The sequence below is a fragment of the Acidihalobacter yilgarnensis genome, from assembly GCF_001753245.1.
Classification (GTDB): domain Bacteria; phylum Pseudomonadota; class Gammaproteobacteria; order DSM-5130; family Acidihalobacteraceae; genus Acidihalobacter; species Acidihalobacter yilgarnensis.
Map to the genome: position 1 here is coordinate 3,298,391 of NZ_CP017415.1, position 113,954 is coordinate 3,412,344.

The window sequence follows — 113,954 nt, forward strand, 5'->3', positions numbered from 1 at the left end:
CATCCGGTAGACCTGCTCGGGCAGACCTTCCCGCTCGCCTGGGTGCTCAGCGCCGTGTTCGGCCTGCTCGGCATTGCGGCGCTCTATGTCTACCTCTACGGCTCCTCGCTGGGACGCGCCACCCGCGCGATCATGGCCAACCCGGACGAGGCCGCGATCACCGGCATCTCCGTACAGCGCATCTCGGCCCTGACCTTCGGCATCGGCATCGCACTAGCCGCCTTGGCCGGTATCTTCAGCCCCTTCATGGTCGGTGCGATCCAGCCGGATCTCGGCGTGGGCATTACGCTGATCTCCTTCGCCATCGTCGTCATCGGCTCGCTCGGGCATCCGCTCGGCACGTTGGTCGGCGGCATCGTCTATGGAGTTTCGCTCATGCTGATGCAGACCTATCTGCCCTCGTGGTCGCAGATGCTGCCCTTCGTGCTGCTGATCGCGATCCTGCTGGTCCGCCCCGGCGGGTTGCTCGGCAAGGGGGTGCGACGTGCTTAAACGCTGGCTGCCCTCGCTTGCGATCCTCGCCGTCACCGGCATCGGCTTCGCACTGGTGCCGCTGGCCTACAGCAACCAGTTTCTGCTGTTCAACATGATGATGTACATGGCGCTCGCCCAAGGCCTCAACATCATCTACGGCTACACCGGCTACCTGCCCTTCGGCTATGTCGGCTTCTTCGGCGCCGGTGCCTACGGCGCGGCCATGGCGATCAGCTTCTGGCACTGGCCGGTGCTGCTGGCGGTGCTCGGCGGCGGGCTGGTGGCGGTGCTCTTCGGGCTGCTGCTGACGCCGCTGTTCCGGCTCTCGGGCGCGTATTTCTCGATCGCCAACCTGGCTGCCGCCGAGGCGCTGTTCTATCTGGTCGCCAACCCGCACATGACCGCGCTGACCCAGGGCCCCTACGGCATCAACCTGCCGCAGGTCTACGATCCCAACTTCGCCTACGGCACCATGCTCGCGATTCTGCTGTTCGCCGTGGCCGCGTCGGCCTATCTGCGTCGCTCGCGCTTCGGTCTCGCGCTCGCCGCCATCCGCGAAGACACCGTCAGCGCCAGCATGGCCGGCATCGACGTGGTCCGCGCGCGCGCCGTCGCCTGGCTGCTTTCGGCGTTTATCGCCGGACTGGCCGGCGCCACCTACGGCTGGTACATCTCCGTGTTCTATCCCGAAACCGTGTTCGCGCTGTCGATCACCGTGTTCACCATCGTCTTCGTACTGTTCGGCGGCCAGGGCACCGTGCTCGGCCCGCTGATCGGCACGCTGCTGCTCTACGGCGCCTACAACGTGATCGGCATCTCCAACCCGCAGTATTTCCAGCTCGCCTACGGCATCCTGATCGTCGTGCTGGTACTGTTCCTGCCTGCGGGACTCGCCTCACTGCTGCGCCGCAGGAGGGCTACCGATGAGCGCTGAACCGCTGATTGAGGTCGCCGGCGTGCACAAGGCCTTCGGCGGCCTCAAGGCCCTCAACGGCATCTCCTTCACGCTCGCGCCCGGCGAGGTGCTAGGTCTTGCCGGCCCCAACGGCTCCGGCAAGACCACCACCATCAACGCCATTTCCGGAATGTTCCACCTCGACGGCGGCGAGATTCGGCTGGCAGGACGTCCCCTCGGCCGTCTACCGCCCCACCGACGCGCGCGCATGGGCATCAACCGCACCTTCCAGGTACCCAAGCCTTTTTCCGGGCTCACCACCCGCCAAAACGTGGAAGTCGCCGCGCACTTCGGGGGTGGCGGCAACGCCGACATCGACGGTTTGCTCGCGCGCCTCAATCTAGCCGATGCCGCCGAGCGCCCCGCCGGCACCCTCAACAGCGGCCAGCAGAAGCGATTGGACCTGGCCCGCGCACTGGCCACCGGCCCGCGCGTACTACTGGTCGACGAGATCGGTGCCGGGCTCAATCCGGAGGAATTGCACGCCATGGCCAGCCTGCTGCGCGAGCTGGCAGCCGAAGGCCTGGGGCTGGTCGTGGTCGAACACCTGATGGACTTCCTCGGCCAAGTCACCGACCGTGTGGTGGTGATGAACGCCGGGCTCGAAATCTTCGGCGGCACCCTGCGCGAAGCCGCCGAGGATCCGCAGGTAATCGAGGTCTTTCTGGGGAAAAGCGCATGAGCGCATTGCTTGAAATGCAGGGCATCGACACCGGGCACGACCGCCTGCAAGTACTCTGGAAGACCGATCTTCGCGTCGACGAAGGCGAAGCGGTGGTGCTGCTGGGTGCCAATGGCGCGGGCAAAACCACACTGCTGCGCACCCTGGTCGGCCTCCACCCCCTGTGGGGCGGCTCGATCCACTTCGCCGGCGAAGACATCGCCCGCCTGCCCAGCGCGCGACGCATCCGCGCCGGCATCGCCTATATGTCCGAACTCGGCGTGTTCCCGGACTTGAGCATCGCCGACAACCTGGCGCTGGGCGGCTACTTCCTGTCCGCCGCCGAACGCCGCACGCAGCGCCGCCAGATGTTCGAGCGCTTCCCCGACCTCGCCCGCCGACCGCGCGCCGCGGCCCGCTCGCTCAGCGGTGGCCAGCGCAAGATGCTCGGCGTCGCCAAAGCGCTGATGGGACGCCCCAGGCTGCTGGTGATGGACGAGCCCTCGGCGGGACTCTCGCCCAAATTCGTCAACGAAGTCATCGACATCCTGCGTCACGCAGGCGGCGACGGGCTGGCCATGCTCATCGCCGAACAGAACGTGCGCTTCCTCGACCTCGCCGACCGCGGCGTGGTGCTCGACGGCGGTCGCGTGGCGGCCGAAGGACCGGTCGCAGCGCTCAAACAAGACGACGCGGTACGCCGCGCCTATTTCGGCATGCTCGCCGCCGAAGGCTGAGCACCAATATCCCGAGGAAACCGATATGATCGAAATCATCGAGGCCGACTTCGCCTCACCCGCACACGCCGAAGCCCTGATGGCGCTGCTAGCGCGCTACGCCGAAGATCCCATGGGCGGCGGCCAACCGTTACCGCAGCCCACGCGAGAAGGTTTGATCCCCGCCCTACGCACACGGCCCAACGCACACGCCTTGCTCGCCTATGTGGACAATATCCCTGCCGGCCTGCTGATCGCCTTCGAGGGCTTTTCCACCTTCCAGTGCCGACCGCTACTCAATATTCACGACGTGGCGGTGGACGCGCCCTTTCGTGGCCGTGGCCTGTCTACGCGGCTGCTCGCAGAAGCCGAAGCGCTCGCCCGTCGCCTGGGCTGCTGCAAACTCACTCTTGAAGTACTGGAAGGCAACGCACCGGCCAAGGCCAGCTACCGCAAATCCGGTTTCGACGGCTACCAGCTCGACCCCGCCATGGGCCGCGCGCAATTTTGGGAGAAAAAACTCTAAGCAGCCAGATTTGCTCGATTTTTAACCAGACACTATTGGCATCACGTTGACCGAAGGCAACGTGATAGCGGCGGCAAAGCACGCCAAACGCAAGCGGACTGAGTCCTATAAGCTGTTGAATAGACAATATATTGATTCTGCGCTTTCAACGCGCATGAGACTGTCGCCAGCAGGCGACAAGTAAATGTCTTTTTTTTCAATGCGTTAACTCAATCGTCATGTCTGGCGTCGCTCCAGCCAGACAAGTTGCGCGCGCATGATCTCGACCTCTTTTCATAACCAATTGAAATTAAGAAATAAAATAAATTTGGCACGATTGTTGTTGGGGAACGTCGATGTGTGATCTGCCAGGCGCGCAACATCCGTGAGGAAGGGTTTTTCTTTTGCCGTTTTAAACGTGCTGATGACTGACCCGGTGTTCACAATGCGGGGATCACTGGCGCCCCATGCGCGACACCTTCAAGAGATTGCTCGCCCAGCTAAAACAAGTCCGCTGGGGCGATAGTGGGCTCATCCAATTTGCGTGTTGCCGATGATTTATTGTCACCGGAGCCATTACAAAATATTCAAAGAGGGACCGTAATGCACAAGCATCACCTGAATGTAGCCGCGATTGTCGTCGTACTCGGTGTTGCCCTATTAGCGGGTTGCGGGAAGAAGGAATCGAGCGCGCCAGCTGACTCGGATTCAACCGAGTCGACACCCACCACCACGATGCCCCCTGCCGCGACGTCGGCACCGGCGCCACCGGCAGCATCGATGCCTGAATCAGGCACCCACTCGCCCGCCGCGCTCAGCGCCCCAGCTTCCTGATCAGTGGCTATTTGCCAAATCATCGCCTGCCGTATCCCTTGCAGCGGGCAACGTTGTCGCTCCTTCCGGCGGTACGTCACAACACATTCTCCCTCGGATGGTTGTGACGGCATCGCCGGCTATTTAATCCTAGCCGTTTCTGCTTTTGGGTTCAGGGCTCAACTGGCGCTTTCGGATGAAGTTGTGCCACTGCCGTAACGTCGGCAAGGAGGGCGGAGTGTCCGTCTCAGATATGTTTGATTATTTTGCCCTGAGTGTTGCGACAAGCCTGGAGGAGGTGGACGCCCTACAGCACTTGCGTTGGTCTGTGTACTGCGATGAGTTGGGCTATGAGCATCCCAAGAACTGCCCTGGACAGCGGGAAGGTGACGAGTACGACGAAATGTCGGTTCACTTGTATATCACGCATCGGGAAAGCGGGGCTATCGCGGGATGCGTCCGCGTCATCGCCGCCGAAAGCTTACCGGAGGGCATCGCGTTACCACTTGAGGTTGCTTATCAATTATCACTAGAACAGCCTGACCTCGCGGGTATTCCAAGGCAGAATCTGTTTGAGATTTCGCGTCTGGCTATTGCGACGACATTTCGTCGCCGCCGCTCAGATGACGCGTTATCGCAAGAATACGGGTTGTTAAGTGATGTAGCACAGGCCAGGACAAACTTTTCTTATTTGGCGGTGCTGTTGTACTCGGCGGTTATTGCCCTGGGAGAGTCCTATGGATTTGCCCACGCCTGCGCGATGATGCAGCCGCGGCTCGTGCGATTGCTGTCAAGGTCCGGGCTTTTGTTTCGACAGCTAGCTCCGCTGATCGAGCATCACGGACAACGGGCGGCCTACTTCAGCAGCCTTTCAGACGCTACTACCGGAATGAATGGCGACATGCGGCAATTGGTGGGTCGAATTACGCGACAGCTGGGGTCGCAACAGATGCGGTCTGGTCTCGTATTGTAGCATCCATCATCATTCGCTATGACGCCCGCTACGCCGCGTATCTCACGCATTAAATTTTCACGAATGCAACATAGAGAGGCCTGACCCTGATTTTACTGATCCGGTGCTACAAAACAGGACCTGACCCCGTTTTGTTCCTGATCCGATGCTACAAAACGGGACCTGACCCCGTTTTCTTCCGTTTTCATTTTTGAGGTCGGGCGGCAGGACGCCGCCCGAGCAGGCTTCGCCCGGATGGCGAATGCCTGCGTGCCCCTCGGCGGCGTGTACGGGCGAGGCCTGCCCGCAGGGACAAGACGTTTCGGGCGCATTTCTTTCCCCGATTTCTTTGGGCGAGCAAAAAAAATCGTCAGGAACGACAATCGCGTTAGCCCCGCAGGGTTGAGACGCAGGGATGCGTCGAACAAATCGGGTCGGGCGCGTCGCCATGCGAGATCAATCGCGGCGAATTAGATTCACGTCCGAAACCGTGTGCTGCCGTTTAAGGATCATGGTTGAGATGATGTCTTATGTCGATGAGAAGCAGATGTTGGATTGCGAGGCCTTAGCCTGCGCCCCGCGCTGATTCGATGCTACAAAACTGGACCTGACCCCGTTTTCTTCGCATGACCCCGTTTTCTTCGCATTCTCCCGTTCATCAACTAGCTGTAGCTTTGAAGGGAAAGAGCCTGGAAACCCTACCTGAGTAGTAACGCGCTCTTTGCGCGCCTTGGCGACGAGCTTCTCTTCACCCTCAACGTCGCACCACGATTCATGAGGTTTGGATGGAAGCTCTTTGAAATGAGGACGTACTTTGTGATGAGCCTCAAAGGAAACTGGGTTAACCATAACTCCACATCCTCGGCAGATGTAACCCTCCTTATCAACCGGGTCGATATACCAAAGTTGCTCACCATCAACGATTTGTCCTGTATAGCGGTCTACAGCTGAATCCATAGGGGAGCCCTTAGAAATGGCTAACGTTTGAGTTCACCCGAGAGGAGTCGCGTAGCTGTGACGAATCGGGTGGAACGATTTGTTAAGCACTGATCACTCGTTTAATTGCATTTGCGACTTCAGGTAACCCTGCACCATTTTTCCACGATATATATTTATATGCTTTCATCATTGAGTGCATATTTTCTGGCGAAACTCCTGCGTTAAGCATAAGGACCTTTTTATTATTTTTCATTAATTCCATAAAAAATGTGGAAAATTCTGTCATAGGCCAACCGCTTGCACTGTCAAAAAAGTGGTCTGTAAGAATAAAAAGACCAACATCAGAATTTTCAATTCCTTCATTTACTTTTAAGTAGATATTGTCGCCATAGTCAATTTCATAACTATCCAGCCAAGTAGCTATGTCATTAGCCTGAAGGTATGCATTTAACGGATTTACGATCAATTCTTTATCTTTCGAAGAATGACTTATAAATACTTTAGATTCATTTCTTTTCATACACTCATACTGTGGATTTGCTTTTTCAAATGCATTTTTTTCTGGGAAAATGAAAAGACGATTCCCACCTTCCTCTGTCAAAACTAGATCAACCATGAAATCATCAATGAACGTCTGAACATTGTAATTAAAAGTGTCTTTTAGAAAGATGTTATGGCGTTTGACCTTATCTGGATATTTTTCCCTCAGCCAAGACTCGAATTTTACGGGGTCACCCTGCAAATTTACCGCGATACTAAATGATAAGCAGTAGGGATTATTATTTACTACTGCACCAATCATTGTTGCATAGTCCTTATCAAATTCTTTCAACAAGTCTTTGATAAAAGAGCGTTCTTTTACACGAGAGCCATAATCACATTCAAAAACATACATATAATCGTGAGTCACATCTATTCCTTGTGCTTAACGTTTGAATTCACCGGCCTTGCGCGGCTTTATGCGCAAGGCCGGTGGAATGATGGGTTAGCTATTGGTGTCATGGCGATGGAAGTCGGTAACTCGTTCGACGCCTGTCAACGAGCAGACTTCGGCAATACAGTTGTCTAGGTTGTGGTAGATCTCAGTTCCAGTAAAACGCAGTACATGCCAGCCTTGGCCAAAAAGCCAACGGTCTCGCTGAGCGTCATGGGTTCGCTGATATTTCGTCTTGTGATATTCGTGTCCATCGAGTTCGATAGCAATCTTCTTATCGGGAATGGCGAAGTCAAGCCGATATTTCCCGACCTTGTGCTGCGGGTAAATATGAAGATCAAAAAACGCCAATTCGTAAAATATCTGCTCCAGCGGTGAGTCAAATATGTTTGGAGTGAACTCATGACGAATTGCAGGGTCTCGATTGAGGAGTTTGGATATGATTTCTTCATCTTCAAATATCGGTAGAACTAGCTCCCCGTCTTTGGTCGCTCTTGCCTTGGTTCGATCTATCGCTGGCACGACTTTGTCCGGAGACGCCGCGTAGTACATATCAACGATGCGGCAACCAACGCAGGGGCAGTTACCAGACTTGCAACCTTTCGCTATCACACGTTGCTCGACTGTTGGCGAAATGTATGAGTGAGTGAACGTCCCATCCGGCTCAGTTCTAACAATTAGCAGAGCGTCGGGGGTTCGAAATATTTCATCAAGCTTCGGCTTTGTGACTGTTCCGTTATAGCGCTTGTATTTCTCGTGCTTCAGGCCAAGCAAGAAGATTCCGCCTTCTTCGGTAAACGGGTAAGCCATCAGGGTCGCATCAAGCTCTTCTCCCCGTTCGATATCAAGTATCGGGTACTGTTCTTCGTTGTTCCCCACGGTTGCCTGAAGCAACACGCAGCCGATGCAGCCACAGCCGTCGCCCTTGCACTCCTTGGTAAGCACGAAGTTGCCAAAAGCCTCGGAGATGACTACGAAAATCCTCCTTATATGGTCGGTATAGACGACGGTGTAATGGTCAGGCGTCACGTCGCAATCTCAAAATGGCTAACGCCACACATCACCGGCGGCAAAAAGCAGCGCTTTTGGGTCTCAACAGATGGGGTCTGGTCTCGTATTGTAGCATCCATCATTATTCGCTATGACGCCCGCTACGCCGCGTATCCCACGCATTAAATTTCCACGAATGCAACATAGAGAGGCCTGACCCTGATTTTACTGATCCGATGCTACAAAACGGGACCTCGTATCTTGAATGTGCCGCTGTAAATCGAGAAGCTGTAGAGGATGAAGCGGCCGGGCCGGCAGAGGCTGGAGAGACATTAGGCGATAGAGCCTGTGGGTCAGATAAGTCCGCCGGCCCGTTGACTCGTTCATCGATTCCGAAGGGTAACTTAGGCCATGTTGTAGAGACAGAGCCTGGATACGAGGATGGATAAAATGAACGAGCATGCCGTCGGCATTGATGTTTCGAAAAAGAAACTCGACATCTGTGTGATCAGCAGCGAGAAGTACAAGACCAAGGTATTGAGCAACACGGCTGCCGGCCACGCCGAGCTGCTTCGGTGGCTGGCGGGTAGGCAGTTGCCGGTGGCTACGCCGATCGTACTGGAAGCCACCGGTCCCTATAGCGAAGCGGTGGCGATCGCCTTAGCCGATGCAGGCTGGGCGGTGAGCGTGGTCAATCCGGCGCGTGTCACGGGCTTTGCCCAAAGCGAATTGAGCCGCAACAAGACCGATCAAGCCGATGCCAAGCTACTGGCCAAGTTTGCGCAGCGGGCAGCGCTCGCCATCTGGAAGCCACCGAGCCGCGAGGTGCGCGAGCTGCGGGCGTTAGTCGATCGGCTGCAGGCACTGATCGACATGCGCCAGCAAGAACTCAATCGGCTCGAAGCGTTGGCGCAGGGGCTGCCCTCGAACGTCACGGATATGGTCCATGAGCACGTAGCCTGGCTCGATGAACAGATCCGCAAGCTTCAGGACGCGATTGACGATCACATCGACGGCAACCCGGCGCTCAGGGAAGACGCCCAACTGATGCAGTCCATCCCCGGCATTGGGAAACGGAGTACAGCGCAATTTCTGGCCTACATCGGCGATACGCGCCGCTTCAAGAGCGCCAAGGCGTTGGCCGCCTTCATTGGCCTGAGCCCGAAACAGAAACAATCGGGTGCGTCGGTCAGGGGACGCACGACGATCTCAAGAGCCGGCCATGCGGCCGCCCGCCGGGCACTGTACATGCCCGGTTTGGTGGCCAAGCGGCATAACCCGGTCATCATCGCTTTAGCCAAACGCCTGGAAAGCAAAGGCTTGGCACCGAAGGCCATTATCGGCGCCAGCATGCGCAAGCTCGTGCATTTGATCTATGGCGTGATTAAATCGGGGCGACCGTTCCAGGCTGGAATCCCCTTGCGCGGACTTGAAATCCAAGAGGGTATCTGACCCCGTTTTCTTCTTTGCGCGCAACAGATGGGGTCTGGTCTCGTATTGTATGCGCTGATTCTATGCTACAAAACTGGACCTGACCCCGTTTTTCGTTTTCACGCTCTAAAAATTAGCAGGCTTAATTCACTGGTCAAGTTTATTCTGAAGTTTTTTCTTGGCTTGAGTTAAAAATCGAACAAAATCTTTTGCGTCTGAAAAATAATTCTTAAAAGCCATCCTTATTTCTTCACTTGTATCTGCCTTCACCAAAACAATATCAAGATCCGGATTTTCTTTCTCACGCCTAAATAGGTCGTCAAGTGCCTCAGTTGAATCCCTATAAGAGAAGACCTCCAGATCACCATTGGGCTTGAACACCAGAATAGTATTTCGATTTTGGGTAGCTTCAGCCTCCGCTGTATTAAGTCCCGTCAAAGTTCTAATGAGATTCAATTCATTATCCAAATAATCGAATTCATGCAGCAGATCACCATCAGACAAATCTGAACAAGCGCCCTTACTATTTTCGTAAACTCTCGCTAAAATCTCATTCGCAAGTGCCATGCAATCTATATAGCGGCGATCACCTTGTTGAAACTTTGGCTGATTTTCCGTAACAAACCCAATAACTTCAACTGCTGTTGCCCAAGCGTGCTGAACCAGTGTTCTGTATTGAATCTCAATAAGCAAACCTTTATATGTATCCCCGTGTTTAGATCTCACATCATAAGTATAAACATCATGAATTCCTCTATATCCAGTCTTTTTTGGATACTTACTCATAAGTCAGTAGATTAGGGAACAAATGGCGTCGACTTTGGTCATAATTGGGTATGAAGAACGATGGACGGACATTGACCCGCGAGACGCTGGAAGCGATGCGCTTCATGGCGCTGGAGCGGATGGTGGAAGGCGAATCGCCGGCAGCGGTCTCGGCGTCGTTCGGGATGCACCGGACTTGGGCGTACAAGGTACGGCTGAAGGCGCGCGGGCGCGGCCAAGGCAAGCGGGCCCTGCAGTTGCGGCGGGCCCCCGGGCGGCGCCGGAAGTTGACCGATGCCCAAGGACGGCAAGTGTTCCGGTGGGTCAACGGCAAGAACCCGCGGCAGTATGGCTTCGACTTCGGTTTATGGACACGCCAGATCGTGCGCGAACTGATCGCACAGCGATTGGGCGTTTCGCTGAGCTTGGCCTCAGTGGGCGCGTTGCTGGCGCGGGTCGGCTTGACTGCGCAAAAGCCACTCCAGCGTGCGTATCAGAGGGACCCTGACGCGATCGAGCGCTGGCAACGGGAAACCTATCCGGCGATTGCTCGCCAAGCCAAGCGGGACAAGGCCGATATCTATTTTTGGGACGAGTCAGGTTTTCGTGCCGACTCGGTGCACGGCAAGACCTGGGGCGCCAAAGGACACACGCCGGTCGTCTCGGTGCCCGGACAACGGCAAGGGATCAGTGCCGCCTCGGCGGTCAGTGCCAAGGGGGCGTTCTGGTTCGCGACTTACAAAGGCGGCTTGAACGGCGACCTGTTCGTGACCTTCCTGCAGCGCCTGATGCGCGGCCGACGCAAGCCGCTGCATCTGATCCTCGATAATCTGCCTGCGCACAAGACCCGCGCCGTCAAAACGTATGTCGCCAAGTCAAAGGGCAAGTTGACGTTGCACTTCCTGCCCGGCTATGCCCCCGAACTCAATCCCGACGAGCTGGTCTGGAGCCACGCCAAGCGCACGGGCAATGCCCGCCGGCCGTTGCGGGCCGGAGAACGTCTGGAAGATCGCATCCAGTTTCAACTCGCCAACATGGCCGCGCAGCCGAATCTGATCCGCTCGTTCTTCAGGCATCCAAGTGTTGCCTATATTACTGACTGCTGAGTAATATAGTCATACTTATCAATTTCATTCTTGCGCTTATGCTTAAATTTCGCCTTGTGAAATTGCTTTCGGAAACGATAAAGATCATCAAGCGACTCAAAAATAAGCCTGCATCCAGCAATATCGTCCATCCTCGATAATTCCATTTTTGGGAGGCGCCGGAGCTTGTTAAATATAGTATTTCTGCGCTTGTGCCTTTGTGCAACAACAATGGACTGATCCCGAGTCCTCGCTCGAAGACTTGCTTGGAACGTATTCAATACAGCGCGGTGAGCTGCCCGCCACTCCTCAATAGAGCGCAGATCATCTGGGGTTTCCACTCCCGCTCGAACGTTTGCCCCCGCTCTATTTACGCGGCTTTTAGAGCCTCCCGGAAACTCAGACATATTAATTTTTCCTATTTCAAGATTACTAAATCCAATTTTCGTTTAACGCAAAGCGGGCTGTTGCTGCGAGATTTTTACCGCGAAGAATACACACAGGGCAGGTCTCGTATTGTAACATCCATCATTATTCGCCATTTTACTCTCTGTGACGAACATCCTACAGCAGCGCGTATCTGGATCATGTCTCGCCTTGTTACATTTCGATCTCGGAAAAACCCAATACGAAAGACGTGCGCCATAGATGTTGAATTCAAAGGCTGGACGCTATTGGCCGCGCGAGCCTCTTCCACATCGAATAGTTGAACCGCCTTAACAAGCCGCGAGCCATCAACGGTTCGAACTTAAACTCGATCTCATGCACCGGCAAGTGCCCCACTGGATTCCGGACACAAAAAAACGCCGGACGGCGCTGGGCCATCCGGCGTTCGGTACTGCGGCCCAGATTAAAGCTTGTGCATCTTCACGATGCTGTCTACCTCGGAAACGCCCAGGGTCTTGTAGTAATTCAGCTTACCGCCCTTGATCCGGCCGATCACGACCGGGTTGCTCACGTCGCCGTATGCGTTGATGCTCAACGCACCCGTCACCCCCACATATTGGATTTTCTTGCCTGCGGCGATGGCCGCGAACGCCTGCTTGAAACCTGCGGGCGTCGGATGTACCACCATGCCGCCCGGTGCGGTGATTGCGCGTGCGGCGGCGAAAATCTTGTGCGCATCAGTCGAGTGCGCCTGATCCATCGCCAGCAAGGTGATCGCCATGGCGTCGTAGGCGTTGGTGTCGTAAGGAATGTGTGGCGTGCGCTTGTAAGCCGCCTCGAAGTTCTTGCGATACAGCGCGTACCACGGCGTTTTCACCGCCGCATCCTTGACCGTCCAACCGCCGTCTAGCAGCTTGCCACCGGATTTTTCGACGAAGTGCTCCGTGGCCACCGAGTCGGCCAGTAACACGTGCTGTGGGCCGCCCGACTGCAGCCAGTCGCGCAAAATGGCTTGGCCGCCCTTGGGGTGCGCGAGCAGAACCAGCGCCTCGGGTTTGTCGCTGAGCGCGTCGGTGACGATGGACTGATAGTCCGGCTGATCGCTGTTGTAGGGGATCAGGCGCGCCTTGCCGCCCATGGCCTCGAAGGCCTTGAGGGTCTCCTTGGCGTAGGTCACGCCGAAGGCGTTGTTCACGTAAACGATGGAGACGTGCTTCCAGCCGGCCATGTGACGCGCCACATAGGCGACCACCGGGCCTTCGCCACCGACCGACATGACGCCGCGGTAGAACATGCCCTGGGTCAGGCCCTTCTTGGCCAGCGCGGTGAACGAGGTCGAGGCGGCGCTGGGGGACACCAGCAGCACCTTGGAAGGGGCGGTGACGCTGCGCAACTCGGCGATGGTGGTGCCGCTCGAATTCGAGCCGAAGATGACATGCACACCGCGCAGGTCGATCAGCGACTTGGCCTGATTGACCGCCACGGAGGGCTCGGTTTCGGTGTCGGCGACGATGGGCTTGACGGTACAGCCGCCCACTCCGCCGGCTGCATTGATGTCCTTGACCGCGAGCTGCGCCGAACGCAAGTTATCCTGACCGATCTCGGCCATCGATCCGGTCAACGCCAGCAGTACGCCGATGTTCACGGTGCAAGCTGCCTGGCTCGCGCCAGCATTCAACAGCAGGGCAAGACCGCCGGCCAGGGCCACCCGCTTTGCCAGACGTCCTTGTGGGTACTTCTTCATGCTTTATTCCTCCTGAGTGAACCGGCGCCAAACCCTGCGCCGGCATTTCAGCGCATGGAAAAGCAAGGTATGGGCCAACATTGCCGCAGCGCCTTGTGGCGCGCGCGCGGGCCGCCCCACTCCCGACGCCGGGCCTCCCTGCCCCTATTCGGTGCATGCGCGCGCGCCTCGCCCAGGCAGGGCGCATGCAGACGGACAGGGCCACGCTCGGCCCACCGCGCGGCGCCTTCATAAGCCAGTCAAAATAAGTTTTTCTGGCGCGGCAATATGTCACTGTCGGCACCCTGCGATTTCTGCGAGTTTGATCCCCCCATTAACCAACCCCGGGATCACGTGCATCATGTCGAGTTCGATTTCACGCGCCAAAACGACCCCTCCGCGAGCCACCCGCGCCCCCGCCCTCCTACTCGCCCTCATGGGTCTCACACTGTCCGGCAGCGGGCTTGCCAGCCCCGTGCCTGGGCACGTGTCCTCCAGCTCGATCCTCGCCGGCACCTATCAACACGCCGCCGGCACGCGCGACTCGTACAACACTCAGCTCGACATCCTCGGCTACTTCAACGCCGGTCCCGGACAGCTTCAATACGAACTCAAGGCGGGCAGCACGCCGCTTTCGAACGGCGTCACCGCAAACTATCCCGAGGCCAACGCATTGGCCGGTGAAACCATGGGGCCGAACGGCCACGGGCGTCTCGCCATCACCCAGCTGTACTACGACATCGGCGTGGCGCATGGCGAACTGAACGCGGGCTTGATCTTCCCCGCCAGCTACATCGACACCAACCCGGTGGCGGACGACGAATACCATCAGTTCATGGGGCTGACCTTCATCAACGACCCCACCATCCAGATGCCGATCTACGTGCTCGGCGGCACCTACAGCCACCCGCTCAACGACACTTTCAGCGTGCTCGCGATGCTTGCCAGCACCCGAGATCTTTACGGCCACAACTATCCAAACCTGCTCGATTCAGGTGCGAGCGACCGGGGCACTTTCGGTGATCTGGAGCTGGACTGGCAGCAGGGCAACCTGCAAGGCAACCTAGGCGTCTGGGACAACACCGCGCATAACATCACCGCGCCGCCCGTCGCGGCCAGCGGTACGCCATTGCCCGGTCAGACCTTCACCCGGCATCACGCTTACGGCCTCTACGGCAACTTCGGCGGCAGCGTGCCCGGTACCGGCGTGCAATGGGACATCCGCGCCGGCTGGGCCAATCCGAAGGCTTCGCTGGCCAGTAACTTCGTCTCCGTGCAGGCCGACGACACCTTCCCGACCGCACTGCTGCCCGGTGGACGTAAGCTGACCGTGGCCGCCGGCATCTCGCGCACCGGCGCCTCGCCCGACGCCATCGGACCGACCGCGCCCCTGATCCAGGCCGAGGCCTACGTGCGTACGCGACTGGTGCAGTCGCTGTACATCAGCCCGGACGTGCAGTGGATACGCCATACCCAGTTCCTACCCAACCAACGCGGCGAATGGGTCGAAGGCGTGCGCCTGGGTCTGGAATTCTGATCGGGGCCGCGACGATCGCCCCGGCGATCCCGCCCGAATGCCCGCGTGCGGACAGCGCATCGCGGTTACACCTCACTTCAAGGAAACGGCAATGAGCGACACTCTGAAATCCAGTCACTCGAAACAAGGCAACGGCCCCTGGCCGCTGATTACCCTGATCGTGCTCGTCCTCGCCGGCATCGCCGTCGCCTGGACCTACTTCTCGCTCGCCGGTCGTCAACCGCCACTGCCGGGACAATCCTTCTGGACCGGGCGTAAGGGCCCCGAATGGAGCGGTGCCATCCGCTTCGAGAAGACCGGCTTCAGCGAGATGAACGTGCAACTGGTGCTGGGCAGTACCCTGCACTTTTCCAACCCGACGAGCCAGCCGCTGGATCTGGACATCGTCAGCTGGCAGGGCCAGCCGGCGGCAACCCTGAAGATTCCGGCCGGCACCACGGCCGACTGGAAGCCGACCACCGACGGTATCTACGAATATTACGATGCCAAGACCACGCAATTCGGCACCGCCCATGTGCCCGGTTCGGGCAACGCCAAGGTTCAGCAGGTGGTGGCCGCCAAGGGCTCGCCGCACTTCCCGGCACCGGCCTATGGCGTGGTGGCGGTCACCGACGCGGCCGGTGGCGGCGTGATGCCAAGCAGCAACCCCGAAATGACCGTGCCCGGCGGCACCATGACCTATGTACCCTTCGTGCTGGTGGTCAAGGCAGGGCAGGTCATCCATCTGACCGACAACGACGGCATGGATCACTCCTTCTACCCCGGCAACTACCCGGTGATGTTCGACGACCGAGGACAGGTCCGCTTCTATCACGACAGCTTCCGTGGTTTCACCATGCACAAGAACGGCGGCAAGGCGCAGATGGTGTTCTACCGTCCCGGCCTGCACCACATCCTGTGCACGATCCACTCCTACCCCTGGCACCACACCTATCGTTCGCATCATTTCTATGGTGGCTTTCCCTACGTGATGGATGCCGTGGTGCTGGTCGAGCCTGCGTCATGAACACGCCGCGCCCAAGGTCCGTGGCCTACCGCGGGCTGCATTGGGCGTTGGCTGCGCTGGTCGTCGCCCAGTGGGGTGACGGCTGGCTGTTCGTGCACGACGAGGACGTACTCGGCCCCAAACCCATAGCCATCGCCATACACGCCAGCCTGGGTGCCCTCACTCTGGCCTGCGCGCTCATGCTGGGGGTCTGGTGGGTGGCAAGGCGCGGCTGGCGCACGACGCTGGCGCGCGACATGGAGCCCGACACGGGGCGCTGGCGTGGGCCGGCGGCGGTCGCCGTGCATGCGACGATGCTGGGTTTGATCGTGGCCGAGGCAGCGTTGGGGCTGTTTGGGCTGGAACTGGTCGGCACGCCGGTACGGTTATTCGGTGCCGTGGTGCCGTCACTCGCCGGCACGCACATCGACCTCGGACTGGCACTGCTCGCCTGGGAACGGCATCTTGGCGTGCTGCTCGCCCTGCTGGTGCTGCTACACGTGGCCGCGGCGCTCGACCACCACCTGCGGCTGCGCGACGACGTGCTGCGACGGATGAGCCTGTTGCGCGGAGGCTAACCCCCGCGTACCGGCACTTGGCGGCTGCGATCCAGATAGTCGTGAAAGTGTACGGTGACCTGTTCTTCGTCCAGCAGGATCACCGCGTAGGCCGGCGGCTCGTGACTGAAGAACACCTCTTCCTCGGTCTCGAAGTCGAGCAGCGTCTGGTGCACGGTCGCGCGCAGCGTGGTGAACGAGACGCCGCGCCAGCCGCCGGAGATCGGGCGGTGTACATGACCGAAGAAGATGTGTCGCAGATCACCGGCCGCGCGCAGTGCCGCGCGCGCCTCGGCGGCGTTGTCGATGCCAAGCACGTCGCACGAGGGCAGGCCGACATCAAACGGCGGGTGATGCATGAAGGCAAAGGCCGGGCGGTCGCCTGCGCCGGCCAACACCTCGCGCAGCCAGTCCTGACGTGCTTCGCAGTAATGGCCGACATGGCGGCCGTCGGCCACCGTGTCGAGGAACAGCAAACGGCCGACCTCGGTGTCGCGGTACGACTGCACGAAGCCGGCGCCGTCCACCGGCGTCTCCGGAAATGCCTCTCGAAAGCGCGCACGATGATCGTGATTGCCGATCACCAGCTGCAAGGGGATGTCGAGCGCCGCGAGCGACTCGCGCAGGGCGTGGTAAGCCTCGGTCTCGCCGCGATGCACGAGATCGCCGGTGATCACACACAACGCGGCATCGCGATGATGTGCGTTGATGTCGGCAATACACGCATCGAGGCGCGCACGCGGGTCGAGTTCGTAGAGACTTTGCCCGGCGGGGACAAAGTGGGTATCGGTAATCTGGATCAGCTTCATGATGGGAGTGCGGTCGCGGGGTTCAGGCGTCGAGCACGTGCGGCGCCTCGGGCGCCCAGGATACCCGCACGCGCGTGCCCACCGGGAAGCGCTCTGCCAGCGCGCCTTGCACGTCGGCGAGCAAGGTCACCGCTTCATGCACGGCGACCTGCACGCGCGTGATCGCACCGAGGAAGGTGTGTTCGAGTACGTGGCCTTCCAGCCCGATCTCCGAATCCGCGGGCTGCAGCTCCACCGCCTCCGGGCGGACGAAGACCGATACCGCGCGCTGTGCGGGCAAGCCGCGCGCCTTGGCTGCGGGCATGCGCACACCCAGGATATCGACCCAGCCCGCCTCGGGATCGGCGACCGCCCCCTCGAAGCGGGTGGAAGTGCCGATGAAACCGGCCACGAAGGCGTCCGCCGGGCACTGATAGATCGACGCCGGGCTATCGAACTGGACCAGACGCCCACCCTGCATCACCGCGACCCGATCGGAAACGGACAAAGCCTCCTCCTGATCGTGGGTGACGAACAGTGTGGTCACACCGGTTTCTCGCTGGATACGGCGGATTTCCTCGCGCAGCTGCACGCGCACCTTGGCATCCAGTGCCGAAAGCGGTTCATCGAGCAGCAGCAAGCTCGGCTGGATGGCCAGTGCGCGGGCCAGCGCGATGCGCTGCTGCTGACCACCGGAAAGCTGGTGCGGATAGCGGTCGGCATGCGCTTCCAGGCCGATCAGCGACAGCAGATCGGCCACGATGGCGTGCTGACGCGATTTGGGCAACTTGCGTAGGCGCAGGCCAAAGCGGATGTTTTCTGCTGCGGTGAGATTGGGAAACAGGCTGTAGGCCTGGAACACCATGCCCATGTTACGGCGCTCGGCCGGCATGTTCGTGAGATCGCGTCCGTCGACGCGCACGCGCCCGCTGTCGGGGCGCTCGAATCCCGCCACGATGCGCAGCAAGGTGGTCTTGCCGCAACCGCTCGGCCCCAGCAACGAAACAAATTCCCCTGCCGAAACCGACAACGAAATCGATTGCAGCACCTGCGTGCCGCCGAACGACTTACCGACGCCGTCGACGTGCAAACCTCCGGTTTTCAACGTGCGCCCCCTAGTTGTACCTGCCCACGCCGGCCGGTGATCAGGATTCCGGCCATGGCGAGCCATGTCATGACGAAACTCAGCAGGGACAGTGCCGCGGCCTCGGTGCCGGAGTTCTGTCCCACGTAATTGATATACACCGCGAAGGTGTTGAACAGCAGCACGTTGGCGAAGGTGAATTCGCCCATCACGATGGCCAGGGTCAGCAGCGTGGCGCCGACCAGGGTGCCGATCAGATTGGGCAGAATGGCGCGCACCATCAACGTCGGCCAGTTCGCGCCCAGGCTTTGCGCAGCCTCGCTCAACGTGCGGATATCCAGACTGCGCATGCCCACGTCGAGCGCGCGGTAGGTATAGGGCAACGCCAGGATGACGTACGCCACCACCAGAAAATCGGGCGTGCCGATCAACCACTGAGGCCCGGTATACAGGCTGCCCAGCCCCTCGACCAGGGCGATGGGCGGCACCACGAAGGGCAGCACTGCGAGAAATTCCATCAACGGCCGTAAGCGCGGCGCGCGCAGTTGCACCCAATAAACCGTCGGCACCAACAGCACGAGACTGATCACGATGGTGAGCACCGCGAGGCGTACCGACAGCCCCAGAGAATCCCAGAAATCCGACGATTCGAGCAATGCCGCATAGGCGGAGAAGTTGTAGCGGTCACCGCCGGCCCACAGGCTGAAGCCGCCAGTCGCAAGCAACGGCACCATGAAGTAGAGGCCGACCAGGCCGAGCACCCAGGCACGCCAACCCGGTAGCCAGCGCTTGATCGCGGTCATCGCTGCCACCGCGAGATTCGACGCTGAAGGAACGCGTAGGCGACCATTGCCAGCGCCATCACCACGATCATGCCCAAGGCGAGCGCCTGCCCCAGATGCGGCGAGGACATGACATTGCCGGAGAGCACGTTGCCGATTTCGATCGGCACCAGGGCAATGTTGCCGGAGGTCAGCGCATACGGCGTGGCGTAGGCCGCGAAGGCGTTGCCGAAGAGCAGGAGCATCGCAGCCAAAGTAGGCGGCATCAGGATCGGCAATCCAACGTAGCGCCAGTATTGCCACGGGCTCGCACCGAGATTGCGCGCGGCCTCGCGCCACTCCTGACGCAGGCCCTGCACGGCCGGGCTGATGATGATCACCATCAACGGAATCTGGAAATAAAGATAAGTCACGATCAAACCGGAAAAGGAAAACAGGCTGAAACCGGTGCCGTAGAGGTCGAAGCCCAGGCGCTTGAGCCAGAGTGTCAGCAACCCCATGGTGCCCAAGGTCGAGACGAAGGCGAAGGCCAGCGGCACGCCCGCGAAATTGGCCGCCACGCCGCTGAACGAGGTCACGGCGGTGCGCAGCCAATAGGGGCTGCGCGGGGATATGGCGAGATAGGCGACCACTAGGCCGCACACCCCACCGATCAACGCGGTCACCAGGCTGAGTTCGATGCTGTTGGTAAAGGCGGCGACATAACGCGGTTCAAACAATTCGCGTACATAGCGCAGGGTCGGGCCCTGCGCGTCACGAAAGGCACCGATCAACACCGCCGCCGAAGGCAGCAGCAGGAAGGCAACGATGTAGGCGAAGAACGCCGTTACCAGCAGCCCCTGCACCACCCGCGCGATACGATCGGTCAACCACGAACCCGTCGGGGGCGCCAGGCCGCCGGCGGGCGTCGCGGTGGGTGCCGCATCCGTGCCCGCCGCATCGGTCCGACGCACCGACGACATCAGGTCCGCACCAGTTTCTGCCACAGCTTGCCGACGGTGTCCTGAGCCTTCTTGGTCTGCTCGGCGTTGGGGAAGCGGACGTTCTTGTAAGGCTCGCTCGGCGGCAGCTCGGCCATCAGCGACTCGGGGATCACGCCACGCGCGACCATGTCGTTGAAACGCGCCGGGTGGGCGTAACCCTTGAGGTAGAGCAGCTGACCGGCATCGGAATAGATGAAGTCCTCCCACAGGCGCGCGGCGCTGGGGTTCGGCGCGTGGCGGCTGATCGCCTGGCAGTAATAGTTGCCGAATACGCCCGTCTCGGGGATGCGCACGTCGATGGCGACGCGGCCCTTGAATTGCTTGCGGTAGGCGAGGTTCAGGTAATCCCAGTCCACCGTGATCGGGGTCTGACCGCTCTCCAGCGTGGCCGGCCGTGCCGCGATCGGGATGTAGTTGCCACGCTTGGCAAGATCGGCGAAGTATTCGACGCCGGGGGTGATATCGTCCAGCGAACCGCCGTTGCCCAGCGCCGCCGCCCACACCGCGCCGAAGGCCGCACCGGCGCGCAGCGGGTTGCCGTTGAGCGCGATCTGCCCCTTGTACTCGGGACGCTTGAGATCGGCCCAGTCACGCGGAATATGCTTGACCACGCTGGTGTTGACGCCAAAGGAGATGACGCCGAAATAATCGCCGTACCAATGACCTTCAGGGTCCTTCATGCCTTCGGGGATGCTGTCCCAGGTCGGCACCTTGTAGGGGGCGAAGAGGCCTTCCTTCTGACCGATGAGGGCGAAGGAGGGACCGACGTCGACCACGTCGGGCGCGCGCGACTGGCCCTTGAGCGTACGCACCGCCTGCAGCTCCTCGGCAGAGCTGGCATTGGGCGACGCGCTGGTCACGCGCAGGCCGTACTTGTGGTGGAATGCCGGAATGATTTCGCCGTAATTGGCCCAGTTCGGCGGCAGCGCGATCACGTTCAGGCGCCCTTCACGCTTGGCCGCCTCGATCAACGCCTCACCGGTCCCCGCCGCCATCGCACGGGAACCCAAACCGGGCAGCAGCCCGCCCAGCGCACCGGCGCCCAGCGAATACACACCCATTTTCAGAAACGCACGACGCCCGCGCTGCTCGTTCTGCGACATTGTGTAGCCCCCTATTTTTATATGGTCTAGCGATGGAAGAGATCGCGCAGCCTACCCACCCCCCATGAAGATTCAATGAAGCGCCGATGATGCGCGTATCGCGTGCCTGCCTGCGCGCGAAGCGCCTGGATCGCGCAATGACTCGGCAGGATCGATGCCATACCTAGGCCCTCAGTGCAGACGACCGCCGACGTGCCTCCTGGAGCAAGAGGCAGCACCGGCATGCGCCTCAATGGCGCGCGAGCCAAGCCGCGCCGGCCAGCAGGCACAACGGCAGTGCATAGCCGGCCTCGGCAGCCCAGTTGCTTTGCAACAACGGCCAGATCACGGCCAGGCTCGCGCCGACCACTGTGAGCGTGCGCCAGTCACCGAATAAGGTCTTGAACAAGGCCTTCATGCGGCACCTCCCACGGTGGCGTCGGCGTCGCGACGCATCACCCGCGTGAGCAGCCACCCACCGGCCAGATAGAAGCCCACCAGCAACGGCAGGCTGGCATCGCCCAGCGGCCAGTGATAACCCAGGGATTCCAGAGTCCAGAAGCTGCCGAAGGCGGTGATCATCGCGCCGACCACAAACTTCATGGTGTTTTCGGGTACCCGCCGCAGCGGCTGATGCAACACCAGACCCAGTGCCGCCACGCACAGCAGCGCGACCAGGGCAGCGCCCGCGGCAATCAAGGTCCGATGCGTCGGCGTGCCCAGCGCGACCACGATCAGCCAGACCTCCAGCCCTTCCAGCAGCACGCCCTTGAAGGCCACCAGCCAGGCACCGCGCGCACCATCCCCGGCCAGCTTGCTCTGCGTCTTGGCGAAGGCCTTGTCTTCGTCGTGCAGCGCCTTGAGGCCGGCACCCCGGGCGATGGCCTTACCCAGCCAGCGAATCCCGAACAGCAGCAAAAAAACCCCGATCACGCCCTGTAACCAGGGCAGCGCGAGACCAGCATGCAGCGCGCCGCCCGTGACCACGGTGAGCACCGTGAGCAGGCCCAACGCGGCAGCGGCGGCACCCAGCGCGGCGCGCCAGCCGATGCTCAGCGCCACCGCCAGCACCACGGTGAAGGCCTCCACCCACTCGACCGCGGCGGCCAGCCAAGTGGCGATTACGACTCCCCAGAACGACATGTGCTCTCCTTGTGCAATCAGCTTGAGTTAGTGGGTTTTTGTGGATGCAAAGATAAAGGCCTGCTCCGGCGCGATGCGCAGATGAGCCTGTGCCGGCGGTGGTGCATCCTCAAGGCTGACCAACGGCCGTTCGATGCCGGGTACGCGCCAGTAGGCGCGATAACGCCCCGCCTCGAAAACCGCATGCAAACGCTCGGCCGGCAAACCGCTGCCGGCGCCGTCGGCGCGCACACCCTCGGGGCGCACGTATAGCGCACCGTGGCCATTGAGGCCCGCCTGGCGGTGTTGCGCGATCACATCGACACCGGCGAGGACAATGCCTTCCCCACTCAGCACGCCCTCGAAGCCGCCCTGTGCCCCGGTGAAGCGCGCAACGCCGGGCGTCGCGGGCCGGCGGTACAGCACCTCCGGCGTGTCGAACTGCACCAGTTGCCCGCCCTCCAGCACCGCCACGCGGTCGGCCAGACGCCAAGCATCATCAGGATCGTGGCTGACGAACAGCGCGGCAACACCGGCCTCACGTACGACCCGTCGAATTTCCAGGCGTAGCTGGTCGCGTACCTCCACGTCGAGGCTGGATAACGGCTCGTCGAGCAACAGCAATCGGGGACGCACTGCCAACGCACGCGCCACACCCACCCGCTGCTGCTGCCCGCCCGAGAGCTGATGCGGCCGCTTGGTGGCGAGATGGCCGACGCCCACGCTGTCGAGCAGCGCGGCCGCGCGCGTCTTGCGCTCGGGCTCACCGCGCGGCAGGGCGGCGAGGATGTTCTCGATGCAACTCAAATGCGGCCACAGGGCGTATTCCTGAAACACCATGCCCAGGCCGCGACGCTCGGGCGCCACGAATCGATGCTCGGCCGGCGCATCGACGCACGCGCCGTCGATCTCGATGCGTCCGGCATCGGCCTGTTCCAGCCCGCCGAGCAATCGCAGCAGCGTCGTTTTGCCGGAGCCGGAGGCACCGATCAGGACCACGAATTCGCCGGCCTCCATGTCCAGGTGAACATCACGGAGTACGGGGTGACCACCCAGCGATTTGGACAGCCCCGCAATCCTGACCGATGAGTTTCTGACCTGCAGGTTCATGCGTGAGACCTCCGTGCGCCGATAGGCAGCAACAGATATGTGACGACACCGGCCAGCGCGACCACTGCCGTGGTCAACGCCAGCCCGCTCAGCGCGAGACGGGCGGCGGCGTGAAACTCCAGCGTCTGATTCAGACGCACGATGGCCACACCCAGCGGCGTGCGCCCAGGCGGATAGAGCAGCTCCGAGACCGGCAACTCGAACAGCACGAAACCGAAGGCCAGCAGCCAGCCGCGCACCAGCGGGGCAGCCAGCAGCACGGCCTCGATATCGATCACGCGCGCGGCCCAGGACAGGCCATGCAGACGCGCGGCTTCGCCGAGTCGGCGGTCGATCTGCGCCACCGGCGACTGTAACAGCCGGGTGAGCATCGGTGTATAGCCGGCCGTGTAACCGAGGATCAGCAGCACCGAGGTGCCGTAGAGCGGCAACCAGGCATTGTTGAAGGCCATCAGATAGGCCGCGCCGAGCACCAGCCCCGGAATCGCCATATTGCTCAGGGTGAACAGCTCGATGCCTATGGCCAGGCGGTTGCCGGGACGATTGGCCGAACGCGCCAGGGTCAGCGCGAGCATCAGGCTGGCACTGGCCGCAAGCACGGCAAAACCGGTCGAGTTGATCAGGCTGCGATAATCGCCTGCCCAGTCGCCCCCGTGAGCGGCCGAGACCACTAGCGCGGCACCGGGCACCAGCAAGCCGAGAACCCAGAGCAGACCCGCGGCGGCAAGCATCAGACCGCGGGTGCCGTGGGTCGGCGCGGGCGGCGCGGCGCGGCGCGCGCGGCCATGCACCAACACGGCGCTATGACGGTGATGCAGGCCAAGATGCAGCAGCGCACCGCCTGCCGCGAGGGCAACCAACACCCAGCTCAGCCGGGCGGCACCGGCAAAGTCCAGCGGCGAGGTACTCAGTCGTTCGTAAATCGCGTAGGTCAGGATCGGCAGACGCAGATGCGCGCCGAGGGTGGCGGGAATGCCGAATTCCTGCACGCTTTCGATGAAGGCAATCACGAAACCAGCGGCAATGGCCGGCAGCGCCAGACGTGCGGTGAGCCACAGACGACGCGGCGCCGACAACGCATGCACGCGCATGGCCTCCTCCAGCTCGCGACCCATGCCCGCCCAGGTCGGGCGCACCACGAACACGGCGAACGGCAAGGCCTTGAAGGCCAGCAAGGCCACGATGCCGAGCGGGCTGTAGAACAGCGATGCAGCCAATCCATGACGCAACCAGGGCTCGCGGAAGACGATCTGCCAACCGGTCGTGAGCAAATAGCTCGGCGCAAGGAAGATCAGCCACAGGGCCGCGCCAATGGCGTGATTGAGCATCGAGCCACGGCGCTCCAGCAGCCAAGCCAGCCCCGCGCCCAGCGGCGCCACCAGAACGGCCGCCGCCAGCGCGAGCAACACGGTATTGCGCACCGCCACCAACAGGCCGTTCAGCCAGGATTCGCCACCCGACGCCACGAGTGGTGTCGACCAGAACGGCAAGCCGAGAAAGCGCAGCAGTGGATAGGCAAAGAACAACAGCAACAGCGCAAACAACAGCATGCCGCCCAGCCGACGGGACAAACGCGCACTCACTGGCCGAGTACTGTCCGCGTGAACCATTGATTGATCTCGGATTCCAGCGGGCCCCAGCGCGTGGGGTCAACCGTTTGCAGGTGCAAGGTCGCCGGATCGGGGATGCGTTGGTCGGCCGGCGCGTCGGTGGTCACTGGCCAGTACAGGCCATCGGCCCCCTGATCCTGCATCGCCACTGCTTGTCCCTTGGCGCTCATCGCGAAGCGGATGAAGGCTGCGGCTTCGCGTTGGGCCCTGGCCGACAGATGCGGCGCTTCCACCAGCACGCGCGGCAGCACAAAGGCCGGGTCGGGCACGCTCACGGCAATGTCCGACCCAGGCTTGTGCGCGAGGTCATAGGCCGCCGACGACTGCACCAGTGCGATTTTGATTTCGCCACTCTGCAGAGCGGCGAGGGTCGTGCTGTTGGTACGGAAGACCTGCAGGCCGTTCTGCTTGAGGGCGAGGACGAACTTCTGACCCGCAGGCCATCCCCCGGCGTTCTGCAGCAGGCCGGCCAGCAGCGGATAGGTGGGCCCCGAAATCGCCGGGTTGTTCATACCCAGTGCGCCACGATAGGCCGGGGTCAACAGCCCTTGCCACGATGCGGGCGGCTTGAGCCCACCCCGGCGATAGGCGAAGACGCCGGACAGGGTAAATCCGGTGGGTATATAGGCATCGTCGGCCGGCAGCAGGCTGCGGCCCTCGGCGGTCCACGCCAGCTGCGGTGCCACGTCGTGTGCGAGCAAGCCGGCCTTGTCCAGACCGGCGGCGGCAGTCGCGCCGTCGAACCAGGCGAGCGTCCAACCGGGCCGACCGGCTTCCGCCGACACGCGTGCGATCAGCGGGCCGGTGGAGGTAGTCACCACGGTGACCGGAATGCCGGTTTGCTGGGTGAAGGCCTTCGCGACGGCCGGACCGTAGTCGACAGCGTTGTAGAGCACGAGGGTCTGCCGCGATTGCGGCCACAGCGCCCAGATGGCAGCGGCCACCACGGCCACCACGGCCACCACGATGATCAGCAGTAACTTGCGCATGTCTTGCTCCTGTTAATTGCGTTACCTAGTCCGACGATTGGGCGCGGAAGCGCACCCAGATCGTCAGCGCCTGTGTCTTGTCTGCAAGCGAGGGCGGCGGCGGCGGATAATGCGCATCGCGTACCGCCGCCAACGCGGCCCGATCGAGCGACGCATAACCGCTCCCGGTCAGCAGGTGTACGTGGCTGACCCGACCGTCGTGATAATCGAATCCCACGCGCGTCCTGCCCTGCAGGCCCAGATCCTTCGCTGCCAGCGGATAGATCAACACCGCCTGCACCGCCGCGTGGACCTGCGCCGCGAAGATCATCAGCAAGCTGCTGGTGGCTGGCCGTGGCGGCGGTGCCGCGTGCACCACCGGCACCGGAGGCGGTGGATCGGCCACGGGCTTGGGCTTCGGCGGCACGGGTTTGGGTACCGGCGCGACGTGATGCACGACCCGATGCGGTTTCGGCTTGGGCTTGGGCACCGGCTTGGGCACCGGCTTAGGCTTTGGCGGCGGCGGTTTGGGCAGCGGCTTCGGCTTCGGCGGTGGGGGTTTGGGCTTCGGCGGCGGCGTATGCACCACCGGCTTGGGAGCCGGGGGCTTGGGTGGGCTCACCAGAGCGACGCGCACGCGCCCCGCCTTCTGCGCGGCCGGCACGTCCTTGGCATGATGCATCAACCACCAGCCTCCCCCCAGCAGCAGGGCGGCCTCCAGCAGCAGCGCACCGAGCAGCGCACCGGAACGATCCCGGTATCTATGTCGCATCACGGCTGACAAGGGCGGCGTCTCAACCGCCACCGGCCGGCTTGGCGGCCAGCCCGATGTCGCTGACCCCAGCCTTGCGGCAGGCATCCATCACCGCGAGCAGGTGCTGCAACGAGACGCCGGCAGCACCTGCGATGGTGACCTGGGTGTGTGCAGGGTCGTGCGCGGCCAGCTTCGCGGTCAAGGCGGCCAACGTCAGCGGCGCCTGCCCCACCCGCAATTCGCCATTGGCGAGCAGATTGATGACAACCTGCGGGTGCGGCAGGGTCTGCGCGGTGGTGCTGGTCGGCAGCTGCGAGGAGATGCCGCTGTCGGGGATCATGCTGAGGGTGATCATGATGAAGAACACCAGCAGGAAAAACATGATGTCGATCATCGGAATGATCTCGATGCGCGGCTTGCGCCCCTCGAAGTAGCGCATCTCAGGCCTCCCCGGCCGCCGGCTGCATACCGACGCGCGTGGCCTCGTTAACGTTCGCACCCTGCGCACTGCGACGACGCGGCGCATGGGCGCGGTTGCTCAAGGCTCGGCTGATGGTCTCAAGCTGGTGCACCACCTCGCGTACTCGTTGATTCAAGGTATTGAAGGACACCACGCCGAGAATGGCGATGAACAGGCCGGAAGCCGTGGCGATCAAGGCCTCGGCCACGCCACCGGTGACATGCGAGGGGGCTGTGCCGGGGTGCCCGAGCACCTGGAAAGCGTTGAACATGCCGATGATGGTGCCGAGCAGGCCGAGCAGCGGCGCCAGCGTGATGATGGTGTCGACCACCCACAGATTGCGATCGACGTGAGGAATTTCGATCATGATCGCCTCCTCCATCAGCTCGCCGAGGCGTTGGGGGTCGCGGATTTCAGGGTGGTGCAGGGGGATTTGCAGCAATGCTTCGTGCGGCAGGCCCTCGGCCTGGACACACAGCTCGCGCAGGGCTACCGGGCCCAGATCGGCCAATGCGGTCGTGGCGCGCGTAATGCGATCGCCGCGTTTCTGCAGTCGCGCAAGGCTGCGGCTGCGCTCGATGATGACGGTCAGGACGACGAACAGCATGATCGCCATCAAGTAAAGAATGCCACCAGACTGGCTGGCAATATGCGTCAGATTTTGCAGGTTCATGGATCACGTCTCCCAAAAAGGCGGGGCACATCCCTGTGCCCCGTAACGGTCAGATCCCGGAGGAGATCAGAACTTGGTGGACACGCTCAGATCGAAGCTACGCGAAGGCAGGGTCCAGTACAGCGGGGTATTGGCGCCCCCGGTATAGCCCGCCAGGGCGTAGATCGCCTTCTTGTCGAGCAGGTTGTCGATCTTCAGGCGGACATCGACCGGATGCGGCATGCCGGCATCGAGCTTGTAACCCAGTGACAAACTGGCCACCGAATAGGCAGCAAGCGATTGGGTTTGGCCGCTGTCGCCGTAGCGCGAACCGACGTATTTGTCGAGCAACGCGCCGTATACCGGCCCCTGGTTGTAGATCACGCCCAGCGCGGCGGTGGCCTTGGGCGCGTTGGCGATCCACTGATGGGTGGTCTTTTCCTTGGCGCTATTGATGCTGCCGTTGACGTAGCCGCTGAAGCCGCCGCCGACATACATCGTGGCGCTGCCTTCGACGCCGTCATAGATCACGCCGCCCTGGTTGTAGAACAGGGTGTTGCCGGCAACCGTGCGGCTGCCCACCTTGTTGTTGAAGTCGATGTAATACACATCGCCGGACAGGGTCAGGCGATCGGTCTGATAGGCCGTGCCCGCCTGGTAGTTGGTGGTCGTCTCCGGCTTGACCGTGCTGGCCGCCGGGTTCGGTGCATAAAAGGTGTTCAGATTCGGCGCAAGGAAGCCCTTGGCCACCTGGCCGTAGGCGGTCCAGTCAGACGCGATCTTGTAGTGCAACGCAATCGAGGGGACAGCATCGGAGTAGGTCTTGGAGTAGACCAACGGCGCGGTGCTGCTGCCCTGGTTGACCGGGGCATTCAGAGAACGCTTGAACCATACGTACTTCACGCCGGGGGTCAGAGTCAGTCGCGAAGTCAGATGCCAGTCGAGCTGCAGATAGGGCTGGGCCGAATCCAGGGTGTCGTACATCAGACGATCAGTCGCGCCATAAGGCCCGGCCTTACCGGCGTTTTGATTGAGCGCACCGCCCAGGGTCCAGTCGATTTCGTACTGGCTACGCGTGTTCCACTGGTGGTCAAACCAGATGCCGTACTTGAGGTCGCCGATGGCGATGGGTTGCACCAGGCGCAGCAGGTCGCCGACGCTCTGGTAGATCATGCTCATGCGCTGACCCGGCACATTGTTGGCGCCATAGTAGGTGCCGTTGGGCTGCTCGCCGTTCGGATCCGCACCATTGAAGCCGTAGTGGGTATAGCCGTAGGTATAGAGCTTGTTGTCGAGCTGAGTGCCGTTGGCGAAGATGGTCTTGAGGCCAAGATCGACGAAATAGGTCGAAATCTTGTCGTAGTTGTACCCGTAGTAGTTCTGCTTGGTGGGATCGCTGCTCAGGCCGTAATTCCAGCCATGCTGGGAGATCTCGGCCTTGGTGGCGCCAATCGGCACGTTCTGGTGGATCTGGTCGTGCATCGCCACGAAGCTCAACACGGTGTTGTCGCCGATCGGACGCAGGATCTTGAAGAAGTAGTTCTGGCGCTTCTGGCCGCTGTTGGTCAGGTAGCCCTTGCTCGACAGGGTTTCGATGTCGAGGAAGGCGCGGGCATCGTGGTAGTGCTTCATGGTGCCGGTGTCGAACTGCACACCTTCAATCTGCGTATTGAAGCTACCGGCCGACAGGAAGGGCACGATGCCTGGAGTCTTGCTCGGATCCTTGGAATGAATCGCAATGGTGCCGCCGAAGGTGGCATCGCCGATGGTGCTGGCCGAACCCGGACCGCGGTTGACGTTGATCGCGCCGATATCGTTGGCCATGAAATAGCTGGTGGAGTGATGCGTGAAGTCGTTGGAATCACCCCACGGAATGCCGTCGAAGGTGACATTGAACTGACCGTCCTGCAGGCCGCGAATGGTCAGCCCCTGGTTCTCCATCAGACCAGGACCGTTGGGGTCCACTACCGATACGCTGGGCGACACGGCGGCGATGGAACCGTAGTTGGCGCTCAGCGGCACGTTGTTCTGGATATAGTGACGCGAGATCACGGCCGTCGGCTGGGTCGCCTTGAGCGGGGTCTTGGTCGGCGCCTGGTGCGGTGCGGACTTCTGCGACGGCGCCGTGCTACCGGTGCCGCTGTTCGCGCTCACGGTGCCGAGACTCATGGCATCGGCATGGGCAACGCTGATACCGCCGGAAAGGCACAAGCCTCCCACGGCGGCCAGGTGAATCATTCGGGCCAGATACTTACGGCGAAACTCCATGACAAACGCTCCTGTTATCAATTCGGGGGTGAGTTGACGGGTGCGCAAGTCTCGGGGATCGCCACTGCGGCAAACCTGACAGGAACCTTTCCAATAATTAACTTGTCTTAATTCGGTCTTTACATTCATCGGCTTGCGCGTTTGTTTCGCGCGGATGAAATTTTTGTGCCGCTTTGGTTTCAGGAACTCAGAATGCGCTGGATTTTGGTGGCGGGTAACGGGCCTCGGATCGATGCCTTCGCGAAGCATTTGCGCCATGAAGGCTTCCGCGTCAGCACGGCCGAAGGCCTGACACATGCGGTTGAGGCCCTCGCCGCACGCACGCACAATTGCGCGATTTTCATCGGCTTGCCGGCGAAGGACGTGGTCGATATCGCCCATCAGGCCGGACGCATCTTTTCTGCACACCGCTGCGCGCCGCCGCCTTTTCTCGCCGTCGCCACGGAACCGCTGGATACCGCCGGCATGCTGGCGGGACAAGCACTGTTCTGGCACGCGGACGCATCCGACGATGCCCTGCTCGCTCACCTGCGCGCGCTCGTGCGACGCGCCGATGGCTACCCCACTCACCATCGCTTCGGCGCGCTCGGACTCGATCCCCTGCGTGCCCGCGCCAGCCTGGATGGTCAGCCCATCGCGCTGCGCCCGATGGAGTTCAACTTGCTCAACCTGCTGATCGAGGCACAGGGTCGCCCGGTGTCGCCGGTCACCCTGGCCAGTCGCCTGTGGCCAGATCGGCCGTATTGCCGCGAACGGCTGGCGGCGCAGTTGCATCACTTACGCCGCCGCCTGGGCGGACGCACTGCGGCCGTTCGCGTGCAGCGCGTCAAATCCCTGGGTTATGCCCTGAGCATTCGATGGATCAAACCCGCGAGAGTCGATAATCATGCTGCTGCTTCTGCTCTCTGAACCGGAATATCCGCCTCGACGCCTGCTCTCGGCCCTACGCACACGCTGTGAATCCATACATGAATTCGCCTGGCCGCTGATGCGTGATACCACCGAGTGGCCACCGGTCGAGGCGGTCGTCCTGCACGGGCGCGACGACCGCGTGGTCGAGTATGTGGCCACGACACGCACACGGGCCGGCAAGGCCGCGCTGCTGGTGGTGGCGCCACTGAGTCATGCCGGCCGCCTCGCCGCACTGGAACATGGCGCCGACGACTGCCTGCCCGGTGACGTGCCAGGCCAAATGCTGCACCAGCGACTGCTCGCCTTGCGCGCAGTCTCACCCGCCGCACTGAACGAGGGACACTGCATCATCGGCGACCTCCAGGTCGGCCTGTCCTCGGTGGACGTTTGGCGCGCCGGGCGCCACCTGCGGCTCGGCGTGCGCGAATATCAACTGCTGCGCCTGCTGGCACTCAACGCCGACCGCACCATCAGCCGCGGCGAATTGGTCGAGCGCGTCTGGGGCGTTGAGGCCGACCCCAACGACAATGTGCTCGATGTGTATGTTCATCGTTTACGTACCAAGGTCGACAAACCCTTCCCCAAACCCTTGATCCAGACCGTACGGGGTATCGGCTACCGCTTGGCCGACGATTGATCGAACGACGCGGCAACAAGCACGGGCCGCACCTTGCGTGCGACCCGTGAATCCCCGTCTTCACGGAGTCATGACCTAGAAGCCGTGGTTGGCCGACACGTACCACTCGCGCGGTGCCCCCGGATCCACCAGAATCGCACCGGCGTTGTTGCCGCCGAAGTAACCGACATCATTACCGACATACGGCGTGTGATATTTCTGCTGGATCCAGTAGCGAACAAATTGCGCATGTGGCTCAGCATGCAGTGGCATCTGCCGCGAATTGGCGACAGATACCACGCTTGTGCGTCATAGACGCCTAGAACTTCGCTTCGATACTGGCATAGTAAGCACGCGGGGCACCGGGTTCCGCCAACAGCTGACCGGCAACGCCGTAATAACCGCCGCCGGAAATATACTCGTAGGCGTTGTACTTCTTATCCAGCAGATTGGTCACATCGAGACTCACCGTCAGCCCCTTCATGCCTGCAAAACCGACCTGCCGTCCCAATGCGATCTTGAGACCCGCGTTCCACAAACCGAACGCCGGCAGTTTTTGCGTTGTCGGCGCGCCGGTGTTGTTGTTGTAGATGTATTGCGCCCCGGTGTAGTTCCACCACAGACGCGGCTTGTAGATGACACCATCCTTGTACATCTCGTCGAAGACGCCGGCGTTTATCGTGTGGTCAGGCACGTTAGAAATCGGTTTGCCGTCATACGAACCATGCGATGGGCTCACGTAATTCGAGTAAACCGCACGCTCGAAACTCAGATTCGCAAACAAATGCAGGCTATACACCGGATTGTCGACAAACGACAGATTGACGCCGCTGAAATTAGACGATCCCGAGGCGAACAGGCTGTAGGCATGGCTCACCACCGGGATCGGGATGATCTCGTTGGTGTCGTTAAGATGATAGTAATTCACACTCAGCAGGGCATTACGCAGATAACCATCATCCGGCAGATAGGCCTTGGCGCCGATTTGGTATTGGGTCGAGACCTGGGGTTGCAGGGTCGAAGCCAGGAAGTGTGCGTAGGTGCCCGTCGCCCCCGCTGGCGACCGGTACCCAGTCGAATAATTAGCGTACAACGCAAGCTGCTTCGTCACCTTCCAGTTCGCGCCGATCGATGGCTCCAATTCGGTGAAACTGGTTTGCGAATTGGGCTGGGTGTCGCCGTTGTTACCGATCGAATACATCACGTTGGTTGGAAATGCAGCGGCCGCATTGTTCACAAAATTGCTCTTGAAATTGACCACGCGGAGTCCGGGGGTGATGCGAAAATTATCGGTTGCTTGAAAATCGTCCTGCACAAATGCAGCCAAATCGGTTTCGTACAAATATGAGCTATGAAAATGATGAGGCAGCGACAAACTATGATACAGCTGCTGACCGTTCACCGTGACGGGTATCGATGGATTATAGAAATCCAATAACGAATAATACTGGCTGTTGATGAAATAACCGCCTACCGATACTTCATTACGGTAGGGTAATGCAAGGTCAACATACATCTTGTCGCCATAGGTATTGCTGGTGGCGTTGTAATACTGATCAAGAACGTTTGGCGACTGTCCCAGATTGTTGTAATGGAGATGGGTTCGATTGCCATAACGATAGAACAGCATATTATGAAAATGCATCCCGGTCGCGATTGCATCCTCGAATTTAGAGTAGATCAGTGTCGTGTTGACGAAGGCGCGCTTCCAGTACGTTGATTTCGGCAATGATGTGTAAAAACCAGTGGTCTGTTGGCTATAAACTGGCCCTGGTATGGGATTACCGGTATTCGGATTGACGCCGTAGATGGTGACGTTACTGTTCCCAGTTACCGGTATGGGTACTGGCCGGTAGGCGACGGCATGTGAGGTATAGGCACCAAAACTCAGATGCCCACCGGTGAACGTCTTTGTCGTCTTTGCATAGTAGGCATAATTATTCGCCGGGTTGTTGAATCCGTAGCCCTTTACGAAATTTCCGCTGCTGCTGACACCACCGGCGACCACGGTAGCCCAGCCATCGATGCTACCGGACTGAGCGCTGAAATTCATACCTTGGGTATTGAAGCTGCCGCCGAAAACGCCAATCTTGAACCCAGGTTTGGCTTTCGGTTGCAGCGGCATGAAATTCACCGAACCACCAATATTGTCGTACCAACGATTAACCGGGTACCCCGGCCCGTAGGTTACCGAGATCCCCCGAAACATCGATATTTGCGGTACCTCCGAGGCCTGCCAGACGCCATACGCCGGGTCGATCATAGGCACGCCATCGAAGGTCACCATCACCATACCATCGTTCGCATTACCGCCAATATTGCCCCAGCCGGTCTTCATGCCATTGATGCTGATACTCGCGCGAGGCGCCCCACTGGGGCCATCGTTGAGCACATTGACGCCCGGTGCCTGCTCCAGTGCCTGGCCCGCCCCCATCGCCGGGCCAACGGTATCCAATTCCTTCTTGCCGATTACCTTGACCGACTGTGTCGACTCAAAGATGTGCTTCATGCTCGGCAGCTTACCCAAGGTGTCGAGCGGACTTAGCTCATCACTCACAACACCGACATTAAAAACCGGAGAGACGCTGCTCACGGCTGGCGTTTTGGCATTTCCAGCATTCTGATTGTGCGCCTGTGCCAAGGCCGGCCTGACCATACCGACCATGACACCGGATGCCGCAAGCGCCAATAACAGCGGACTCATCCTGAATTTTTCAATACGCATTCCAAATTCCTCGAAGTGAGATTTTAATCAGTTATCCCCTCCTATCTATATTCGGGATAAATCCATCGCTGACATCAATGCCCCATAGCGCAACCTTCATTGCCCGGAATAGATTCCCGTCACCATACTGATGATGACTGGGTATCAAAATATCCCGCCTCCAGATCCATAGGATCGGCAATCCACTTACGCATCACTGGGCATTTATCTCGCCTGCCATGTCTTGTCTGTCCCGATTTCTCAGCACCGTTTCTACACTCGCATCCCTGCCGACCATCAATCGTTTATATGAATGAATCGAAACGATTTTCCACGGCCCGTGTCATAGCGACTCGTGACTGGTCGAAGGGAGTCTGATCAAGGAAACATCCAGAAGCCTTACATTCACCTTAAATCCGATTGCAATTTCATTTTATTTTTATTAACAAACAACAAGTTATATGTTTTATTAAAAGCATATGAATATCACGTTAACCTTTTGTGAAGGCCAAAATCATGCATTGGATATTGCTATCTGGCGAAACCGACCAAACGCATTCATTGCGTCGGATTCTGATCAGGGAGGGTTTTAAGGTTGCGCACCCGAGAACGCTAAAACAAACCAGCGACCAACTGATGGTCCGCTCTTTTTCAGCCATTCTGATGTCTGGATACAGCCATGATGAAATCAGGTCTTGGACGCAGACCATCGAACAGAACCTACTAGTTCGTACAAGTCGGTGCGCACCTATTTTTTGCTTCGAACAGACGATCACTGCAGATATCAGCAGATAAACGACTGGGCGCCGATATTTTGCGCGCATGAAAATATTTCCGAGGATGAAATTCTGCTTAGAGTCCGCGCACTGCTCCGGCGGGCAGCGGGGTATCCGAATCATAGTTATATTGGGCCGCTCGGGCTCGATCCGTTAACCCACCGAGCCTATCTGAATGGTTGGCCGATATCCCTGCGCATCAAGGAAATTGAACTGTTGCAGGCGCTCCACGACCACGGTTCTCGCGCAGCGTCTTACGAACAGCTCGAGGCATTGCTTTGGAACGGCAAGGCTGGCGTACGCGCACGCCTTGCCTCACAGATTAGAAATTTACGCGCCTCGCTCACCCGACAAGGTGTCCCGCTGTCGATTCGCAATATCAAGGGTTACGGTTATCGTCTGGTGCTCGCTGGTGCCGCCCCGCGCCCTCACGAAATTTATCGTCCACGACCGGCTACCCGCAGACGCAGCAACCCCTCTGGCGAGGTGCACAACATGCCCTGAGACGGGCATGCATTCTCAGCCGGCGTCCGCGTGGGCGCCGCCGTTCGCGATGTGTCGCACCAGCGTGATCAAGGCATCGTCCAGTGCCTGCGCGGAACGCTCGAAATCCACAATGCCCCGTTGCACGATCTTGTCGTCACCCGCTTGCCAGGCCAACGTGGCTTCCAAGGCGCGTGCGTGCAAGTCGCTGTGACAGCGCTGTAACTCGGCAAACCCAGGGAGCCGCCCATGCCGACGCCCAGCACCCACCAACCAAGCACCCAGTGCGCAGGCGTGTTCGTCTACACAATCGTGGAGGGGCAGTAACGGGTACTCGTCACACCGGGGAAGCGCCAACGCTTCGAGCTGTTGCGCGACGCCATGGCGGTGCGCGGTCCGCGCCATCAGTAGCGGCAAATCATCATAGGTGAACCACACGCTTTTCTCGTCGCCCATCCATTCCGCTGGCGGTTGCCAGCCGGCGGCCCACGCTGCCAACGCCTCGGCCGGCAATGGGTGGCTGATCAGGTAACCCTGAGCGATCTGACAACCTAGCTGCAGCAGTAACTCGCCTTGCTCCACGGATTCGACGCCTTCGGCCACCACGTCAAGATTCAACAGGCGCGCGGAGGTCAGGGTCCCGGCGATAATCGCCAGCGCGCGCGGCTCTCTGAGCAGACGGCCGACGAAACGCTGGTCGAGTTTGATCTGATTGGCCGGCAGCTCCTGCAGGTAGGTCAGCGAAGCATGCCCGGTGCCGTAGTCGTCCAGCGCCACCGCGAGTCCACGTTCGCGGCAGGCGGTCAGCGCCCGTCGCGTAGTCACCAGATCACGCAACGCAGCTTGCTCGGTGACCTCAATTTGCAACCATGGCGTTGCCGTCGGGTGACGCCGCAGGACATCGTCCACATCATCGATGAAGGCTGGATCGAGCAGATGTTGCGCGCCGATGTTCACCGAGACATACCATTCGTAACCCGCTGCCAGCCAGTGGTCAATCTGCATTGCTGCGGCCTCGAGTACATAACGCCCGAGCTGGCGAACCAGTTGCGCGCGCAGCTCGACGGCCTCGATAAAACTCGACGGCATGCGCAGCTCGCCATCGCGTCTCCAACGGATCAATGCCTCCATTCCCCAAATCGAGCCATTGGACATATCGACCTTTGGTTGGTAGTGCAGCACCAACTCACCCTGCTCCAGCGCATCGAGGAATTCACGCTGCAACAGATCGATGCGATGTAAATGATCTTCGCGGTCGCGCTCGAACAGCCGATGTACGCCACGACCGGCATCCTTTGCCTGGTAAAGCGCAATGTCGGCGTGCCGAATCAGATCCTGCGCATCCACATCGTCGAGCGGATACAGCGTCAGGCCCAGGCTGGCGCCCACGTGTACCTGCTCGCCTTGGATATGGAAAACCGGCTCGAATGCGCGCTGCACACGGTCGAGTACCAGCTCGGCCTCCGCCAGGGTGCGCAAATTGGGTAGCAACAAACCAAACTCGTCGCCGCCAAAGCGTGCCACCGTATCGCCCTGTCGCAAGGCCGCCTGTATGCGCGTGGCGACCTCGCGCAGCAGGGCATCGCCACTCGGGTGCCCCATACGGTCGTTGACCGACTTGAATCCGTCCAGATCGATCATACCCACGCCGAGTATGCGATCCCGGCGCAGGCTCTGAACCATTGCCTGGCGCAAGCGATCCATGAACAAACCCCGGTTGGGCAGTCCAGTGAGCGGGTCGCGCAGATGGCTTTCCTTGAGCCCGAGCAGCACTTGCCCCAGGCGGGCGAAAGCCCCGAAAGGGGTTAAATCAATGTGATCGAAGTACCAGCTACGATCGGAATAGACCACGCCCACACCGCGCAGCCCGCCAACCCGACCGAAGGGGAAAATCGCGACCGCCTCGATGCCTTGATGCGATGAGCACCAATCCGGCAGATTCGCATCCTGACAGGTCAGCACCTTCAAATGGTTATCGTCCAGCGCCTGCCACAGGGGATCGGCAGGATCGTAGGACACGTCCACCGTCTCCCAGAGTCGCCCGCGACCGGCACCCGCGTGGGCGGTGATCGGTGTATGGCTATCCTCGATCAGCCCGAACCAAACCGCCGGCAAGTGGCGCGAACGGGTCACGAGCTCATTGCAAATGCTGGCCAGCACATCCTCCGGCGCCGAAAGATCGGCCAGCTTGAGCGTGGTTTCGATTAGGGCCTGCGAGATCGTGGCCCGCTCGGCCATGGTTTCGTTGTGAATCGCCTCGAAACCGGCGAACTGCAGCATGATATCTGCCAGCAGCACTCGGAACACCGCCGAGCGCAGCGCGGGGCGCTCGGCCTCGGACAGCTCGCGGATGCGCGCCTCCAGATGATCGAGATACAGGCTATAGCCCCCCGCCACCCAGACCGGGGAGACATCGTGCGCGTAATGCGCCCGTGCAATATGGCCGACGGAGCGGCTCGCGGTTTCCGGCCAGTCGCTGATCAGACCCCGGAAGTGGGCGGCCTGAATGGCCGTCAATTCGCGCAAGCGCTCTATGCCCAGTCGTTCGAACTGGGCGGCAGTCTCGGGGTAGGACAGTAGATAGTCATAGAAACGTAGCGCGAGTTGATCGGCTCCCGCGGTCAGATGTGCGGCATGACGGGTCAGCAGTGCCAGCGTGTCGTCGTCCAGCCGGATGAAGCGTCGCACACGCGAGAGCAGGTCACGCCAACGTATGTCTTCAGAGGAATCGCGCTTGCCGCTCATGAACCTACCTACCGCGCCGAATGAATCGACTCATGATGATATACACCGGGGATCGCTGACGCTCATCCGCCGCCTGCAGGCAGATGCATCAGGTCGGCGTTCAGCCACAGATGCACCAAAATACTGGCCGCATACCCCAGCGCCACGGCCCAGGTCCAGCGCAAATGGCTGGAAAAGGTATAAATTCCTCGCGCCTGACCCATCAGGCCAACACCCGCCGCGGAACCGATGGACAACAGCGAACCGCCCACGCCCGCGGTCAGCGTGACCAGCAACCACTGACCGTGCGACATGTCCGGTTGCATGGTCAGCACCGCATACATCACGGGAATGTTGTCCACCAACGCGGACAGCAGACCGACGATGACATTGGCCGGCGTCGCGCCGAGTCCGCTGTACAGCGCCTCGGAGACCAGCGCGAGATAACCCAACGCGGCCAGACCGCCGACACACAGAATCACGCCGTAGAAAAACATCAGTGTGTCCCACTCGGCGCGCTGGAGTTGTGCAAATACATCGAATACGGGAGGTTCCTGTCCGCCTAGACCCTCCATGCCTGCCAACGCACGCCGTTCACGCATCTTGATGCGATAACCATAAAGCTTGAGCAGGCCGAGTCCTGCCATCATGCCCAGCATCGGCGGCATGTGCAGAAACTGGTGGAAGGCCACCGCACTGGCGATGGTGATGAAAAACAAGACAATCACCATCGCGCCACCCGGCCTGAGTACCACCCGCTCGTTCATCGGTCGCGGCCGGCCGTGCGGCACCGCGAAGGACATGATCGCCGCCGGCACCAGCCAGTTCACCACGGCCGGCAGAAACAGATCGAAGAATTGTGTGAAGGTCACCATGTGCCGCTGCCAGACCATCAGCGTGGTGATGTCGCCGAAGGGACTGAAGGCGCCACCGGCATTCGCCGCCACCACGATGTTGATGCAAGCAAGCACCACGAAGCGCGGATTGTCGCGCGCCACCGCCATCACCACCGCGGCCATCAGCAAGGCCGTGGTCAGATTATCGGCCACTGGCGAGATAAAAAAGGCCAGCAAACCCGTGATCCAGAAGATGGTGCGCAACGAAAATCCGCGCGACACCAGCCAGCCGCGCAGCACGTCGAACACGCCGCGCTCCTGCATCGTGTTGATGTAGGTCATCGCCGCCAACAAGAACAGCATCAGCTCGACGTACTCCAGCAGATTCTCGCGGATCGCCACCTGCGGCAAGGTGGTATTGCCATGCGCCGCATAGGCCAGCGGCACCATCACCCAGATCACCGCTGCGGCAATCATCACCGGTTTCGACTTGCGCAAATGTAGCGCTTCTTCAGCAACCACCAGAAGATAGGCGAGCACGAATACAAGCAGGGCAACCATGCCGTACCAGCTTCCAGTGAGATTCCAGAAGACCGGCGGTCCACCCGCGCCCGCTTCAGCGGCCTGAGCCACCGTAGGCAGCAACAAAGCGAACAGCGCCACGAGAAAAAGGCGAAAGGCTGGCAACGATTTCATGGCTTGAGACCCGTGGTTGTATAACCCGCGCGGTAATACCGCGACCGGCAAATCGGCCGAGCCTAACATCCTCGCCCACCTGGCACATCCCTAGCGGGGCGTGCCAGGCGCGCGTGGGCTATGCTGGGGCATCTGACCATCACCCGGGGGATGCATGACCGAAGCAATGAGCCTGACGCCAACCATGATGGTGGTGCTCGGGTTGCTCGCCTTTACCGTCTTCCTGTTCGTCACCGAGATCGTCCGCGTGGACGTCGCCGCCGTTCTCGTCATGGTGCTCCTCGGCCTGCTCACGCTGGTGCCTGGGCTGGAGAAACTGACGGATGCCAAGCGCTTGTTCGAGGGCTTCGCGAGCAATGCGGTGATCTCCATCATCGCCGTGATGATCATCGGCGCCGGACTCGACAAGACCGGCATGATGGGCAGACTCGCGGGCATGATCCTGCGCGTGGGCGGGCGAACGGAACGCCGCCTCATCCCGCTGATTTCCGGCACCGTCGGCCTGATCTCGAGTTTCATGCAGAACGTCGGCGCCGCCGCCCTGTTCCTGCCCGTGGTGGCGCGCATCTCGGCGCGCAGCGGCTTACCCATGTCGCGCCTGCTGATGCCGATGGGCTATTGTGCGATTCTCGGCGGCACCGTCACCCTGGTCGGCTCCAGTCCGCTGATTCTGCTCAACGATCTGCTGCCACCTGGCATTCCCCGCTTCAAACTGTTCGAGGTCACCCCGATCGGCCTTGCGCTGTTAGCCACCGGCATCCTCTATTTCGTCATCGCGGGGCGCTACGTGCTGCCCAGCAACAACACCCCCGGCGCTCGCGGTGCCGACGTGATGGGTTATTTCCGCCGGCTCTACGGTCTCGACCTCGCCGTGATCGAAGCCCGAGTGGCACCCGACAGCCGACTCGCCAGTCGTCTCGTCGGCGAGATCGAGGAGGTCGACGGCGTACACGTCATCGCGGCGCTGGTCGACGGCACCCCGATCATCGCCCCACCGCGCGACGTCGCGGTCGAGGCAGGCACCCATCTCGTGATCATGGTTGAGCGCGCACGACAGGTCAGTTATCTGAACGAAAGCGGACTGACGCCCAAACCTGAACTCGACATATTCAACGATCTGCTCGCACCCACCCGCGCCGGCGTCTGCGAGGTGGTCATCCCCACCCGCTCGCGACTGATCGGTCACAGCCTGCGCGAACTATGGATGCGCAAGACTTACGGACTCGCGGTGCTGGCTATCCACCGCGGACGCGAAACCCTGCGCGAGGGATTGCGGGATGTCGAGCTGCAGCCCGGCGACACGCTCGTGTGCCACAACACCTGGGAGACACTCGCGCGCATCGATAGCGACCGCGACTTCGTGGTCGTCACCACCGAATACCCACACGAAGAAGAGCGCCCCCACAAACTGGCCTTCGCCCTGTTTTTCTTCGCATTGGCCATCGGCCTGGTGTTGTTCTCCCCCCTGCGCCTGTCACTGTCGCTGATGGTTGGCGCCATCGGCATGGTGCTCTCCGGCGTGCTGCATATGGACGAGGCCTACAAGGCGGTGGACTGGAAGACCGTATTTCTACTTGCGGCCCTGATCCCGCTGGGCATGTCCATGGAACAGACGGGGACCGCCGCCTGGATCGCTGCGCAGGCCCTGCATCTGCTCGACGGAGCGCCACTGTGGGCGATCGAGGCCGTGGTCGCGGTGCTCGCCACCGTATTCTCACTGGTGATGTCGAACGTCGGCGCCACCGTACTGCTGGTGCCGCTGGCCATCAGCATGGCCGTGGAATCCGGCGGCGATCCGCGCCTGTTTGCACTGATCGTAGGGCTCGCCACCTCCAATTCCTTCATCATCCCCACCCATCAGGTCAACGCACTGATCCTGGGTCCTGGCGGCTATCGGGTGAAGGACTTCCTGCGCGCCGGCGGCATCATGAGCGTGCTGTTTCTAGTCGTCATGCTACTCATGCTCAATCTGGTTTTCTGAGCGGCCGTCTCGCACCGCGACCATATCCCCGCTAGAATGCGGTGATTTTGCGCGGCGACGCCGCGGCGTTGCGGCCTGCCTGGCCGCCGCCCGCAGGCGGTCCCGGCCGACGGATTTCCCATACGAGTAAAGGAGTCACCGACATGTCCAAGCGGCACCCCGTCATCGCGGTCACCGGTTCGTCCGGCGCCGGCACCTCTACCGTCAAACGCGCCTTCGAGCACATCTTCCATCGCGAATCGATCAAGCCCGTCATCATCGAGGGCGACAGCTACCACCGCTACAATCGCATCGAAATGAAGGCGGCCATGAAGAAGGCGGCCGAGGCGGGTAACAACCACTTCAGCCACTTCGGTCCCGAGGCCAATCTCTTCGACAAGATCGAGGAAACCTTCCGCACCTACGGCGAATCCGGCACCGGCAAGAAGCGCTATTACCTGCACAGCGACGAAGAGGCCGCCGAACACAACAGCCGCCTCGGCAATGCGCTCAAGGCCGGCGAATTCACCCCCTGGGAAGACATCCCCGAGGACACCGACCTGCTGTTCTATGAGGGTCTGCACGGCGGCGTGCGCGATGGCGAGGTCGACGCAGGTGAGTTCGTCGACCTGCTGATCGGTGTGGTGCCCATCGTCAACCTCGAGTGGATCCAGAAGATCCACCGCGATAAGGCCGAACGCGGCTACGCGCCCGAGGCCACAGTGGAAACCATGCTCCGCCGTATGCCCGACTACGTGCGCTACATCACCCCGCAGTTCTCGCACACGGACATCAACTTCCAGCGCGTGCCCCTGGTCGACACCTCCAACCCCTTCATCGCGCGCGACATCCCGACGCCAGACGAGAGCTTGGTGATCATCCGCTTCAAGGATCCACTGAAGTTCGAGATCGACTTCACCTACCTGCTGGCGATGTTGCAGGGCTCGTTCATGTCCCGCCGCAACGACCTCGTCGTACCTGGTGGCAAGATGGGCTTCGCCATGGAGATCATCCTCGGCCCCATCATCGACCGCATGCTCAAGGAACGCGGTTAGAGGTCACGAGGCGCCGCCAGCGGCGCCTCGCGCAGGGCTGAGATACGTGACCTCGGGTGCTATGATTCCCCCGAGGTCACGTCACACCCGGAGCCCATGCCCTTAATATCCACCGCTTCACCCCTGGCACGATTCCGCGCGCGCTACCAAGGCCGCACGCTGATTGTCCACCGCGGCTTTGTGCCGAATTGGCTGACCGAGCTGCTCACGCAACCCGGCGGCGGCGGCCACTTCCGCATCGACGTCCGCCACTTCAGCGCAGATGATTCAACACCGGTCGAATGGCTGGTACGCCGGCATGTATTGCCCCTGGAGCTGCCGCTCCCACTGTTGATACAGGTGACCGACGAGGCGCTCTATCTGCGCCATCTGCTGCGTGGCGAGCAGCCGGTCCACCCCAGCGAGATTTTCTGGTTCCTGGAAGAAATCGCCGAACGCCACCACGCGTGCCTACGCCCGGACGGCGCTTCGCTTGAGGCCAAAACAGGCATGCCGTTGACCGACAACGAGGCACGCGCCATGCTCGACAGCCTGTAGCGCCCGGTCACGACTTGGCCGAACCGACCACTGCCACACACAGACGGACCGCATCGACGCCTCATGGAACGCTTCGCACTTGCCCACACCACCGGCATTGAGCCCGAACAACTGATTGCCGATTGCGCGCGCCAGCTCGGGCCGCTGCCAGAATCCGCCAGCCTCGGTATCCTTTATCTGACCGATGCTCTGGCCCCACGTCTGGACGAGCTGGTCGAGGGCCTGCGCGAAGTGACCGGCGTGCCCCATTGGGTCGGCACCGTCGGCGTGGCCATCAGCGTGACCGGGCACGAGTATTACGACGCGCCTGCGCTGTGCGTGCTCGTTGGCGACTTCCCGCCGCACAGCTTCCGCATGATGCCGCTGATCGACAGCGATCCATCACATTACCTCGCGCTGCACCGCGACTGGCTGCAGCGCGAGGAGACCATGGTCGCGCTGGTGCACGGCGATCCCACCAACCCGCGCACCCCCCAGCTCATCGGCGCACTGGCCGAAGCCGTCCCCAACCTGTTCATGTTCGGTGGCATCACCTCCAGTCAAGGCGAACATCGCCAGGTCGCGGACCTGGTCGTCGGCGGCGGGTTATCGGGCGTCATATTTGGCCCAGAGGTCGGTCTGGTCACCGCTCACACGCAAGGCTGCACCCCCATCGGGCCGCGCCACCGCATCACCCGCAGCGACCGCAATCTTGTGGTCGATCTCGACCACGAACCGGCGCTCCAGGTCATGAAGGCCGACATCGGCGAGGTACTCGCGCGCGACCTCAACCGCGTTGGCGGCTACATCTTCGCCGGCCTGCCGGTGCCCGGCAGCGACGATGACGACTATCTGATCCGCAATCTCGTCGGTGTCGACCAGCCACGCCAGATCCTCGCCATCGGGGATTACGCCGAAGAAGGCGGCGAGCTGATGTTCTGCCGGCGCGACGGCAACACCGCGCGCGCCGATCTCCAGCGCATGCTCGGCGACCTTCAAGGACGAATGAACGGCACGCCGCGCGGCGCCGTCTACGTTTCCTGCGTCGGGCGCGGACGCTATCAGTTCGGTGACGACTCCGCCGAACTCAAGCTCATTCAAGAGGCGCTCGGCGACGTGCCGCTGGTGGGCTTCTTCGCCAACGGCGAGATCTTCCGCAACCGGCTCTACGGCTTCACCGGCGTCCTCACCCTATTCCTCTAACCCCCGCTCACGGAGAACCCCCATGCAATACCGTCCCCTGGGACATACCGACCTGTCGGTCAGTCTGATCTGCCTCGGCACCATGACCTTCGGCGAGCAGAATACCGAGGCCGAGGCACACAGCCAGCTCGACCGCGCGCTGGCTGCCGGCATCAACTTCGTCGATGCCGCCGAGATGTATCCCGTGCCGCCAAGGGCCGAGACCCAGGGGCGTACCGAGTCCCATATCGGCAGCTGGCTGAAGAAAACGGGGCGTCGCAACGACATCGTGCTCGCGAGCAAGGTCGCCGGACCCGGCAATGGTCTGGACTACCTGCGCGGCGGCCCACGCCTGACCACCGCACATATTAATCAGGCCGTTGAGGACAGCCTGCGCCGACTGAACACCGACGTCATCGACCTCTATCAGGTGCACTGGCCAGATCGCAATACCAACTTCTTCGGTCAACTTGGCTACACCCACAACGCCGACGAGAACGCCACCCCGATCGAGGAAACCCTCACCGCACTGGCCCGTCTGGTCGAACAGGGCAAGATTCGTCACATCGGCCTATCCAACGAGACACCCTGGGGCGCAATGCGCTACCTGCATCTCGCCGAAACGCTCGGCCTGCCAAAACCGATCAGCATCCAGAATCCATACAACCTGCTCAACCGCAGCTTCGAGGCCGGTCTCGCCGAGGTGGCGCACCGCGAGGGGCTGGGTCTGCTCGCCTATTCGCCGCTCGCCTTCGGCGTGCTCAGTGGCAAGTACCTCGGCGGCAAGCGTCCTGCGGGGGCTCGCGTCACCCTGTTCGAACGCTTCCAGCGATACAGCGCGCCCTACGTCGACGGCATCGTCGCACAATACGCACAGCTGGCCACCGACCACGACCTGAGCCTCACGCAGTTGGCACTGGCCTACGTAAACAGCCGCAGTTTCCTGACCAGCAACATTATCGGCGCCACCACGTTGGAACAGCTCGACGAAGATATCGGCAGTGCAGACGTCACCCTCAGCGAAGAAGTACTCGCCGCCATCGAACAGATCCACGAGCGGCACCCCTACCCCTGCCCCTAAGACGAAACCCCGCGCAGCCCAGCATCGGCATGCCGGCCGCGCGGGGCGCTCTGCGTTATGCTCAGCACATGTCCGTAACGCAGATTCCCTCACTGATCGACAGCCATTGCCATCTCGACGACGAGCATTTCAACGTCGACCGCGCTTCGGTGCTGACGCGCGCGCGCGCGGCCGGTGTCGGTGCCATCATCCTGCCGGCGGTCAGCGCCGCGAGCTGGTCGCGGTTGCGGGCCATCGCCGACCCAGGGCAAGGGCTGTACCCCGCCTACGGCCTTCACCCAATGTACCTGCCCGAACACCGCCCCGAACACCTAGGCGAATTGTCCGAATGGCTCGGACGCGAGCGCCCAGTCGCCGTGGGTGAGTGCGGGCTGGATTTCTATGTCGGCGGCCTCGATCCCGCCACGCAAACCGAATACCTGATCGCCCAACTGAGACTCGCACGCGAGTTCGACCTACCGGTGATTCTGCATGCGCGCCGCGCGCTGGATGCAGTCATGAAGCAACTGCGCCGTCACCCAGGCCTGCGTGGTGTAGTGCACAGCTTTTCCGGCAGCCTGCAACAGGCCGAACAGCTCTTCGACATGGGTTTTTGTATCGGCCTCGGCGGTCCACTCACCTACCCTCGCGCACAGCGACTGCGCGGGTCGCGTCACGGCTGCCTCTGGAGGCCATCCTGCTTGAGACCGATGCACCAGACCAACCCGGCATTGCCCACCGCGGCGCACGTAACGAACCCGGCTTCGTCGACGAAATTTGCAGCGTCCTGGCCGAGCTGCGCGCCACGGATTCGAGTACCATTGCCATGGCTACGACGGCCAACGCACGCCGATTATTCGCGCTACCCGACTGACCCAGAAACCCGCTACGGAACTGCAAGATGCCGCCAGATGCTACCGCCATCCCCGCCGCCCATGAGCGTACCGCCATCCTGATCGGTGCCACCGGCATCGAGCGCCTGCGAGATGTCCATGTGCTGGTCGCCGGTCTCGGTGGCGTCGGTGGCAACGCGGCCGAAGCCCTCGGCCGCGCCGGCGTCGGCCATATTACGCTGCTCGACCACGACACGGTCGCACCGTCCAATCTCAACCGGCAAGCGATCGCGCTACATTCCACACTGGGCCGTTCCAAGGCCACGCTGATGGCCGAGCGCCTGCTCGATATCAACCCCGATATCACCACCACCGTGCTCACCGATTTCCTCCGCCCTGAGGATGCTGATGCGCTGATCGCGCGCGCGCCATTCGACTACATACTCGATTGCATCGACTCGATCGCCTGCAAGGCTGCCTTGGTCGCCGCCGCGCAGCGTGCCGGCCGGCCGATCATGTCGAGCATGGGTGCAGGTGGGCGTATGGACCCGAGCCGCATCCATGTCGCGACGCTCAATCAAACCCACACCTGCGCACTCGCCCGGGAAATGCGCAAATCGCTCAAGGACCTGGGCGCGCGGCTCAACTACCCAGTGGTCTTCTCCGACGAACCACCGGTAGTCAAGGGACTGGCACACCAACCTGTGGACGACCCGGCCGGACGACCGCGCGCGGTCAATGGCACCATTAGCTATATGCCCGCACTGTTCGGCCTCACGCTCGCCGGCCATGCAATCCGTACCCTGTTATCCGAAGCCACCCAAGCGCGATAAGTCATACCGATGGAGGCTGTCTGCCGATAAATTTTATTGATCGGCGCCTAGGCTGGCTCACTTTGAAGCGCCGCCCCATTTCCTCTAAGCTACGCGCGCCTTGACTCCCAGCAGGCGCCGGCGAGCAGTACGTCAGACGCAGCCCAGCGCCGACACCCAGTACACGACCCGAGGTACCGCATGGACATCTTCCTGCCCATCGCCCACATGGATGTGAATCTCCTTCTCATCCTGTTCTTCGGAGCCATCGTCGGTTTTCTCTCCGGCCTGGTGGGCGTCGGTGGCGGCTTCCTGATCACCCCGTTGTTGCTGTTCATCGGCGTGCCGCCCCTGGTTGCTGTGGCCACCGGCGCCGCTCAGATCGTGGGTACCTCTGCCAGCGGCAGTTATGCCCATTGGCGCCTGGGCAACATCGACTTCCGCATGGCCTTCGTGTTACTAGTCGGCAGCTGGACCGGCGGCGCGGTCGGCGTGCACATCGCGCAAGTGCTGGAGGCTGGCGGCCACTTCGGCACCATCGTGACCTTCCTCTACGTCGGCCTGCTCGGTATCGTCGGCGCCAGCATGCTGATCGAATCGCTCAATGCCCTGCGTGGGAGTTCGAAGGCCAAGGCCGCGAAATCCGAAGGCAAGACCGGGCAAGGCGGCTGGATGACACGGTTGCCCTTGCAGGTGGATTTTCCGGTCTCCCAACTCAAGCTGTCGCTGATCGTGCCGGTGATCATCGGCTTTGGCGTCGGTATTCTCACCTCGCTGATGGGCGTCGGCGGCGGCTTCATCATGGTGCCGGTAATGATCTACCTGCTGCGCATGCCGACCAAGGTCGTGGTCGGCACCTCGTTGTTCCAGCTACTGTTCACCACCGCCGAGGTCAGCATTCTGCAGGCTGGCGTGAATCATGCGGTCGACCCCTTTCTCGCACTGGTGCTGGTCATCGGTTCCGCGCTTGGCACCCAGTGGGGCACCAAGCTCGGATCGCGTCTCCCGGGTGAACAGCTACGCCTGATTCTCGCACTGGTGGTGGTCGCGGTCGCGGTGAAGATGCTGTTCGGGATACTGATCAAACCCCACGACATCTACAGCCTGGTACTTGCCCGATGAAGATGAGACTCGTACTCGCCGCAATCGCCCTGCTGCCCGCATTGGCCCACGCCCAAACCCCGGCGAAACCAGCACACCTGGTCACCGAGCTGAGCAGCGATCACGTCGACATCTCCACGCGCTACACTGGCGACGAGATCACCCTATTCGGCGCCATGTCAGAACCCGCTCAGGTGGTGGTGAAGGTCACCTCGCCGACCCAAGCCGTGTCGATCAAACAGAAAGGGCGCGTCGGTCCGTTCTGGTTAAGCGTCGCCAAATACGACATCGCCGACACGCCCGGTCTGTATTTCCTGCTGTCCTCGGCACCGATCGACAAAATTCTGCCGGCAACCGCGCAACGCCGCTACGGCCTCGGCCTTCAGGACGCACTGAGTGGCATGCACGTATCGCCGACGCCGGCCGATGCCGCGACCTTCCGCCACGCACTGCTCGACCTGAAGGCGCGCCACCACGAATACGTGGTCAACGGCCAGGCCGTGAAGATACTGGGGCAACGACTCTACTCGACCACCATCAAACTGCCCGCACAACTACCGCTGGGCACCTATCGGGTAGACATCTACCTCGTGCGCAACGGGCAGGTAATCGCCACCGACCACCGACAGATCAATGTCGCGGAGGTGCGTATCGAGCACTGGATATCCAGTATCGCGGACAAGCGTTCCTGGCTGTTCGGTATCAGCTTCACACTGGCGGTGATGGCCCTCGGGCTGTTCCTCGGGGTGGTCATGGGGCGCGGTGGCAAGAAGGCCTGAAAAGGGCTTCCTGTTCCCCAAGCGCTAGTCGTCCAGCGCGCGTTCGACCGCGGCCTTGACGGCCGCACCCGCACCGGGCCCGAAGCGGGTCGTGTCCGGATCGAAGTCGTCGGTGAAGGCGTATTCGAAAGCAAGATCCTGTATCCCCAACACGCCGAACAGCCGGTTTTCCATCGAGTAGTCGTCGGGCATGAATATCAGAGTCGGCCAACCGTCTTGCCCCGGGCTTAGCGCCGGACCGAAGAACACCGCGCCGGGCTTGTTCTTGAGACGCATCGCACAACTGCCCTCGGTCACGCCGGACATGGGTAAAAAATCGATGGTGCGGGTCAATCGACTTTTGTTGTCCAACACGAGATCGATCGTACCCTCGATCGCTGCGGCCTCCGCGCCAAAGGCCAATACCTCGGCGCCACTGGCCGAGCGCCACCGCTCGATATCCAAGGCTCCGCGCCGGCTGGGCAGAAAAATGTAGCGCAGCTGACGCTCAGCCTGCAGCGTCGTCAGCAGATCCGCATCGAAGGCCGGCGCGTTCACCAGTATGCCCTGCGCCTGATGATCGGCAATGTAGTACACGGCGGGTTCGCTGCCCACCAGCCACAAGATGCGACGGTCGGGAAATTCGGCCAACAAACGCAACGCACTCATTGTGATTTCTCCTCGGCCAGCAGCCCCGGCATGCAACCTTCGATCCAGGCCTCGGCCTCGGCGTTGACCGCATCAGGCTCGCGCCCCGCGGTCTCGATCAGCGGCCCGATGACCACTCGAATCGTGCCCGAACGCTTGCCGCCATCGCGCAGCCAATAGAGCCCGGCGTTATGCGCCACGGGCACCACCGGCACGCCGGCATTCACGGCAAGCACCGCGCCACCCGATTTGTAACGTCCGTGCTCGCCAGGCGCGACCCGTGTACCTTCCGGGAACACGACCACCCATATCCCGCGATTCAGGCGCTCGCGCCCCTGGCGAATCAGCTGAACAACCGCCTTGCGCCCGGCACTACGATCAATGGCGATGGGTTCGAGCATGCGCAAACCCCAACCGAAGAAGGGGATGCGCAGCAACTCACGCTTGAGCACCCAGACCTGCGGCGGGAAGATCACCTGGAAGGCCAGCGTCTCCCAGGCCGACTGGTGCTTGGCGAGGATCACCGCCGCGCCAGCGGGCAGATGTTCGGCCCCTTCAACGCGGAAATCCAGGTCACAGGTCACGCGTAACCACCACACCGCGAAACGCGTCCAACGCGTGATCACGGCATAACGCACCTTGAAGGGTGCTGCGAACAAGAGCAGACCGAGCAGGGAAAAGAGAATCGTCGACGGCGCCACCAACGCCAGCCACAACCAGGAGCGGAACCTGGCCACCGACGTGCTCATGTCATTTCTCCGGTGTTGACCAAGGTGTCAGCCACGTGGGCTAGGTCGTCAAAGATCGGCACATCGCCCGACACTTTGCCCGCGGCCAAGGTCCGCTGACCCTTCCCCGTGCGCACCAGCATGGGTTGAGCGCCCACGGCCTGTGCGACCTCGATGTCGCGTAAGGAATCGCCGACCGCGGGAACGCCGCCAAGATCGACACCGAAGCGCTGGGCAATTTCCGCAAACAGACCAGGGGCGGGCTTGCGACAACCGCAGCGTTGTCCCGGCGCATGCGGGCAGAAAAACACCGCATCGATATGCCCCCCATACGCGGCCAGCAAACGGTGCATTTTCTCGTGCATGGCGGCCAGCGTCTCGACATCGAACAGACCGCGGCCGATACCCGACTGATTGGTCGCCACCACGACTTGATAACCGGCCTCGTTGAGGCGTGCAATCGCCTCCAGGCTGCCGGGGATGGGTCTCCACTCGTCCGGTGACTTGATGTAGTCGTCCGAATCCTCGTTGATGACCCCGTCGCGATCGAGGATGATCAGTTTCATCATCTCAGCCTACCGTCTGTAACCGGGAAATATCGGCGACTCGCAGAAACAGCTCGGATAAGCGTGCAAGCACGCCCACGCGATTGCGTCGCAAAGCTTCATCTTCCGCCATCACCAGGGTCTCGTCGAAGAAGCGGTCGACCGGGGCGCGCAGCGCCGCCAAATGCGTCAGCGCGGCGCCATAATGACCCTGTTGGAACTGTGGCGCGGTCGCAGCCTCCGCCACGAGCAGGGCCTCGAACAGGTCTCGCTCGGCCGATTCCACCAATAGGTCCCGCTCCACCTCGAGGGCAGTCGCACTGCCATTCTGACGCAGGATATTGCGAATGCGCTTGTTGGCCGCTGCCAGAGCCTCGGCCTCGGGCAGGGCACGAAACGCCTGCACTGCCTGCACGCGACGATCGAGATCGGTCAAGCGTGTCGGACGGCAGGCAAGCACGGCGTCGACCACGTCGGAGGGAATGCCGCGATCGGCGTAATAGGCGGTCAAGCGCTCCATCACATAATCGAACACCTCGCTCACCGCAGCGCCTGCATCCAACCGCGACGCCAAGGCCTCGGCGGCTTGCCCGAGCAGCACCTCAAGATCGAGTTCGAGCCCACCCTCGATGAGGATGCGCACGACACCCAGTGCGGCACGGCGCAGCGCAAAGGGGTCCTTAGTGCCGCTCGGACGCTGGCCAATGGCGAAGATGCCGACCAGGGTATCGAGCTTGTCGGCGAGCGCCAGGGCCTGCGCGACGGGGGCATCGGGCAGGCGGTCACCAGCATGCGCCGGGCGATACTGGTCCTCGATCGCACGCGCCACGCCCGCCGGCTCGCCATCGTGCGTGGCGTAATAGCGCCCCATCACGCCTTGCAGCTCTGGAAACTCGAACACCATCGCGGTCACCAAATCGCACTTGGCCAGCTCGCCTGCACGCACGCCCTCCTCCGGCGCGGCACCCAGCTCGCCGGCAATCGTGCCGGCGAGGCGCGCCATGCGGTCGCTTCGATCGTAGAGCGTGCCCAGCTTGCTCTGGAACACCATGCCCTTGAGCGCCTCGCGACGGGTGACCAGTGGCTGACGTCGGTCCTGCTGCCAAAAGAACTCGGCATCGTGCAAGCGCGGGCGGATCACGCGTTCATTGCCGGCCCGCACCTGCGCAGGATCGCGGCTTTCGAGATTCGCGATGGTGATGAAGTGCGGCATCAAGCGGCCATCTGCATCGAGTACCGGGAAATAGCGCTGATTGTCCATCATCGTGGTAATCAGCGCTTCGTGCGGCACCTCCAGAAAGCGCGCCTCGAAGCCGCCCGCCACCGCGACCGGCCATTCGACCAACGCGGTCACTTCATCAAGCAGCGCCTCGTCGAGCATCGCACGCCCGCCGAGCCCGGCCGCCAATGCTTCGATCTGGGCCTTGATCGCGGCCCGACGTGCGTCGAAATCCGGCAGTACGTGGCCCTGCGTCTCAAGCAGCGGCGCATAGGCGGCGGGATCCGCGAGGCACAGTGGTTCCGGGTGGTGTGCCCGGTGTCCGTGCGTCATGCGTCCGCTCTTCACGCCGAGAATTTCGGTCTCGATCACGGTCTCCCCGAGCAACAGCACGATCCAATGCACCGGGCGCACAAACTCGGCCTCACTCGCCCCCCAGCGCATGCGCTTGGCGATGGGTAGCTTGCCCAATGCCGCCGTCAACATTTCGGGTATCAGCGCCGCCGTGGCGCGCCCGGGTTCGTGCAGATATGCGCACAGCCAGGTGCCTTTATCGGTTTCCAGGCGCTCCAATGCATCCACTTCGAGACCCACCGAACGGGCAAAGCCCTGTGCGGCCTTGGTTGCCTGTCCCTCGGCATCGAAGGCCGCCGTCAGTGCCGGGCCACGGCGTTCGATGCGACGATCGGGCTGCATCAGGGGAACCTGCTCGAAGCGCACGGCCAGGCGGCGCGGCGTCGCATAAACATGCCGCACGCCACCGCAGACGCCGGCGGCCTCAAGTCGCGTGGCCAGCTCATCCGCCAGCGTCTCGGCCAGGCGGCGCAACGAGCCGGGTGGTAGCTCTTCTGTCCCGATCTCAATCAGCAGGTCGGCGCGGGATTCATTCATGGTGTGTCTCCTGCACGCCCGCGAGCAGGGGAAAACCGAGCCTCTCCCGCGCCGCGTAATAGGCCTCGGCAATGGCGCGCGACAGGGTCCGTACACGCAGAATGTATCGCTGACGCTCGGTCACCGAGATGGCCTGACGGGCATCGAGCAGATTGAAGGTATGCGAAGCCTTGAGCATTTGCTCGTAGGCCGGCAACGGCAAACCGGCTTCGATCAGGCGCGCACTCTCAGCCTCGCAGGTGTCGAACCATCCCAGCAAGGCCTCGACGTTGGCCTGCTCGAAGTTGTAGCTCGATTGCTCGACCTCGTTCTGATGGAATACGTCGCCGTAGCGCACCACACCCTGCGGACCTCGTGTCCACACCAGGTCATACACGCTTTCGACGCCCTGCAGATACATCGCGATGCGCTCCAGCCCATAGGTAATTTCGCCGGTCACCGGGCGGCAATCAAGGCCACCCACCTGCTGGAAATAGGTGAACTGGCTGACTTCCATGCCATTGAGCCAGACTTCCCAACCGAGCCCCCAGGCACCCAAGGTGGGCGATTCCCAGTTGTCCTCGACAAAGCGTATGTCGTGCACCAACTGATCAAGCCCGAGGGCCGTCAGAGAGCCCAGATACAGTGCCTGAATGTCGTCCGGCGAAGGCTTGAGCATCACCTGAAACTGATAATAATGCTGCAGACGGTTTGGATTTTCGCCATAACGACCATCGGTAGGACGGCGCGAGGGCTGGGGATAGGCCGCCCGCCACGGTTCGGGGCCAATGGCACGCAGAAAGGTCGCGGGGTGGAAGGTGCCGGCGCCCATCTCCATGTCATAGGGCTGCAGAATCACGCAACCCTCGCCGGACCAGTAATCCTGCAGGGCACGAATCAGGGATTGGAAGGTGGAGACATCGTAGCTGGTCATGGTCCTCGGCACCGCGCGGAAATCGGCGGCAAGTATAACCCGCCGCGGGCGGACGCCAGCAAGGCGGGCCGGCACGGCGTGTGCTAAGGAAATAAGGCAAGCCCGCGTGAGGAGGAGGAGATTATGAGCGATCTGATCCTTGAACCCACCATCGCCGCTCTGTGGCAGCGCCTTGTCCGGGAAGGTGCCAACGACACAGGCCACCCGCTCGATGCCCACCTGGAGGCTTACCTCATGATGCTGCTTCAACGCTTCAGCCGCAGACCCGAGCTGGCACGCACCCTCATGGCGCTCGAATACCTCAAGGCGCAGACAATGACCGGCAGCCTGCGCGCGGAGCATCTGCGCGATGTCGGCGACCAGTGCCTGCTCTTCGCTGGGCTGTTTCCGGGAATCGCCCGCAGACGGCGTGTCGGCATCGACTACTTCATTGATCTGGGCCGCAGCGCCTACCTCGACCTTGCCGGCGCCCTGAATCAGGGCAGCGGGCAGCTCTTCCGTACCCTGGCCGCCGCCTTCGTCTCCCTGATGGACACGCTCAACGCGATGCGTGCCCGCCCGGCCTTCGAAGCACTCAGCGCGCTCGATCAATTCGAACTGTGGTCGAACAGCGGTAGCCAGGCCGCCCGGAGGGCTCTCGCACATCGGACCGACGCCACCCCCATTCCCACACCACGGGGAACGCGCGCGCACTAGACAACGGCGAACTTGGGGTGCCGGCGACGGGTTTGTTAAGATGCCCGCCCATTCAATACCCATATAGACCGATGACCCAGCGCAAGGCCGTTGCCCTGATATCCGGCGGGCTAGACTCCATGCTCGCCGCACGCGCGATCCAGGCCCAGGGCGTGCATGTCGAGGGCATCAACTTCTTCACCGGCTTCTGCGTCGAGGGTCACACCCACGCGATCCGCAAGCAAGCGAACACGGCGAAACCCAAGCGCAACAATGCGCTATGGGTTGCCGAGCAGCTCGGCATTCGCCTGCACATCGTCGATATCGTGGAGGAATACAAGGACGTCGTCCTGAATCCCAAGCATGGCTATGGCGCGAATCTCAATCCCTGCCTCGACTGCAAGATATTCATGGTGGGCAAGGCCCGCGAATGGATGCAGGCCCACGACTTCGACTTCATCATCACCGGCGAGGTCATCGGCCAAAGACCCAAGTCGCAACGCAAGGTGACCATGCCCATCGTTGCGCGCGAATCCGGGGCAGACGACCGCCTGTTGCGCCCACTGTGTGCGCGGAATCTCGCACCCACGCTACCTGAACGTGAGGGCTGGATCGATCGCCAACAGCTCTTCGATTTTTCTGGGCGCTCACGCAAACCGCAGATCGCGCTGGCCGAGCACTATGGCTTCGACGACTACGCCCAACCGGCTGGCGGCTGCTGTTTTCTCACCGACGAGAGCTATTCGCGCAAGCTCGGCGACCTCTGGCAGCATCGTGGCGAGAAACGTTACGAACTGGATGACATCATGCTGCTCAAAGTGGGGCGCCACCTGCGCCCCCGCGAACATTTCAAGCTGATCGTCTCGCGGGAGGAAGGCGAGTCCCGTTTCCTCGAGGGTTACCGCAAACAGTTCGTACACCTGTTACCAATCAGCCATGCCGGCCCACTGACCCTGGTCGAAGCCAGCCACGCACTCAGCGCCGAAGATTTGTCGCTGGCCGCGCGCATCGTTGCCCGCTTTAGCCAGGGACGAGACGCCGACTGGGTTGAAGTGGCCGTAGCCGAGCCCGGTGACGAACCACGCGCGTTGAAGGTAGTGCCGCTATCGGCGGACGAAGTCCCCCAGTCCTGGTACGTTTGAAGTCGTGGCCGAATACACGCTCGACGCACGCCGACTGCTGTGCCCGCTGCCGGTCATCCGCGTACAAACCCGCGTCGCCGAACTGATGCCGGGCGATACCTTGCGCGTCCACTGTACCGATCCTGGCGCCCTACTCGACATACCCGCCTGGTGCCGCGTACATGGACATCGCGTACTGGAGTCGCATCAGGATGCAGGCGAGGTCAGCCTGGTGATTCTGATACAGACCAACGAAGCCACGACACGCTAACGCTAACGGCATGGGTATTGCGCCCGCGCCGGTGGCATAATCCCCAGCCCGACACGAGACCCCCCTTGCGCGCCATGGAAACCATCGACACCTCCACTCCAGACGCACGTTACGGCGCCATGCGCCGCGTCACCCTGATCGGCTCCCTGGTCAACCTGGTCGTCTCAACGGCCCAGATCGCGGGCGGAATCATGGCCCACTCTCAGGCCTTGGTCGCTGACGGGCTGCACACCCTCTCCGACCTCGCCAGCGACGTCGTTGTGCTGCTCGCCGCCAAACACGGCAGCCAGGATGCCGATGACGAGCATCCCTATGGGCACCGGCGCATCGAAACCCTCGGCTCGGTCATTGTTGGCCTCGCGCTGATGGCCGTGGCGACCGGCATCGCCATCGACGCTTTCAGCCACCTATTGCAACCCGAACATGGCCCCGGCCCCGAACCCATCGCACTCGCCTTCGCCGCCTTGGCTATCCTCGCCAAAGAATCGCTGTATCACTACACCATGCACGTCGCGAAGCAGGTTAAATCGACGCTGCTCAAGGCCAACGCCTGGCATCATCGCTCCGACGTCCTCTCCTCGTTGATCGTGTTCGCGGGCATCGGCGGCACGCTGCTCGGCTTCGACCACCTCGACGCCATCGCTGCCATCGCCGTATCGGCAATGATCCTGCGCATCGGCTGGCAACTGGCGACCAGCGGTGTACGCGAGCTGATCGACACCGGTCTCGATGCGGACGAGGTTCAGGCGATTCGCGGCAGCATCCTCGCGCTGGACGGCGTCAAGAACCTACATACGTTGCGCACACGCCGCATGGGCGGCGAGGCACTGGCCGACGTCCATATTCAAGTCAATCCGCGGATCAGTGTCTCGGAAGGCCATCACATCGGCGAAGCCGTTCGCAACCACCTGATCGAACACTACGAGCACGTCTCCGACGTCACGGTGCATGTCGATCCAGAGGATGACGAACGCGAGGCCAGCTGTGCGCATCTACCCCTACGCCAGACACTGCTTGCAGCCCTACGCGCACAGTGGAAAGATATCCCCGCGGCGAGGGAACTCGAAAACGTTCATCTCCACTATCTCAACGGGCGAGCCCATCTCGATCTCTTCATGCCGCTCCGCGGACCGGTAGAAACGGCAGAGATGGCCCGCCTTGTCGCGGAACAACTCGTCACGGCGAGCAAGGCACTACCAGAAATCGGCGAGGTAAAGGTCTATTTCCGCTGCGAACGCACCGATTAGGTGCAAATACGATGGCTGCGCACCATAAATGCGCACCACTTACCCGCAGCCGGTCGCCAGGAGCGGGCGCGCCGGCATTTAGCTTGGCATTTTTTGTGCCTATGAATCGCAACACACGGCGGGGCTCGGCCGGCAACAGAGCTGCAAGTCAGGAACTATATCTAACGAACCACGCGTGAGGAGCCAATAAGCATGTCCCCGAATGATGTTCTCAACATGATGAAGGAACACGACGCCAAGTACGTCGATTTCCGTTTTACCGACACCCGCGGCAAGGAACAGCACGTGAGCGTGCCGGCACACACGATCGACGAGTCGCTCTTCGAGGACGGCAAGATGTTCGACGGCTCATCGATCGCCGGCTGGAAGGGCATCGAGGCCTCCGACATGATCCTGATGCCCGACGCGAGCACTGCGGTCATCGATCCCTTTTTCAATGAAGTCACGCTGATCCTGCGTTGCGATGTCATTGAGCCCTCCACCATGCAAGGCTACGAGCGCGACCCACGCTCCATCGCCAAGCGCGCCGAGGCCTACCTGAAATCGACCGGGATTGCCGATACCGCGTTCTTCGGCCCCGAGCCCGAATTCTTCGTCTTCGACGACGTGCGTTGGGGCTCCAACATGCAGGGCGCGTTCTACAAGATCGACTCCGACGAGGCCGGCTGGAATTCCGAGAAGGTGTTCGAGGAAGGCAACATCGGTCACCGCCCCGGCGTCAAGGGCGGCTATTTCCCCGTTCCGCCGGTCGATTCCCTGCAGGACCTGCGTTCGGCCATGTGCTTGGTCCTTGAGGAAATGGGCGTCCCCACCGAGGTGCACCACCATGAGGTGGCGACCGCCGGCCAGTGCGAGATCGGCTCCAAGTTCAACACGCTGGTCACCCGCGCCGACTGGAACCAAATACTCAAATACGTGGTCATGAACGTCGCTCACAACTATGGCAAGACCGTGACCTTCATGCCCAAGCCCCTGGTCGGCGACAACGGCAACGGTATGCACGTCCACCAGTCGCTGGCCAAGGATGGCGTCAACCTGTTCGCCGGCGACCTCTATGGCGGCCTGTCCGAAACCGCACTGTTCTACATCGGCGGCATCATCAAGCACGCGCATGCGATCAACGCACTAACCAACGCCTCGACCAACAGCTATAAGCGACTGGTCCCCGGTTTTGAAGCCCCGGTCATGCTGGCCTATTCCGCGCGCAATCGCTCGGCCTCGATCCGCATTCCGTGGGTGTCCAGCCCCAAGGCGCGCCGCATTGAGGTTCGCTTCCCTGACTCCACCGGCAACCCTTATCTGGCCTTCACGGCCATGCTGATGGCCGGCCTCGACGGCATCCAGAACAAGATCCATCCCGGCGACGCCATGGATAAGAATCTCTACGATCTGCCGCCCGAAGAGGAGAAGAAGATACCTCAGGTTTGCAGTGCCCTCGACCAGGCGCTCGCGGCCCTGGACAAGGATCGCGCCTTCCTCACCGCCGGCGGTGTATTTACCGACGACGCCATCGACGCCTATATCACACTCAAGATGGAGGAAGTCACCCGCATGCGGATGACCACCCATCCGGTTGAGTTCGACATGTATTACAGCCTCTGATCTTCTTCCACTGAAGATCGCACGACGGACGCCTCCGGAAACGGGGGCGTCTTTCGTTTGCGTCCAGACAAAGTCGCCTAGCACTTGCAGCCAGGGCCAGTGCCGGCCTATGCTGTCGCCAATGGCGCGCCTGCTTTTCATCTTCTGCCTGCTGTTTACTACTGCGGCCCAGGCAACGATCTATCGTTGGGTCAATGCCCAGGGCGATGTCGTCTTTTCAGACGTCCCGCCGCCCAACGGCAACGCCCAAAAGCTTGAGCTCAATCATCCGCTGAACACCATGCAAACGCCGCAACAACTCAGTGGGCCGCAGCCGGCCACTGGCTCCAGCGGACAAGTGGCGCCCTACCGCTCGCTGGCGATCACCTCGCCAACCAACAATCAATCCGTGCGTGCCAACAACGGCGACATCACGGTTTCGCTAAGCCTTTCGCCGGCCCTGCGGCCCGGCGACCGCATACGCCTGTTCATGGACGGCGCGCAGGTATACAGCGGCACCTCCACGCAGATACCCCTGAGCAACGTCAATCGCGGTACCCATATGCTGTATGCCGCCGTCGAGACTGCCGGCGGTAGTGTCGCAATCCGCTCGTCGGGCATCAGCTTCACGCTGCTACGCCACTCCATCCTATTCAACCCGCAGCAAGCGGCACCGGGTACGGGTAACACGGGTAACACGCCTGCGCCCAATGGTATTTCTGGCGGCGTACATCAAGCCCCTCGGGCACCCATGATGCCCCGCGCGCCGCAGTTTCACGCCCCCAACTGATCTCCCCCCTCCCCGCATCACACGCGAGCCCCGATAGCACGCACTATATTGGTGCATAATATCTGCGCTTATTGCCGTGTCTATAGGCCACACGCGGCCTGTAGACACGGCGCGCTTTTTGCTTGCCAGTGCGATGATGACAACGATGATGCCGCCTACCCACATGGTTCCGACCGAAGCCGAGATACTCGACAACCTCACGACCGCAATCCTGTACTTCGACAGCGGATTGATCCTGCGTCTGCTCAATCCAGCAGGTGAGATGCTGCTCGAGCATAGCGCGCAAAATGTCGTCGGTAGCCCGGCCGAACTTCTGTTCCCCGGAGACGAGGTCTTTATCGAGGCACTGCGAGAGGCCGTGGCTACGGCGCACCCACTGACGGAACGCGAGAAGCTTCTGCATCTACCCGGACATCGCCAAACCAACGTCGATTGCACGATCACACCCTGGATCATCGGGGAATACGTGGATGGCGTCATGCTTGAACTCAGCCACATCGACCGTCAGCTGCGCATCACCCGCGAAAAGCGGCTGCTCAGCCAACAGTCCACCGCACGCGAGTTACTGCGTGGGTTGGCCCATGAAATCAAGAACCCCCTGAGCGGGCTGCGCGGCGCGGCGCAATTGCTTGAACGCGAACTGATTGCAGACGACCTGCGCGAATACACTCGCATCATCGTTGCCGAAGCCGACCGCCTGCGTGCGCTGGTCGACCGCATGCTGGGTCCGAACAGTCGCCCGCGCATGAACATCAGCAATATTCACGAAGTACTTGAGCGTGCCCGTCAGCTGGTCAATGTCGACCTGCCCGCGGACATCCGACTGGCCACCGATTACGACCCCAGCATTCCTGAATTGCTGTTCGACCGGGACATGATCTTCCAGGCTGTGCTCAACATCGTGCAGAACGCCGTCCATGCCGTCGGTCACTCCGGCGAAATCCTGCTGCGTACCCGTATCACACGCAATCACACCATCGGCAGCGTCCGCCACCGCTTGGTGGCCGTTATCCACGTGGTAGACGATGGCCCCGGCGTACCCGAAGGGCTAATCGACCGTATTTTCTACCCCATGGTATCCGGGCGCCCAGAGGGCTCCGGACTTGGTTTGGCCATCTCCCAGTCACTGATAACCCAGCATGGAGGATTGATCGAATGTCAATCGCGGCCAGGGCACACACAATTCACCATTCTGCTCCCTCTGGGGACCGAAACATGACCGAAAATACGGACACGATCTGGGTCGTCGACGACGACCGCTCGATCCGCTGGGTACTGGAGCGCGCGCTTGGCGGCGCTGGGTTCGAGGTCGCCGTCTTCGAGGATGCCGAATCCGTATTGCGTCAACTTGAGCAGCAGCGGCCGCGTGTCATCATCAGCGACATCCGCATGCCCGGACAGGATGGGCTCAACCTGCTCGAACGCCTGCGCACCCAGTACCCCGAGATCCCAGTCATCATCATCACCGCACACTCGGATCTCGATGCCGCGGTTGCAGCTTACCAAGGTGGCGCGTTCGAATACCTGCCCAAGCCCTTCGACGTCGACGAGGCCGTGGAACTGGCCCGTCGCGCCTGCCAACGCGCACGCCAGCAGACGACCGCGATTGAGCTGGAGGCCGCGCGCGAGGAAACCCCGGAAATCCTCGGCGAGGCCCCGGCCATGCAGGAGGTATTCCGCGCCATCGGCCGACTGGCGCGCTCCAACATCACCGTACTGATCACCGGTGAATCGGGCACTGGCAAGGAACTGGTCGCCCGCGCACTGCATCGACACAGCCCGCGCGCCACAGGACCTTACATCGCGCTCAACACCGCCGCGATACCTCGCGACCTGCTCGAATCCGAACTCTTCGGACACGAGCGCGGCGCCTTTACCGGAGCCCAGGCGCAACGCCGAGGCCGCTTCGAACAGGCCGACGGCGGCACGCTGTTTCTGGACGAAATCGGCGACATGCCCGCCGAGCTACAAACCAGGCTCTTGCGCGTGCTCGCGGACGGCGAGTTCTACCGCGTCGGCGGACACACGCCTATCCGGGTCGATGTACGCATCATTGCGGCGACCCACCAGGATCTCGAGCGCCGTGTGAAGGAGGGCTTGTTTCGCGAGGATCTGTACCACCGCCTCAACGTCATTCGCATCCGTATTCCGCCATTGCGTGAGCGGAACGAGGACATTCCCCTACTGCTAGACCATTTTCTCAAACAAGCCGCGGATGAACTTCAGGCCAGCCCCAAGACGCCGCGTCCCGATGTCAGCGACTATCTACGACGCTATCAATGGCCAGGCAACGTACGCGAGCTAGAAAACACCTGTCGCTGGCTGACCGTGATGGCCTCTGGCAACGAGATTCATCTGGAGGACCTGCCCCCCGAGCTGCGTCAGATCAATACCGAAGAGGGCGGATTGGATTGGGAGGACCCGCTCACCCGTTGGGCGGAGCGCCAGGCCGCACTCAACGAGCAACCCCTGCTCGACATGGCCACCCCGCGTATGGAACGGATACTGATCGAGGTTGCCCTACGGCGTACCGGCGGTCGTCGTCAGGATGCAGCCAAACTGCTCGGCTGGGGTCGCAACACCCTCACACGCAAAATCAAGGAATTGGGCATGACCGTAGGCGAAGAGGACGGACACGAGGAAGACGAGGACTGAGTCGCCATCCGCCCCGCTGTGGGCGGGCGCGGCTGCCATGCGAGCCATTCGAAGGTCTCAAATACAGGCGCCACCCGGGCCATTGGGTACCAATGCGCCGGTTAGCTCGGCGATACTGCCAACCTCGTGACGCGTCATATAGGCCAGCAGACCATCGTTGATCCGCGACAGAATCAGCGGGTCATAGAACAGCGCCGTGCCGACGCCAATCGCGGAAGCACCGGCCAATAGAAACTCGATTGCGTCCTCCGCACTGGCGACGCCACCCTGCCCGATGATTGGAATCCCGTGCGGCCGTGCCACCTGATAGACCTGCCAGACCTTGAGCAGGGCGATGGGCTTGATCGCCGGCCCCGACAATCCGCCCTGGTTGTTGCCGATATGCGGCCTTCGCGCATGAATGTCGATGGCCATCCCCATCAAGGTGTTGATGGCTGCAAAGGCATCCGTACCCGCCTCGATACAACGTCGCGCGTTCTCGGCGATATCGGTCTGGTTCGGGGAGAGCTTGGTGATCAGCGGTTTGTCCGTCACTCGCCGACAGGCCTCGACCACGCGCGCGGACATATCCGGGTCATTCCCGAAGGCCACCCCGCCTTCCTTCACATTGGGGCAGGATATATTGATCTCGATGGCATCGATGGGCGAATCGTCGAAGCGACGCGTCACCGCTTCGTATTCCTCGATGGTGGAACCGGATACATTGGCGATATAGCGCGTCTCGCCAAAATCCAGGGTCGGCAGAATCTCGTCGACCACCTTCGCGGCGCCGGGGTTCTGAAGGCCGATCGCGTTGAGCATGCCCGCGGGCGTCTCGTAGACGCGATGTGCCGGATTGCCCAAACGCGGACTCCCGGTGGTGCCCTTGAGACAGATCGCACCCACCTCCCGATTGGAGTAGCCCACCACGCGCGTGTATTCTTCGCCGAAGCCGACGCAACCCGACAGCAATACCAACGGTGTCGCCAGCTTCAGGCCACAAAAATCCACCGCCAATCGAAGGTCGTTAACGCGCTCGCTCATGTTTCACGTCGTCCTCTATCAACCTGAAATTCCACCCAATACGGGCAATGTGATCCGTCTGTGTGCCAACACCGGCTGCCGGCTGCACCTGATCCGCCCGCTAGGCTTCACCCTGGACGACCGCCGCCTACGGCGTGCCGGCCTCGACTATCACGAGTGGGCGCAGGTGCAGGAGTATGACAGCCTGCAGGATTTCGCTGAAGCTGTCCGTCCTCTGCGCAGCTTCGCCATGAGCACCCGCGGCGCACAGCCGCTCGCCGAGGCCCGCTTCGCGCCGGGCGATGCTTTCGTATTCGGCCCCGAGACTCGCGGCCTGCCAGAATCTGTGCTCGCGGACTACCCGGCTGATCGGCGCTTGCGACTACCGATGCGCCCACACAGTCGCAGCCTGAATCTCTCCAACAGCGTGGCCGTAACCGTGTTCGAGGCTTGGCGCCAGAACGGCTTCGAGGGTGGTGCCTAAGCGCCGTCAAGAGATCCTAGTCCGCGAAGGACGCGCCCAACTCCGGGCGCGGGTCGCGCGTGAGCAGGGCCTGCACCGCATCCTGCGCAGGCATGTCCCGGTGAATCACGCCATAAACCTGCTCGCAGATCGGCAGCTCGACACCGTAGCGGCCGGCAACGCGCATAACTCCCTCAGCCGTAGTCACCCCCTCGACCACCCGACCTATCGCTTGCAGCGCCGAAGTCAGTGACTCGCCGCGCCCCAGGGCCAATCCCAGACGACGGTTGCGAGACTGGTCGTCGGTACACGTGAGCACCAAATCACCCAGGCCCGACAAGCCCATCAGCGTCTCAGGGCGCGCACCGGCCGCCTGAAACAGGCGCATCAGCTCCGCTAAGCCGCGCGTGATCAGCGCGGCGCGTGCGTTGGCGCCATAACCCAGACCATCGGAGATGCCGACCGCGATGGCCAGCACGTTCTTGAGTGCGCCGCCCAATTCGACGCCGAGCATGTCATCACTGGTGTAGACGCGAAACACGGGGTTACGCAGCCAACCAGCCACCGTTTCAGCAAAGGCGATGTCTGGGGAGGCCACCGTGACTGCTGTCGGCTGCCCTCGGGCCACTTCAGAGGCGAAACTGGGACCGGATATCACCGCCCGCAATCGATCTTCGCCCAGCACGCTGGCGATCACGCAATCGAGCGTATCGGCCGTGTCGTGGGCAAGCCCCTTGGTCAACCAAGCCAGGCGGGCATTGTCGGCCAAGCGCCCGCGTAGTCCCTCGACGAACGTCGTAAAACCCGCGCTGGGGATCGCAATCACCAAGTCGCTGGCTCGATCCAACACGGCATCAAGATCGCCCGTGGGCTCTACGCCCGCGGGCAGGGGAATATCACCCAGGTAACGTGCGTTCCGGCGAGTAGCGGCCATGCACGCCGCGTGCGCCGGGTCACGACTCCACAACAGGCACTGACGACCGTTGCTGGCCAGCAGTACGGCAACCGCCGTACCCCAGGATCCGGCACCCAGCACAGCTAGGGGCGCATCGTCTTGCATCGTGCTGTCGATCAGTGGCTGGTGTTTGCCGCTTCGGCCGCCGCGCCCTGCTGCTCAAGCTGCTGCATGTACAAGGCATCGAAATTGATCGGTGCGAGCAGGAGCTGAGGGAAGCCGCCCTTGGCAACCAAATCCGCAACGGCTTCGCGGGCGAATGGGAACAACAGATTCGGGCAGTAGCTGCCCAGCAGATGGCCCATGTGCTCCTCGGGGATGTTCTGGGCGGTGAACACGCCGGCTTGTTTGATCTCCACGAGATAGAAGGTCCGCTCGCCGGAACGTGCCGTCACCGTCACCTGCAGCTCAACCTCCCAAACACCGGCATCCAGCGCCTGATGCGACACGTTCAGCTGCACCTCGGCCTCGGGCTGCCACTCACGCGTGAAGACCTGCGGCGCGTCAGGTGACTCAAAGGACACGTCTTTCAAATAAATTTTCTGGATGCCGAATTGCTGGTCGGCGGCTTCGGTGTTGCTGGTTTCGTCGGTCATGGGCTTTCTCGAGGCAGGGAATGTCGGGGAGGTATGGTAATCGCTCGCGCCGCGCGGCGGAACCGCCCATTGCGATCAAGCCCGGTTCTATATCGTTGCCGATACGGGACACGCCCCGATTTAGTCTGCGGCGAGATCACCTAGAAGCGGGTCGAGTTCGCCACGGCGATCCAGAGTGGCCATCTCGTCGTAACCGCCGATATGCCGGTCACCGATGAATATCTGCGGCACGCTGGTACGCCCACTGCGCACTTCCATCTCGGTGCGCAGATCGTGGCGTCCTTCGATCCGCCGCTCCTCGTAGATAGCGCCCTTTCTTTCCAGCAAACCGCGCGCAGCAACGCAGTACGGGCAGTATTCAGTGGTATAGAGTACGACGGCAGACATGGGATTAACGCTTACGAACCGGCAGGTTAGCTTCGCGCCATGCGAGCATGCCGCCACGCAGATTGACCACCTTCTCGAATCCCGCCTTGCGCAGCATCCGGCAGGCCTGCGAGGAACGGTTGCCAGAACGGCAATAGGCGATGACGGTCTTGTCCCGGTGCTTATCGAGCTCCACCAGCCGCTGGCCTAGCGAGGCCAGCGGGATATGCTTTGGTTTGCCGATCATGCCTTCGCGCACCTCGGCATCGTCACGCACGTCAAGCACGATCGCGTCGTCGCGGTTCATGAGCTGGACCACTTCGCCTGCGCTCAAGTGTTTGACGCCGCTGGTCAGGCGAGAGAATTCCACCCAGCCGATCATCGCGACATTGAAGACCAATGCAACGAACGGCAGCGGATTGCTGACGACAAACTGAAGATAGGCTTGCATGTGACCCTGAACCCTCGACTGGCAAAACCGGCACTATAGCCCACAAGGCCGCGAGCTATATACCGCTACTGCAGAAGACTTCCTGCATCATGCCGATCAGGCGCAGCGTGCGGCGGTCGCTCACTCGGTAGAACACCTTGTTGGCGTCCTTGCGCGACGCCAGAATGCCCTTGTCACGCAGGATCGCCAGATGCTGCGAGATATTGCTCTGCGAGGTGCCTACGCTGTCAACGATGTCCTGCACGCTGATTTCCTGATCGCCCAGCGTGCAAAGAATCTTCAAACGCAAAGGGTGCGACATGGCTTTGAGGGAACGCGAGGCTCGATCTATATCCTCATCCAGCGTCATCAATTCGGGGTTCACGACTTCCATGCATCTAACCTTTAAGGTGGCGCGGCCGCCGGTTCAACCGCTGAATAATATTAGCACTTTCCGATTAACCCATCCCGTCCCCTCAACCGGAGGCGCCAAAGGCGGGTCAAAACCCCGCAAGAGGCGGGACACCATACATTCGGGCCGGATGGGTATACTGGCCCACATTCGGCGTGTACTAAGTTTGTAAATTACCAACTCCTTAATTATTACCCTGAATAATCCATGCGGGCTAGTCGTTTTTATACCATCCTAAGATTGGCCGCCCTCGCGGTCTTCTCCCTGCTGCTTTTCCCGCAAGGCGTGGTCCTGGCTGCGAACGATGATCCCACTGCCCATAAATTACGGGAAATCCAGGGCCGTATACGGACGGTAACCCGAGAAATCGAAAAGGCCCAGGGCCAACGAGGCCAGATCGAAGCGCAGCTACGGCGCAGCGAGCAATCCATCGGTGCAGCCGAGGACGCGCTACGCCTAACTCGGTTGCGCCTGACCCAGCAACAGACTCGGCTGAGCACCTTGATGTCTCGCGCCGGACGACAACAGGCGCGCCTCAAACATCAGATCAACGCCTTGAGCACCCAGGTGATTTCGGCCTACAAGGCTGGCCAGCAGCCCCGATTGCAGTTATTGCTCAATCAGGAAGACCCCGCCAAAATCAGCCGAATGCTGGCCTACTACGACTACCTCAATCGTGCTCGGCTTCAGGAAATCGCCAGCGCGAAACACAATCTCGCTGGCCTGATCCAAACCCAGCGAGCGCTCAAGACCGAGACCCGTGCGCTCGACGCCACCCTCGCACAACAGCGAAGCCATCAGGCCGAGCTGACTCGGGCAGAGCAGCAGCGACGTCTCGCACTGACCCAGCTCAACCAGACCATCAGCGACAAGCAAGCACGCCTCAGCAGCCTCAAACAGGACGCCAAGCGACTGCAGGACATCGTTGATTCAATCGGACGGGCGGTCGCCCATAGCGCATCAATCAACACGCTTAACCACACCCCCTTCGACCGCTTGCGTGGCCGCCTGCCCTGGCCAGTATCCGGCAGCATCGCGGCGAGCTTTGGCCAAGCACGAGACGGCAGCGATGGCGTCCTGCGCTGGCAGGGCACCTTTATTAAAACCCATCGTGGCGCACCGATTCATGCCGTGGATGCGGGTCGTGTCGTGTTCGCTGACTGGCTGCGCGGCTACGGTCTACTGCTGATCATCGACCACGGCAAAGGCTTCATGACCCTCTACGGGCACGACCAAGCCATTTATCGCCCGGTAGGGTCATGGGTGCGTGCCGGCGAGGTCGTGGCCAGTGTTGGCGATAGCGGCGGCGCACGCAGCAGCGGCGTCTACTTTGCCATACGCCGCGACGGGCGGCCGCTCAATCCGGAGCATTGGTGCAGTGGCCGCCCCTGACATCGATCGAATGACCACAACCTGCGGCGACCTCTGCCGGCTGAGATGGTAGAATCCGAACCACTGCCCCGCCCAGCCTCGGGGCCCCTGCCTTGGAGCACTGCATGACGTCCAGATTCCGCATCCTGAGTATTCTGTGTCTGACGCTGGCCATAGGCATCGGCCCAGGAGTGCGCTACGCACTGGCTGCCGGCACCCCAGCGGGAACCGCACAAGCTCAGAAGGACATGCTGCCGCTCAAGGAACTGCAGACCTTCAGCGAGATTTTTCAGCGCATCAAACAAGACTATGTCAAGCCGGTCAGCGACAAGGAACTGCTCGACAACGCTATTCAAGGCATGCTGACCGGGCTTGATCCTCACTCGGCCTATCTCGACGCCAACGCCTTCAAGCAGCTGCAAATCGACACCACCGGCGAATTCGGCGGACTCGGTCTTGTGGTCGGCACCAAGGACGGTTTCATCCAGGTCGTCTCGCCCATCGACGATACGCCGGCACAACGTGCCGGGATCAAGCCTGGCGACATCATTACCCGTATCAACGACGTATCGGTGCAGGGCCTCGGCCTCGACCAGGCAGTCAAGATGATGCGCGGGAAACCCGGTAGCGAGGTTAAGCTGGAGATTGCACGCCAAGGCGTCAGCAAGCCACTGCACTTCGTCCTCAAGCGCGAGGTGATTCGCGTCGACAGCGTCAAGAGTCATATGCTCGAACCGGGCTACGGCTATGTCCGCATCACCAGCTTCCAGGCCAACACGCCGGCCAGCCTGAAAAAGGCCATCGACAAGCTCGATCACGAAAACAAGGGTCCGCTCAAGGGCCTGGTACTCGATCTGCGCAACAATCCGGGTGGTGTACTCAGTGCCGCCGTGGGGGTTTCCAACGCCTTTCTCAATCGGGGCCTGATCGTCTACACCAAAGGCCGCCTGGCCGACTCCGATCTGCGTTACGAAGCCACGCCGGGCGATGCCCTGCACGGCGCACCGATGGTCGTGCTGGTCAACGGCGGCACCGCCTCCGCGGCCGAAATCGTCTCCGGCGCGCTCAAGGACAACCACCGCGCGCTGATCGTCGGGACGCGCACCTTCGGCAAGGGTTCGGTGCAAACCGTGCTCCCGCTGTCGCATGACACCGCCGTCAAACTCACCACAGCGCTCTACTTCACACCGAACGGGCATTCGATCCAGGCAGAGGGCATCGAACCCAACATCGTGGTTGAGCCGCTCGCCGTCGGCAAATCACTTAGCGATGGCTTCCAGATGCTGCGCGAGGCCGATCTGGCGGGCCATTTGGCCAATCCAGACGGCAAGGCCAAGGCCGCACGCGATGGCAAGGGGGACCCCAGCCTCGCACACACCGATTTTCAGCTCTACGAGGCCCTGACCGTGCTCAAGAGCCTGGCGCTCAGCCAGAGCTTCCGCGCCGCCTCCACCGGGTAGCCGGGTTCAATGATATCTGGCCGGTGGCTGCTCCCAATGCTGCTCGCGGCGGTCTGCGCCCTGTTCGCGCAAGCCCGCGCCGCGGACATCTCGATCATCATCGATGACGTCGGCTACGATCACCCTCTCGGCCTGATGGCCGCCGAGCTGCCCGGCTCGGTCACGCTCGCCTTCCTCCCCGACACGCCCTTCGCCGTGCCGCTCGCCCGTCTGGCATACCGCAACGGCAAGCAGATCATGCTCCACCTACCGATGCAGAGCCTGGAACCGCACCCGCTCGGCCCCGGCGGATTGACCCTCGACATGACCCGTGACGAGATTCGCAGGACACTGCTCGCGGATCTCGCATCCCTTCCGCACGTCGCCGGCATCAACAACCACATGGGCAGCCTACTCACCCAGAATGCCGGCGATATGGCCTGGCTGATGCACGACATCGGCCGCATCGGCGGCCTATTCTTCGTCGACAGCCTCACCACGCCACGCTCGGCGGCCCTCGAGGAAGCCCGCCGCGCCGGTATACCCTCGGCCGCACGCGACATATTCCTGGACGACGTGCACGACGACCCCGCATACGTGGACCGTCAACTCGACAAGGCGCTCGCCATCGCCCGCGTACGCGGCAGCGCGATCGTCATCGGCCACCCCTATGCCACCACCTTGGCCGTGCTGCGCCGGCGTATTCCGCAGTTGGCGGCTGAGGGCGTCAAACTGGTAACCGTAAGCGCACTGATCCACGACCGTAAAGGCCACCTGATGCATGCCCGTGCGGGCATTGTCTCGGAATCGCTCCGCGAACCCGACACGAGGCCCTGAGCCCGGCCTTGCGCTCCTAGCGACACCTGTATCAAGATGCCGACCCGATTCAAGCGCGAGCACGCCCATGAGCTTGGCCGTTGTCTACCCCGGCACTTTCGACCCGATCACCAACGGACACAGCGACCTGGTCCGTCGCGGCAGCCGCGTGTTCAGCCGCATCGTCGTCGGCGTCGCTGCCGACACCGGCAAGCAGACGACCTTCAGCCTGGAAGAGCGCGTGGCGCTGGCCCGCGAAGCGCTGTCTGACGTGCCCGGCGTGGAAGTCACAGGCTTCAGCGGACTGCTGGTAAACTTCGTGCGCGAGCAGAACGCCGCCCTCATTCTGCGTGGTCTGCGCGCGATTTCCGACTTCGAGCACGAATTCCAGCTTTCCAGCATGAATCGCAAGCTCGATCCCGGTATCGAGAGCATCTTCCTGACCCCGGACGAGGCCTATGGCTTCATCTCGTCGAGTCTGGTGCGTGAGATTGCCCGCCTTGGAGGAGACGTGTCCGACTTCGTTTCCCCGGCAGTGCAAAAGGCGCTGATGTCGCGCTTCAAATAGCCCAGGATACGTTACCATCGGCGGTAACGCCTGCCACATCGAAGCACCGAGGAAAGCCATCATGGCCTTGTACATCACCGACGAATGCATCAACTGCGACGTCTGCGAGCCCGAGTGCCCCAACGCCGCCATCTCTCCTGGCGAGGAGATTTACGTCATCAACCCAGCGCTGTGCACCGAGTGCGTGGGACACTACGACACTCCGCAGTGCCAGGATGTCTGCCCCGTCGACTGCATCCCTAAGGACCCGGATCACGTGGAGACCCCCGAGATGTTGCAGGTAAAGTATGAACGCCTGATCGCCCAGGGACGTTAGCCGTTTGTGACCGCCTCGCAGCGGTCAAGCATCATCCCGCGCAGGCGGAGAGCGAGAACCGCGCCGATCTCATACGGCATGGACGGTGCGTAAGCCCTCGCACGGTCTTATTCCGTCTCGCCGAAATACGCACCTTCGATTTCCACCAACAACTCCGAACGGCAGACATCGCCTTGCAGCAACACCATCGGCAGACGTTTGCCCAGGCGTTCGCGCAGCCAAGCCTCCGTAGCTACGGCATCGGCCGGATTACGCAGATAAACCTTGATCAGGCTCAGTTCGTTGGGCGTGTGAACTTTCAAGCCCTCGACGCGGTGCGCTTCGCCCACCACCGCCTCGATGTTGGCCAAGGTCTCACCCAGCTGCGATTCGAGGGTCTCATGCAGCGAGGCATGGCCGACGATGCTTGCCGTCCCCGAAATATAGAGATGCACGCCCTCACGCCAGCGCTTGAGGGTCGCCCGCGAGAACGAGGGGCTGCGCGGCCCGTAACGCTGCGGATAACGGAAGGCACTGACCTGTCGCGGATTTTCGATCTGAATGCCGGGTTCTCGGGCGGCAATGGCATAGACCTGTAGCCCGCCGCCACATGAACCCAGCGCGCTGGCGGCGGGCAGCCGTGCGTCGTCGAGCGCACGCACCGCCTCCAGCGCGGCCGCGCGGCCGACACAGAAGGAACGGTAGCGTTCATGCCCCGCTTCCTCCGCGTTGATTCTGGGAAGATAGTTCCAGACCCTCACCAGGTGCGGATAACCCTCCGCGCGCAACACCGTCATCAATTCGGCGTATACAACCTGCGCGTCCTCTTCCACTCGCCCCGTATCCGGCCACATCAGGCGCAGGAACAACAGCTCCGAAGTACGGGCGAGATGGAAATTACCGCGACGTTCATACGCCACCGGCTCTGTGCTGTGCCAATACTCACAGACGGGTAGGCCGCCGACCTGTGGCAACCATTCGGCAAAATCCGACGTGCCGTCCGGCACGCGCACGCCCTCGGTAAAATCGATCAACGCAAGCGCGTGCGGATCGTTGACCAGACGTGTTCGCTCGGTCACGGGCACATAGGCCATGCCGAAGGGGCCGGTATATGTGCTGGCGATATCCACTGTCATTCCCTGTCCACCGGCAACGTGCCGCCCTCGAATACCACTGCGCGATTGCGGCGGCGCCTGCGCCAAACCGCCCATGAGGCGGGTAGATGCACCAAGGCCGTTATGTAATAGATGAGCTTGAACAGACCGATGGATCGATCCATCGGCGTGCGCCGGAACACATCGCCTGCCAGCAGCGTGGTCACAGCCTCCAACATGCGGAAGGTATTGCGCGGGGACAGAAACAAATTCTGCATAGCGTGCGTATTAAATCGGTAGATGAACCAGGAAAAGGTCTTCATGCCGCGGCGTAGACGCCGCTCGTAGCGCGCGCACAGACGGGCCGCATCGGCCGGGCGATCGAGTACGGCATCCACCGTTGCCGCCGCCTCGAAACCGCCGGTAATGGCAAGATGCACGCCACTGGAAAAGACCGGATCCAGGAAGGCGAAGGCATCGCCGACCAGCAGGTAGCCAGCACCGTAGGCCATCTTCGACAGATAGGTGAAATTACCGGTCGCCTGCACCTCACCGATCAGCGCCGCACCAGCCATGCGCGCCTGCATGCCTGGGGAAAGGGCAATGGTACGCATCAGGAATTCCGCCGGCGAACAGTCGCGGCCGCGCAGATATTCAGGCCAGCACACCGCCCCCACGCTCATGGTGCCGTCGCGCAGCGGAATCATCCAGAACCAGCCATGGTCGAACCAATACACGCTGATGTTGCCCGCATCGTCGCCGTCACGACGTTCGACATTGTTGAAGTGACCGAACAATGCCGCGCTATTATGTGCCGGGTTACGTTCGCGCAGGTCGAAGCGGCGCGAAAGCAAGGTATCGCGACCCGTGGCATCGACCACGAAGCGCGTCTCCCAAATCTGTTCGGCACCCGACTCGTCCACGGCGCACACGCGTGCGCCGCCCGCGGCGCGAAATTCGACGCCGGTCACCCGCACGCCCTCGCGCGCATCCGCACCCTTACAAGCCGCGTTACGGAATAAGGCTTCGTCGAATTCCGAGCGGCGCACTTCGTAGGCGTAGGGGTAGCGCTTGTCCCAAGCCTCGCGAAAGTAATACACCTGACGATGCTTCGGGTGCGTATCGGAATTAAATTCAGCGCCCGGCTTGAGCATGCCGATGCGCGCATGTACCTCGTCGAGGACACCGAGCTCTTCAAGCAGCGGCAGGGTCATGGGCAGAAGCGATTCGCCGATGTGGAAGCGCGGATGATGCCCCTTCTCAAGCAGCACCACCTGCCGCCCGCGTTCGGCCAAGCGCGCCGCCGTGGTCGCGCCAGCCGGCCCCCCGCCGATAACGACGACATCGCAGGCCTGCCCTACCTTTTCATCCTCACGTTTAACTTCCACGCCCAAGCTTCTCCTTGATTTCGGAGGCGGGATTATCGCATGCCTCGTCCCATTGGCCATGTGTCACAAATAACTTTGAGTTATGTATTATCGGCAACGCCTGATCTAGACATCAGGCGTTACATTCATAACGGTATAAGGATAAGAAAATGCTCAGATGGGTACTGAAATCACTCGCGGTTGCCACCGCGTTACTCGCGCTGGCCGGCTGCACTGCCGTTCCGCTCAAGCCTGCTGCACCGATCAGCGTCCCCTCAGGACTGAGTCACGGACAGGTTCGCCAGGCAATTCTCAGCGCGCTAACGGGCCGCGGGTGGACCATAGACCATACCGGCAAGCGAAAAATACTTTCGACACTATACCTGCGCGGTCATTCCGCAACCGTACGCATCGACTACAGCCAGAGTTCGGTGGACATCACTTACGTTTCCAGCAATAAGCTCGAATATCACATACAGAATGGCAAACCCTATATCCACCGCAACTACAACGGATGGGTGGGCTATCTCGAAAGCGATATCCGACGCAATTTGCAAAATAGCCGTTACACGAGCGGAAATTAACCGACATCACGCGCTGGCCCGTCGGGAAGACGGGTCAGCGCTGACAGCTCGGACAATAGAAGGTATTGCGCTGCGCCAGCACGACGGCCTGTATCCCTGTCCCGCAAACCAGGCACGGCTGGCCGGCACGGCCGTAGACCCTCAGGCTCACACTGAAATAACCGGGGCGCCCATCCTCGCGCACAAAGTCGCGCAAGGTCGTCCCGCCCGCCTCGATCGCCTCGATCAACACCTCTCGCACGCAAGTGGCTAAGCGCTCGTAACGTACGGCGGCAACGCGTCCGGCAGCGCGACGCGGATCGATTCCTGCCCGGAACAACGATTCACTGGCGTAGATGTTGCCGACGCCAACCACCACCCGTCCATCCATCAGCAGCGCCTTGACCGGGCTACGCCGCCCGCGTGCATAGGCCTGCAGGCGAGCACCATCGAACCCATCGGACAGCGGCTCCGGCCCCAGAGATGCCAGTAACGGGTGCGATTCGGGATCATCCTGCGTCCACAGTAACGCGCCAAAACGACGGGGGTCGTGCAGGCGTAGAGCCATGCCACCCGTCAGACGGATATCCACGTGATCATGACGTGCCGGGAGGCTGTCGGCCGACACAATCCGCAAACTACCCGACATCCCGAGGTGCAGGATAGCGGTGCCGGCGGCAGTGCGTAGCAACAGGTACTTACCGCGTCGCTCGACCGCCTGAATCCGTTGCCCCTGGAGAGAAGCCTTCAGCGTCGAAGGGATCGGCCAGCGCAGGCGGGCTTCGCGCACCACCACGTCCGTGACGCGGCGGTCGAGCAAATGCGGTGCAATCCCTCTGCGTGTGGTTTCGACCTCCGGCAATTCCGGCACTTCAAGGCTCCTCGGACTCAACCAGGCGCGAGGAAGTGGCAAATATCCAGCTCATGCCCACACCCACCGCGAAATACTGCTGCGTCTCGACCAAGGGACTATTCACAAAACTCGCACCAGCCAAATTGTCGTAACGCAGGAAACCGCCTACCCAGTAGTGGGCAAAGCGCCGGCTGACGGTCAGGTATACGCTGCTACCGCTGTAGCCAGCTCCCGCGGCATAGGCGGGCCGGCCCGGACGAACATAGGCCGGCGCCACATCGTAAAAATAGGCGTGGTAACGACTATCGGCGAAATTAGGGCCGATCGAGGCACCCAGCATCCAACCACTGCCGCGATAATCGGGCAATGTGAGATTGAGATTCGGCGTACTCACCCAGCCGATGGGCTTGAACGACAGCGTGAAGGCCGCCCGCAGCGGCCAACGCAGATCCAGCATCGTGCCGGGCGTATCAATCAGGACATACTGCAAGGAGGGCCCGATCTCGAAGCTGGGGCTGAGATTGGGCATGCCAGTACGTGCCGGAATCTGTCCGCTCTGTACCGGTGGGCCCGCATAAGCGCTCAAATTGAGCTGGAATCGATCGTTCTGGTAAAACACGCCACGAATGCCCTGGCGATCCGAGCGCAGAAAACGCCCTCGATAGACGAGATATGGCAATGGCAAGAAATAGACAACTTCGCCACGCGCACCCCGATAGGCTGGAATGCTCGTAACGCCCATACCCACGCCCAATTCCCACAGCGGTCGAAGCTCGCCATGGGCTGTTGACGCCCAGGCCAACACGCCAGCCAGCAGGGGTATGCGTCCACGGTGCGCCAACCATATCCGGCGCAATCGTCGGGGTAAGGCGGACTGCTTGCGCATCATCGGGGAGGTCCATCACAGGCTTGAGGGGATTCAGGGCGAGTATCCGGCAATCCCGACGCATCGAATGCGGGCTTTTGCCATTTCCGGGCCGTTGGTAAGATACCATAGACGGTTTCAGGCGCCTGACGGGCTACGCAGAGACGCCAACCAAGTTCAAAACAGGGGGGACAGAATGGATCAAGCGGGCGGGATCGAGCAGGAAGTGGCCGATCTGATTATCTCCACGCTCAACCTCGATGAGGTTGGCGTCACCGAAATCGACCCGGAGGCTCCGTTGTTCCGCGAAGGCCTCGGACTCGACTCCATCGACGCTCTGGAACTCGCACTCGCCATATCAAACCGTTATGGCTTCCAGATCAAATCCGACGATAGCGATACATTGAGTATATTTACCTCTTTGCGCACCCTGTCCGAGCATATCCAGCAACACCGGGTCACCTGAGCCGAAGCAAAAGTATGATGCGATTCTGGCCGCTATTGGTCCTGATGTACCCTCTCACGGCCCACCTCAGTATCGTCTACGGTGTACCGCTCCCGGCTGCGCTGCTACTGGTCACCGTATTATCGCTGAGTTTCAGGCAAGCCATGGCGCGGCGCGACCGCACCAACGTGCTGATGTTGACGCTATACGCGGTATTTACGCTGATGATGGTCGAGTGGACCGGGTTGCGAGGCGCGCTCTACCTCCCCCCCGTGGTCATGAATGCCTCTGTCGCCTATTTGTTTGCTCGCTCGCTGATGCCCGGACGCACTGATCTGATCACCCTGATCGCCACTCACGTCGAGCCCGAAGTAACGCCGGCGATGCAGCGCTACGCGCGCCGTGCGTGTTGGGCCTGGATGTATTTCTCCGCTTCACTTGCCATTGCCGCCGCCATCCTCGCGCTGTATGCCCCGATAGAAATCTGGTCATGGTCTACCAACGTACTGAACTACCTGCTGATCGCAGGCTTTTTCATTGGTGAATGGTTGGTTCGCATGTGGGTATTGGGTCGTAACCAAACGGCAGGTCCGTTGGCAACCCTGCGGGCCATGTCGAGCTTTGACTACAAGCAGCTACTGCAGACATGACGCCAGCTTCACTACCCCTGATCCACGTTGGCAAACCGCACTTCCCCATCGCCGTGCGCGAGGGAGAGATCATCAGCCGCGAGCAGTTTCTCGTTGATGTGCATACGGCGGCGTCCCACCTACCCGACAGACCTCACGTCATCAATCTCTGCTTCGACCGTTACCACTTCATGGTGGCCTTCGCAGCAGCCTTATTACGTGGTCAACTCAGCCTCCTGCCGCCAAGCCGGGCGCCGGAAGTAATCGCGGAAGTCGTCAACGAATACGATGCCTATTGCCTATCCGACCGCGCCATCGACGGGCTAGGTCAAGCACCTTACCCACTGCGCCTGACACCTGCCATCGAAGGCGCAATGCTACCCAACATAGAGGCCGGGCAAGCGGCCATCATGATATTCACCTCCGGCAGCACGGGTCGCGCACAGCCCAATCGCAAGACCTGGGGCCAACTCGTCACCGGCACCCGACTGGCCCTGCACCGCTTCGGTCTTGACACGAATCCGCACTACCTGCTCGCAACGGTCCCGCCTCAGCACATGTACGGACTCGAATCGACCGTGCTCTACGCCATGCTGGGCCCGAACGCGGTACACGCGGGCCAACCTTTTTACCCCGAAGACCTCCGTTTTGCCCTGACGCAGTTGCCAATGCCCCGGATGTTAGTGACCACCCCGGCCCACCTGCGCGTCCTGACACGCTCCGAACTTGAATGGCCTAAACCGGATTTCATACTCTGTGCGACCGCGCCGCTCGATGGCAGTCTCGCGGCAGAGGCCGAACAGGCCTTCGGCTGCCCATTGCACGAAATTTATGGCTGCACCGAGGCAGGCGCCATTGCCAGTCGCCAGCCCGTCCGTGATCAGTGCTGGCGCCTCTACGAAGGCATGCACCTGATACACCAAGGCGAGAATTGGTTGATCGCGGGACCGCAGCTCGATCAACCCCAAACGCTCTCCGATCGGATCGAATATGACGATGACGGCTGTTTCGCGCTCCTCGGACGCAAATCCGAGTTGCTCAACATTGCCGGCAAGCGCACCACCATCGGCGAACTGAATCACCGCCTGCTATCCATTCCCGGGGTCATTGATGGTTGTTTCATCCAACCCGATCCAACCCGCGAGCGCTTGGCTGCGCTAGTGGTGGCCCCCGATCTGGACGAAGCGACCCTGCTGCGCCAGCTCGCGCGCAGCATGGACCCGGTCTTCCTGCCCCGCCCGCTGATCAAACTCACGGCCTTACCCAGAACCGACTCCGGCAAGCTCCCCAGACAAGCCCTGCTGACACTGATCGACAACGCCAGGCTGTCGGCATGAACCCACCCAGTTTTGTCGTGAATGCTGGCCACCCGGCCTTGGCCGGGCATTTCCCGGGTCATCCACTGGTACCTGGCGTCGTCATACTCGATGAAGTGATCGCTGCCGCATCCTCAATGCAACCGGGGCTGTCCGTCATCGGACTGAAAGAAGTCAAATTTCATCGACCCCTGCACCCCGGTAATCGATGCGTGCTCCATTTCTCGCCCCCTGCAAACGGGCATGTTCGTTTCCAGGGCCGGCATGGCGACGACCTCGTGGCCGAAGGTCGTCTGATCGTCGCAGAAGAGCGCACGACCGAATGAGTCGCGCGTGGACCGCGCAAACGGAGCTAAGCAACCGCTGGGCCATGGGATTCATACGCTGGGTGGCGCTTAGCCTGGGCAGGCGCGTGGCCCGGCTGGCGCTACTACCCATCACGGCCTATTACCTGCTACGCGCCGGAGAGTCGCGCCGCCAGTCGCGCGCCTATCTCAGCCGCGTACTGGGGCGCCCCGCACGCCTGACCGACGTCGCACGCCACATGCACTGCTTCGCCGCCACCATTCTCGACCGTGTCTTCCTACTCTCCGGTCGGGATGCGGGCCTCGACGTCCGCGTCCACGGCGAGGCATTGCTCCGAACCCAGATCGAGCACGGCGAAGGCTGCCTGCTCCTCGGTGCCCACCTCGGGAGCTTCGAGGTGCTGCGCGCACTCGGTGTGCAGCGCCACGCCTTGCCCATCCGCGTGCTCATGTATCCCGAACACAATCAGACCTTGACCCGCATGTTGAGCGCGCTCAATCCGGCAATCGCAGACACTGTGATTCCGCTCGGCGGTATCGACACCCTGCTGCGGGTCAAAGAGTGCCTCGCAGCCGGCGACCTCGTCGGACTGCTCGGCGACCGTATCGCTGAAAGCGACAAAACCCTGCCTTGCGACTTCCTCGGCGGTATCGCGACCTTCCCCCGCGGGCCGCTGCTGACCGCTGCGGCGCTGAAGGCTCCGGTACTGCTATGCTTCGGCCTCTACCGTGGTGGCAAGCGCTACGACATCCACTTTGAGCGGCTGACCCCGGCCCTTGATATCCCCCGCGCCCAGCGCGACGCGGTAACCACCGAACTGACCCGACGCTATGCCGAACGGCTGGAGCATTACACGCGCCTCGCACCATACAACTGGTTCAATTTCTATGACTACTGGCAATCCTAAACCCGTGCGAAGTCACGGCAGCGGCTTCCACAGCCTCGTCAGCCTGTTTTGCCTCGGGATACTGCTCTCCGCTCAACCCGCCTTCGCGTCCGGCTGGACCCTCACCGATCTGCTGCAGGGGTTCGCACGCATCACCTCGGCAACGGCGCGTTACACCGAAACCCGCAGCTCCAGCTTCGTGGATATCCCACTGATCAGCCGCGGCCATTTCAGCTACCGCGCACCCGACTATCTCGCCAAACGGGCAGGCAATGGCGACGGTGGCTATATCGTCCGTGGCAACGAGGTCGAGGTGCTCGGCACCCACCCACCGCGGCAACTGCACCTGGACGATTACCCGCCGCTTGCTGCCCTGGTCGCCGCGCTGCGCGCCACGCTTTCAGGCGATGCCTCGACCCTGCACCGCTACTTCGATCTGCGCCTCAGCGGCAGCGCCAACGGCTGGCGATTGCAACTGACGCCCACCCAACCTGCACTGGCCCAAGCCATCCGCGACATCACGCTGCACGGCATTGCCAATCGTCTGACACGCGTGGACATCCGACAAGCGAATGGCGATCACAGCGAATTGACCCTCAGCCATCAGGTCATCCGTGAGCAACCGCACCCTGCGCCCTGACCGCCGTTGGGCAGGGCCACTGATCTGGCTCATGCTGTGCGTGGCCGGTGCCTTTTATCTCGCCAGTCATGCACGCTTTGCCACCAGCCTCGCGAGCTTCATGCCGCCGGGCAAAACGCAGGCACAGCGGCTCATGCTCACCCAGATGCAGGACTCGCCCGCCACCCGCGCGGTGCTGATCGGCATTTCTGGCGGCACGCCACTGCAACGCGCGGCGGCCAGTCAGGCCTATGCCCACGCACTCAAGGCCAGCGACCAATTCGTCCGTGTGGCCAACGGCGCCTTCAAGCTCGACGCAAGCGACGACAACCGATTGTTCGCCTGGCGATACCTGCTCAGTCCGGCCGTAAAACCCGCTGATTTCACTGTCGACGGCCTGCACACCGCGCTCAAACGCCAGCTTGATGCCCTGAATTCACCACTCGGCATGCTGACCCAGCGTTACCTCGCGGCCGATCCCACGGGCAGCTATCTGACCATGCTCTCCGCCTGGAAACCGGCACAAGCACCCAAGCGTCAAGCAGGCATATGGGTCTCGCCGGACGGGCGAATCGCCCTACTGCTGGCGCAGACGCGCGCACCCGGCCTTGATCTCGACGCGATGCAACAGGTTGTCAAGACCCTGCACCGCCGCTTCGATGCGCTGCCGCAGGCGCGCGACCTACGTCTGATACTCAGCGGCACACCGGTCATCGCGGTCCATTCTCGGGATATCATCAAGGCCGACGCGCAAGCCTTCAGCGGCGCCGCCAGCCTGGCGCTCATGCTGCTGCTCCTCCTCGCCTACCGCTCCTTACGCCTGCTGGTACTCGCGGCATTACCCCTGCTCAGCGCCGTGCTCGCAGGCACGGTCGCGGTCAATCTGGGCTTCGGGGAGGTTCAAGGCATTACCTTGGCCTTTGGCTCGACCCTCCTGGGCGTGGCGGTCGACTATCCGATGCATCTGTTCAGCCACCTCGACCGTAACACCCCGGCTCGGCATAGTCTGGCGCACATCTGGCCAACCCTGCGGCTCGGCGTGCTAACCACCGCGGCCGGTTATGTGGGTCTGCTCGGCACGCACTTCACCGGCCTGATGCAACTTGGCGTATTCGCCATCGCCGGCCTGCTCGCCGCGGCAGCGGTGACCCGCTGGGTCTTGCCCCAACTGCTGCCGCCCGGCTACGCACCCGTGCTGCGCCTGCATACGCTTGTACGCATATCGGAAGCCGCACGCCGCATGCCCATCGGCACGAAATCGGGGTTGGCCCTGGCACTTGCACTCATCTCTCTCGGCAGCTTATGGCTGCACCGTGGACACCTGTGGGAAGACAATCTGGCGGCACTCAGCCCGGTCAGCCCCGCAAGCCTAGCCACCGACCGGCGCTTGCGTGCAGACCTCAATGCCCCCGATGTCGGCCAGCTCGTGATCATCGAGGCTCGCGATGCCCAGACCGTGCTGGCACGCAGTCAAGCGCTCGCCCATGCACTCAAGGTACCGCTCGCGCGCGGCTGGCTGCGCGGCGACGAAATGGCCGCCCGCTACCTGCCCGACATCACCGTCCAGCAGCGGCGTCAGGCCGCAATTCCGCCCGCCCCGGTGCTCGCCGAACGCCTACAGCGCGCGTTGGTAGGGCTACCCTTCCGCCCTGGCGTATTCCAGCCCTTCCTCGAATCCGCCGAGGCCGCACGCCACCTGTCACCAGTGACGCCGGCGGATGCCCGCGGCACCCTGCTCAGCGCCCGTATCGACAACCTGCTCTATAAACAGGGCGGGCATTGGTACGCCCTGGTCCCACTGATCGGCGTCAGCGCACCCCAGACACTCGCTCACTGGTTCGCTACCCACCCAGCGCCGGGCGTGACCTACCTCGATACCCATGCGGAATCGACCCGCTTGATGCACAGCTTCCGCGAACAGACCGTGGGCCAGCTCGGCATGGTCGCCGCCACGATCCTACTGGTCCTGTTTATCGGCCTACGTCGCCCCCGCGAGGTGGCCCGCGTGCTGGTACCGCTCGCGCTCGCCGAACTGATCGATCTTGCCGTGCTCGTCACGCTGGGCGAGCGTCTGACCCTGTTCCATCTGATCGCCTTGTTGATGGTGGCCGGCATCAGCATCGATTACGCCCTGTTCTTTGCCCGCCCCGCCCCCGATCCCCTGAGCCGCAAACGCACCCTGCATGCCCTCACGCTCTGCGCTGCCTCCACTATCGGCGTATTTGGTATCCTTGCCCTTTCGTCACTACCCGTACTGCGTGCCCTCGGCCTGACTGCGGCGATCGGGGTCGGCACGGCCTACCCGCTTGCGATGATGCTGGCCCAACGCAACAGCCCTCAGACGGCCACGGGGCGTACAACATCATGATGCGGCAGCTTGGACCCCACATGCAGGCTCTAAAAATATCGGCATACACCCTGACCAATGCCATGGGACAGGGATGCAAGGCCACGCTGGCCGCCCTGCGCGACCGGCAGGGCGGACTAAGACCCAATGACTTCGACACCGATGGCCCGACCACCTGGATCGGACGGGTCGATGGCATTGAAGCGTCGCCGCTCAGCGATCCGCTGGGCGCCTACGACTGCCGCAACAATCGGCTCGCGGCGATGGCCCTCGTCTGTGACGACTTCGAGGCACGCTGCGCTGAAGCCCGCGAGCGCTTGGGCGCCGATCGTATCGGCGTGTTCATGGGCACCAGCACCTCCGGCGTCGAGCAGACCGAACGCGCCTACCAGGCGCGCAAGCATACGGATTCGCCACTACCCGATTGGTACGACTATACGCACACCCACGACATGTTCTCGCTGGCGGCCTTCGTGCGCGCGCGCCTCGGCCTGAGAGGACCTGCCGCGACCGTGTCCACCGCCTGTTCGTCCAGCGCCAAGGTCTTCGCCACCGCCTGGCGGCACATCGAAGCAGGTTTGTGTTCGGCCGCCGTCGTCGGCGGTGTCGACAGCCTCTGCCGCATGACGCTCCACGGCTTCGACGCCCTGCAACTGGTTTCGCCATTACCCTGCAGACCCGCAGACGGCGCGCGCGACGGCATCAGTATCGGCGAAGCCGCCGCTTTCGCCCTGCTCGAACCCGTCGACGACCATACGGACGGGCTGTGCGTACTCGGCTATGGCGAAAGCAACGACGCCTATCACATGTCTGCCCCCGAACCTTCGGGGCGCGGTGCCGCAAGCGCCATGCGCGCAGCCCTCAATCGCGCCGGCTTGGATGCCGCCGATATCGACTTCATCCATTTGCACGGCACCGCAACACCAGCCAACGACGCTGCCGAGGATGTGGCCGTGAGCGCCTTATTCGGCGCACGTGTCCCTTGCGCCTCCACCAAGGGCTGGACAGGGCACACCCTTGGCGCGGCCGGTGCCAGCAATGCCCTGATCGCCGCATTGTGCATCGAGCATGCATTCATCCCCGGCAGCCTCAACACCGAATCGATAGACCCGACCTTCAGCAGCCATGTACAGATCGAGGGCATCCAAGCTCCGCTCGCTCGGGTCATGAGCAACGCCTTCGGCTTCGGTGGCAGCAACGCCAGCCTGATTATCGGACGCCGGCCGTGATCGCCTGCCGCGTTCTCGGTGTGGGCATAGCCGCCCCTGGTCTGGCCGACTGGGCCGCTGCTCAACCAATACTGACCGGCACCACACCCTATATCGCCGCACCGATGCCGCGCCTCAACCCCGCTCGGCTGCCCGCCAACGAGCGACGGCGCGCCAGCGCAGCCATACGCCTGGCACTCGCGGTAGCCGACGAGGCAGCGCAGGCCGCAGGCATCGACCCGGCACAAACCGCCACCGTTTTCACTTCTTCCGGCGGCGATATCGATGTAGTCCACGGCATCTGCCAGGCTCTGTGCGAACCCGCACCGGCTCTCTCGCCAACAGCCTTTCATAATTCGGTTCACAATGCCCCAGCCGGCTATTGGTCGATTGCCACCGGCGCCACTCCCCCTTATACCGCCCTCTCCGCGCTGGACGGCAGCGTGGCAGCCGGGCTGATAGAGGCCTGCACCCAACTGCTGAGCGAAGGCGGGCCGATCCTGATGGTCGCCTATGAAGTGCCGATGCCCCTGCCACTCAGTACACAGCGCCCTGCACATGAAGCCTTTGCCTGCGCCCTGGTATTGGATCGCGCAACCGCTACCGGCACCTCTCGCCTCGAACTCGAATATCTTGACGATCTGGACCAGACGCGCGAGACCACACTGGAAAATCCAGCACTCGAAATCCTGCGCCGCGACAACGCCGCCGCCCGCGTGCTGCCCCTACTCGCGCTGTTGGCCACCGACCGGCCGGGGCAGGTCACGCTACCGTCAAACAGCGAAGGCTGGCTTCGGCTGCGCTACACCTCATGTTGATTGAACGCCCCGCCATCGCGACGCTCATCCCGCATGCCGGCGACATGTGCCTGATCGAATCCGTATCCAGCTGGGACGATACCCATATCGCTTGCCATAGCCACACACATCTGGACCCAGCCAATCCCTTGCGGCGCGCGGGCCGGCTGGCTTGCGTCCACGGTATCGAATACGCCGCCCAAGCCGCCGCCCTGCATGGGGCACTGCTCGCGCAACGTGCCGGACTCTCGCTCGCCACCGGACGTCTGGCGGCCGTCCGCGACATCGACTTTCAAGCTGCCCGTCTGGATGAGATAGAAGCACCGCTCGACATCGGCGCCGAACGCCTGATCGCGACGGGCGACAGCTTCATTTATGGGTTTCGCGTGACGGTCGGCGGGCAGCCGCTACTCTCCGGCCGTCTCAGTGTCATCGCCGGCGCCGGCGCATGAAGATATTTGTCGTCATCCCCGCATACAACGAAGCCCGCACACTGCCAGATGTGGTGGCGCGTGCCTGCGCACATGCCGACCACGTCATCATCGTCGACGACGGCTCTCACGACGGCACGGACACGTGTCTTGCCGAACCACTCACCAACGTTACCGTACTGCGCCACGACACCAATCGCGGCAAAGCCGCCGCCCTCTGGCGCGGGTTTCAATATGCATTGGATGCGGGTGCCTGCCATATCGTCACCCTGGATGCCGACGGTCAGCACCGCCCGGAAGACATACCCCACCTGTTAACCGCGCTGTGTGAGCAACAGGAAGCACTGATCATCGGTGAACGGCGCAACAAGCGATATTCGGCGCCGCGATCGCGGCGCTTTGCCAATGCCTTCGCCGATTTCTGGATATCGCTCGCGGCCGGGGAGCGCGTTCACGACAGCCAATCCGGTTTCCGTGTCTATCCAGCCAGTCTGTTGAAAAACCTGCATTTCGTCGATCGCCGCAGGAAAAGCTTCACCTTCGAGACCGAATTGCTGGTATCTGCCAGCCTTCAAGGCTACGCAGTTCGCTATCGGCCCATCGAAAGCCTCTACCTGAAGGATGCACGCGCCAGTCATTACCGGGCCGTTTACGACACGACGCAGATCGTGCTGGTCGTGGCCGGCATGCTGCTCAACCCACGCCTGATGCGTCCTCGTTTGCGACGCCTGCTGAACGGACCCGCGCGCGCCCGCGAACGTCGCCGAATCGCCGCGCAATCGCGTGACTGAGCTAGGGCCCTAGCTCACGGCCAGGCGATCACCCAGCCCTGGGACTGCCGGCGCTGTAACTCCACCACTGAATCCTCGACGATGCCCACGTCTTCGGCCACGCGCGAAATCGGAATGTGCGCGGCCGCCAGATTGCGACGGCACAGCACGAACTTCGCGCCATACAAGCTGAGGCTCTGAATGTCCGCTGCGTAGGGCGTGCCCTTGAGCAAAAGCCCCATACCGGGGCCAATGGCCATCAATTCGAGCACCGAGTGATCGATGCCCTGATAACGGATCGTGTGGTGCACCAGATTCATCGCCACTTTCCAGCTTTCAGGCGAAGACCGGTCTACCACCACCAGCATGCGCACGGTAACCGGCTCGGACGACGTGGGTGCGGCCTCGACCACAAATGCCGCGGCCCCCAGGGTCAACAGCAAAATGAAGCCTTGCAGTATGCGCGTCGATGCCTTCATTGCGTCCCCTATGTGTCGATCTGCGGATTGCCAGGGCATTATCGGGATCCCCAGCGAATATCGACTTGATCCGGATCATCCACAGCTGCGTGACGATCTATTGCACGTACGCGATTGACGCAGATCAAACGGCCGCCCAAGCGTTGTTTACCCACACCGCTCATAAGAATATTCATATAAGTCGATGCATTGGCCGGGCAGCGACACGTATAGCGCCCACCCGGTAAGCGCGATCTATCGTTCGCCCCACAAAAGACGGATGGGGAGCTGTACGCCCACTCATCCATGCCTAGGTGTTCATTTAGGGAGGTTCGCCATGTCCATATCCATTCACCGCCACTTGCGTCTTCCGGCCGGCGCCATCAGCCTACTGCTACCCTTCGCGCCGGCACATGCCGTGCCTTCATTCGCGCGTCAGCTCGGCGTCTCCTGTGCTGCCTGCCACACGGCCTACCCGCAGCTCACGCCCTTCGGGCGGCAATTCAAGTTGCTTGGCTATACCATGCAGAACGAACCCACCGTCAAGGCCGACAATGGCAAACGGCTGGACATTGACCGTTGGGCGCCGCTGTCATTGATGGTCATGGTCAGCGATTCGCTGCCGCAGCACCCGGGACCTGGTAACGATGCCAGTCAGGTTGAATTCCCCAATCAGCTCAGCCTCTTCTACGCCGGCGCGATCACCGACCACATCGGCACCTTCCTGCAATACACGGCCGGCGACGGCGGTGCCTTTGGACTCGACAACACCGACGTGCGTTACGCCAACCAGACCAGTCTGGGCAGCACCTCGGTGATCTACGGCATCGACCTCAACAACAACCCCACCGTGCAAGATGTGTGGAACAGCACCCCGGCCTGGCAATTCCCGTATTTCACGCCGGGCGATACCTTCACCACCGCCGGCGGCGCGGCCGTACCGGCGACCCTGATCGAAGGTGCACTTGCCCAGCAGGTTGCCGGACTAACCGCCTACGGCTATTTCGACAACACCTATTACGTCGAGGCCGGCGTCTATCACGGCATGAACAACCCCTCCACCGACAGTCCCGCCAACGGCGGTCAGTACATCAAGGGCATGGCGCCCTATTGGCGGCTGGCCTACACCGGCCAAGCCGGTAACAGCAACTGGGAGGTCGGCACCCTGGGCCTGATCGCCGACGTGCCTGTGGACGGTCCGACCGGCCCTACGGACAAGTTCACCGACATCGGCTTCGACGGACAGTATCAATGGCTCGCCGGCAAGAACACGGTAACCGTCCATGGCGCCTACTACCACGAGCACCAAAATCTCAACGGCACCACGGCGCTCACGGGAACCTCCTACGGTAGCCAGCACCTCGACACCTATAACGTCAGCGCCACCTATTACTACCGGCGCATGTACGGAGCCACGCTGGCCTATCTAGGTGCGAGTTCCTCGTCCAACGCGGTAGATCAGGGGTCGCTGGCAGGACCGGCGGGCGCCAGCACGGCGAGCGGCATACCGACCACCTACGCCCCCGGCGACAGGGGTGCCTCGGCTTATATCGCCCAACTCGATTACGTGCCTTGGTACAACACGCAATTCAGCCTGCAGTACATGGCCTTCAACAAGGTCAACGGCACGACCACGGATGCGGCACTCAACAACTATTTCATGTTGGGCATGTGGTACGCCTATTGAGATGGATGACTTGTACCGGGTTTATCCCTGCCTGGTACAAGTCTCGGCGATCATGCCATCGCGGAACCAAGCTCGAAATCCTCGGCCACCAAGGCCTTCACATCGATGCCATACGCCGCCGGGTCAAGCACGTGGCGAACACCCCAACGGCGCCAGTTGGCCTCGGTATCCGCCAGTTCCGTGAGGTTGATGAGCCGCCGTTCGCTATAAGGCCGACCCTCAGGATCGCGCAACAAACGGATCAACGGTTTGAGCCGGTGCTGCGTATCGGCGGATAACACCACACCCAGCTCGCCGGTGGTCAGCTCCACGAGGCTACCGATGGGATAAATGCCGACGCAGCGAATGAATTCCTCGACCAGTTCACGTCCAAAGCTATGCGGCGCGATCTCATAGAGCAGGCGTAACCCGCGGTGAGCAGGTATCCCGGCGTGATAACAGCGATCGCTGGTCACTGCATCGTAGACATCTACGAGCGAGGTGATCAACACCGGCAACGGGATACGCTGGTCCGACCAGCCGTCCGGGTAGCCATTGCCGGCAATACGTTCATGATGGTGCCGGATGATATTCAAGATCATCGGCGGCAAGCGCTCGCCTCCCGCACGGATCAGGTCATGCCCCTCCACGGGATGGCGTTTCATGATCTCGAATTCGTCCCGTGTCAATGGACCGGGTTTGTTCAGCACCTCTTGCGGTGTCTTGATCTTGCCAATGTCGTGCAGTAAGGCGCCCAGTCCCAGAATCTTGAGTTCTTCCTCGCCGAGGCCAAGATGGCGACCAAAGGCAATGGCGAGGATGCAGACGTTCAGACAATGGATCGACGTGTATTCGTCCTTGTTACGCAGATTCGTCAACCAAAGTGAGGCATTGACGTTGACCGTAATCGAGTCGACCAATTCAGTCACCACCGCACGCGCTTCGTCCGTGTCCACACTGGACCCCAGGCGCACGTCCTCGAAGGCGTGATTGAGATAAGCGTGGGTACGCGCCTGGATGCGCGTGGCGCGGCCCAGTTCCTGTCGGAAGGCGACCGGATCGGACTGACCGCGCAGGTCGGGCGCCGGACCTTTGCGGATACGCACCACGCGGCGCTCGGTCACGACCGCGGGTGCGGGTGCGGGTGCGGGTGCGGGTGCGGGTGCCGACGCTGTCGACTGCGGCACGGGCACGGGCACGGTGGAGCGCGCGGGGTCGACATAGACATACTCACAACACGCTCGAAGCTGTGCCAGCTGCGTATCGCTGACGATCCGAAACCCCTGCAGCAGAAAAGGCGTATCCTTCCAGTCGCAGTCAAGATCGGCCACGAACATGCCCGTGCGCAAAGACAGGACGTCTAGCTTCGCATGCAGCGTATTGTTGAGCCCGGACGACATACCTCCCCCCAATCGGCACGACGCCTACGCACCCGCGATGCAAGCGCCGGACAAGCGGCCTCATTAAGCTATAGGCAAGCAAATACCCAGGGGAGTTCCGAACGAATTCGCCCCTGACCGCAGAATACGGCGGTCAGGGGCGGAAAGCGGTGATATCAGACCGAGGCGCCGGCCAGCGCGCGCACGCGGTCCTTGTCCTCGAGCAGTTCGCGGGCCATGCCATCAAAGACGATTTGCCCGTTGTCGATGACGTAGGCGCGACTCGATATTTCGAGTGCCATGAAGGCATTCTGTTCGGCAAGCAGAACGGCTTGACCATCCTTGACCATATCCTGGATCAGCGCATAGATCTCCTGCACGATCTTCGGTGCGAGACCCTGCGAGGGCTCGTCCATGATGAACAGATCGGGATTCGTGATCAGCGCGCGACCGACCGCCAGCATCTCCTGCTCGCCGCCGGAAAGCTGCCCGCCAGGATGGCGACGCCGTTCGTGCAGGCGCGGGAAGAACTTGTAGATTTCGGCCAGGTTCCAGCGTCCGGGGCGGGCTACCGGCACTGCGAGATTTTCCTCCACGGTCAGATGCGGAAAGATCTTGCGGCCCTCGGGCACATAGCCCACACCCAGCCGGGCCACGCCGTGCGGCGGCAAACGCTCGGCGCGCTTGCCAGAGATGGTAATCGTACCCTCGGCACGCGCCGCCAAGCCCATGATGCCCTTGATGGTGGTGGTCTTACCGGCGCCATTGCGGCCCAGCAAGCACACGACTTCGCCCCGATTCACATTCAACGAGACACCGTGAAGAATGTGGCTCTTACCGTAATAGACATGCAGGCCCTCGACCCGCAGCAAGTTTTGATCGCTCATATCGTGCTGCTTCCCAGATAGGCTTCCTGTACGCGTTCGTTGTCCGCGATCTCCCGCGGCGTGCCCTCAGCGAGCAACCGCCCGTTGTCCAGCACGGTGATGCTATGCGCCAGATTGAACACCAGATGCATGTCGTGTTCGACGAACAGCACGGTCAGGTCGAAGGTCTGATGCAGACGCTTGATCAGCGTCACCATGTGGTCCGTCTCATGATCGCTCATGCCCGCGGTCGGTTCGTCGAGCAACAGCAATCGCGGGTCCATCGCCAGCGCCATGGCCACCTCGACCACACGCTGGTCGCCATGCGCCAGCTCGCCCACCTCCCGGTCTGCCTTACGGGTAAGCTGCGTGGCCTCAAGCAGTTCGTCGAGCTTGCGCTTGACGTCCTCGCGCTTGCCGCGCGAGATCCAGGGCAGCAGGCTCACACCCATCTCGGCCTCGACCGCGATGCGCAGATTCTCGTAGACGCTCAGTTCCTTGAACACCTCGGTGATCTGGAAGGTCCGCACGATGCCGGTACGTACGCGCTGCTCCACGCTCTGATGGCTGATCTCGACGTCGTTGAAGTGAATCGAACCCTCGGTGGGCGTGAACATGCCGCTGATCAGGTTGAACAGCGTTGTTTTCCCGGCACCATTAGGGCCGAGCAAGGCGCGGATTTCGCCCTTGCTCACCTTCAGGTTGATGCCGCCAAGGGCTTGCAGCTGTCCGAAACGCTTGGAGACCTCGTGTACGTTGAGTAGTGTTGTCATGATTTCACCCGCGTGCGAAGCATGCCCAGCAGGCCCTTGGGGAAGAACAGGACGATCAGGATGAACATGACGCCCAGTGCCGACATCCAATTATTGGTGTAGGAACTCAGGAAATTTTCTGCCAGCACGTAGACGGTGGCGCCGAGCAGCGGCCCCCAGAAGCTGCGCATTCCCCCGAGCACACACATCATCACGAAGTCGCCCGACAACGTCCAATGCAGAGCTGCCGGAGAAATGAAGTTATTGAGCAGCGCATAAAGCGCGCCCGCCAAGCCGCCGATCATGCCGGACAGGATGAACGCAATCCACAGCAAATTGCGGGCGCCAACGCCGAGAAATTCCAGTCGCCGCTCATTCTCGCGTACGGCGATGAAGGCATGCCCCAGCGGTGAGCGCAACAACAGTGCAATCAGTCCGGCAACCACTGCGAAGCAAAGCAGCACAAGATAGTAATACTGCACGCTGTCGAGTTTGAGCGCGAAATTGCCGAGGTCGATGGGCTGACGATTGAAACCCAGCAAACCATCCTCACCACCGGTGAAGCTGTTCCAATTCACCACGATGAAGTAGAAGGCCTGCCCGAAGGCAATCGTGATCATCGAAAAGTAGATACCGCGCAGACGCACCGCGATGGGTCCCAGAATGGCGGCCGCAAGACCGCCAACCAGGATGCCCATCACGATGGCGATCGGTGTACTCGGCGCGAGGTGCATCAGCGTCTCGCCGGCGGCATAACCACCGAGGCCAAAAAAGGCCGCCTGACCGAATGACAGGGCGCCGGAAGTGCCAAGCAACAGGTTCAGCCCCATCGCCGCCAGACCCAGCGTCAGCGCGCGCGTGGCCAACAGGTTGTAGCCGCCCAGCCAGGAAAACCAGATCGGCACCGTCAGCAGCGCCAGCCAAATGAAGGTCGGCGCGATCAGCTTACGGTAAGGATTGGCGTTCGGCTCGGCGCCCGATGCCGGTTTGGACGATTGATTCATGCTTTGTGTAGCGCTCATCCGAAAACACTCTCTTTACCCAGCAAACCGCGCGGACGGATTGCCAGAACCAATGCCATGATGATGTAGATGACCAATTCGCTGGCCTGCGGATAGAAAGCCGAGGTGATGCCAGAGGCCAGGCCGATCAGCAATCCACCCAGCAGACTGCCGAGCAGACTGCCGACACCGCCGACGATAATGGCGACGAAGCTCGGCATGATGAGGTTGTCGCCCATTTGCGGACTCAGGCCCTGCCAGCCGGCCGCGAGTACGCCCGCGACGCCCGCCAGGAAAATGCCCGCGGCGAAGCTCAGGGCGCGCAACTGATAGATGCTCACACCCAGGGCAGAAACGGTGTCCAGATCGGACGCCCCCGCCAAAATCCGCAGTCCGACACGCGTGTACCTCAAGAACGCCAGCAATCCCAGCGAGAACGTCACCGCGATGACCAGGATCAGCACGCGATAGCCGGTAATAAAAAAATAAGTCTGACTCAGCGCGCCCTGCAAAAAATGGGGGATCTGCAGCGGTAGCCCCTGCGCACCCCAAATGGTGCGAATCATGTCTTCCATGATCAGCACGAGACCGAAGGTCAAGAGCAGGCTGAACAAAGGATCCCTGCCGTACAGGGGCCTGATCAGCAGGCGCTCGACCACCACGCCGAGCAACGCCGCAAGCAACGGCGCCACGAGAAGGGCGCCGGCGAAGCCGATGTACGGTAGCAATGTGTAGGCGAGATATCCGGCCAGGGCCAGAAAGCCGCCATGCGCAAAGTTGATGACCCGGTTCAGACCGAGTATCAGTGACAATCCCAAGGCCATGAGCGCGTAGAACACGCCCAGCAACAGGCCGTTGAGCACATCGAACAGTATCAGCTCCACCGGCTTCTCCTCAGCTCGGGTAGGTCATATGGCAGCCCTTTTCGGCAGCGCTCTGGGTGATGCTGGCGCCGGGCTCGTATTTGAGAACATTGAACAGGTCGGGGTATTGCCCGCCGGATTTGACCTCACCTGCAAAGATGCCCGCCATCAGCTGGTGGTCGTCCGCGCGGAACTGCAGCTTGGCCGGTGACAGGCCGACGCTGGCCGGCAAGGTCATACCCGCCATGGCGCGCGACACCTTGACCGAATCCAGCGACTTGGCCTCGTTGGCCGCCTGCGCGATGGCATGCGTGGCTACATAGCCGAACCAGCTGCGTGCGGTCGGGTACTTGCCGCCGTTGCGCTGCCGGTAATGCTCGACGAAGGGTTTGACTTCGGGCACGTTCGGCTGATTCCACCACCACTCGAAGCTCCAGTCACCGACGCGGGCCGCTGCGGGTAGCGCCTGCAGCACTTCAAGCTCCATCATGCCGCCCGCCACGCCGAACTTCTTCTGCAGACCAAACTGATTCACCTGGGTCAAGGCATGTACGAGGTCGTCGCCAGCCTGCAGGATGATCAGGCAGTCTGGCTTGGCGGCCTGAGCCTGGATCAGGTAGGAGGAAAAGTCGGTGGTGCCGAGGGGTGCCAGTGCCGAGCCCAGCACGGTGCCGCCGTGCGCCTTGAGGATGCGTTCGAAGGCCGCCTGTTCGGTCAAGCCGAAGGCGTAGTTCGGGGTCAGGAAGTACCAGCGCTTGCCGTACTTGTTCATCAGGGTCTCGGCGATGCCCGCGGCCAGCATGTAGGTGGTCGTGCACACGCGGAAGGTACTCCAGCTGCAGTGCGTACCGGTCACCGGGGTCGCGTGGCCGCCGGAATCCACGAACAGCACGCCCATTTCGCGGCTAGCCTGTTCGATTGCCTCGGACACCGCCGAGGACACGGTTCCCTGCATGAAGTGCACGCCGTGCTGTTTCACGAGCTGATGCGCCTTGGACACGGCCAAGCCAGTCTTCGAGCCAGTATCGGTTACGATCAGCTCAAGCTTGCGGCCCAGCACGCCGCCATGGGCGTTGACTTCGGCGGCGGCCATCTCGGCGCCGCGGGTCTGGTTGCGACCCAATTCCGCGTAGGTGCCAGTGGATGGGTTGAGTACGCCGATACGCACCGCATCGCTTGCGGCATAAGCGTTGCGCGAACCCAGCGTGAGCGCCTGCGAGGCGGCGAGTACCGCGCCCGCCTTCAGAAAGTCGCGTCGTGAAAACGCACTCCGCCCTTCATTGCCTTCCCCCGTCGAACCGGGTGTTTTCTTGTCGGCCATGACCTCTCCTCCTCATGAATTTCAATAGTTTGCTTGGTCAACTGTTACGGTGGCAATCTGAGTATATAACCGCAACTAATTCCCGAACAATCTGAGGTTATCGATGCTAAGCGCTGCCGACGAGAGTGGCCAGCCGGCAGAGGGCGCAGAGTATGCCCCCTTGACCCTCGATTGGCCAAGCCCCTGCGACTTTATGTCCGCAAGGGGCTTGGGTTCAAGGCCATTTAGCGCCAAGATACCGGGGCTGTCGGCAACGTGCCGGCAGCCCCGCAACTGGAACCGAAAGGCACCCCGTGAGCACCATTATCGGCATCTCGACATTCGGCCCCACCCCTCGCGGGCGCTACGAGTGTCCCAAGGGCTATCCTGCCGCCATCCACCGCGCCGGTGGCCTGCCATTGCCGCTGCTACCGTTGCCGGTGCGCATGGCCGAATACCTGGAACTGATCGACGGGCTGATTCTGATCGGCGGCGAAGACATCGACCCCACGGCCTACGGCGAGGCGCCGCGCATGCCGCTCTCTCACCTGAATCCGCATCGCGACCGAGCCGAGATGACGCTTGCGCGCGCCGCCGTTGCCCGCAATATCCCCTTGCTTGCGATTTGCCGCGGCATGCAGATCGTGAACGTGACCCTTGGCGGCGGAATCCACAGCCACCTGCCCGATGTATACGGTCAAGATGTTGCTCACGTCGGCGATGAATGGGCCGTCCTGCCCCATGAAATACGCCTTGCGCCAGATAGTCGCTTGCACGGCTGGCTGGGCACATCGCAATTTTCGTCTCTGTCTGGCCACCACCAGGCCATTTCGACGCTGGGGCGCGGATTGCGCGCCAATGCCTGGGCTCCCGACGGCGTGATCGAGGCCTTCGAGCACGAAACGCATCCCTTCCTGGTAGGCGTGCAATGGCACCCGGAACTCAACGCCGACAAGGATCCAGTACAACAACGGCTGTTCGACTGCCTGGTCGCCGCCGCGCTGGGCTACAAGCGAACCGCCGCACCGGGATCGCCATCCTTGCCTTCCGGTTCGGCAAAGGCATAACCATCCTTGGTACTGTGCTTGATGCGATACATCGCGCGGTCGGCCTGATTGATCAACGTCTCCGGCGCGTCACCGTCCTGCGGGTAAAGCGCCACACCCAGGCTGCAACCCACGTACATCGGCTCGCCATTCCCCGTGAATAATGGAGGATGTAGCAAATCGGCGACCTTTCGTGCGATACGCTCGGCGCCCTCACGCCCATCCAGTGCACCGGCCACAATCAGAAATTCGTCGCCGCCGATACGCGCGACCGTGTCCACCTCGCGCAACCCTTCGGACAAACGTGTGGCAACCTGCTTGAGCACTTCGTCGCCAATAACATGTCCATAGGTGTCGTTTACCGGCTTGAAGCCATCGAGGTCCAGGAACATGACCGCCATCAGTTTTCGGGTACGACGTGCTTCGGCAATGGCCTGCTCCAATCGGTCGTTGGCCAGCCGTGCGGTGGGTAGGTCGGTCAATGGGTCGTGGGTGGCCATGTGCCGGATTTCCTCCTCGGCGCGGCGACGAGCGGTGATGTCGCGCATCACGCCCACGAAACGGCGTTCGCCGGACACGCGCATCTCCGAGATCGACAGCGCAAGCGGAAAGGCCCGTCCATCGCGGCGTTGTCCCTCGACTTCGCGGCCGATACCGATGATCTTGCGTTCGCCCGTATCGAGATAACCGCGAATATAGCCATCATGTTCGCCAGCCTGAGGCGCGGGCATCAGCATGCTGACGTTGCTACCCAACATCTCGCTCTGCGGATAGCCGAACATAGCCTGCGCCGCTGGATTGGCGGACAGGATGTGCCCTTCCATGTCGATGGTGACAATACTATCCAGCACGGCCTCGAAGACCGCACGGCTTTGGGACTCGCTGTCGCGCAGTGCCGCCTCCACACGATGACGCTCGGAAATTTCAGCCTTAAGCGACGCGTTCATCGCTGCGCCGCGCAACAAGGCGTACGAGGCGCGCTGATACAGGAACACCATATAGACGGCGAGCAGTACCAGTCCCAGCCCACCGATCAACGCCACCTCCGCCTGTTCCGAATGCGTGCGCGCGAAGAATCGCGCCGTCGGCCAAACCGTGACGACGAGACGCCGATTGAGCAATTCGAGGTGATTGCGTTGTCGCCACGTGGCCACGAGTGGGTCGCCCGACACATGCCCGACCGAGAACAACGCTTGCCCGCCAAAGCGAATCGACAACCCATAATCGCGGTCAAGATTGATCTCATCGCTGTGCATAAGCACATCGTTCAACCAAGCGTCGGCCTGCACCACTGCCACGATGAACCCATCGGCCCTGCCATGAGCGTTGAGCGGCAGATAGATTGCAAAGCCATGACCGTGATCGCCGAGCGGGATGACCGGTCCCGCCGTGGACTCACGCCGGTCCGGGTGTTGCTGCCCATCGGGCAGCATCGGCGGCGGCGGGGCGCTGGCGGGCATGATCCAGCGCACCCGGCCACTCGGCCCCACCCAGGCCAGCGACTGGAAACCCGGCATGTCGGCGAGATAACTACGCGCATCCGCCTCCCAGGCGATTCGCGTACTCCCCCCCTCCGCATCCCAACGTCTGGCCATGCGCTGCAAGGCTGGTATGCGCATGCGTAGATCGCCGTCGATCACTGCGGCAATGCGCTCGCTTTCCGCCTTGATGATCAGCTTGAGGCGCGCATGATCCCCGGCATGGAGCATGATCCACAGCAGGAAGACCAACAGCAGCAGTATCGCCCCCACCAGTACGGGCAGCACCCAAGTGTTGTCCTTGAACCATGCCTTTTCCCGTCGCTCCCAGCCCAGCGCCCCGCCCTCCGATGTGCCGGCGGCCTGTCTCTGCACCCCCGCATTGAATTGAGTCTAGTCGACCGGGCGCATTTGTCGGATTGAACCCCGTTGCATAGTCCCGGTCCCAATATCGGCACTGACATGCGCCGGCAGTTTCCCGATAATGTCACGCTCCGGCATCGTCATCGCTTCAGGAGGTTTTTTGAATCATATGGATACGGCGGCACGAGAGGCCCCTGCGGCTCTGATCACCGGCGGCGCCCAGGGCATCGGGCTCGGCATCGCCCGCCGCCTGCGCGAAGACGGTTACCGGGTCATGATCGCGGATATCGATAGCGAGGCCGGCGAGATCGCATCCCGCCGTTGGGATCTAGCCTTCGAGTGCGTCGACACTGCGGAGGAGACCGACGTGGCGCGCTGCGTGCAAGCGGCCGTCACGCGTTACGGCCGTCTTGATGCGCTGGTCAACAATGCGGGCATCGCAGGCCCCGAGTGCGGGCCAGTGGAATCGCTGGATCTGGCCGACTGGAACCGCTGGCTCGGCGTCAACCTCACCGGCTACTTTCTCACCGTCAAACACGCCGTGCCCGCCCTGCGCGCGGCTCGCGGCACAGTGGTCAACATCGCCTCGACCCGCGCCCTGCAGTCGGAGCCGAATACCGAGGCCTATGCAGCCTCCAAGGGCGGCGTAGTGGCGCTGACTCACGCGCTGGCCGTCAGCCTGGGCCCAGATATCCGCGTCAATTGCATCTCGCCGGGCTGGATCGAGGTGCGCGACTGGCGCAAGCCTTCGCGTGCGGAGCTACCCACACTCAGCCCCGAGGATCACGCCCAACACCCCGCCGGACGCGTCGGCGTACCTGGCGACGTGGCCGCGCTCGCCGCCTTCCTGCTCTCCACCGAGGCCGGCTTCATCACCGGACAGAACTACGTCGTCGACGGCGGTATGACCCGCCGCATGATCTACCGCGACTAGCCGACCTTCGCCGTCTCGCGCAACAGGAACCCTGTACGCATGAATGCCAACCGTCTCGCCTATGTACTGCTCACGCTGACCGCCCTGTTCTGGGCCGGCAACTTCGTCCTCGCGCGTGCGGTTCACAACAGTGTTCCGCCTGTAGGCTTGGCCTTCTGGCGCTGGCTGGTCGTCGCCGTCTTCGTCATACCCTGGGGACTGCAGGAACTGCGCGCGCAATGGCCGCTGATGCGGCGTAGACCCGTGCTGATGCTGATTCTCGGGCTGCTCAGCGTAGGGGCCTTCAACACCTTGATTTATGTGGGCGTGCAGACCACCAGTGCAGTCAACGCCTTGCTGCTGATCTCGGCAATTCCGGTCTTCATCCTGCTGCTCGCGCCCCCGCTACTCGGCAATCCGCTGCGCCCGCGTCAAACGCTCGGCGTCGCGATCTCCGCTGCCGGCGTGTTGCTGGTGCTCAGTCACGGCCACCTCGCCGCCTTCGGCAGCCTGATCCACCACACCGGCAATCTCTGGGTACTCGCCGGCGTCTTCAGCTGGGCGCTGTACTCCGTGCTCCTGCGCCGCCTGCCCCCGGGCATCGGTGGGCGCGGACTGTTCGTCGCCACCGTCATCATCGGCCTGACCATCCTGCTGCCTTTCTACCTGCTGGAAACCTTCGTCGAACATCGTCCGGTGCACTTCGACGGCACCTTGGTCGTCAGCGTGGCCTACCTCGCCCTATTCGCCTCGGTGCTCGCCTATATGTTCTGGAACAAGGCGGTGGGCATGATCGGCGCCGAGCACGCCGGGGTATTCATCCATCTCATGCCAGCCTTCGGACTGATACTCTCGGCCGTGTTGCTCGGCGAGCGCGTCAGCCTCCCCGATCTCGGTGGGCTTGCGCTGATCCTCGCCGGCCTGTTCGTGGCGACCGGTCGCCTACCCTTTCGACGCGCATAGGGACCCGGCAAAGCTCGGGGCGAGCTTCGCGCCGTACACCGGTACGATACCGCTACATCACCCCGTATGACGCTGGACGGGCATATCCGCCGGAAGGGGTGAAGAACACACCGCTGTACCGCAAGGTAGCGTGTTTCCGGTATCGACGGGCGCGGCTTACTTCACACCCCCCGGTGCGGCGGCCATCGCGGCGCAGGCCGATAGCGTCTCAGGCGTTCATCTGCTTGGGTGCAGGCAAGGCAGGCAACATGGCCGGCAAGCTGAGCGTCATGCACAGCCCACCATCGGCACGATTCTCGGCCAGGATGGTTCCCTTGTGAGTCTCCACCGCATGCTTGGCGATGGCGAGCCCCAGGCCGTAGCCGGCACGCCCCCGGTCGGGGACTGTGCGCCACGCACGAAGGGTTCGAACACCGTGGCGAGCAACGGCTCACTCATGCCCGGCCCACGATCACAAACCCGCACGAGAATATCGCTGCCTGCCAGGGTAACCGATACCTCGACCTGATCATTCGGAGGCGAGAAGCGCAGGGCATTGCGCACCACATTCTCCAGCGCCCGACGCAACAATTCCTCACGCCCCATCAGCTGCGCCGTGCCGACGCACTCGAGCACCACGCTACGTCCGTCGGAAGCCTCGAAATTGGCATCGGAGACCACCTGCCCGATCAGCGCCGCGAGATCTACGCGCTCCTCCGGCCCCATGTCCACCCCCGCATTCATGCGCGAGAGCGTCAGCAGTTCGCCGACCAGCTCGTCCAGACGGCCACTCTCGCGCTCGATGCGCGTCAACGCCGTTCCCAGTTTGTCTGGTTGCTGACGTGCCAGCGCGACGGCGACGCCGAGGCGTGCCAGCGGTGAACGCAGCTCATGAGAAACGTCGTGCAGCAAGCGCTGCTGCGCCGTCACCAATGCCTGCAAACGTGTCGCCATATGGTCGAAATCCCGCCCAAGATCGGCGATTTCGTCACGCCGGGTGCCCATGCGCGGCAGTACGCGCGTGTCCAGCGAGCCCGCCGCCAAGGCGCGCGTGGCACGCTGCAGGTGACGCACCGGACGCGTCAGATACCAGGCAAGACCCAGACTGAACAACAGGCTGGCGGCAAGCGCGGCCCCCAGGCGGACAATCAACTCGTCGCGCACCAGCGCCCTGCGCGCCGCAGCGCTCGGGTGCACCCGCAGCTCGATAGGGATGAACATCAGGTAACGCTTGCCATCGGGCGCCGCGACCAGTCGCAGACCGGGACCGGCATCACCGGCAGCGAGGGCGGACTGCGCCTTACCCAGCACCGTCGCCGGTACCGAACGCCCGAAGATATCCACGCCTTTGTCGCTCACGACCAGCACCGGGAAGTGTTGCCAAAAGCTGGAGCTGGTAAACAGTTCACGCAGCGCCGGCACGCCGCCAAAGTGCAGCACGGTGGCAGCGGAGGTCACCGCAAAGTCCACCTGCGGCCCACCAGCCACATCCGTGATCTCACGCATGCGCGCCTGGTTGTGCAGATATACCGCCGCGCCCACGGCCGCCCCGATGGCGATCTGCACCACCCAGAAACCAAGGAATATCTTCCAAAATAGTCGCCCCACGAACTAGGCCGCCACGAGCTGATAACCGATACCGCGCACCGTCTGAATCGGCGAACGTCCGTCCGGTAATTGCCCAAGCTTGCGCCGCAGATTGCTCACATGAACATCCACACTACGGTCGTATCGCGACAACGGATGCCCGAGAACACGCTCGGAAATCTCCTCCTTGCTAACCACTCGCCCGGCCTGACGCGCCAAGGTTTCCAGCAGGTTGAATTCCGTGCTGGTCAGGGCCATGCGCTCACCTGCCCACTCGGCCACCCGCTCGGCCGAGCGGAGGGTCACTTCGCCCACGCGCAACGTCTCCCGCGAAGCGCCGGGCGTTGCCCGGCGCAATACCGCACGCAACCGTGCCACCAGTTCACGCGGATTGCATGGCTTGGGCAGGTAGTCGTCGGCGCCCAACTCAAGGCCGACGATACGGTCGACGTCATCGCCCTTGGCGGTCAACATGAGCACGGGCACCAGCGACTGTTGGCGAATCTGCCGGAGCGACTCCAGGCCACTCTGGCCCGGCAGCATGATATCCAGCACCACGGCATCGGCGTCGCCGGCAAGCGCCTGCTGCACGCCATCCTCTCCGTTATGCGCCGACGTCACATCGAAGCCTTCGGCCTCAAGATATTCCGCAAGCATCTCGCACAATTCTTCGTCATCGTCGATCAACAACACACGATTCATCGTCATCCTGGCCCGTCTGTCCTTGGTTTACCTGAAATCATGCTGCCACAGCCCACGTGCCTCGGCAGCAAAGTATTGCCCCGCTTTACATAGCTTTACCCATTCAGCATGCACCTTTGCGGGGCTCACGCGGATACTGCATCCATCGCAGGACAATGACGTTCAGCAGACACGGAAGGAGCGGTGGATCATGACGCATCAAGACGCAATCTGCTTCGGATGCCAAGGCTTTACCGCTCCCTGCCAACGTCATACCAATCCACGACGACCGCATCCGACGCCTGCGGCCATCGCTTGATACATCCGCGCCAGCTCACGCGACACCTCAGGCGAGACCCCTAGCTCTCCTCCTGACTCGGCCCCTACAGTGGGGCCGTTTTTTATGCGCACCGCTCAAATGCAGCCGCGCGCATTGCGCGACATTTCTGCTTGAAATCCAACCCTCTGAAATACGGTCGCGACGGCACGAATCGTGGCATGTGCGGGCACGTCATTAAATCCAGCAACCTCGTATTTCGCACCGATAAAACAATCAAACTGGATTCCATACGATCCCACCCTGCGGGATGTTCGCCTGAACCCCTTACGAATAATGTGGTCGATTACATGTCTTTATGACAAAAATCCATTCGCGCAAGGGAGAAGCACTGGATGACTCATCGCCTCAAAAATCTCATCGTGCCAAGCCTGATGGTCTTACCACTGACCACGCTCATGGCGCATGCCGCCTGCACCATTCCCATCGGTATCGTGTTGCCGACCTCCGGCGAACTGAGCGCTCAGGGGCAAGAAAACGTACAAATGGCACAGCTCGCCATTCAACAGATCGACAAGGCCGGCGGGCCGGGCGTCTGCCGCCTCAAGGCCGTGATCAGCAACAGCCAGACCAAGCCAGCCATCGGCGTCGATGCTGCGAAAAAACTGGTCGACCTCGACCATGTACCGGCCATCGTCGGCGCATCGTCCAGCGGCGTCTCGATGGCGATATTGACTTCGGTGACCGCGCCAAGCCACGTCGTACAGATTTCGCCGTCGTCCACCTCGCCGGCGTTCACCACGCTCGCCCAGCAAGGCAAGACCGGCGGCTATTGGTTCCGCACGGCACCTTCCGATGCCCTGCAAGGCGTGGCCATGGCCTCTGTCGCCCACCAGCAAGCCAAGCTCAAGCGCGTCGCCGTGATGTACCTCAACAATCCTTATGGCAGCGGCCTGGCGGGTCGCTTCGAGCATGAATTCAAGGCCATGGGCGGCACGGTCACCGCCAGCATCGCCTTCAATCCGCGGCAGCCGTCCTACCGCAGCGAGGTACATCAGGCCATGCAAGGGCATCCCCAGGCGCTGTTCCTGGTCGGCTACCCGAACACCGGCGAGGTGATCGTACGCGAATGGATCAGCGCCGGCGGTCCGCATACCTACCTGTTCCCCGACGCCCTGCACGCGCCGCAATTCGTCAGTGCCATCGGCGGCCGTTATCTCGACGGGCATACCTGGGGCACCGTGCCGGGCAATACCCGCACGCGCAGCCTCGGCTATGTTGCGAAGGCCTTCAAGCGTGCCTACGGGCATCCCATGAGCGAGTCCTACGATGCCTCGACCTACGACGCGACGGCCATCGCGGCACTCGCGGCCTATGCCGCCAAGGCAGGCGGCGCCGTCACCGGCGCGCGCGTGCGTGACATGATCCCGCGCGTCACCGACCCGAAGGGCGCCCCGATCTACGCCTCGGTGCGCGGTTTCCGCAAGGCGGAAAAATTGCTCGCCGCCGGCAAGCCGATCCGTTACATCGGCGCCTCAGGCGCGCTGCACTTCAACGCCACCGGCGACGTCAAGGGACCGATGGTCGTCTGGCGCGTCAAACAGGGCCATATCGACCCGATCGGAACCCTCAGTGCAAAACAAATCGCCAACATCGGCGCGCACGGCTGACATCACTGCAAAGACACGGGACCATCTAATACGTGCGCCCCGTGTCGAAATCTTCACAAAATGGAGCCCGCGTGGGCTTTGCGACAAGCCCTCGACACCGGAATACCCGAATGTCGCGGACCGAGAGCTGGCTTGAATATTGCGTTGCCCGTCTGCCTGCAAGACAAATCGCAATCGCCACACTCAAGGAGAATCGCATGAAGGATGAAACCCTGCCCTGGGACGATGCAGCACTGCTACGTCTGGAAAAAATGCCCTCGTTCGTACGCAGCATGGCCAAAGGCAAGATCGAAAAAGCTGCCAAAGAGGCCGGGGAGAGCCGCGTAACGGTGGCATTTCTGGATGCGAGCAAAGGCAAGCTAATGGGCTAGCGCCTGATCGCGTCCAGCGTCCGGATCTTCATGCTTCGCACTGGCAAGCGCTTCGATATACTCGAGCGGCGACTGCAACCCATCCCGGATCGCCGCCATGACTGGAATGTCGAAGCCGCATATACGCATCGCTCGACCGGATGATGCGATCGCGATCGCCCGTATCCACGTCGAAGCCTGGCGTGCCACTTATCCCGGCATGATGCCGCAAGCGCATCTCGATGGCCTGAACGCCGGAGAATCGGCTCTCCGATGGATGCGCGTCCTCAGCGCAGACAATCCAGCGACGCAGGTGGTGCTCGCGCTGGATGGGCACGAGCATGTGGCCGGTTTCTGCGTGTATGGCAGTTCAAGGGATACCGACGCAGACGCCGCGCCCGGCGAATTGATCGCGCTGAATATCCATCCGGGGGCCTGGCGAAGGGGCCACGGGCGCCGTTTATGCGCGAGCGTCTTCGAACATGCCCATGCCGTCGGCTGGCAAGCGATCACGCTATGGGTGGTCCGTGACAATCACCGCGCCCGGCGCTTTTACGAAAAACAGGGGTTCACGTCCGACCGCACCGAAAAACAAGACCCCCGTTTCCTTGATGGCAAGGTACATGAGGTGCGCTACCGAAGAATCTTCACCGACTGAAATAAAACGGAAATAAATATAGACGGACGTTTTTTGCCACAACACCAACACTCTCAGTCGTATATCGCAAGCTCACGTGCTCGACGTGCCGCATCGCCATCACGCACGACCGGCACACTTTCCAGATGCGCCCAATAGGCTGCGGGCAGACCGTGCTCGCGGGCACCATTCAGCACATGCGCCTTGTACCCATCGAAGGGCAATACCCCAGATTCCGCGCGAAGTGCACGGTAGGTATGCGCGTAGACACGGCCACCATCCGGGCACTCGATTTCCAGCATGACGCGTTCGTAGGCAATCCCACGACCCTCATAACGATCCAGCACCGGCAACTCCCGTGCATCGAGACGAAACAGCACACCATGCACCACATCCGCTACGCACTCCTTGGCATAGGCATCACACTCGGCCGAGCCGTCGATACGGCTGAGCATGTGAAATTCCAGGCAATGCCCCATCAATCTACCTACGCCGATGTTGCGTGCCGAACCCACCCGCGCCTGCAGGCGTGCGCTCGACATGTTCGAGCCATAGGCAAAATAGAAAATCGTGTTAGACATCACGATCATGTACAAAATCTGTCGGCGCGGGTTCAATATTGCCGGCCGCTTTATCGGATACGCCCCGAATCGCAGCGACCTGAGCCGTGTCATTTCGTCTCGCCGATGGGAAAAGTTATGCTTATGAACCAATGCGCCTAAAAAATGTCACTATGACTGCGGTTATTCGAATCAGTAGCCCGCTGGCCGAATATAGTCGATTCGCCACCTGGTCACGTCAGGAACGAGCTATCCCATGACAACTGCACCCTCAATATTATTATTGAATACCCCACCTACGGCCCTTTGGCCTGGGCCACCCAGTTCTCGTACGCTGGAATAGGGTCTTGCGAATGGGTCTGCGCAGTCGGCTCCTGGCACTGATCGCACTGGCCTTGCTACCGGCCTTTGGGCTGATGTATTTCATCAGCCATATCGAACATGACGCCGTACGCGCAGAGGCTGAGCGATACGCACTGACCCTGACCCAAAAAGAGGCCGTCAACCAACTCAAGACCATCTATGAAGCGCGTACTGCCCTATCGATACTTGCGAGAATTCCGGAAATCGCGCAATCAGCCGACGTTTGTACGGGATTTTTGCGGCGCTACATCGACCAAGCACCACACTTGGCAAACATCGGCATCATCCAATCCGACGGTCATCTGTTATGTAGCAGCGTTCCCTTATATGGCCACGATCCCGACATATCCACACTCCCCTATTTCAGGCAGCGCGTACCCAGACCACGCTTTATCCTGAGCGACCGCATCATCGCGCCCTTGAACGGACGCCGGACGCTGGTCGCCACCTATCCTGTGCTGGACACCCAAGGCACGGCACGACGAATCCTCTTTGCCACCTTACCACTCGACTGGTTTTCAACCGCCGCATCCCACGCCCAATTACCAACCGGTGCATTTTTCAGCCTGCTCGACGCCAATGGCCATGTTCTCGCGCACTACCCGGACTCAACCCGACTCATCCCGCACGAGCAAATACTCCTACACAATATTCAACCCCATACACGGACGGCCACCCCCTGGGCTGGGCGCACGCAAATCGACGGTCATGAGTGGGCGGTTACCGTGACCGGGTTAAATACACACGCGCTAGGGCATGGCTTGCACGTCATCGTCGCAATTCCGATGACCTCGCCATTGCAGGATGCCGACAGCAGGCTGTACTGGAATTTCGGAGTGCTATCGACATTCGCGCTGATCACGCTGATCCTAGCCTGGTACGGTGGCAACCTGCTCATCCTGCGCCCCATTCAGCGGCTGGCAAAGGCGGCCGACATGATCGCGTCCGGTCGTTATTCCGTACGCACACACATCCTCGCAGGACCCCGCGAAATAACCGCATTGGGCGACGCCTTCGACAACATGGCCGGTGCGCTGGAAGAACGCATGCGCCAGGATGAAATTCAGAAACAACGCATCACAAGACTCAATCGAATCTATCACATACTCAGCGCCATCAATGGCGCCATCATCCGAATACGGGACCGCGATCAGCTCCTCAACGAAGCCTGCCGTATCGTGGTCGAACTCGGGCACCTGCAATTTGCCTGGATTGGCCTGATCGAGCCAGACCGCGATGCCTTACGTATCGCGGCACTGGCCGGTAATGCGGAAGCATTCGTACGTACCATTCGCGTCACGCTCGACCCCGGACAGCCCGAAGGCCAAGGTCTGGTGGGGGAGGCCATACGTGCCGGCGAGTGTAAATTCTCGAATCAGGTCAGCGAGGATCCCCGTCTGAACAAATGGCGCGAGGGTCTGGACGATGCCGGCATTCAGTCCGCAGCCGCCTTCCCGCTCAAGGTGCACGGCCTTACGGTCGGCGCACTCGCGCTATATACCAGCGAACCCGATTTTTTCGATGAACAAGAGCTAACTTTGCTCAACGAGTTGGCGGCGGATACTGCGCTCGGTTTGGAACATATCGAAAAAGACCAGCAGATCAGCTTTTTGGCAAACCGGGACACGCTCACGCGTCTACCCAATCGCAATTTATTTGAAGATCGCCTACGTCAGGAATTGCGACGCTTCCATCACAATACCGTTCAAATGGCCGTTTTAGCCATCAGCGTCGTCAATTACCCACGAATCAACGACAGCAAAGGTCGGGCGATTGGCGATCAGGTGCTGCTCGCCGTGGCGGCACGCCTTGAGGCACTCGATCTGAGCGATGAATCGCAGGGCCTGCTTAAGGATCGCGTCGCCCGGCTCGGCAATCATGATTTTTGCCTGATCGTGGGCGACGCAGCCGACCCTGCTTACATCGAAGCCTTATCGGAGAAAATTCATGCGACGCTCGCCGAATCGGTCAAAACCGAACGCGAGGCAGTCGATCTTGACGTTCGGATCGGGGCAGCCCTTTATCCGCGCGATGCCCGTCAGGTCGACGATCTTATCCACCATGCGCTGTTTGCGACACACATCCAAACTGCCGTCAGCCCGCACTCACGCATTGCCTTCTATTCGGCCCAGGAAGATACGGCCGCGCAAAATCGTGATGCCCTCGAAGCTGGTTTACGGACAGCCGTCGAACGGCAAGAATTTTATCTGGAATATCAACCCAGAGTTAATGCCAAAACAGGCACCATTTCCAGCGCGGAAGCCCTCATCCAGAAGTGGACCCGGGAAATTGGACAGCCCGCTAAGTGCTCTCTCGGGTTATGCCGCCAGTCTGGCGGCGGATTCGTAGTACACGCTGTCGGGGGTGCGCCGGTCCAGTGACTGGTGCCGCCTCTCAGCGTTGTAGAAGGCCAGGTATCGCCCCAGTGACCTTCGTGCATCGGCGATATTGTCGTAGGCCTTCAGATACACCTCCTCATATTTCACGCTGCGCCACAGGCGCTCGACGAACACGTTATCGACCCACCGACCCTTGCCATCCATGCTGATGCGGATGCCATGGTGCTTGAGAACGCCGGTGAACGCCTCGCTCGTGAACTGACTCCCCTGGTCGGTATTGAAGATCTCCGGGGCGCCGTAGGCCTCGATCGCCTCCTCAAGCGCATCGACGCAGAAGCTCACATCGAGCGTGTTCGATACGCGCCAGGAGAGCACCTTGCGCGAGTGCCAGTCCATGATGGCCACCAGATACACAAAGCCCCGCGCCATCGGGATGTAGGTCACGTCGGTCGCCCAGACCTGGTTCGGGCGGTCGATAACCCGATCCCGCAGCAGGTACGGATAGACCTTGTGCGCCTGATTGGCCAAGCTGAGGTTGCGCTTCGGGTACTGTGCCCTCAGGTCCATCGTGCGCATCAGGCGCTGAACCCGCTTGCGGTTTACGCGGTGACCCTGGTCTTCCAACCAGTCGTGGATGCGTCGGCTGCCATAGAAAGGATACTTCAGGTGGCAGCGATCAATCAGCGCCATGAGTTCCAGTTCCTCGTCTGTAACCGGCTTGGCCACGCGGTAGAACGTCGAGCGCGGCAGGTCCAGCAACGCGCATTGCCGCCTTACCGGCAGCGGATCCTGACGATCTATCATTGCTTTCCTCTGGGCCCGTGAATCCGTTCGAGCCCGCGTTCTAAAAAATCATTCTCCATCGTCAGCTGGCCGATCTTGGCGTGCAACTGCTCAATGGTTTCGGCCGACTGTTCAGCCTTCTGTGCGCCCTTGCCGAACACATCCGAGGCGTTGCTCAGCAGCTGCTTCTTCCAGTCCGCGATCTGATTGGCATGTACATCGAACTTCTTGACCAACTCAGCCATCGTCAGGTCACCCTGTAGCGCTGCAAGCGCTACCTTGGCCTTGAACTCAGGCGAATGGTTTCGTCTTTTCCGTCTCATCGCTTCTCTCCAGAGCGTCTCGCTCATGATGAAGGAAGCACTTATCAGCGTTCAATCACTGTCCAATCAGGTGGGTCCAGTTCTTCCGATGGGATCGGCCGGGTCACGGACTTGTATCGCCCAATGAATTCATCCCCGTACTCGAAGATACCGGGCTAATCGTCCCCGTCGGGGAGTGGGTTGCACGCACCGCGCTCATGCAACGACTGAGCATGCAGCACACTGTGCCTGACTCATTCGTCATTTCGGTCAATGTATCCAGTCAGGAATTGCATACCGCCAACTATGTGAATCGCATACGCGCATTGCTGGAAGAAACCGGCGCACACCCTGATTGGCTCGAAATCGAAATTACCGAATCCGGTCTTGTCGAAAACGGCAATACCACGCTCGAACAATTTTTCAACCTCAAGTCCTTGGGACTCAAGCTTTCGATAGACGACTTCGGCACCGGTTATTCCTCACTAAGCTATCTGCGACAATTCCCTGTCGACACGCTCAAGATCGACCAAGCCTTTGTCCGCGAAATCAGCCATGCGCAGGATGCGCTATTGATCGTGAAATCCATCATTGGCCTGGCCAAGGCGATGAATCTCTCTGTAGTCGCTGAAGGGGTGGAAACCCTCATCCAGAAACGAATCCTGTCACAAGAGGGTTGCGATGAAATACAGGGTTATTATTTCAGTCGCCCACTAAGCGTGACCGCCCTCACAAAATTATTGGAAACACCGGCCCCATTCAGCCAACTGATCGACTCGCATGACTAATACCGCATCAGACATCGATTGCCATCATATCCATACATCACCAATACACAACGACCAAAATCGATTTCGCATGAGGCGCCGATTTCAGCAATGTTTTCAAATACACACATGAAGCGGGAAAGATAAGTTATGCAAGGCATACCCTATTTTTCGAAATGAGAATCGAGCATGCTTGCTGACGACACATAGCCTGCCGCCGAAACCATGTCGACGACCTGAACTGGGCCAATTCCGGCGCATCGTCACCATTCGAATACGCCACATGGGCGAACCATATCTGCGGCATGGCCTGCCTGAAAATGATCCTCGCGGCACGCAGCGGCGTGATCCACCGCACGCACGACCTGCTGCGTACCGCACTGGATTACGGCGCATACCGTTGCGAGAACGGCATCATTCGCGGGCTGATTTATGCACCGTTCGTCGAAATGATTCGCCGCGAATTCGGGGTCTATGCTGAGATCGTGACCAATATTCACGCGACAAAAATCCCTGCGTTACTAGCGAAGCAACGCCTGTTCATCGCTTCGGTGCATCCCGCAATACGTCGACCTGAAAACCACCCGCCGCGGAAAGGTGGTCACCTCGTGCTGGTCACGCAGTCGCGGCCGGGCGAACTGCGCTTTCACAACCCATCAGGTCACGTCGGGCGCACGCAGTGCGACGCGCGCCTCGATACCGATATCTTCGAGCTTTTTTTTCGCTGGGCGCGGCATGGTCGTTCATCCCGCCGGCAGCCAATGGCTCACGATGGGATGACTGTATCGGAACGTCCGTAACTCGTATAGTAGGTCACTGGGCCTCACCTTCACCCATACGCTCAGGCGTTAACTGAAACGCGTTATCACCCCCCTCTCCGTTGACCATGATCGATGGCGGCAGAGCAAGTCGAAACCATGCTCCGGATTAAAGGTGATTTTCTCGGTGCTGCGCCTGAAGGCTCACTCGCTTGAGCAGGCGGTGAACAACCGGAAAAACCAGAATGGCCGACACCGACACGAAATAGATGCCGCTGTACAGCGCGTAGAACATGGAGAAGAGCTTGGCGGCGGTTGTATGCATTTCCGCAACCGGCCCCATGCCGGTCAGTATCATGCTGGCGTTGAAGAAGCTATCGAGCCAACCCAGCGAATCCGTCAGATGGTAGCCTACCGCACCGACGCCTAGCGAAATCGCCGTCAACAAAATTGACAGCCCCAGATGACGCAGCAGACGCAGGGAAAATTGCAACGGACTAAGCAGTTCGTTGGTTACTGACATACCGCCGCCACTCCTTCATTAAAAAACGCTACGGCCCGCCGATGATATCGACGTAGGTAATATGTGTATCGTCTCGACATCGCCTGTTGGGGCACAAAAGCCAAGGACTCAATCCGTTCGCGGCGCCAGTGGGTGCGGCGGCCTCGATGTCGGTCGCAGGACCAGCCAAAGCGCCACGCCGATCATACCTCCACCCAGCGCGTAGCCAACAGACAGCCGCTCTCCAAGCAACAACCAGCCCCAGAATACACCGAATAAAGGAATCAGAAAGGTGACGGTCAAAGTTTTTAATGCACCGATCTCAGCAATAAGACGGAAAAACAATATGTACGCGAAGGATGTGCACAATAGGCCCAGTGCTAGCATGGATAACCAGACCTCAATGCCGATGTGTGCCCAGGCAATAGGTTTGTTGTATGTCTGCCATACCATGAACGGTGCGAGCGTGAATACTGCGCCCAACTGACTGCCGAATGCCAAAACCCGGTTGTCGATGCGTGTGTGATCGGTGATCAGACGCTTGGTCAGATAACTCGCAAAGCCATAACACAGCGTGGCGGTAAGACATGCCATCACAGCCAGAATCGTTGCGACATTCATTGCGACAGGGCCAGTTTCCGTCAGGACGAACACCCCACTCAAGCCAATGGCAACACCCATTAGTTTTTTCAACGTAATTTGCTCGCCGAAAAAAGAACCACCGATGACCACCCCCATCAATGGCGTTGTCGCATTTAATATTGAACTATATCCCGCTGGAAGCACCATCGCTGCCAGTGAATACATCAGAAACGGCACTCCCGATGTGATGATACCGATTCCGAGGACTGCCTTGGATCGCCCCTCAAATGACAAGCGCACACCCATCACAAGGAGTATGGCAAGCAAACCTAGCGCACCGAAGGCTACGCGTCCAAAGGCTGTCGGGATAGCGCCCAGAACAGGTGCAGAAATGCGCATGAAGAGAAAACTGCCTCCCCACAACGAGGCCAGCAGTAATAGACGCGAAAAACTTTTGATATTCATCGATATTGATCGCCTATAGAGGAGTCACGGATTCTGACAACTCGGCATAATGGCTTCATCCTGTTTCTTGTCTTTTATATTCAAGATGATGCATTCGCATTGTTATCAGCGCCACAAACACACACCGGCACCATAGACTCCTCGATCATTGGCGCCGCCCAATCAAGCAGACCGCAACTGCCACTTCCGACAATTCAATGCTTCGCCATCACATGAGCGTCATACGCGGCCATCCAGCCCAATGCCGTTCCCGACATCATGGCGCAGTAGCCGTCGCATGCTCGGTCAACACCTGGGCTTTGTGCCAGCCGCGTTTCAGTCTCACGGTCTGGTGCTAACCGAACGAAACGCTGGGCATTATATGGCGTGCCTCCCATCGCTGGATGGATTTTAGCTAATAGACCCGGCCGGCCGGGACAAACATGGCTACAACGCTGGCATCCACACCGAGCTCCCGCCGGCCAGCCGCAGGACGATCCCCGCATGTGACATTTACTGCGGAACGATCGGGAGCACCCGGCAAACCACTCGGTCCTGCATCGAACGCCACCCTATTTTACGCTGCCGTTTTTGAACGCATGCATGCCTGATGTGATTATTCGTGAACTCCCCATGAAATTTTCTAACAGACAATTCACAGATACCTAACACCGCAGGAATCACTGGGCAAAAGATAAAATCATTCTCCGTAAAATATCCCATCAAAAATCGATCACCATCGACTTGATTACCGAAACCGATATAACCCAATCTCGATCCAGACCTAATTGATCTTGCCACAAGCAGCGGCAGGCAATATTTATCGAATCTCATGCACATCCCTTTCTGGGCGCGCTATTTATGATACTCGATCGATCCGCGCCGAGACGCGGCTGGCGCTATGCCTCGGCGCGGAATATATATGTCAAAAATACGGGGTCCATCGCATGCATGGCACCTTATTTGCCAAAGAAAGAAGACCGTACCTACCTGTGCCAGGCGGCCGGAAACGTCGCACCGACACACAAGAAAGCCGTGTGGGGCGACGCACACTCAGCGCACCCCGATCTCCTTACCGTTGAACGTCAAGCTGCCGTGCCCATAGCCGAGGTCGAGTGCATAATTTCCTTCTCTCATGCTCAAAAACCCCTGGTTGCGCAAGTTATCCAGATAACGCTGAGAGGCCTGGGCAAGCTGATACACCGGCACACCCTGACGGGCCAGGAAGAGGGTGGCGAGATGGCGCGCCAGCGAAGGCGGCGCGCTCAGTTTCAGACTTGCCACTAGATCTTGTGGCAACGTGGTCACGGATGGCGTAGCGCCGTTAGCCGGTTCCAGCCTCGCCTCGCCCTGGCCCGTCAAAATACCCTGCGGCGTCCCGAGACGCAGTCCGCTGAGTCGCAACACCGGTTCGTGCGCCAGCAATACCTGCGCCGAGGGTATGAGCAGACCGAACAAACGCTGCATCGCCTGCTTGGGCGGCTCACCGCCTTGCGGCTGCAGCCTGTGCTCCGCCTCGCGCAGCGTCCGCATCGTGTCGATCAAGGCAGGCACGTACAGATGGTTCATTTCCACCGTTAACCCAGCTGGGCTGTACTGATCGCCGTTCATGTCGAACTGCTTCAGGTTCCAACTCATGCTCGAATCCGCGTAGCCGTCTTTGGGGTCCGTCGTCGAACTACTGATTTCCACCCCATTCAGAGCGAACTGCGGCGTTCCCGTATCGCCATGCTGACGCACGACCAGCTTGGACAGCGACATCGTCCCCTGCCCAGCGGCGATACCGCCGGACAGATGCGAATCCACTGACATGCGCAGTTCACCGAGCCGTACATCTTGCGGCGGACGTGATTTGTTGGGGAAATTGCGCGCATCAAATCCGCCCCATGACAATGCCATTTTGCCAATAGCCTGACCGTCGACGATGTGCAGATGGTCAATATCGAGCGTTATCGGATCAATCTGCAGATGGGTGCGTAACGGCCCTGTATCATCGACCGTCAGCGTCCCGCTACGACCATGCCCATGCAGACGCTGACCGCTCTGCATCAGCACGAGATTGGACTGGGACCAGCGCATCTGCAAACCGTTGCGGTTGGTCATATGGCCTGCATCCACCTGCAGTGTGAACGTATTACTGGCGCCAAGCGTCACCACGTCATGCAGACGATAGCCGCTATCGGCCCGGCTCAGTATCCGGTCCAGCCCTTCGACGCGCGTGTCGATGACCGCCCCCACCGGCATCAGGCTCACGCCGTCGCGTGCCCAGGCGGCAAAGGGGAGCGGCCCGTAAGCGATGTGCAGATGCAGGACGATGGCCTGACGAAGACGCCTCTGCGTATCGGGCCAGCGACGCTCGACCGGCTTCAGGGTCAGCGTATCGCTTTGCGAAAACCAGCCGTGCGTACCGGCCACGTAGCGTGCCTCGAACAAACCTTGCTGATTGATTGCGGTTACCGCGGAGGCGATCTCGCGATTGGCGATCTGGCTTGTGTAAAGCGGGCCGAGCCCCGCCACGGCGGCCAGCAGCGCGGCCAGCACGCCAAGCGAGAGAGTGACCTTTTTCATTGGAGAGCTCCTTTGCGGATTTATTGTTCTAAGCGCACACGACCTGTCGACCGCAGTCCATTATCGGTGACATTGTGTAACCATTCGTCGGCCTTGGGAACCCTGCCGGCCCTTGTCAGATGATGGGCAACACAACGACGGCCTTATCCGGCAAAATCCAAAATGGAG

General features: G+C 61.2%; 113 protein-coding genes and 2 pseudogenes (1 of these 115 cut by a window edge). 59 read left to right on the forward strand and 56 right to left on the reverse strand.

The window, feature by feature from the left end; all coding sequences use genetic code 11:
• The 5 genes in view from BI364_RS15870 to BI364_RS15890 are tightly spaced (at most 25 nt apart) and all read left to right on the forward strand, a layout consistent with a single transcriptional unit that may run on beyond the window.
• Window positions 1-492, forward strand: partial view of a branched-chain amino acid ABC transporter permease gene (locus BI364_RS15870; protein WP_070079565.1) — the 3' portion only. 390 nt of this gene lie to the left of the window's left edge; only the last 492 of its 882 coding nucleotides appear in the window; its start codon lies off the left edge, out of view; its stop codon occupies window positions 490-492.
• A complete protein-coding gene (locus BI364_RS15875) occupies window positions 485-1,408 on the forward strand; it encodes a branched-chain amino acid ABC transporter permease (protein WP_070079566.1) in 924 nt (307 codons plus the stop codon). Before BI364_RS15870 ends, BI364_RS15875 begins: the two co-directional genes overlap by 8 nt.
• Entirely contained in the window at window positions 1,398-2,111 is a 714-nt protein-coding gene (locus BI364_RS15880; RefSeq protein ID WP_070079567.1) for an ABC transporter ATP-binding protein, read from the forward strand. Before BI364_RS15875 ends, BI364_RS15880 begins: the two co-directional genes overlap by 11 nt.
• Window positions 2,108-2,827 carry an ABC transporter ATP-binding protein gene (locus BI364_RS15885; RefSeq protein ID WP_070079568.1) on the forward strand — a complete coding sequence of 240 codons (720 nt, stop codon included), beginning with the start codon at window positions 2,108-2,110 and terminating at the stop codon, window positions 2,825-2,827. The genes BI364_RS15880 and BI364_RS15885 overlap by 4 nt, the downstream gene beginning before the upstream one ends.
• A gap of 25 nt (window positions 2,828-2,852) precedes the next feature.
• Window positions 2,853-3,332 (forward strand): GNAT family N-acetyltransferase, encoded by a 480-nt coding sequence (locus tag BI364_RS15890; RefSeq protein ID WP_070079569.1) that lies wholly within the window; start codon window positions 2,853-2,855, stop codon window positions 3,330-3,332.
• A gap of 593 nt (window positions 3,333-3,925) precedes the next feature.
• On the opposite strand, the gene BI364_RS15895 is transcribed toward BI364_RS15890, so the two are convergent.
• Window positions 3,926-4,168 carry a hypothetical protein gene (locus BI364_RS15895; protein ID WP_156782807.1) on the reverse strand — a complete coding sequence of 81 codons (243 nt, stop codon included), beginning with the start codon at window positions 4,166-4,168 and terminating at the stop codon, window positions 3,926-3,928.
• Between the two features lie 194 nt (window positions 4,169-4,362).
• On the opposite strand from BI364_RS15895, the gene BI364_RS15900 reads away from it, so the two are divergent.
• Window positions 4,363-5,097: a PEP-CTERM/exosortase system-associated acyltransferase gene (locus BI364_RS15900; protein WP_197495753.1), complete on the forward strand. Its 735-nt coding sequence runs from the start codon at window positions 4,363-4,365 to the stop codon at window positions 5,095-5,097.
• A gap of 507 nt (window positions 5,098-5,604) precedes the next feature.
• Here BI364_RS15900 and BI364_RS18110 read toward each other — a convergent pair.
• The 3 genes from BI364_RS18110 to BI364_RS15910 form a co-directional block, all read right to left on the reverse strand.
• The gene (locus BI364_RS18110; protein ID WP_156782808.1) at window positions 5,605-6,033 is read right to left on the reverse strand and encodes a hypothetical protein; all 429 of its coding nucleotides are present in this window, start codon (window positions 6,031-6,033) and stop codon (window positions 5,605-5,607) included.
• A gap of 82 nt (window positions 6,034-6,115) precedes the next feature.
• Entirely contained in the window at window positions 6,116-6,925 is an 810-nt protein-coding gene (locus BI364_RS15905) for a toll/interleukin-1 receptor domain-containing protein (RefSeq protein ID WP_070079572.1), read from the reverse strand.
• Between the two features lie 75 nt (window positions 6,926-7,000).
• On the reverse strand, window positions 7,001-7,978 hold the full coding sequence (locus BI364_RS15910) for an endonuclease domain-containing protein (RefSeq protein WP_070079573.1): 978 nt from the start codon (window positions 7,976-7,978) through the stop codon (window positions 7,001-7,003).
• Window positions 7,979-8,389: 411 nt separating this feature from the next.
• On the opposite strand from BI364_RS15910, the gene BI364_RS15915 reads away from it, so the two are divergent.
• A complete protein-coding gene (locus BI364_RS15915) occupies window positions 8,390-9,391 on the forward strand; it encodes an IS110 family RNA-guided transposase (RefSeq protein WP_083251570.1) in 1,002 nt (333 codons plus the stop codon).
• A 126-nt stretch (window positions 9,392-9,517) separates the two neighbouring features.
• Here BI364_RS15915 and BI364_RS15920 read toward each other — a convergent pair whose 3' ends face one another.
• Window positions 9,518-10,156, reverse strand: a complete 639-nt coding sequence (locus tag BI364_RS15920) for a nucleotidyltransferase family protein (RefSeq protein ID WP_156782809.1) — start codon at window positions 10,154-10,156, stop codon at window positions 9,518-9,520.
• A gap of 50 nt (window positions 10,157-10,206) precedes the next feature.
• On the opposite strand from BI364_RS15920, the gene BI364_RS15925 reads away from it, so the two are divergent.
• Entirely contained in the window at window positions 10,207-11,241 is a 1,035-nt protein-coding gene (locus BI364_RS15925; RefSeq protein ID WP_070078097.1) for an IS630 family transposase, read from the forward strand.
• Here the strand turns inward: BI364_RS15925 and BI364_RS18825 are convergent.
• Both BI364_RS18825 and BI364_RS15930 read right to left on the reverse strand, forming a co-directional pair.
• The gene (locus tag BI364_RS18825) at window positions 11,223-11,627 is read right to left on the reverse strand and encodes a nucleotidyltransferase family protein (RefSeq protein ID WP_233279541.1); all 405 of its coding nucleotides are present in this window, start codon (window positions 11,625-11,627) and stop codon (window positions 11,223-11,225) included. The two genes, BI364_RS15925 and BI364_RS18825, sit on opposite strands and share 19 nt — an antisense overlap.
• Window positions 11,628-12,070: 443 nt before the next feature.
• The gene (locus BI364_RS15930; protein ID WP_070079575.1) at window positions 12,071-13,351 is read right to left on the reverse strand and encodes an ABC transporter substrate-binding protein; all 1,281 of its coding nucleotides are present in this window, start codon (window positions 13,349-13,351) and stop codon (window positions 12,071-12,073) included.
• A gap of 340 nt (window positions 13,352-13,691) precedes the next feature.
• On the opposite strand from BI364_RS15930, the gene BI364_RS15935 reads away from it, so the two are divergent.
• The 3 genes from BI364_RS15935 (at window position 13,692) to BI364_RS18480 (ending at window position 16,430) form a co-directional block, all read left to right on the forward strand.
• Entirely contained in the window at window positions 13,692-14,867 is a 1,176-nt protein-coding gene (locus BI364_RS15935; protein WP_070079576.1) for a hypothetical protein, read from the forward strand.
• 91 nt (window positions 14,868-14,958) lie between these two features.
• Complete coding sequence (locus tag BI364_RS18475; RefSeq protein ID WP_197495754.1) at window positions 14,959-15,873, forward strand: cupredoxin domain-containing protein; 915 nt, start codon at window positions 14,959-14,961, stop codon at window positions 15,871-15,873.
• Window positions 15,870-16,430 (forward strand): cytochrome b, encoded by a 561-nt coding sequence (locus tag BI364_RS18480; protein ID WP_070079578.1) that lies wholly within the window; start codon window positions 15,870-15,872, stop codon window positions 16,428-16,430. Before BI364_RS18475 ends, BI364_RS18480 begins: the two co-directional genes overlap by 4 nt.
• Here the strand turns inward: BI364_RS18480 and BI364_RS15950 are convergent.
• The 14 genes from BI364_RS15950 to BI364_RS16010 all read right to left on the reverse strand — a co-directional run bounded on the left by BI364_RS15950 (window position 16,427) and on the right by BI364_RS16010 (window position 30,072).
• The gene (locus tag BI364_RS15950; RefSeq protein ID WP_070079579.1) at window positions 16,427-17,218 is read right to left on the reverse strand and encodes a phosphodiesterase; all 792 of its coding nucleotides are present in this window, start codon (window positions 17,216-17,218) and stop codon (window positions 16,427-16,429) included. The two genes, BI364_RS18480 and BI364_RS15950, sit on opposite strands and share 4 nt — an antisense overlap.
• A 22-nt stretch (window positions 17,219-17,240) precedes the next feature.
• On the reverse strand, window positions 17,241-18,302 hold the full coding sequence (locus BI364_RS15955; RefSeq protein ID WP_197495755.1) for an ABC transporter ATP-binding protein: 1,062 nt from the start codon (window positions 18,300-18,302) through the stop codon (window positions 17,241-17,243).
• Window positions 18,299-19,084 (reverse strand): ABC transporter permease, encoded by a 786-nt coding sequence (locus BI364_RS15960; protein WP_070079580.1) that lies wholly within the window; start codon window positions 19,082-19,084, stop codon window positions 18,299-18,301. Before BI364_RS15960 ends, BI364_RS15955 begins: the two co-directional genes overlap by 4 nt.
• Window positions 19,081-20,025: an ABC transporter permease gene (locus BI364_RS15965; protein ID WP_070079581.1), complete on the reverse strand. Its 945-nt coding sequence runs from the start codon at window positions 20,023-20,025 to the stop codon at window positions 19,081-19,083. Before BI364_RS15965 ends, BI364_RS15960 begins: the two co-directional genes overlap by 4 nt.
• A complete protein-coding gene (locus BI364_RS15970) occupies window positions 20,025-21,149 on the reverse strand; it encodes an ABC transporter substrate-binding protein (protein ID WP_070079582.1) in 1,125 nt (374 codons plus the stop codon). Before BI364_RS15970 ends, BI364_RS15965 begins: the two co-directional genes overlap by 1 nt.
• A gap of 229 nt (window positions 21,150-21,378) precedes the next feature.
• Window positions 21,379-21,546, reverse strand: coding sequence for a hypothetical protein (locus tag BI364_RS18120; protein WP_156782810.1), 168 nt, complete (start codon window positions 21,544-21,546; stop codon window positions 21,379-21,381).
• Window positions 21,543-22,271 carry a COG4280 domain-containing protein gene (locus BI364_RS15975; RefSeq protein WP_070079583.1) on the reverse strand — a complete coding sequence of 243 codons (729 nt, stop codon included), beginning with the start codon at window positions 22,269-22,271 and terminating at the stop codon, window positions 21,543-21,545. Before BI364_RS15975 ends, BI364_RS18120 begins: the two co-directional genes overlap by 4 nt.
• 27 nt (window positions 22,272-22,298) lie before the next feature.
• Window positions 22,299-23,360 (reverse strand): ABC transporter ATP-binding protein, encoded by a 1,062-nt coding sequence (locus BI364_RS15980; protein ID WP_070079584.1) that lies wholly within the window; start codon window positions 23,358-23,360, stop codon window positions 22,299-22,301.
• Complete coding sequence (locus BI364_RS15985) at window positions 23,357-24,970, reverse strand: ABC transporter permease (protein ID WP_083251474.1); 1,614 nt, start codon at window positions 24,968-24,970, stop codon at window positions 23,357-23,359. The genes BI364_RS15980 and BI364_RS15985 overlap by 4 nt, the downstream gene beginning before the upstream one ends.
• Window positions 24,940-25,959 (reverse strand): ABC transporter substrate-binding protein, encoded by a 1,020-nt coding sequence (locus tag BI364_RS15990; protein ID WP_070079586.1) that lies wholly within the window; start codon window positions 25,957-25,959, stop codon window positions 24,940-24,942. Before BI364_RS15990 ends, BI364_RS15985 begins: the two co-directional genes overlap by 31 nt.
• A 25-nt stretch (window positions 25,960-25,984) precedes the next feature.
• Window positions 25,985-26,710 (reverse strand): energy transducer TonB, encoded by a 726-nt coding sequence (locus BI364_RS18125; protein ID WP_070080153.1) that lies wholly within the window; start codon window positions 26,708-26,710, stop codon window positions 25,985-25,987.
• A gap of 22 nt (window positions 26,711-26,732) precedes the next feature.
• Window positions 26,733-27,131, reverse strand: a complete 399-nt coding sequence (locus BI364_RS16000; protein WP_070079587.1) for an ExbD/TolR family protein — start codon at window positions 27,129-27,131, stop codon at window positions 26,733-26,735.
• 1 nt (window position 27,132) lies between these two features.
• Window positions 27,133-27,825 carry a MotA/TolQ/ExbB proton channel family protein gene (locus BI364_RS16005; RefSeq protein WP_070079588.1) on the reverse strand — a complete coding sequence of 231 codons (693 nt, stop codon included), beginning with the start codon at window positions 27,823-27,825 and terminating at the stop codon, window positions 27,133-27,135.
• 66 nt (window positions 27,826-27,891) lie between these two features.
• On the reverse strand, window positions 27,892-30,072 hold the full coding sequence (locus BI364_RS16010) for a TonB-dependent receptor (protein WP_070079589.1): 2,181 nt from the start codon (window positions 30,070-30,072) through the stop codon (window positions 27,892-27,894).
• A gap of 192 nt (window positions 30,073-30,264) precedes the next feature.
• Here BI364_RS16010 and BI364_RS18485 point away from each other — a divergent pair, with 192 nt between their 5' ends.
• Both BI364_RS18485 and BI364_RS16020 read left to right on the forward strand, forming a co-directional pair.
• Window positions 30,265-30,981, forward strand: coding sequence for a response regulator transcription factor (locus BI364_RS18485; RefSeq protein WP_197495756.1), 717 nt, complete (start codon window positions 30,265-30,267; stop codon window positions 30,979-30,981).
• On the forward strand, window positions 30,959-31,621 hold the full coding sequence (locus BI364_RS16020; RefSeq protein ID WP_070079591.1) for a winged helix family transcriptional regulator: 663 nt from the start codon (window positions 30,959-30,961) through the stop codon (window positions 31,619-31,621). The genes BI364_RS18485 and BI364_RS16020 overlap by 23 nt, the downstream gene beginning before the upstream one ends.
• Before the next feature lie 75 nt (window positions 31,622-31,696).
• Here the strand turns inward: BI364_RS16020 and BI364_RS16025 are convergent, their stop codons facing one another.
• Together BI364_RS16025 and BI364_RS16030 are read right to left on the reverse strand one after the other, a co-directional pair.
• Window positions 31,697-31,900 carry a hypothetical protein gene (locus BI364_RS16025; protein WP_070079592.1) on the reverse strand — a complete coding sequence of 68 codons (204 nt, stop codon included), beginning with the start codon at window positions 31,898-31,900 and terminating at the stop codon, window positions 31,697-31,699.
• A 19-nt stretch (window positions 31,901-31,919) separates the two neighbouring features.
• A complete protein-coding gene (locus tag BI364_RS16030) occupies window positions 31,920-34,241 on the reverse strand; it encodes a TonB-dependent receptor (protein ID WP_197495757.1) in 2,322 nt (773 codons plus the stop codon).
• Between the two features lie 803 nt (window positions 34,242-35,044).
• On the opposite strand from BI364_RS16030, the gene BI364_RS18960 reads away from it, so the two are divergent.
• Entirely contained in the window at window positions 35,045-35,584 is a 540-nt protein-coding gene (locus BI364_RS18960) for a winged helix-turn-helix domain-containing protein (RefSeq protein ID WP_070079594.1), read from the forward strand.
• Window positions 35,585-35,599: 15 nt separating this feature from the next.
• Here BI364_RS18960 and BI364_RS16040 read toward each other — a convergent pair whose 3' ends face one another.
• Window positions 35,600-38,308, reverse strand: coding sequence for an EAL domain-containing protein (locus tag BI364_RS16040; protein WP_070079595.1), 2,709 nt, complete (start codon window positions 38,306-38,308; stop codon window positions 35,600-35,602).
• A 62-nt stretch (window positions 38,309-38,370) separates the two neighbouring features.
• Entirely contained in the window at window positions 38,371-39,819 is a 1,449-nt protein-coding gene (nhaD, locus tag BI364_RS16045) for a sodium:proton antiporter NhaD (RefSeq protein WP_070079596.1), read from the reverse strand.
• A gap of 154 nt (window positions 39,820-39,973) precedes the next feature.
• Between nhaD and BI364_RS16050 the strand changes: the two genes are divergently transcribed.
• The 9 genes and pseudogenes from BI364_RS16050 to BI364_RS16090 all read left to right on the forward strand — a co-directional run bounded on the left by BI364_RS16050 (window position 39,974) and on the right by BI364_RS16090 (window position 49,117).
• Complete coding sequence (locus BI364_RS16050; RefSeq protein ID WP_070079597.1) at window positions 39,974-41,800, forward strand: SLC13 family permease; 1,827 nt, start codon at window positions 39,974-39,976, stop codon at window positions 41,798-41,800.
• Window positions 41,801-41,943: 143 nt separating this feature from the next.
• Window positions 41,944-42,834: a phosphoribulokinase gene (locus BI364_RS16055; protein ID WP_070080154.1), complete on the forward strand. Its 891-nt coding sequence runs from the start codon at window positions 41,944-41,946 to the stop codon at window positions 42,832-42,834.
• Between the two features lie 96 nt (window positions 42,835-42,930).
• Complete coding sequence (locus tag BI364_RS16060; RefSeq protein WP_070079598.1) at window positions 42,931-43,371, forward strand: hypothetical protein; 441 nt, start codon at window positions 42,931-42,933, stop codon at window positions 43,369-43,371.
• Window positions 43,372-43,434: 63 nt separating this feature from the next.
• The gene (locus BI364_RS16065; protein ID WP_070079599.1) at window positions 43,435-44,553 is read left to right on the forward strand and encodes an FIST signal transduction protein; all 1,119 of its coding nucleotides are present in this window, start codon (window positions 43,435-43,437) and stop codon (window positions 44,551-44,553) included.
• A 22-nt stretch (window positions 44,554-44,575) separates the two neighbouring features.
• Window positions 44,576-45,613, forward strand: coding sequence for an NADP(H)-dependent aldo-keto reductase (locus BI364_RS16070; protein ID WP_070079600.1), 1,038 nt, complete (start codon window positions 44,576-44,578; stop codon window positions 45,611-45,613).
• A 68-nt stretch (window positions 45,614-45,681) separates the two neighbouring features.
• Window positions 45,682-46,466, forward strand: a pseudogene (locus BI364_RS16075) (TatD family hydrolase).
• A gap of 27 nt (window positions 46,467-46,493) precedes the next feature.
• Entirely contained in the window at window positions 46,494-47,258 is a 765-nt protein-coding gene (locus BI364_RS16080; RefSeq protein WP_070079601.1) for a tRNA threonylcarbamoyladenosine dehydratase, read from the forward strand.
• A gap of 180 nt (window positions 47,259-47,438) precedes the next feature.
• Window positions 47,439-48,359, forward strand: coding sequence for a sulfite exporter TauE/SafE family protein (locus BI364_RS16085; RefSeq protein WP_070079602.1), 921 nt, complete (start codon window positions 47,439-47,441; stop codon window positions 48,357-48,359).
• The gene (locus BI364_RS16090; RefSeq protein WP_083251478.1) at window positions 48,356-49,117 is read left to right on the forward strand and encodes a TIGR02186 family protein; all 762 of its coding nucleotides are present in this window, start codon (window positions 48,356-48,358) and stop codon (window positions 49,115-49,117) included. Before BI364_RS16085 ends, BI364_RS16090 begins: the two co-directional genes overlap by 4 nt.
• Before the next feature lie 24 nt (window positions 49,118-49,141).
• Here the strand turns inward: BI364_RS16090 and BI364_RS16095 are convergent, their stop codons facing one another.
• From BI364_RS16095 to glyQ, 5 genes are read right to left on the reverse strand one after another with little or no spacing between them, the layout of a single operon-like run.
• Entirely contained in the window at window positions 49,142-49,765 is a 624-nt protein-coding gene (locus BI364_RS16095) for a hypothetical protein (protein WP_070079603.1), read from the reverse strand.
• Window positions 49,762-50,493, reverse strand: coding sequence for a lysophospholipid acyltransferase family protein (locus BI364_RS16100; RefSeq protein ID WP_070079604.1), 732 nt, complete (start codon window positions 50,491-50,493; stop codon window positions 49,762-49,764). Before BI364_RS16100 ends, BI364_RS16095 begins: the two co-directional genes overlap by 4 nt.
• Window positions 50,490-51,038, reverse strand: coding sequence for a D-glycero-beta-D-manno-heptose 1,7-bisphosphate 7-phosphatase (gmhB, locus tag BI364_RS16105; protein ID WP_070080156.1), 549 nt, complete (start codon window positions 51,036-51,038; stop codon window positions 50,490-50,492). The genes BI364_RS16100 and gmhB overlap by 4 nt, the downstream gene beginning before the upstream one ends.
• A gap of 4 nt (window positions 51,039-51,042) precedes the next feature.
• Complete coding sequence (gene glyS, locus BI364_RS16110; RefSeq protein WP_070079605.1) at window positions 51,043-53,127, reverse strand: glycine--tRNA ligase subunit beta; 2,085 nt, start codon at window positions 53,125-53,127, stop codon at window positions 51,043-51,045.
• A complete protein-coding gene (gene glyQ / locus BI364_RS16115) occupies window positions 53,120-54,040 on the reverse strand; it encodes a glycine--tRNA ligase subunit alpha (protein ID WP_070079606.1) in 921 nt (306 codons plus the stop codon). The genes glyS and glyQ overlap by 8 nt, the downstream gene beginning before the upstream one ends.
• Before the next feature lie 123 nt (window positions 54,041-54,163).
• Between glyQ and BI364_RS16120 the strand changes: the two genes are divergently transcribed.
• The 8 genes from BI364_RS16120 to ntrC all read left to right on the forward strand — a co-directional run bounded on the left by BI364_RS16120 (window position 54,164) and on the right by ntrC (window position 62,380).
• The gene (locus BI364_RS16120; RefSeq protein ID WP_070079607.1) at window positions 54,164-54,736 is read left to right on the forward strand and encodes a hypothetical protein; all 573 of its coding nucleotides are present in this window, start codon (window positions 54,164-54,166) and stop codon (window positions 54,734-54,736) included.
• Between the two features lie 71 nt (window positions 54,737-54,807).
• The gene (locus BI364_RS16125; protein ID WP_070079608.1) at window positions 54,808-55,857 is read left to right on the forward strand and encodes a tRNA (5-methylaminomethyl-2-thiouridylate)-methyltransferase; all 1,050 of its coding nucleotides are present in this window, start codon (window positions 54,808-54,810) and stop codon (window positions 55,855-55,857) included.
• A gap of 4 nt (window positions 55,858-55,861) precedes the next feature.
• Window positions 55,862-56,107: a sulfurtransferase TusA family protein gene (locus tag BI364_RS16130; RefSeq protein ID WP_070079609.1), complete on the forward strand. Its 246-nt coding sequence runs from the start codon at window positions 55,862-55,864 to the stop codon at window positions 56,105-56,107.
• A gap of 74 nt (window positions 56,108-56,181) precedes the next feature.
• Window positions 56,182-57,354, forward strand: a complete 1,173-nt coding sequence (locus BI364_RS16135) for a cation diffusion facilitator family transporter (protein WP_070079610.1) — start codon at window positions 56,182-56,184, stop codon at window positions 57,352-57,354.
• A gap of 192 nt (window positions 57,355-57,546) precedes the next feature.
• The gene (gene glnA, locus BI364_RS16140; protein ID WP_070079611.1) at window positions 57,547-58,956 is read left to right on the forward strand and encodes a glutamate--ammonia ligase; all 1,410 of its coding nucleotides are present in this window, start codon (window positions 57,547-57,549) and stop codon (window positions 58,954-58,956) included.
• A gap of 121 nt (window positions 58,957-59,077) precedes the next feature.
• Window positions 59,078-59,725, forward strand: a complete 648-nt coding sequence (locus tag BI364_RS16145) for a DUF4124 domain-containing protein (protein WP_207644994.1) — start codon at window positions 59,078-59,080, stop codon at window positions 59,723-59,725.
• 145 nt (window positions 59,726-59,870) lie between these two features.
• Window positions 59,871-60,944 carry a nitrogen regulation protein NR(II) gene (gene glnL, locus BI364_RS16150; protein ID WP_322111768.1) on the forward strand — a complete coding sequence of 358 codons (1,074 nt, stop codon included), beginning with the start codon at window positions 59,871-59,873 and terminating at the stop codon, window positions 60,942-60,944.
• Complete coding sequence (gene ntrC / locus BI364_RS16155; protein WP_070079613.1) at window positions 60,941-62,380, forward strand: nitrogen regulation protein NR(I); 1,440 nt, start codon at window positions 60,941-60,943, stop codon at window positions 62,378-62,380. Before glnL ends, ntrC begins: the two co-directional genes overlap by 4 nt.
• Before the next feature lie 57 nt (window positions 62,381-62,437).
• Here the strand turns inward: ntrC and BI364_RS16160 are convergent, their stop codons facing one another.
• Entirely contained in the window at window positions 62,438-63,403 is a 966-nt protein-coding gene (locus BI364_RS16160; RefSeq protein ID WP_070079614.1) for a dihydroorotate dehydrogenase, read from the reverse strand.
• On the opposite strand from BI364_RS16160, the gene trmL reads away from it, so the two are divergent.
• On the forward strand, window positions 63,402-63,866 hold the full coding sequence (trmL, locus tag BI364_RS16165) for a tRNA (uridine(34)/cytosine(34)/5-carboxymethylaminomethyluridine(34)-2'-O)-methyltransferase TrmL (RefSeq protein WP_070079615.1): 465 nt from the start codon (window positions 63,402-63,404) through the stop codon (window positions 63,864-63,866). The genes BI364_RS16160 and trmL overlap by 2 nt on opposite strands.
• Window positions 63,867-63,882: 16 nt before the next feature.
• Here trmL and BI364_RS16170 read toward each other — a convergent pair whose 3' ends face one another.
• The 5 genes from BI364_RS16170 to BI364_RS16190 form a co-directional block, all read right to left on the reverse strand.
• The gene (locus tag BI364_RS16170) at window positions 63,883-64,905 is read right to left on the reverse strand and encodes an NAD(P)H-dependent glycerol-3-phosphate dehydrogenase (RefSeq protein ID WP_070079616.1); all 1,023 of its coding nucleotides are present in this window, start codon (window positions 64,903-64,905) and stop codon (window positions 63,883-63,885) included.
• Window positions 64,906-64,916: 11 nt separating this feature from the next.
• On the reverse strand, window positions 64,917-65,396 hold the full coding sequence (gene secB, locus BI364_RS16175; RefSeq protein ID WP_070079617.1) for a protein-export chaperone SecB: 480 nt from the start codon (window positions 65,394-65,396) through the stop codon (window positions 64,917-64,919).
• 120 nt (window positions 65,397-65,516) lie between these two features.
• Window positions 65,517-65,783, reverse strand: a complete 267-nt coding sequence (gene grxC, locus BI364_RS16180) for a glutaredoxin 3 (RefSeq protein WP_070079618.1) — start codon at window positions 65,781-65,783, stop codon at window positions 65,517-65,519.
• Window positions 65,784-65,787: 4 nt separating this feature from the next.
• A complete protein-coding gene (locus BI364_RS16185; RefSeq protein WP_070079619.1) occupies window positions 65,788-66,213 on the reverse strand; it encodes a rhodanese-like domain-containing protein in 426 nt (141 codons plus the stop codon).
• A gap of 55 nt (window positions 66,214-66,268) precedes the next feature.
• The gene (locus tag BI364_RS16190) at window positions 66,269-66,586 is read right to left on the reverse strand and encodes an ArsR/SmtB family transcription factor (RefSeq protein WP_070079620.1); all 318 of its coding nucleotides are present in this window, start codon (window positions 66,584-66,586) and stop codon (window positions 66,269-66,271) included.
• Window positions 66,587-66,811: 225 nt separating this feature from the next.
• Here BI364_RS16190 and BI364_RS16195 point away from each other — a divergent pair, with 225 nt between their 5' ends.
• The 5 genes from BI364_RS16195 (at window position 66,812) to BI364_RS16215 (ending at window position 71,114) form a co-directional block, all read left to right on the forward strand.
• Window positions 66,812-67,996, forward strand: coding sequence for a murein hydrolase activator EnvC family protein (locus BI364_RS16195; protein WP_070079621.1), 1,185 nt, complete (start codon window positions 66,812-66,814; stop codon window positions 67,994-67,996).
• Between the two features lie 104 nt (window positions 67,997-68,100).
• Window positions 68,101-69,435 carry a S41 family peptidase gene (locus BI364_RS16200; protein ID WP_070080158.1) on the forward strand — a complete coding sequence of 445 codons (1,335 nt, stop codon included), beginning with the start codon at window positions 68,101-68,103 and terminating at the stop codon, window positions 69,433-69,435.
• A gap of 36 nt (window positions 69,436-69,471) precedes the next feature.
• Complete coding sequence (locus BI364_RS16205) at window positions 69,472-70,251, forward strand: divergent polysaccharide deacetylase family protein (RefSeq protein WP_070079622.1); 780 nt, start codon at window positions 69,472-69,474, stop codon at window positions 70,249-70,251.
• A 67-nt stretch (window positions 70,252-70,318) separates the two neighbouring features.
• Entirely contained in the window at window positions 70,319-70,798 is a 480-nt protein-coding gene (gene coaD / locus BI364_RS16210) for a pantetheine-phosphate adenylyltransferase (RefSeq protein WP_070079623.1), read from the forward strand.
• Window positions 70,799-70,859: 61 nt separating this feature from the next.
• A complete protein-coding gene (locus BI364_RS16215; protein WP_070079624.1) occupies window positions 70,860-71,114 on the forward strand; it encodes a YfhL family 4Fe-4S dicluster ferredoxin in 255 nt (84 codons plus the stop codon).
• A 107-nt stretch (window positions 71,115-71,221) separates the two neighbouring features.
• Here the strand turns inward: BI364_RS16215 and BI364_RS16220 are convergent, their stop codons facing one another.
• Together BI364_RS16220 and BI364_RS16225 are read right to left on the reverse strand one after the other, a co-directional pair.
• Window positions 71,222-72,229: a chorismate transformation enzyme, FkbO/Hyg5 family gene (locus BI364_RS16220; RefSeq protein WP_070079625.1), complete on the reverse strand. Its 1,008-nt coding sequence runs from the start codon at window positions 72,227-72,229 to the stop codon at window positions 71,222-71,224.
• Window positions 72,226-73,575: an NAD(P)/FAD-dependent oxidoreductase gene (locus tag BI364_RS16225; protein WP_070080159.1), complete on the reverse strand. Its 1,350-nt coding sequence runs from the start codon at window positions 73,573-73,575 to the stop codon at window positions 72,226-72,228. Before BI364_RS16225 ends, BI364_RS16220 begins: the two co-directional genes overlap by 4 nt.
• A gap of 149 nt (window positions 73,576-73,724) precedes the next feature.
• On the opposite strand from BI364_RS16225, the gene BI364_RS16230 reads away from it, so the two are divergent.
• The gene (locus BI364_RS16230; protein WP_070079626.1) at window positions 73,725-74,138 is read left to right on the forward strand and encodes a hypothetical protein; all 414 of its coding nucleotides are present in this window, start codon (window positions 73,725-73,727) and stop codon (window positions 74,136-74,138) included.
• Between the two features lie 34 nt (window positions 74,139-74,172).
• Here the strand turns inward: BI364_RS16230 and mutM are convergent, their stop codons facing one another.
• The gene (gene mutM, locus BI364_RS16235) at window positions 74,173-74,988 is read right to left on the reverse strand and encodes a bifunctional DNA-formamidopyrimidine glycosylase/DNA-(apurinic or apyrimidinic site) lyase (protein WP_070079627.1); all 816 of its coding nucleotides are present in this window, start codon (window positions 74,986-74,988) and stop codon (window positions 74,173-74,175) included.
• A 1-nt stretch (window position 74,989) separates the two neighbouring features.
• Window positions 74,990-75,859 carry a MipA/OmpV family protein gene (locus tag BI364_RS16240; RefSeq protein WP_156782811.1) on the reverse strand — a complete coding sequence of 290 codons (870 nt, stop codon included), beginning with the start codon at window positions 75,857-75,859 and terminating at the stop codon, window positions 74,990-74,992.
• 172 nt (window positions 75,860-76,031) lie between these two features.
• Here BI364_RS16240 and BI364_RS16245 point away from each other — a divergent pair, with 172 nt between their 5' ends.
• Genes BI364_RS16245 through BI364_RS16295 form a run of 11 tightly spaced genes read left to right on the forward strand, consistent with a single transcriptional unit; the run spans window position 76,032 to window position 85,610 of the window.
• Window positions 76,032-76,301 carry a phosphopantetheine-binding protein gene (locus BI364_RS16245; protein WP_083251481.1) on the forward strand — a complete coding sequence of 90 codons (270 nt, stop codon included), beginning with the start codon at window positions 76,032-76,034 and terminating at the stop codon, window positions 76,299-76,301.
• A gap of 14 nt (window positions 76,302-76,315) precedes the next feature.
• On the forward strand, window positions 76,316-76,930 hold the full coding sequence (locus BI364_RS16250) for a COG4648 family protein (protein ID WP_070079628.1): 615 nt from the start codon (window positions 76,316-76,318) through the stop codon (window positions 76,928-76,930).
• Window positions 76,927-78,246, forward strand: coding sequence for an AMP-binding protein (locus BI364_RS16255; protein WP_070079629.1), 1,320 nt, complete (start codon window positions 76,927-76,929; stop codon window positions 78,244-78,246). The genes BI364_RS16250 and BI364_RS16255 overlap by 4 nt, the downstream gene beginning before the upstream one ends.
• Window positions 78,243-78,551, forward strand: coding sequence for a hypothetical protein (locus BI364_RS16260; protein WP_070079630.1), 309 nt, complete (start codon window positions 78,243-78,245; stop codon window positions 78,549-78,551). The genes BI364_RS16255 and BI364_RS16260 overlap by 4 nt, the downstream gene beginning before the upstream one ends.
• A complete protein-coding gene (locus BI364_RS16265; RefSeq protein WP_070079631.1) occupies window positions 78,548-79,438 on the forward strand; it encodes an LpxL/LpxP family acyltransferase in 891 nt (296 codons plus the stop codon). The genes BI364_RS16260 and BI364_RS16265 overlap by 4 nt, the downstream gene beginning before the upstream one ends.
• Entirely contained in the window at window positions 79,419-80,057 is a 639-nt protein-coding gene (locus BI364_RS16270; protein ID WP_156782812.1) for a LolA-related protein, read from the forward strand. Before BI364_RS16265 ends, BI364_RS16270 begins: the two co-directional genes overlap by 20 nt.
• Complete coding sequence (locus BI364_RS16275; protein ID WP_083251482.1) at window positions 80,032-82,404, forward strand: MMPL family transporter; 2,373 nt, start codon at window positions 80,032-80,034, stop codon at window positions 82,402-82,404. Before BI364_RS16270 ends, BI364_RS16275 begins: the two co-directional genes overlap by 26 nt.
• A 20-nt stretch (window positions 82,405-82,424) precedes the next feature.
• Entirely contained in the window at window positions 82,425-83,612 is a 1,188-nt protein-coding gene (locus BI364_RS16280; RefSeq protein ID WP_070080164.1) for a beta-ketoacyl-[acyl-carrier-protein] synthase family protein, read from the forward strand.
• On the forward strand, window positions 83,609-84,409 hold the full coding sequence (locus tag BI364_RS16285; protein ID WP_083251483.1) for a beta-ketoacyl synthase chain length factor: 801 nt from the start codon (window positions 83,609-83,611) through the stop codon (window positions 84,407-84,409). The genes BI364_RS16280 and BI364_RS16285 overlap by 4 nt, the downstream gene beginning before the upstream one ends.
• The gene (locus BI364_RS16290) at window positions 84,403-84,840 is read left to right on the forward strand and encodes a hypothetical protein (RefSeq protein ID WP_070079633.1); all 438 of its coding nucleotides are present in this window, start codon (window positions 84,403-84,405) and stop codon (window positions 84,838-84,840) included. The genes BI364_RS16285 and BI364_RS16290 overlap by 7 nt, the downstream gene beginning before the upstream one ends.
• On the forward strand, window positions 84,837-85,610 hold the full coding sequence (locus BI364_RS16295) for a glycosyltransferase family 2 protein (RefSeq protein ID WP_070079634.1): 774 nt from the start codon (window positions 84,837-84,839) through the stop codon (window positions 85,608-85,610). Before BI364_RS16290 ends, BI364_RS16295 begins: the two co-directional genes overlap by 4 nt.
• 14 nt (window positions 85,611-85,624) lie before the next feature.
• Here the strand turns inward: BI364_RS16295 and BI364_RS16300 are convergent, their stop codons facing one another.
• The gene (locus BI364_RS16300; protein WP_070079635.1) at window positions 85,625-86,068 is read right to left on the reverse strand and encodes a DsrE family protein; all 444 of its coding nucleotides are present in this window, start codon (window positions 86,066-86,068) and stop codon (window positions 85,625-85,627) included.
• Window positions 86,069-86,384: 316 nt separating this feature from the next.
• Here BI364_RS16300 and BI364_RS16305 point away from each other — a divergent pair, with 316 nt between their 5' ends.
• Window positions 86,385-87,734, forward strand: a complete 1,350-nt coding sequence (locus BI364_RS16305) for a hypothetical protein (protein WP_070079636.1) — start codon at window positions 86,385-86,387, stop codon at window positions 87,732-87,734.
• 50 nt (window positions 87,735-87,784) lie between these two features.
• Here the strand turns inward: BI364_RS16305 and BI364_RS16310 are convergent, their stop codons facing one another.
• From BI364_RS16310 to BI364_RS16335, 6 genes are all read right to left on the reverse strand, one after another.
• Window positions 87,785-89,113 (reverse strand): HD-GYP domain-containing protein, encoded by a 1,329-nt coding sequence (locus tag BI364_RS16310; RefSeq protein ID WP_070079637.1) that lies wholly within the window; start codon window positions 89,111-89,113, stop codon window positions 87,785-87,787.
• A 155-nt stretch (window positions 89,114-89,268) separates the two neighbouring features.
• Window positions 89,269-89,979, reverse strand: coding sequence for an ABC transporter ATP-binding protein (locus BI364_RS16315; RefSeq protein ID WP_070079638.1), 711 nt, complete (start codon window positions 89,977-89,979; stop codon window positions 89,269-89,271).
• Window positions 89,976-90,731 (reverse strand): ABC transporter ATP-binding protein, encoded by a 756-nt coding sequence (locus BI364_RS16320; RefSeq protein WP_070079639.1) that lies wholly within the window; start codon window positions 90,729-90,731, stop codon window positions 89,976-89,978. The genes BI364_RS16315 and BI364_RS16320 overlap by 4 nt, the downstream gene beginning before the upstream one ends.
• On the reverse strand, window positions 90,728-91,732 hold the full coding sequence (locus tag BI364_RS16325) for a branched-chain amino acid ABC transporter permease (protein WP_197495759.1): 1,005 nt from the start codon (window positions 91,730-91,732) through the stop codon (window positions 90,728-90,730). The genes BI364_RS16320 and BI364_RS16325 overlap by 4 nt, the downstream gene beginning before the upstream one ends.
• Window positions 91,729-92,595 carry a branched-chain amino acid ABC transporter permease gene (locus tag BI364_RS16330; RefSeq protein ID WP_070079641.1) on the reverse strand — a complete coding sequence of 289 codons (867 nt, stop codon included), beginning with the start codon at window positions 92,593-92,595 and terminating at the stop codon, window positions 91,729-91,731. The genes BI364_RS16325 and BI364_RS16330 overlap by 4 nt, the downstream gene beginning before the upstream one ends.
• 10 nt (window positions 92,596-92,605) lie before the next feature.
• Complete coding sequence (locus BI364_RS16335) at window positions 92,606-93,895, reverse strand: ABC transporter substrate-binding protein (RefSeq protein WP_070079642.1); 1,290 nt, start codon at window positions 93,893-93,895, stop codon at window positions 92,606-92,608.
• Window positions 93,896-94,188: 293 nt separating this feature from the next.
• On the opposite strand from BI364_RS16335, the gene BI364_RS16340 reads away from it, so the two are divergent.
• Window positions 94,189-94,941, forward strand: coding sequence for a gamma-glutamyl-gamma-aminobutyrate hydrolase family protein (locus BI364_RS16340; protein WP_070079643.1), 753 nt, complete (start codon window positions 94,189-94,191; stop codon window positions 94,939-94,941).
• Here BI364_RS16340 and BI364_RS16345 read toward each other — a convergent pair.
• Entirely contained in the window at window positions 94,881-96,773 is a 1,893-nt protein-coding gene (locus BI364_RS16345; RefSeq protein WP_070079644.1) for a diguanylate cyclase domain-containing protein, read from the reverse strand. The genes BI364_RS16340 and BI364_RS16345 overlap by 61 nt on opposite strands.
• A 157-nt stretch (window positions 96,774-96,930) precedes the next feature.
• Between BI364_RS16345 and BI364_RS16350 the strand changes: the two genes are divergently transcribed.
• Window positions 96,931-97,695 (forward strand): SDR family oxidoreductase, encoded by a 765-nt coding sequence (locus tag BI364_RS16350; protein ID WP_070080165.1) that lies wholly within the window; start codon window positions 96,931-96,933, stop codon window positions 97,693-97,695.
• 39 nt (window positions 97,696-97,734) lie between these two features.
• A complete protein-coding gene (locus tag BI364_RS16355; RefSeq protein ID WP_070079645.1) occupies window positions 97,735-98,637 on the forward strand; it encodes a DMT family transporter in 903 nt (300 codons plus the stop codon).
• 208 nt (window positions 98,638-98,845) lie between these two features.
• Here BI364_RS16355 and BI364_RS19280 read toward each other — a convergent pair whose 3' ends face one another.
• The 3 genes and pseudogenes from BI364_RS19280 to BI364_RS16365 all read right to left on the reverse strand — a co-directional run bounded on the left by BI364_RS19280 (window position 98,846) and on the right by BI364_RS16365 (window position 100,905).
• Window positions 98,846-98,965 (reverse strand): ATP-binding protein, encoded by a 120-nt coding sequence (locus BI364_RS19280; protein ID WP_407639326.1) that lies wholly within the window; start codon window positions 98,963-98,965, stop codon window positions 98,846-98,848.
• A 59-nt stretch (window positions 98,966-99,024) separates the two neighbouring features.
• Window positions 99,025-100,122: pseudogene (locus tag BI364_RS16360) on the reverse strand (HAMP domain-containing protein); the annotation flags it as partial.
• A gap of 105 nt (window positions 100,123-100,227) precedes the next feature.
• Window positions 100,228-100,905 carry a response regulator transcription factor gene (locus tag BI364_RS16365; protein WP_070080166.1) on the reverse strand — a complete coding sequence of 226 codons (678 nt, stop codon included), beginning with the start codon at window positions 100,903-100,905 and terminating at the stop codon, window positions 100,228-100,230.
• Between the two features lie 651 nt (window positions 100,906-101,556).
• Between BI364_RS16365 and BI364_RS16370 the strand changes: the two genes are divergently transcribed.
• The 3 genes from BI364_RS16370 (at window position 101,557) to BI364_RS16380 (ending at window position 103,839) form a co-directional block, all read left to right on the forward strand.
• The gene (locus tag BI364_RS16370; RefSeq protein ID WP_083251486.1) at window positions 101,557-102,831 is read left to right on the forward strand and encodes an ABC transporter substrate-binding protein; all 1,275 of its coding nucleotides are present in this window, start codon (window positions 101,557-101,559) and stop codon (window positions 102,829-102,831) included.
• 110 nt (window positions 102,832-102,941) lie between these two features.
• Window positions 102,942-103,202 carry a PCP reductase family protein gene (locus BI364_RS16375; protein WP_197495760.1) on the forward strand — a complete coding sequence of 87 codons (261 nt, stop codon included), beginning with the start codon at window positions 102,942-102,944 and terminating at the stop codon, window positions 103,200-103,202.
• Between the two features lie 97 nt (window positions 103,203-103,299).
• Window positions 103,300-103,839 (forward strand): GNAT family N-acetyltransferase, encoded by a 540-nt coding sequence (locus BI364_RS16380; RefSeq protein ID WP_083251487.1) that lies wholly within the window; start codon window positions 103,300-103,302, stop codon window positions 103,837-103,839.
• Between the two features lie 53 nt (window positions 103,840-103,892).
• Here the strand turns inward: BI364_RS16380 and BI364_RS16385 are convergent, their stop codons facing one another.
• Window positions 103,893-104,408, reverse strand: a complete 516-nt coding sequence (locus BI364_RS16385) for a gamma-glutamylcyclotransferase family protein (RefSeq protein ID WP_197495761.1) — start codon at window positions 104,406-104,408, stop codon at window positions 103,893-103,895.
• Window positions 104,409-104,731: 323 nt separating this feature from the next.
• Here BI364_RS16385 and BI364_RS16390 point away from each other — a divergent pair, with 323 nt between their 5' ends.
• Window positions 104,732-107,122: a sensor domain-containing diguanylate cyclase gene (locus tag BI364_RS16390; protein ID WP_070079647.1), complete on the forward strand. Its 2,391-nt coding sequence runs from the start codon at window positions 104,732-104,734 to the stop codon at window positions 107,120-107,122.
• Here BI364_RS16390 and BI364_RS16395 read toward each other — a convergent pair.
• Window positions 107,060-108,186 (reverse strand): IS3 family transposase gene (locus BI364_RS16395; RefSeq protein ID WP_233279523.1). Its coding sequence is split into 2 segments (ribosomal slippage): window positions 107,060-107,925 and window positions 107,925-108,186, totalling 1,128 coding nucleotides; the frame shifts between segments, so codons are not numbered across the junction. The two genes, BI364_RS16390 and BI364_RS16395, sit on opposite strands and share 63 nt — an antisense overlap.
• A gap of 65 nt (window positions 108,187-108,251) precedes the next feature.
• Between BI364_RS16395 and BI364_RS16405 the strand changes: the two genes are divergently transcribed.
• Together BI364_RS16405 and BI364_RS16410 are read left to right on the forward strand one after the other, a co-directional pair.
• Window positions 108,252-108,953 carry an EAL domain-containing protein gene (locus BI364_RS16405; RefSeq protein WP_083251488.1) on the forward strand — a complete coding sequence of 234 codons (702 nt, stop codon included), beginning with the start codon at window positions 108,252-108,254 and terminating at the stop codon, window positions 108,951-108,953.
• A 284-nt stretch (window positions 108,954-109,237) separates the two neighbouring features.
• The gene (locus BI364_RS16410; protein ID WP_070079649.1) at window positions 109,238-109,732 is read left to right on the forward strand and encodes a hypothetical protein; all 495 of its coding nucleotides are present in this window, start codon (window positions 109,238-109,240) and stop codon (window positions 109,730-109,732) included.
• Window positions 109,733-109,859: 127 nt separating this feature from the next.
• On the opposite strand, the gene BI364_RS16415 is transcribed toward BI364_RS16410, so the two are convergent.
• From BI364_RS16415 to BI364_RS16425, 3 genes are all read right to left on the reverse strand, one after another.
• Window positions 109,860-110,213 (reverse strand): hypothetical protein, encoded by a 354-nt coding sequence (locus BI364_RS16415; protein ID WP_070079650.1) that lies wholly within the window; start codon window positions 110,211-110,213, stop codon window positions 109,860-109,862.
• 108 nt (window positions 110,214-110,321) lie between these two features.
• Entirely contained in the window at window positions 110,322-111,239 is a 918-nt protein-coding gene (locus tag BI364_RS16420) for a DMT family transporter (RefSeq protein WP_070079651.1), read from the reverse strand.
• Window positions 111,240-112,271: 1,032 nt separating this feature from the next.
• The gene (locus tag BI364_RS16425) at window positions 112,272-113,786 is read right to left on the reverse strand and encodes a YdgA family protein (protein WP_070079652.1); all 1,515 of its coding nucleotides are present in this window, start codon (window positions 113,784-113,786) and stop codon (window positions 112,272-112,274) included.
• Between the last annotated feature and the right edge of the window lie 168 nt (window positions 113,787-113,954).

Excerpts from the sequence above, each read along its gene's own strand:
- BI364_RS15880 (WP_070079567.1), top strand. The coding sequence starts at position 1,398 with ATGAGCGCTGAACCGCTGATTGAGGTCGCCGGCGTGCACAAGGCCTTC.
- BI364_RS15885 (WP_070079568.1), top strand. The coding sequence starts at position 2,108 with ATGAGCGCATTGCTTGAAATGCAGGGCATCGACACCGGGCACGACCGC.
- BI364_RS15890 (WP_070079569.1), top strand. The coding sequence starts at position 2,853 with ATGATCGAAATCATCGAGGCCGACTTCGCCTCACCCGCACACGCCGAA.
- BI364_RS15895 (WP_156782807.1), bottom strand. The coding sequence starts at position 4,168 with ATGATTTGGCAAATAGCCACTGATCAGGAAGCTGGGGCGCTGAGCGCG.
- BI364_RS18110 (WP_156782808.1), bottom strand. The coding sequence starts at position 6,033 with ATGGATTCAGCTGTAGACCGCTATACAGGACAAATCGTTGATGGTGAG.
- BI364_RS15915 (WP_083251570.1), top strand. The coding sequence starts at position 8,390 with ATGAACGAGCATGCCGTCGGCATTGATGTTTCGAAAAAGAAACTCGAC.
- BI364_RS15920 (WP_156782809.1), bottom strand. The coding sequence starts at position 10,156 with ATGAGTAAGTATCCAAAAAAGACTGGATATAGAGGAATTCATGATGTT.
- BI364_RS15925 (WP_070078097.1), top strand. The coding sequence starts at position 10,207 with ATGAAGAACGATGGACGGACATTGACCCGCGAGACGCTGGAAGCGATG.
- BI364_RS18825 (WP_233279541.1), bottom strand. The coding sequence starts at position 11,627 with ATGTCTGAGTTTCCGGGAGGCTCTAAAAGCCGCGTAAATAGAGCGGGG.
- BI364_RS15930 (WP_070079575.1), bottom strand. The coding sequence starts at position 13,351 with ATGAAGAAGTACCCACAAGGACGTCTGGCAAAGCGGGTGGCCCTGGCC.
- BI364_RS15935 (WP_070079576.1), top strand. The coding sequence starts at position 13,692 with ATGTCGAGTTCGATTTCACGCGCCAAAACGACCCCTCCGCGAGCCACC.
- BI364_RS18475 (WP_197495754.1), top strand. The coding sequence starts at position 14,959 with ATGAGCGACACTCTGAAATCCAGTCACTCGAAACAAGGCAACGGCCCC.
- BI364_RS18480 (WP_070079578.1), top strand. The coding sequence starts at position 15,870 with ATGAACACGCCGCGCCCAAGGTCCGTGGCCTACCGCGGGCTGCATTGG.
- BI364_RS15950 (WP_070079579.1), bottom strand. The coding sequence starts at position 17,218 with ATGAAGCTGATCCAGATTACCGATACCCACTTTGTCCCCGCCGGGCAA.
- BI364_RS15960 (WP_070079580.1), bottom strand. The coding sequence starts at position 19,084 with ATGACCGCGATCAAGCGCTGGCTACCGGGTTGGCGTGCCTGGGTGCTC.
- BI364_RS15965 (WP_070079581.1), bottom strand. The coding sequence starts at position 20,025 with ATGTCGTCGGTGCGTCGGACCGATGCGGCGGGCACGGATGCGGCACCC.
- BI364_RS15970 (WP_070079582.1), bottom strand. The coding sequence starts at position 21,149 with ATGTCGCAGAACGAGCAGCGCGGGCGTCGTGCGTTTCTGAAAATGGGT.
- BI364_RS18120 (WP_156782810.1), bottom strand. The coding sequence starts at position 21,546 with ATGAAGGCCTTGTTCAAGACCTTATTCGGTGACTGGCGCACGCTCACA.
- BI364_RS15975 (WP_070079583.1), bottom strand. The coding sequence starts at position 22,271 with ATGTCGTTCTGGGGAGTCGTAATCGCCACTTGGCTGGCCGCCGCGGTC.
- BI364_RS15980 (WP_070079584.1), bottom strand. The coding sequence starts at position 23,360 with ATGAACCTGCAGGTCAGAAACTCATCGGTCAGGATTGCGGGGCTGTCC.
- BI364_RS15985 (WP_083251474.1), bottom strand. The coding sequence starts at position 24,970 with ATGGTTCACGCGGACAGTACTCGGCCAGTGAGTGCGCGTTTGTCCCGT.
- BI364_RS15990 (WP_070079586.1), bottom strand. The coding sequence starts at position 25,959 with ATGCGCAAGTTACTGCTGATCATCGTGGTGGCCGTGGTGGCCGTGGTG.
- BI364_RS18125 (WP_070080153.1), bottom strand. The coding sequence starts at position 26,710 with ATGCGACATAGATACCGGGATCGTTCCGGTGCGCTGCTCGGTGCGCTG.
- BI364_RS16000 (WP_070079587.1), bottom strand. The coding sequence starts at position 27,131 with ATGCGCTACTTCGAGGGGCGCAAGCCGCGCATCGAGATCATTCCGATG.
- BI364_RS16005 (WP_070079588.1), bottom strand. The coding sequence starts at position 27,825 with ATGAACCTGCAAAATCTGACGCATATTGCCAGCCAGTCTGGTGGCATT.
- BI364_RS16010 (WP_070079589.1), bottom strand. The coding sequence starts at position 30,072 with ATGGAGTTTCGCCGTAAGTATCTGGCCCGAATGATTCACCTGGCCGCC.
- BI364_RS18485 (WP_197495756.1), top strand. The coding sequence starts at position 30,265 with ATGCGCTGGATTTTGGTGGCGGGTAACGGGCCTCGGATCGATGCCTTC.
- BI364_RS16020 (WP_070079591.1), top strand. The coding sequence starts at position 30,959 with ATGCTGCTGCTTCTGCTCTCTGAACCGGAATATCCGCCTCGACGCCTG.
- BI364_RS16040 (WP_070079595.1), bottom strand. The coding sequence starts at position 38,308 with ATGAGCGGCAAGCGCGATTCCTCTGAAGACATACGTTGGCGTGACCTG.
- nhaD (WP_070079596.1), bottom strand. The coding sequence starts at position 39,819 with ATGAAATCGTTGCCAGCCTTTCGCCTTTTTCTCGTGGCGCTGTTCGCT.
- BI364_RS16050 (WP_070079597.1), top strand. The coding sequence starts at position 39,974 with ATGACCGAAGCAATGAGCCTGACGCCAACCATGATGGTGGTGCTCGGG.
- BI364_RS16055 (WP_070080154.1), top strand. The coding sequence starts at position 41,944 with ATGTCCAAGCGGCACCCCGTCATCGCGGTCACCGGTTCGTCCGGCGCC.
- BI364_RS16060 (WP_070079598.1), top strand. The coding sequence starts at position 42,931 with ATGCCCTTAATATCCACCGCTTCACCCCTGGCACGATTCCGCGCGCGC.
- BI364_RS16065 (WP_070079599.1), top strand. The coding sequence starts at position 43,435 with ATGGAACGCTTCGCACTTGCCCACACCACCGGCATTGAGCCCGAACAA.
- BI364_RS16070 (WP_070079600.1), top strand. The coding sequence starts at position 44,576 with ATGCAATACCGTCCCCTGGGACATACCGACCTGTCGGTCAGTCTGATC.
- BI364_RS16080 (WP_070079601.1), top strand. The coding sequence starts at position 46,494 with ATGCCGCCAGATGCTACCGCCATCCCCGCCGCCCATGAGCGTACCGCC.
- BI364_RS16085 (WP_070079602.1), top strand. The coding sequence starts at position 47,439 with ATGGACATCTTCCTGCCCATCGCCCACATGGATGTGAATCTCCTTCTC.
- BI364_RS16090 (WP_083251478.1), top strand. The coding sequence starts at position 48,356 with ATGAAGATGAGACTCGTACTCGCCGCAATCGCCCTGCTGCCCGCATTG.
- BI364_RS16095 (WP_070079603.1), bottom strand. The coding sequence starts at position 49,765 with ATGAGTGCGTTGCGTTTGTTGGCCGAATTTCCCGACCGTCGCATCTTG.
- BI364_RS16100 (WP_070079604.1), bottom strand. The coding sequence starts at position 50,493 with ATGAGCACGTCGGTGGCCAGGTTCCGCTCCTGGTTGTGGCTGGCGTTG.
- gmhB (WP_070080156.1), bottom strand. The coding sequence starts at position 51,038 with ATGAAACTGATCATCCTCGATCGCGACGGGGTCATCAACGAGGATTCG.
- glyS (WP_070079605.1), bottom strand. The coding sequence starts at position 53,127 with ATGAATGAATCCCGCGCCGACCTGCTGATTGAGATCGGGACAGAAGAG.
- glyQ (WP_070079606.1), bottom strand. The coding sequence starts at position 54,040 with ATGACCAGCTACGATGTCTCCACCTTCCAATCCCTGATTCGTGCCCTG.
- BI364_RS16120 (WP_070079607.1), top strand. The coding sequence starts at position 54,164 with ATGAGCGATCTGATCCTTGAACCCACCATCGCCGCTCTGTGGCAGCGC.
- BI364_RS16125 (WP_070079608.1), top strand. The coding sequence starts at position 54,808 with ATGACCCAGCGCAAGGCCGTTGCCCTGATATCCGGCGGGCTAGACTCC.
- BI364_RS16135 (WP_070079610.1), top strand. The coding sequence starts at position 56,182 with ATGGAAACCATCGACACCTCCACTCCAGACGCACGTTACGGCGCCATG.
- glnA (WP_070079611.1), top strand. The coding sequence starts at position 57,547 with ATGTCCCCGAATGATGTTCTCAACATGATGAAGGAACACGACGCCAAG.
- BI364_RS16145 (WP_207644994.1), top strand. The coding sequence starts at position 59,078 with ATGGCGCGCCTGCTTTTCATCTTCTGCCTGCTGTTTACTACTGCGGCC.
- glnL (WP_322111768.1), top strand. The coding sequence starts at position 59,871 with ATGATGCCGCCTACCCACATGGTTCCGACCGAAGCCGAGATACTCGAC.
- ntrC (WP_070079613.1), top strand. The coding sequence starts at position 60,941 with ATGACCGAAAATACGGACACGATCTGGGTCGTCGACGACGACCGCTCG.
- trmL (WP_070079615.1), top strand. The coding sequence starts at position 63,402 with ATGTTTCACGTCGTCCTCTATCAACCTGAAATTCCACCCAATACGGGC.
- BI364_RS16160 (WP_070079614.1), bottom strand. The coding sequence starts at position 63,403 with ATGAGCGAGCGCGTTAACGACCTTCGATTGGCGGTGGATTTTTGTGGC.
- BI364_RS16170 (WP_070079616.1), bottom strand. The coding sequence starts at position 64,905 with ATGCAAGACGATGCGCCCCTAGCTGTGCTGGGTGCCGGATCCTGGGGT.
- secB (WP_070079617.1), bottom strand. The coding sequence starts at position 65,396 with ATGACCGACGAAACCAGCAACACCGAAGCCGCCGACCAGCAATTCGGC.
- grxC (WP_070079618.1), bottom strand. The coding sequence starts at position 65,783 with ATGTCTGCCGTCGTACTCTATACCACTGAATACTGCCCGTACTGCGTT.
- BI364_RS16185 (WP_070079619.1), bottom strand. The coding sequence starts at position 66,213 with ATGCAAGCCTATCTTCAGTTTGTCGTCAGCAATCCGCTGCCGTTCGTT.
- BI364_RS16190 (WP_070079620.1), bottom strand. The coding sequence starts at position 66,586 with ATGGAAGTCGTGAACCCCGAATTGATGACGCTGGATGAGGATATAGAT.
- BI364_RS16195 (WP_070079621.1), top strand. The coding sequence starts at position 66,812 with ATGCGGGCTAGTCGTTTTTATACCATCCTAAGATTGGCCGCCCTCGCG.
- BI364_RS16200 (WP_070080158.1), top strand. The coding sequence starts at position 68,101 with ATGACGTCCAGATTCCGCATCCTGAGTATTCTGTGTCTGACGCTGGCC.
- BI364_RS16205 (WP_070079622.1), top strand. The coding sequence starts at position 69,472 with ATGCTGCTCGCGGCGGTCTGCGCCCTGTTCGCGCAAGCCCGCGCCGCG.
- coaD (WP_070079623.1), top strand. The coding sequence starts at position 70,319 with ATGAGCTTGGCCGTTGTCTACCCCGGCACTTTCGACCCGATCACCAAC.
- BI364_RS16215 (WP_070079624.1), top strand. The coding sequence starts at position 70,860 with ATGGCCTTGTACATCACCGACGAATGCATCAACTGCGACGTCTGCGAG.
- BI364_RS16220 (WP_070079625.1), bottom strand. The coding sequence starts at position 72,229 with ATGACAGTGGATATCGCCAGCACATATACCGGCCCCTTCGGCATGGCC.
- BI364_RS16230 (WP_070079626.1), top strand. The coding sequence starts at position 73,725 with ATGCTCAGATGGGTACTGAAATCACTCGCGGTTGCCACCGCGTTACTC.
- BI364_RS16240 (WP_156782811.1), bottom strand. The coding sequence starts at position 75,859 with ATGATGCGCAAGCAGTCCGCCTTACCCCGACGATTGCGCCGGATATGG.
- BI364_RS16245 (WP_083251481.1), top strand. The coding sequence starts at position 76,032 with ATGGATCAAGCGGGCGGGATCGAGCAGGAAGTGGCCGATCTGATTATC.
- BI364_RS16250 (WP_070079628.1), top strand. The coding sequence starts at position 76,316 with ATGATGCGATTCTGGCCGCTATTGGTCCTGATGTACCCTCTCACGGCC.
- BI364_RS16255 (WP_070079629.1), top strand. The coding sequence starts at position 76,927 with ATGACGCCAGCTTCACTACCCCTGATCCACGTTGGCAAACCGCACTTC.
- BI364_RS16260 (WP_070079630.1), top strand. The coding sequence starts at position 78,243 with ATGAACCCACCCAGTTTTGTCGTGAATGCTGGCCACCCGGCCTTGGCC.
- BI364_RS16265 (WP_070079631.1), top strand. The coding sequence starts at position 78,548 with ATGAGTCGCGCGTGGACCGCGCAAACGGAGCTAAGCAACCGCTGGGCC.
- BI364_RS16270 (WP_156782812.1), top strand. The coding sequence starts at position 79,419 with ATGACTACTGGCAATCCTAAACCCGTGCGAAGTCACGGCAGCGGCTTC.
- BI364_RS16280 (WP_070080164.1), top strand. The coding sequence starts at position 82,425 with ATGCAGGCTCTAAAAATATCGGCATACACCCTGACCAATGCCATGGGA.
- BI364_RS16290 (WP_070079633.1), top strand. The coding sequence starts at position 84,403 with ATGTTGATTGAACGCCCCGCCATCGCGACGCTCATCCCGCATGCCGGC.
- BI364_RS16295 (WP_070079634.1), top strand. The coding sequence starts at position 84,837 with ATGAAGATATTTGTCGTCATCCCCGCATACAACGAAGCCCGCACACTG.
- BI364_RS16300 (WP_070079635.1), bottom strand. The coding sequence starts at position 86,068 with ATGAAGGCATCGACGCGCATACTGCAAGGCTTCATTTTGCTGTTGACC.
- BI364_RS16305 (WP_070079636.1), top strand. The coding sequence starts at position 86,385 with ATGTCCATATCCATTCACCGCCACTTGCGTCTTCCGGCCGGCGCCATC.
- BI364_RS16310 (WP_070079637.1), bottom strand. The coding sequence starts at position 89,113 with ATGTCGTCCGGGCTCAACAATACGCTGCATGCGAAGCTAGACGTCCTG.
- BI364_RS16315 (WP_070079638.1), bottom strand. The coding sequence starts at position 89,979 with ATGAGCGATCAAAACTTGCTGCGGGTCGAGGGCCTGCATGTCTATTAC.
- BI364_RS16320 (WP_070079639.1), bottom strand. The coding sequence starts at position 90,731 with ATGACAACACTACTCAACGTACACGAGGTCTCCAAGCGTTTCGGACAG.
- BI364_RS16325 (WP_197495759.1), bottom strand. The coding sequence starts at position 91,732 with ATGAGCGCTACACAAAGCATGAATCAATCGTCCAAACCGGCATCGGGC.
- BI364_RS16335 (WP_070079642.1), bottom strand. The coding sequence starts at position 93,895 with ATGGCCGACAAGAAAACACCCGGTTCGACGGGGGAAGGCAATGAAGGG.
- BI364_RS16350 (WP_070080165.1), top strand. The coding sequence starts at position 96,931 with ATGGATACGGCGGCACGAGAGGCCCCTGCGGCTCTGATCACCGGCGGC.
- BI364_RS16355 (WP_070079645.1), top strand. The coding sequence starts at position 97,735 with ATGAATGCCAACCGTCTCGCCTATGTACTGCTCACGCTGACCGCCCTG.
- BI364_RS16365 (WP_070080166.1), bottom strand. The coding sequence starts at position 100,905 with ATGAATCGTGTGTTGTTGATCGACGATGACGAAGAATTGTGCGAGATG.
- BI364_RS16370 (WP_083251486.1), top strand. The coding sequence starts at position 101,557 with ATGACTCATCGCCTCAAAAATCTCATCGTGCCAAGCCTGATGGTCTTA.
- BI364_RS16375 (WP_197495760.1), top strand. The coding sequence starts at position 102,942 with ATGTCGCGGACCGAGAGCTGGCTTGAATATTGCGTTGCCCGTCTGCCT.
- BI364_RS16380 (WP_083251487.1), top strand. The coding sequence starts at position 103,300 with ATGACTGGAATGTCGAAGCCGCATATACGCATCGCTCGACCGGATGAT.
- BI364_RS16385 (WP_197495761.1), bottom strand. The coding sequence starts at position 104,408 with ATGATCGTGATGTCTAACACGATTTTCTATTTTGCCTATGGCTCGAAC.
- BI364_RS16390 (WP_070079647.1), top strand. The coding sequence starts at position 104,732 with ATGGGTCTGCGCAGTCGGCTCCTGGCACTGATCGCACTGGCCTTGCTA.
- BI364_RS16410 (WP_070079649.1), top strand. The coding sequence starts at position 109,238 with ATGGCCTGCCTGAAAATGATCCTCGCGGCACGCAGCGGCGTGATCCAC.
- BI364_RS16415 (WP_070079650.1), bottom strand. The coding sequence starts at position 110,213 with ATGTCAGTAACCAACGAACTGCTTAGTCCGTTGCAATTTTCCCTGCGT.
- BI364_RS16420 (WP_070079651.1), bottom strand. The coding sequence starts at position 111,239 with ATGAATATCAAAAGTTTTTCGCGTCTATTACTGCTGGCCTCGTTGTGG.
- BI364_RS16425 (WP_070079652.1), bottom strand. The coding sequence starts at position 113,786 with ATGAAAAAGGTCACTCTCTCGCTTGGCGTGCTGGCCGCGCTGCTGGCC.